General features: G+C 71.9%; 105 protein-coding genes and 4 pseudogenes (1 of these 109 cut by a window edge). 56 read left to right on the forward strand and 53 right to left on the reverse strand.

Features of this window, described 5'->3' with window-relative positions:
• Positions 1 to 191: 191 nt before the first annotated feature.
• The 5 genes from ACFWJB_RS14495 to ACFWJB_RS14515 all read right to left on the reverse strand — a co-directional run bounded on the left by ACFWJB_RS14495 (position 192) and on the right by ACFWJB_RS14515 (position 5,326).
• Positions 192 to 836 carry a dihydrofolate reductase family protein gene (locus ACFWJB_RS14495; protein WP_385465269.1) on the reverse strand — a complete coding sequence of 215 codons (645 nt, stop codon included), beginning with the start codon at positions 834 to 836 and terminating at the stop codon, positions 192 to 194.
• 142 nt (positions 837 to 978) lie between these two features.
• A complete protein-coding gene (locus ACFWJB_RS14500) occupies positions 979 to 1,680 on the reverse strand; it encodes a 2-phosphosulfolactate phosphatase (protein ID WP_386922452.1) in 702 nt (233 codons plus the stop codon).
• A gap of 77 nt (positions 1,681 to 1,757) precedes the next feature.
• Positions 1,758 to 2,984, reverse strand: a complete 1,227-nt coding sequence (gene thrS, locus ACFWJB_RS14505) for a threonine--tRNA ligase (protein ID WP_386922454.1) — start codon at positions 2,982 to 2,984, stop codon at positions 1,758 to 1,760.
• Between the two features lie 203 nt (positions 2,985 to 3,187).
• Positions 3,188 to 4,012, reverse strand: coding sequence for an aldo/keto reductase (locus ACFWJB_RS14510; RefSeq protein ID WP_386922456.1), 825 nt, complete (start codon positions 4,010 to 4,012; stop codon positions 3,188 to 3,190).
• An 87-nt stretch (positions 4,013 to 4,099) separates the two neighbouring features.
• A complete protein-coding gene (locus ACFWJB_RS14515) occupies positions 4,100 to 5,326 on the reverse strand; it encodes an MFS transporter (RefSeq protein ID WP_386922458.1) in 1,227 nt (408 codons plus the stop codon).
• A 121-nt stretch (positions 5,327 to 5,447) separates the two neighbouring features.
• On the opposite strand from ACFWJB_RS14515, the pseudogene ACFWJB_RS14520 reads away from it, so the two are divergent.
• Positions 5,448 to 5,692: pseudogene (locus ACFWJB_RS14520) on the forward strand (MarR family transcriptional regulator); the annotation flags it as partial.
• 85 nt (positions 5,693 to 5,777) lie between these two features.
• On the opposite strand, the gene ACFWJB_RS14525 reads toward ACFWJB_RS14520, so the two are convergent.
• Positions 5,778 to 6,176 (reverse strand): ATP-binding protein, encoded by a 399-nt coding sequence (locus ACFWJB_RS14525; protein WP_385465283.1) that lies wholly within the window; start codon positions 6,174 to 6,176, stop codon positions 5,778 to 5,780.
• Between the two features lie 224 nt (positions 6,177 to 6,400).
• Here ACFWJB_RS14525 and ACFWJB_RS14530 point away from each other — a divergent pair, with 224 nt between their 5' ends.
• On the forward strand, positions 6,401 to 7,015 hold the full coding sequence (locus tag ACFWJB_RS14530) for an SUKH-4 family immunity protein (protein WP_386922460.1): 615 nt from the start codon (positions 6,401 to 6,403) through the stop codon (positions 7,013 to 7,015).
• A gap of 59 nt (positions 7,016 to 7,074) precedes the next feature.
• Here the strand turns inward: ACFWJB_RS14530 and ACFWJB_RS14535 are convergent, their stop codons facing one another.
• Entirely contained in the window at positions 7,075 to 7,938 is an 864-nt protein-coding gene (locus tag ACFWJB_RS14535; protein WP_386922462.1) for an alpha/beta hydrolase, read from the reverse strand.
• Positions 7,939 to 8,109: 171 nt separating this feature from the next.
• Positions 8,110 to 9,003, reverse strand: coding sequence for an NADP-dependent oxidoreductase (locus ACFWJB_RS14540; RefSeq protein ID WP_386922464.1), 894 nt, complete (start codon positions 9,001 to 9,003; stop codon positions 8,110 to 8,112).
• Positions 9,004 to 9,073: 70 nt separating this feature from the next.
• Here ACFWJB_RS14540 and ACFWJB_RS14545 point away from each other — a divergent pair, with 70 nt between their 5' ends.
• A complete protein-coding gene (locus tag ACFWJB_RS14545) occupies positions 9,074 to 9,661 on the forward strand; it encodes a TetR/AcrR family transcriptional regulator (RefSeq protein WP_385465295.1) in 588 nt (195 codons plus the stop codon).
• Positions 9,662 to 9,789: 128 nt separating this feature from the next.
• On the opposite strand, the gene ACFWJB_RS14550 is transcribed toward ACFWJB_RS14545, so the two are convergent.
• Positions 9,790 to 10,461 (reverse strand): hypothetical protein, encoded by a 672-nt coding sequence (locus tag ACFWJB_RS14550; RefSeq protein ID WP_385465298.1) that lies wholly within the window; start codon positions 10,459 to 10,461, stop codon positions 9,790 to 9,792.
• Positions 10,462 to 10,553: 92 nt separating this feature from the next.
• On the reverse strand, positions 10,554 to 11,996 hold the full coding sequence (locus ACFWJB_RS14555) for a helix-turn-helix domain-containing protein (RefSeq protein WP_386922467.1): 1,443 nt from the start codon (positions 11,994 to 11,996) through the stop codon (positions 10,554 to 10,556).
• A gap of 183 nt (positions 11,997 to 12,179) precedes the next feature.
• Here ACFWJB_RS14555 and ACFWJB_RS14560 point away from each other — a divergent pair, with 183 nt between their 5' ends.
• A complete protein-coding gene (locus tag ACFWJB_RS14560; RefSeq protein WP_385465302.1) occupies positions 12,180 to 12,803 on the forward strand; it encodes a hypothetical protein in 624 nt (207 codons plus the stop codon).
• A 202-nt stretch (positions 12,804 to 13,005) separates the two neighbouring features.
• On the opposite strand, the gene ACFWJB_RS14565 is transcribed toward ACFWJB_RS14560, so the two are convergent.
• Entirely contained in the window at positions 13,006 to 14,535 is a 1,530-nt protein-coding gene (locus tag ACFWJB_RS14565; protein WP_386922469.1) for a hypothetical protein, read from the reverse strand.
• A 221-nt stretch (positions 14,536 to 14,756) separates the two neighbouring features.
• Here ACFWJB_RS14565 and ACFWJB_RS14570 point away from each other — a divergent pair, with 221 nt between their 5' ends.
• Both ACFWJB_RS14570 and ACFWJB_RS14575 read left to right on the forward strand, forming a co-directional pair.
• Complete coding sequence (locus ACFWJB_RS14570; RefSeq protein WP_385465308.1) at positions 14,757 to 15,404, forward strand: tetratricopeptide repeat protein; 648 nt, start codon at positions 14,757 to 14,759, stop codon at positions 15,402 to 15,404.
• A gap of 68 nt (positions 15,405 to 15,472) precedes the next feature.
• Entirely contained in the window at positions 15,473 to 15,880 is a 408-nt protein-coding gene (locus tag ACFWJB_RS14575; protein ID WP_385465311.1) for a hypothetical protein, read from the forward strand.
• Positions 15,881 to 16,214: 334 nt separating this feature from the next.
• Here the strand turns inward: ACFWJB_RS14575 and ACFWJB_RS14580 are convergent, their stop codons facing one another.
• Positions 16,215 to 16,970: a DeoR/GlpR family DNA-binding transcription regulator gene (locus tag ACFWJB_RS14580; RefSeq protein ID WP_386922472.1), complete on the reverse strand. Its 756-nt coding sequence runs from the start codon at positions 16,968 to 16,970 to the stop codon at positions 16,215 to 16,217.
• 48 nt (positions 16,971 to 17,018) lie between these two features.
• On the opposite strand from ACFWJB_RS14580, the gene ACFWJB_RS14585 reads away from it, so the two are divergent.
• A complete protein-coding gene (locus ACFWJB_RS14585) occupies positions 17,019 to 17,402 on the forward strand; it encodes a DUF4406 domain-containing protein (RefSeq protein WP_386922474.1) in 384 nt (127 codons plus the stop codon).
• Positions 17,399 to 18,073 carry an NUDIX domain-containing protein gene (locus ACFWJB_RS14590; RefSeq protein WP_386922476.1) on the forward strand — a complete coding sequence of 225 codons (675 nt, stop codon included), beginning with the start codon at positions 17,399 to 17,401 and terminating at the stop codon, positions 18,071 to 18,073. Before ACFWJB_RS14585 ends, ACFWJB_RS14590 begins: the two co-directional genes overlap by 4 nt.
• A 163-nt stretch (positions 18,074 to 18,236) precedes the next feature.
• Here ACFWJB_RS14590 and ACFWJB_RS14595 read toward each other — a convergent pair whose 3' ends face one another.
• From ACFWJB_RS14595 to ACFWJB_RS14610, 4 genes are all read right to left on the reverse strand, one after another.
• Positions 18,237 to 18,623, reverse strand: coding sequence for an SRPBCC family protein (locus ACFWJB_RS14595; protein ID WP_386922478.1), 387 nt, complete (start codon positions 18,621 to 18,623; stop codon positions 18,237 to 18,239).
• Between the two features lie 46 nt (positions 18,624 to 18,669).
• A complete protein-coding gene (locus tag ACFWJB_RS14600) occupies positions 18,670 to 18,933 on the reverse strand; it encodes a hypothetical protein (protein ID WP_385465324.1) in 264 nt (87 codons plus the stop codon).
• A 204-nt stretch (positions 18,934 to 19,137) separates the two neighbouring features.
• Positions 19,138 to 20,334, reverse strand: coding sequence for an RICIN domain-containing protein (locus ACFWJB_RS14605; protein ID WP_386922480.1), 1,197 nt, complete (start codon positions 20,332 to 20,334; stop codon positions 19,138 to 19,140).
• Between the two features lie 91 nt (positions 20,335 to 20,425).
• Entirely contained in the window at positions 20,426 to 21,484 is a 1,059-nt protein-coding gene (locus tag ACFWJB_RS14610; protein WP_386922482.1) for an NlpC/P60 family protein, read from the reverse strand.
• 424 nt (positions 21,485 to 21,908) lie between these two features.
• Here ACFWJB_RS14610 and ACFWJB_RS14615 point away from each other — a divergent pair, with 424 nt between their 5' ends.
• The 3 genes and pseudogenes from ACFWJB_RS14615 to ACFWJB_RS14625 all read left to right on the forward strand — a co-directional run.
• A complete protein-coding gene (locus tag ACFWJB_RS14615; protein ID WP_386922484.1) occupies positions 21,909 to 22,430 on the forward strand; it encodes a hypothetical protein in 522 nt (173 codons plus the stop codon).
• Between the two features lie 222 nt (positions 22,431 to 22,652).
• The gene (locus ACFWJB_RS14620) at positions 22,653 to 23,099 is read left to right on the forward strand and encodes a hypothetical protein (protein ID WP_386922486.1); all 447 of its coding nucleotides are present in this window, start codon (positions 22,653 to 22,655) and stop codon (positions 23,097 to 23,099) included.
• A pseudogene (locus ACFWJB_RS14625) lies at positions 23,051 to 23,260 on the forward strand (hypothetical protein); the annotation flags it as partial. The gene ACFWJB_RS14620 and the pseudogene ACFWJB_RS14625, both read left to right, overlap by 49 nt.
• A gap of 13 nt (positions 23,261 to 23,273) precedes the next feature.
• On the opposite strand, the gene ACFWJB_RS14630 reads toward ACFWJB_RS14625, so the two are convergent.
• A complete protein-coding gene (locus ACFWJB_RS14630) occupies positions 23,274 to 23,705 on the reverse strand; it encodes a MerR family transcriptional regulator (protein ID WP_386922488.1) in 432 nt (143 codons plus the stop codon).
• A gap of 55 nt (positions 23,706 to 23,760) precedes the next feature.
• Here ACFWJB_RS14630 and ACFWJB_RS14635 point away from each other — a divergent pair, with 55 nt between their 5' ends.
• From ACFWJB_RS14635 to ACFWJB_RS14645, 3 genes are all read left to right on the forward strand, one after another.
• Entirely contained in the window at positions 23,761 to 24,744 is a 984-nt protein-coding gene (locus ACFWJB_RS14635; RefSeq protein ID WP_386922490.1) for an oxidoreductase, read from the forward strand.
• A gap of 186 nt (positions 24,745 to 24,930) precedes the next feature.
• Positions 24,931 to 25,845 (forward strand): NADP-dependent oxidoreductase, encoded by a 915-nt coding sequence (locus ACFWJB_RS14640; RefSeq protein WP_386922492.1) that lies wholly within the window; start codon positions 24,931 to 24,933, stop codon positions 25,843 to 25,845.
• A 35-nt stretch (positions 25,846 to 25,880) separates the two neighbouring features.
• Positions 25,881 to 26,360 (forward strand): MarR family winged helix-turn-helix transcriptional regulator, encoded by a 480-nt coding sequence (locus tag ACFWJB_RS14645; protein ID WP_386922494.1) that lies wholly within the window; start codon positions 25,881 to 25,883, stop codon positions 26,358 to 26,360.
• A gap of 75 nt (positions 26,361 to 26,435) precedes the next feature.
• On the opposite strand, the gene ACFWJB_RS14650 is transcribed toward ACFWJB_RS14645, so the two are convergent.
• Positions 26,436 to 27,167 (reverse strand): maleylpyruvate isomerase family mycothiol-dependent enzyme, encoded by a 732-nt coding sequence (locus tag ACFWJB_RS14650; RefSeq protein WP_386922496.1) that lies wholly within the window; start codon positions 27,165 to 27,167, stop codon positions 26,436 to 26,438.
• A gap of 202 nt (positions 27,168 to 27,369) precedes the next feature.
• On the opposite strand from ACFWJB_RS14650, the gene ACFWJB_RS14655 reads away from it, so the two are divergent.
• Together ACFWJB_RS14655 and ACFWJB_RS14660 are read left to right on the forward strand one after the other, a co-directional pair.
• Positions 27,370 to 27,786, forward strand: coding sequence for a dihydrofolate reductase family protein (locus tag ACFWJB_RS14655; RefSeq protein ID WP_386922498.1), 417 nt, complete (start codon positions 27,370 to 27,372; stop codon positions 27,784 to 27,786).
• A complete protein-coding gene (locus ACFWJB_RS14660) occupies positions 27,783 to 28,625 on the forward strand; it encodes an alpha/beta fold hydrolase (RefSeq protein ID WP_386922500.1) in 843 nt (280 codons plus the stop codon). Before ACFWJB_RS14655 ends, ACFWJB_RS14660 begins: the two co-directional genes overlap by 4 nt.
• A gap of 92 nt (positions 28,626 to 28,717) precedes the next feature.
• Here ACFWJB_RS14660 and ACFWJB_RS14665 read toward each other — a convergent pair whose 3' ends face one another.
• Positions 28,718 to 29,251: a GNAT family N-acetyltransferase gene (locus tag ACFWJB_RS14665; protein WP_385464356.1), complete on the reverse strand. Its 534-nt coding sequence runs from the start codon at positions 29,249 to 29,251 to the stop codon at positions 28,718 to 28,720.
• A gap of 394 nt (positions 29,252 to 29,645) precedes the next feature.
• Here ACFWJB_RS14665 and ACFWJB_RS14670 point away from each other — a divergent pair, with 394 nt between their 5' ends.
• From ACFWJB_RS14670 to ACFWJB_RS14680, 3 genes and pseudogenes are all read left to right on the forward strand, one after another.
• Entirely contained in the window at positions 29,646 to 30,338 is a 693-nt protein-coding gene (locus tag ACFWJB_RS14670) for a transglycosylase SLT domain-containing protein (protein WP_386922503.1), read from the forward strand.
• A gap of 23 nt (positions 30,339 to 30,361) precedes the next feature.
• Positions 30,362 to 30,595: pseudogene (locus ACFWJB_RS14675) on the forward strand (peptidoglycan-binding protein); the annotation flags it as partial.
• Between the two features lie 120 nt (positions 30,596 to 30,715).
• Positions 30,716 to 31,000, forward strand: a pseudogene (locus ACFWJB_RS14680) (M23 family metallopeptidase); the annotation flags it as partial.
• 16 nt (positions 31,001 to 31,016) lie between these two features.
• Here the strand turns inward: ACFWJB_RS14680 and arr are convergent.
• Both arr and ACFWJB_RS14690 read right to left on the reverse strand, forming a co-directional pair.
• Entirely contained in the window at positions 31,017 to 31,427 is a 411-nt protein-coding gene (gene arr, locus ACFWJB_RS14685; RefSeq protein WP_385464350.1) for an NAD(+)--rifampin ADP-ribosyltransferase, read from the reverse strand.
• 115 nt (positions 31,428 to 31,542) lie between these two features.
• The gene (locus ACFWJB_RS14690) at positions 31,543 to 32,046 is read right to left on the reverse strand and encodes a hypothetical protein (protein ID WP_386922505.1); all 504 of its coding nucleotides are present in this window, start codon (positions 32,044 to 32,046) and stop codon (positions 31,543 to 31,545) included.
• Between the two features lie 235 nt (positions 32,047 to 32,281).
• Here ACFWJB_RS14690 and ACFWJB_RS14695 point away from each other — a divergent pair, with 235 nt between their 5' ends.
• Positions 32,282 to 33,487: an NAD(P)/FAD-dependent oxidoreductase gene (locus ACFWJB_RS14695; RefSeq protein WP_386922507.1), complete on the forward strand. Its 1,206-nt coding sequence runs from the start codon at positions 32,282 to 32,284 to the stop codon at positions 33,485 to 33,487.
• Positions 33,488 to 33,519: 32 nt separating this feature from the next.
• Positions 33,520 to 34,419, forward strand: a complete 900-nt coding sequence (locus ACFWJB_RS14700) for an RNA polymerase sigma-70 factor (RefSeq protein ID WP_385464341.1) — start codon at positions 33,520 to 33,522, stop codon at positions 34,417 to 34,419.
• Positions 34,420 to 34,625: 206 nt separating this feature from the next.
• Here the strand turns inward: ACFWJB_RS14700 and ACFWJB_RS14705 are convergent, their stop codons facing one another.
• The gene (locus ACFWJB_RS14705; protein WP_385464338.1) at positions 34,626 to 35,756 is read right to left on the reverse strand and encodes a serine hydrolase domain-containing protein; all 1,131 of its coding nucleotides are present in this window, start codon (positions 35,754 to 35,756) and stop codon (positions 34,626 to 34,628) included.
• A 68-nt stretch (positions 35,757 to 35,824) separates the two neighbouring features.
• Positions 35,825 to 36,496, reverse strand: a complete 672-nt coding sequence (locus ACFWJB_RS14710; RefSeq protein WP_385464335.1) for a DUF4097 family beta strand repeat-containing protein — start codon at positions 36,494 to 36,496, stop codon at positions 35,825 to 35,827.
• 222 nt (positions 36,497 to 36,718) lie between these two features.
• On the opposite strand from ACFWJB_RS14710, the gene ACFWJB_RS14715 reads away from it, so the two are divergent.
• The gene (locus tag ACFWJB_RS14715) at positions 36,719 to 37,444 is read left to right on the forward strand and encodes a MarR family transcriptional regulator (protein WP_386922510.1); all 726 of its coding nucleotides are present in this window, start codon (positions 36,719 to 36,721) and stop codon (positions 37,442 to 37,444) included.
• 37 nt (positions 37,445 to 37,481) lie between these two features.
• Here ACFWJB_RS14715 and ACFWJB_RS14720 read toward each other — a convergent pair whose 3' ends face one another.
• Complete coding sequence (locus tag ACFWJB_RS14720; protein WP_385464329.1) at positions 37,482 to 38,747, reverse strand: sulfite oxidase; 1,266 nt, start codon at positions 38,745 to 38,747, stop codon at positions 37,482 to 37,484.
• Between the two features lie 383 nt (positions 38,748 to 39,130).
• A complete protein-coding gene (locus ACFWJB_RS14725) occupies positions 39,131 to 42,502 on the reverse strand; it encodes a CHAT domain-containing protein (protein WP_386922512.1) in 3,372 nt (1,123 codons plus the stop codon).
• A 905-nt stretch (positions 42,503 to 43,407) separates the two neighbouring features.
• Between ACFWJB_RS14725 and ACFWJB_RS14730 the strand changes: the two genes are divergently transcribed.
• Complete coding sequence (locus tag ACFWJB_RS14730) at positions 43,408 to 44,418, forward strand: aldo/keto reductase (RefSeq protein ID WP_385464323.1); 1,011 nt, start codon at positions 43,408 to 43,410, stop codon at positions 44,416 to 44,418.
• A 271-nt stretch (positions 44,419 to 44,689) separates the two neighbouring features.
• Entirely contained in the window at positions 44,690 to 45,865 is a 1,176-nt protein-coding gene (locus tag ACFWJB_RS14735) for a M91 family zinc metallopeptidase (RefSeq protein ID WP_385464320.1), read from the forward strand.
• On the opposite strand, the gene ACFWJB_RS14740 is transcribed toward ACFWJB_RS14735, so the two are convergent.
• Entirely contained in the window at positions 45,856 to 46,200 is a 345-nt protein-coding gene (locus ACFWJB_RS14740; RefSeq protein WP_386922515.1) for a hypothetical protein, read from the reverse strand. The genes ACFWJB_RS14735 and ACFWJB_RS14740 overlap by 10 nt on opposite strands.
• A gap of 116 nt (positions 46,201 to 46,316) precedes the next feature.
• Between ACFWJB_RS14740 and ACFWJB_RS14745 the strand changes: the two genes are divergently transcribed.
• Positions 46,317 to 47,306, forward strand: coding sequence for an aldo/keto reductase (locus ACFWJB_RS14745; protein WP_386922517.1), 990 nt, complete (start codon positions 46,317 to 46,319; stop codon positions 47,304 to 47,306).
• Positions 47,307 to 47,547: 241 nt separating this feature from the next.
• On the opposite strand, the gene ACFWJB_RS14750 is transcribed toward ACFWJB_RS14745, so the two are convergent.
• The gene (locus ACFWJB_RS14750) at positions 47,548 to 47,958 is read right to left on the reverse strand and encodes a RidA family protein (RefSeq protein WP_386922519.1); all 411 of its coding nucleotides are present in this window, start codon (positions 47,956 to 47,958) and stop codon (positions 47,548 to 47,550) included.
• A gap of 76 nt (positions 47,959 to 48,034) precedes the next feature.
• On the opposite strand from ACFWJB_RS14750, the gene ACFWJB_RS14755 reads away from it, so the two are divergent.
• Positions 48,035 to 48,409, forward strand: a complete 375-nt coding sequence (locus ACFWJB_RS14755; protein ID WP_385464308.1) for a winged helix-turn-helix transcriptional regulator — start codon at positions 48,035 to 48,037, stop codon at positions 48,407 to 48,409.
• Positions 48,410 to 48,749: 340 nt separating this feature from the next.
• A complete protein-coding gene (locus ACFWJB_RS14760) occupies positions 48,750 to 49,892 on the forward strand; it encodes a serine hydrolase domain-containing protein (RefSeq protein WP_386922521.1) in 1,143 nt (380 codons plus the stop codon).
• Between the two features lie 845 nt (positions 49,893 to 50,737).
• Here the strand turns inward: ACFWJB_RS14760 and ACFWJB_RS14765 are convergent.
• The 3 genes from ACFWJB_RS14765 to ACFWJB_RS14775 all read right to left on the reverse strand — a co-directional run bounded on the left by ACFWJB_RS14765 (position 50,738) and on the right by ACFWJB_RS14775 (position 54,091).
• A protein-coding gene (locus ACFWJB_RS14765) for an IS5 family transposase (protein ID WP_386922630.1) occupies positions 50,738 to 51,588 on the reverse strand; the annotation gives its coding sequence in 2 pieces (ribosomal slippage) (positions 50,738 to 51,243 and positions 51,243 to 51,588; 852 coding nt in all).
• Positions 51,589 to 51,619: 31 nt separating this feature from the next.
• Positions 51,620 to 53,101 carry a serine/threonine-protein kinase gene (locus tag ACFWJB_RS14770; RefSeq protein ID WP_386922523.1) on the reverse strand — a complete coding sequence of 494 codons (1,482 nt, stop codon included), beginning with the start codon at positions 53,099 to 53,101 and terminating at the stop codon, positions 51,620 to 51,622.
• Between the two features lie 159 nt (positions 53,102 to 53,260).
• Positions 53,261 to 54,091 carry an SDR family NAD(P)-dependent oxidoreductase gene (locus tag ACFWJB_RS14775; RefSeq protein ID WP_386922525.1) on the reverse strand — a complete coding sequence of 277 codons (831 nt, stop codon included), beginning with the start codon at positions 54,089 to 54,091 and terminating at the stop codon, positions 53,261 to 53,263.
• 492 nt (positions 54,092 to 54,583) lie between these two features.
• Here ACFWJB_RS14775 and ACFWJB_RS14780 point away from each other — a divergent pair, with 492 nt between their 5' ends.
• The 6 genes from ACFWJB_RS14780 to ACFWJB_RS14805 all read left to right on the forward strand — a co-directional run bounded on the left by ACFWJB_RS14780 (position 54,584) and on the right by ACFWJB_RS14805 (position 59,684).
• Entirely contained in the window at positions 54,584 to 55,150 is a 567-nt protein-coding gene (locus ACFWJB_RS14780; protein ID WP_385464298.1) for a dihydrofolate reductase family protein, read from the forward strand.
• Between the two features lie 108 nt (positions 55,151 to 55,258).
• Positions 55,259 to 55,960, forward strand: a complete 702-nt coding sequence (locus ACFWJB_RS14785; protein ID WP_386922527.1) for a class I SAM-dependent methyltransferase — start codon at positions 55,259 to 55,261, stop codon at positions 55,958 to 55,960.
• Positions 55,961 to 56,010: 50 nt separating this feature from the next.
• On the forward strand, positions 56,011 to 56,418 hold the full coding sequence (locus tag ACFWJB_RS14790; protein WP_386922529.1) for a hypothetical protein: 408 nt from the start codon (positions 56,011 to 56,013) through the stop codon (positions 56,416 to 56,418).
• Positions 56,419 to 56,677: 259 nt separating this feature from the next.
• Positions 56,678 to 57,181, forward strand: coding sequence for an NUDIX hydrolase (locus ACFWJB_RS14795; protein ID WP_385464289.1), 504 nt, complete (start codon positions 56,678 to 56,680; stop codon positions 57,179 to 57,181).
• A gap of 371 nt (positions 57,182 to 57,552) precedes the next feature.
• A complete protein-coding gene (locus ACFWJB_RS14800) occupies positions 57,553 to 58,422 on the forward strand; it encodes an alpha/beta hydrolase (protein ID WP_385464286.1) in 870 nt (289 codons plus the stop codon).
• Complete coding sequence (locus ACFWJB_RS14805) at positions 58,419 to 59,684, forward strand: MFS transporter (protein ID WP_385464283.1); 1,266 nt, start codon at positions 58,419 to 58,421, stop codon at positions 59,682 to 59,684. The genes ACFWJB_RS14800 and ACFWJB_RS14805 overlap by 4 nt, the downstream gene beginning before the upstream one ends.
• 112 nt (positions 59,685 to 59,796) lie before the next feature.
• Here ACFWJB_RS14805 and ACFWJB_RS14810 read toward each other — a convergent pair whose 3' ends face one another.
• Positions 59,797 to 60,993 carry a glycoside hydrolase family 64 protein gene (locus tag ACFWJB_RS14810; RefSeq protein ID WP_385464280.1) on the reverse strand — a complete coding sequence of 399 codons (1,197 nt, stop codon included), beginning with the start codon at positions 60,991 to 60,993 and terminating at the stop codon, positions 59,797 to 59,799.
• Between the two features lie 207 nt (positions 60,994 to 61,200).
• The gene (locus ACFWJB_RS14815) at positions 61,201 to 63,318 is read right to left on the reverse strand and encodes an FUSC family protein (protein ID WP_386922533.1); all 2,118 of its coding nucleotides are present in this window, start codon (positions 63,316 to 63,318) and stop codon (positions 61,201 to 61,203) included.
• Between the two features lie 247 nt (positions 63,319 to 63,565).
• On the opposite strand from ACFWJB_RS14815, the gene ACFWJB_RS14820 reads away from it, so the two are divergent.
• On the forward strand, positions 63,566 to 64,348 hold the full coding sequence (locus tag ACFWJB_RS14820; protein WP_386922535.1) for an SOS response-associated peptidase: 783 nt from the start codon (positions 63,566 to 63,568) through the stop codon (positions 64,346 to 64,348).
• Here the strand turns inward: ACFWJB_RS14820 and ACFWJB_RS14825 are convergent.
• Positions 64,296 to 64,793, reverse strand: a complete 498-nt coding sequence (locus tag ACFWJB_RS14825) for an N-acetyltransferase (protein ID WP_385473505.1) — start codon at positions 64,791 to 64,793, stop codon at positions 64,296 to 64,298. The two genes, ACFWJB_RS14820 and ACFWJB_RS14825, sit on opposite strands and share 53 nt — an antisense overlap.
• Before the next feature lie 266 nt (positions 64,794 to 65,059).
• Between ACFWJB_RS14825 and ACFWJB_RS14830 the strand changes: the two genes are divergently transcribed.
• Positions 65,060 to 66,268, forward strand: coding sequence for a S8 family peptidase (locus ACFWJB_RS14830; protein WP_386922537.1), 1,209 nt, complete (start codon positions 65,060 to 65,062; stop codon positions 66,266 to 66,268).
• A 171-nt stretch (positions 66,269 to 66,439) separates the two neighbouring features.
• The gene (locus ACFWJB_RS14835; RefSeq protein WP_386922539.1) at positions 66,440 to 67,345 is read left to right on the forward strand and encodes an arginase family protein; all 906 of its coding nucleotides are present in this window, start codon (positions 66,440 to 66,442) and stop codon (positions 67,343 to 67,345) included.
• 47 nt (positions 67,346 to 67,392) lie between these two features.
• On the opposite strand, the gene ACFWJB_RS14840 is transcribed toward ACFWJB_RS14835, so the two are convergent.
• Complete coding sequence (locus ACFWJB_RS14840) at positions 67,393 to 68,415, reverse strand: LLM class flavin-dependent oxidoreductase (RefSeq protein ID WP_386922541.1); 1,023 nt, start codon at positions 68,413 to 68,415, stop codon at positions 67,393 to 67,395.
• 284 nt (positions 68,416 to 68,699) lie between these two features.
• Between ACFWJB_RS14840 and ACFWJB_RS14845 the strand changes: the two genes are divergently transcribed.
• Entirely contained in the window at positions 68,700 to 70,049 is a 1,350-nt protein-coding gene (locus tag ACFWJB_RS14845) for a hypothetical protein (RefSeq protein WP_386922543.1), read from the forward strand.
• Between the two features lie 68 nt (positions 70,050 to 70,117).
• Here the strand turns inward: ACFWJB_RS14845 and ACFWJB_RS14850 are convergent, their stop codons facing one another.
• Positions 70,118 to 70,858, reverse strand: a complete 741-nt coding sequence (locus ACFWJB_RS14850) for an alpha/beta fold hydrolase (protein WP_386922545.1) — start codon at positions 70,856 to 70,858, stop codon at positions 70,118 to 70,120.
• A gap of 294 nt (positions 70,859 to 71,152) precedes the next feature.
• Here ACFWJB_RS14850 and ACFWJB_RS14855 point away from each other — a divergent pair, with 294 nt between their 5' ends.
• Both ACFWJB_RS14855 and ACFWJB_RS14860 read left to right on the forward strand, forming a co-directional pair.
• Positions 71,153 to 72,283, forward strand: a complete 1,131-nt coding sequence (locus tag ACFWJB_RS14855) for an alpha/beta hydrolase (protein WP_386922547.1) — start codon at positions 71,153 to 71,155, stop codon at positions 72,281 to 72,283.
• A gap of 120 nt (positions 72,284 to 72,403) precedes the next feature.
• On the forward strand, positions 72,404 to 72,928 hold the full coding sequence (locus ACFWJB_RS14860; RefSeq protein ID WP_386922549.1) for a hypothetical protein: 525 nt from the start codon (positions 72,404 to 72,406) through the stop codon (positions 72,926 to 72,928).
• Between the two features lie 55 nt (positions 72,929 to 72,983).
• Here the strand turns inward: ACFWJB_RS14860 and ACFWJB_RS14865 are convergent, their stop codons facing one another.
• Together ACFWJB_RS14865 and ACFWJB_RS14870 are read right to left on the reverse strand one after the other, a co-directional pair.
• The gene (locus tag ACFWJB_RS14865) at positions 72,984 to 73,892 is read right to left on the reverse strand and encodes a serine hydrolase (protein ID WP_386922551.1); all 909 of its coding nucleotides are present in this window, start codon (positions 73,890 to 73,892) and stop codon (positions 72,984 to 72,986) included.
• Positions 73,889 to 74,869, reverse strand: coding sequence for a LysR family transcriptional regulator (locus tag ACFWJB_RS14870; protein ID WP_386922553.1), 981 nt, complete (start codon positions 74,867 to 74,869; stop codon positions 73,889 to 73,891). The genes ACFWJB_RS14865 and ACFWJB_RS14870 overlap by 4 nt, the downstream gene beginning before the upstream one ends.
• A gap of 152 nt (positions 74,870 to 75,021) precedes the next feature.
• On the opposite strand from ACFWJB_RS14870, the gene ACFWJB_RS14875 reads away from it, so the two are divergent.
• Positions 75,022 to 76,083, forward strand: coding sequence for an MBL fold metallo-hydrolase (locus ACFWJB_RS14875; RefSeq protein ID WP_386922555.1), 1,062 nt, complete (start codon positions 75,022 to 75,024; stop codon positions 76,081 to 76,083).
• Between the two features lie 337 nt (positions 76,084 to 76,420).
• Complete coding sequence (locus ACFWJB_RS14880; protein ID WP_385469063.1) at positions 76,421 to 77,299, forward strand: LysR family transcriptional regulator; 879 nt, start codon at positions 76,421 to 76,423, stop codon at positions 77,297 to 77,299.
• A 45-nt stretch (positions 77,300 to 77,344) separates the two neighbouring features.
• On the opposite strand, the gene ACFWJB_RS14885 is transcribed toward ACFWJB_RS14880, so the two are convergent.
• From ACFWJB_RS14885 to ACFWJB_RS14935, 11 genes are read right to left on the reverse strand one after another with little or no spacing between them, the layout of a single operon-like run.
• Positions 77,345 to 78,925 carry an AMP-binding protein gene (locus ACFWJB_RS14885; protein WP_386922557.1) on the reverse strand — a complete coding sequence of 527 codons (1,581 nt, stop codon included), beginning with the start codon at positions 78,923 to 78,925 and terminating at the stop codon, positions 77,345 to 77,347.
• Positions 78,926 to 78,937: 12 nt separating this feature from the next.
• A complete protein-coding gene (locus ACFWJB_RS14890) occupies positions 78,938 to 79,489 on the reverse strand; it encodes a flavin reductase family protein (protein ID WP_385469057.1) in 552 nt (183 codons plus the stop codon).
• Positions 79,476 to 80,354 carry a hypothetical protein gene (locus ACFWJB_RS14895; RefSeq protein WP_386922560.1) on the reverse strand — a complete coding sequence of 293 codons (879 nt, stop codon included), beginning with the start codon at positions 80,352 to 80,354 and terminating at the stop codon, positions 79,476 to 79,478. The genes ACFWJB_RS14890 and ACFWJB_RS14895 overlap by 14 nt, the downstream gene beginning before the upstream one ends.
• On the reverse strand, positions 80,351 to 80,953 hold the full coding sequence (locus tag ACFWJB_RS14900; RefSeq protein WP_385469051.1) for a 4'-phosphopantetheinyl transferase family protein: 603 nt from the start codon (positions 80,951 to 80,953) through the stop codon (positions 80,351 to 80,353). The genes ACFWJB_RS14895 and ACFWJB_RS14900 overlap by 4 nt, the downstream gene beginning before the upstream one ends.
• Complete coding sequence (locus ACFWJB_RS14905) at positions 80,950 to 82,062, reverse strand: acyl-CoA dehydrogenase family protein (RefSeq protein ID WP_385469048.1); 1,113 nt, start codon at positions 82,060 to 82,062, stop codon at positions 80,950 to 80,952. Before ACFWJB_RS14905 ends, ACFWJB_RS14900 begins: the two co-directional genes overlap by 4 nt.
• A complete protein-coding gene (locus ACFWJB_RS14910) occupies positions 82,059 to 82,319 on the reverse strand; it encodes an acyl carrier protein (protein WP_385469045.1) in 261 nt (86 codons plus the stop codon). The genes ACFWJB_RS14905 and ACFWJB_RS14910 overlap by 4 nt, the downstream gene beginning before the upstream one ends.
• Positions 82,320 to 82,359: 40 nt before the next feature.
• The gene (locus ACFWJB_RS14915; RefSeq protein ID WP_386922563.1) at positions 82,360 to 83,211 is read right to left on the reverse strand and encodes a hypothetical protein; all 852 of its coding nucleotides are present in this window, start codon (positions 83,209 to 83,211) and stop codon (positions 82,360 to 82,362) included.
• Entirely contained in the window at positions 83,208 to 84,533 is a 1,326-nt protein-coding gene (locus tag ACFWJB_RS14920) for a TrpB-like pyridoxal phosphate-dependent enzyme (RefSeq protein ID WP_386922565.1), read from the reverse strand. Before ACFWJB_RS14920 ends, ACFWJB_RS14915 begins: the two co-directional genes overlap by 4 nt.
• Complete coding sequence (locus ACFWJB_RS14925; RefSeq protein ID WP_385469036.1) at positions 84,530 to 84,811, reverse strand: acyl carrier protein; 282 nt, start codon at positions 84,809 to 84,811, stop codon at positions 84,530 to 84,532. The genes ACFWJB_RS14920 and ACFWJB_RS14925 overlap by 4 nt, the downstream gene beginning before the upstream one ends.
• A 33-nt stretch (positions 84,812 to 84,844) precedes the next feature.
• On the reverse strand, positions 84,845 to 86,095 hold the full coding sequence (locus ACFWJB_RS14930; RefSeq protein WP_386922567.1) for a glutamate-5-semialdehyde dehydrogenase: 1,251 nt from the start codon (positions 86,093 to 86,095) through the stop codon (positions 84,845 to 84,847).
• On the reverse strand, positions 86,088 to 86,807 hold the full coding sequence (locus ACFWJB_RS14935; protein ID WP_386922569.1) for an alpha/beta fold hydrolase: 720 nt from the start codon (positions 86,805 to 86,807) through the stop codon (positions 86,088 to 86,090). The genes ACFWJB_RS14930 and ACFWJB_RS14935 overlap by 8 nt, the downstream gene beginning before the upstream one ends.
• A gap of 336 nt (positions 86,808 to 87,143) precedes the next feature.
• Here ACFWJB_RS14935 and ACFWJB_RS14940 point away from each other — a divergent pair, with 336 nt between their 5' ends.
• The 9 genes from ACFWJB_RS14940 to ACFWJB_RS14980 all read left to right on the forward strand — a co-directional run bounded on the left by ACFWJB_RS14940 (position 87,144) and on the right by ACFWJB_RS14980 (position 97,858).
• A complete protein-coding gene (locus ACFWJB_RS14940; protein ID WP_386922571.1) occupies positions 87,144 to 88,460 on the forward strand; it encodes a KamA family radical SAM protein in 1,317 nt (438 codons plus the stop codon).
• Positions 88,461 to 88,468: 8 nt separating this feature from the next.
• Positions 88,469 to 89,710: a pyridoxal phosphate-dependent aminotransferase gene (locus tag ACFWJB_RS14945; protein ID WP_385469092.1), complete on the forward strand. Its 1,242-nt coding sequence runs from the start codon at positions 88,469 to 88,471 to the stop codon at positions 89,708 to 89,710.
• 17 nt (positions 89,711 to 89,727) lie between these two features.
• The gene (locus ACFWJB_RS14950) at positions 89,728 to 89,994 is read left to right on the forward strand and encodes a hypothetical protein (RefSeq protein ID WP_385469024.1); all 267 of its coding nucleotides are present in this window, start codon (positions 89,728 to 89,730) and stop codon (positions 89,992 to 89,994) included.
• Entirely contained in the window at positions 89,991 to 91,169 is a 1,179-nt protein-coding gene (locus ACFWJB_RS14955) for an acyl-CoA dehydrogenase family protein (protein WP_386922573.1), read from the forward strand. Before ACFWJB_RS14950 ends, ACFWJB_RS14955 begins: the two co-directional genes overlap by 4 nt.
• Positions 91,162 to 92,712: an amino acid adenylation domain-containing protein gene (locus tag ACFWJB_RS14960; RefSeq protein ID WP_386922575.1), complete on the forward strand. Its 1,551-nt coding sequence runs from the start codon at positions 91,162 to 91,164 to the stop codon at positions 92,710 to 92,712. Before ACFWJB_RS14955 ends, ACFWJB_RS14960 begins: the two co-directional genes overlap by 8 nt.
• Positions 92,706 to 93,986 (forward strand): aspartate aminotransferase family protein, encoded by a 1,281-nt coding sequence (locus tag ACFWJB_RS14965; protein WP_386922577.1) that lies wholly within the window; start codon positions 92,706 to 92,708, stop codon positions 93,984 to 93,986. Before ACFWJB_RS14960 ends, ACFWJB_RS14965 begins: the two co-directional genes overlap by 7 nt.
• Positions 93,983 to 95,245, forward strand: a complete 1,263-nt coding sequence (locus tag ACFWJB_RS14970) for an ATP-grasp domain-containing protein (RefSeq protein WP_386922579.1) — start codon at positions 93,983 to 93,985, stop codon at positions 95,243 to 95,245. The genes ACFWJB_RS14965 and ACFWJB_RS14970 overlap by 4 nt, the downstream gene beginning before the upstream one ends.
• Positions 95,238 to 96,491, forward strand: coding sequence for an ATP-grasp domain-containing protein (locus ACFWJB_RS14975; RefSeq protein ID WP_386922581.1), 1,254 nt, complete (start codon positions 95,238 to 95,240; stop codon positions 96,489 to 96,491). Before ACFWJB_RS14970 ends, ACFWJB_RS14975 begins: the two co-directional genes overlap by 8 nt.
• A 95-nt stretch (positions 96,492 to 96,586) precedes the next feature.
• The gene (locus tag ACFWJB_RS14980; protein ID WP_386922583.1) at positions 96,587 to 97,858 is read left to right on the forward strand and encodes an MFS transporter; all 1,272 of its coding nucleotides are present in this window, start codon (positions 96,587 to 96,589) and stop codon (positions 97,856 to 97,858) included.
• Between the two features lie 40 nt (positions 97,859 to 97,898).
• Here ACFWJB_RS14980 and ACFWJB_RS14985 read toward each other — a convergent pair whose 3' ends face one another.
• The 4 genes from ACFWJB_RS14985 to ACFWJB_RS15000 all read right to left on the reverse strand — a co-directional run bounded on the left by ACFWJB_RS14985 (position 97,899) and on the right by ACFWJB_RS15000 (position 104,219).
• Positions 97,899 to 99,137: an acetyl-CoA carboxylase biotin carboxylase subunit family protein gene (locus tag ACFWJB_RS14985; protein ID WP_386922585.1), complete on the reverse strand. Its 1,239-nt coding sequence runs from the start codon at positions 99,135 to 99,137 to the stop codon at positions 97,899 to 97,901.
• 66 nt (positions 99,138 to 99,203) lie between these two features.
• Entirely contained in the window at positions 99,204 to 99,653 is a 450-nt protein-coding gene (locus ACFWJB_RS14990) for a VOC family protein (RefSeq protein WP_386922587.1), read from the reverse strand.
• 112 nt (positions 99,654 to 99,765) lie between these two features.
• Positions 99,766 to 100,062 carry an STAS domain-containing protein gene (locus ACFWJB_RS14995; protein WP_385469746.1) on the reverse strand — a complete coding sequence of 99 codons (297 nt, stop codon included), beginning with the start codon at positions 100,060 to 100,062 and terminating at the stop codon, positions 99,766 to 99,768.
• The gene (locus ACFWJB_RS15000) at positions 100,062 to 104,219 is read right to left on the reverse strand and encodes a SpoIIE family protein phosphatase (protein WP_386922589.1); all 4,158 of its coding nucleotides are present in this window, start codon (positions 104,217 to 104,219) and stop codon (positions 100,062 to 100,064) included. The genes ACFWJB_RS14995 and ACFWJB_RS15000 overlap by 1 nt, the downstream gene beginning before the upstream one ends.
• A gap of 269 nt (positions 104,220 to 104,488) precedes the next feature.
• Here ACFWJB_RS15000 and ACFWJB_RS15005 point away from each other — a divergent pair, with 269 nt between their 5' ends.
• From ACFWJB_RS15005 to ACFWJB_RS15025, 5 genes are all read left to right on the forward strand, one after another.
• Positions 104,489 to 105,805, forward strand: a complete 1,317-nt coding sequence (locus ACFWJB_RS15005) for a PP2C family protein-serine/threonine phosphatase (RefSeq protein ID WP_385469750.1) — start codon at positions 104,489 to 104,491, stop codon at positions 105,803 to 105,805.
• A complete protein-coding gene (locus ACFWJB_RS15010; RefSeq protein WP_385469752.1) occupies positions 105,802 to 106,161 on the forward strand; it encodes an STAS domain-containing protein in 360 nt (119 codons plus the stop codon). The genes ACFWJB_RS15005 and ACFWJB_RS15010 overlap by 4 nt, the downstream gene beginning before the upstream one ends.
• 142 nt (positions 106,162 to 106,303) lie before the next feature.
• A complete protein-coding gene (locus tag ACFWJB_RS15015) occupies positions 106,304 to 107,197 on the forward strand; it encodes an MEDS domain-containing protein (protein WP_385469754.1) in 894 nt (297 codons plus the stop codon).
• Positions 107,194 to 107,346 (forward strand): hypothetical protein, encoded by a 153-nt coding sequence (locus tag ACFWJB_RS15020; protein WP_386922592.1) that lies wholly within the window; start codon positions 107,194 to 107,196, stop codon positions 107,344 to 107,346. Before ACFWJB_RS15015 ends, ACFWJB_RS15020 begins: the two co-directional genes overlap by 4 nt.
• Positions 107,334 to 108,164, forward strand: a complete 831-nt coding sequence (locus ACFWJB_RS15025; protein WP_386922594.1) for an anti-sigma factor RsbA family regulatory protein — start codon at positions 107,334 to 107,336, stop codon at positions 108,162 to 108,164. Before ACFWJB_RS15020 ends, ACFWJB_RS15025 begins: the two co-directional genes overlap by 13 nt.
• A 22-nt stretch (positions 108,165 to 108,186) precedes the next feature.
• Here ACFWJB_RS15025 and ACFWJB_RS15030 read toward each other — a convergent pair whose 3' ends face one another.
• Positions 108,187 to 109,491: a GDSL-type esterase/lipase family protein gene (locus tag ACFWJB_RS15030; protein WP_386922596.1), complete on the reverse strand. Its 1,305-nt coding sequence runs from the start codon at positions 109,489 to 109,491 to the stop codon at positions 108,187 to 108,189.
• Between the two features lie 711 nt (positions 109,492 to 110,202).
• Between ACFWJB_RS15030 and ACFWJB_RS15035 the strand changes: the two genes are divergently transcribed.
• Positions 110,203 to 110,691, forward strand: partial view of an ankyrin repeat domain-containing protein gene (locus ACFWJB_RS15035; protein WP_386922598.1) — the 5' portion only. Its footprint extends 468 nt past the window's final position; 489 of the gene's 957 nt are visible here — the first part of the coding sequence; its start codon is at positions 110,203 to 110,205; its stop codon lies beyond the right edge, outside the window.

Genomic DNA, 110,691 nt, shown 5'->3' on the forward strand with positions numbered 1-110,691 from the left:
GTGGCCCACACCCCGGGTGCGGCCGGGTTCGTCGCCGTCAACCCCGCCCGGCCGCTCCCGCCGCTGGTGTACACGCGGCCGGCCGGCTCGTGCGGGGGGGGGCGGGCCGGGCCCCGGAGGCCGGGCCCGCCACCCCGGCGTACTCGCCGCCCGGCACGGTGACACGGGGCCCGCATCCGCCGGGCCCCGTGTCACCTCCGCCAGAACAGGTGGTGCGTCACGCCGCTCGGACTGGGCACGACCTCCAGATGGAACCGGTCGAGCAGCTCGTCGGGAGACTCCCAGAGCCGGAGGCCGGGCCCGAGCTCCACCGGCGAGACCGCCACGTGCAGGGTGTCGACGAGGTCCGCGTCGAGGAACTGCCGGACGGTGGTGACCCCGCCGCCGAGTCGGACGTCCTTGCCCCGCGCCGCCTCCCGGGCCTGTGCGAGGACGGTGGCCGGGTCGCCGTCGACGAAGTGGAAGGTGGTGTCGGAGAGCGTGAACGAGGGACGCCCGTGATGGGTCATGACGAACACCGGAGTACGGAAGGGCGGCTCCTCTCCCCACCAGCCGCGCCACTCGTGGTCCGGCCACGGCCCGCGCTGGGGACCGAACTTGTTGCGGCCCATGATCTCGGCGCCGATGTTGCGCGCGAAGTCCCGCGTGAAGTAGTCGTCGAGGCCCCGGCTGCCCCCGGGATCCGTGCGCATGGGCCAGGACGCGGTGGCTCCGGCCCAGGCGAACAGCCGCTCGGCATGGTCGAGACCGAACGGCCGCTCGAGGCTCTGGTGCTCACCGGCCCCGACTCCGTCGCTCGAGACGTTGAAGTTCATGACTCTCAGCAGTTGATCCATGTGTTCCCTCGTCGAGTGGTCGCGTCGTCGTGCGGCGAGGCGCCGCACACCATGACGTCGAACGGGACGAGGCCCGATCGACAGCGGCCCGCGACGTCTTCCGAGGCGCGTCGCATTCCGCTCGGCCGAACGTCGTCGGTGATCAGATTGTCGCTTCGCCAGCCGGCGACGGCACGGCGTGCGGACGCAGGACCATGAGCGAGCCCTCCAGGGCGGCCACCATGGCGAAGGGGAAGCGGTCGAGCTCGAGACAGAGCGCGACGTCGTCCGGGTGGGCTCCCTGGCGCACGCCCTGGGCCAGCTCGGCGGCGGCCCGTGACCGGCCGGCACGGCGGAGGAACTCCGCCGCGTCCGTCCCGGCCCCGGTGGTCCGCCGGGCTATGTACTGGGCGCAGGCCAGGTCCTCCTCGGCCCGCCCGTCCTCGCCGGTGACCACGAAGGTGACACGGTCGCTCCCGCGTGTGCGCAGGAGCCGGGCCGTCGCCTCCGCCACCACGAAGCCGGCGCACAGCACCAGCGACGCCTCCTTGACCGCGAGGGCGCCGACCGTACCCGCCGTGGTCTTCTGCACGACGGTCCGCCCACCGAGGTCGGCGGAACGCAGCAGTCCCGGCGAATTGACCGCGTCGAACCCGGGAGCGGACGGACCGTCCTTGAGCGCCACCCAATCCGGGTGACGGGCCTTGAGCGCCAGGGCCTCGTCGAGCGACTCGGCGAGAACGATCTTCTCCGCCCCTCGGGCGAAGGCCCAGGCCGCCACCGTGTAAGCGCGCATGACGTCGACCACGACCGCCACCGACGGAACTTCGACCAGCTCGGCGATGCCGAGGAAACGAGGGTCCATCCGGTCATGATCGCGCATGCCCGCCCCGGAGCGCCCCTGATAATGCGCGTCGACATCGAGTCGGCGACAGGCGCCCGTCAGGAGAGGGCGTCGCCCCACAGGACGCCGCTGTGGGCCTCGACCAGGGCGCCGATGCGGGTGAGCACCTCACCGACCGGCCGGGAGTCGAGCCGGCGCCCGTCGCGCAGGCGCAGAGCGACGCGACCGTCCGCGGCCTCCGCGGCGCCGATGACGGCCTGGTAGGGCACCAGACGGGCCTGTCGGATCCGAGCACCCAGGCTGCCGCGCTCCGGTGCCGAGATCTCGGCACGCAGGCCGAGACGGGTGCAGCGCCGGACCAGGGCCGCGGCATCCGGCAGTTCGGTGTCGGAGACGGGCAGAACGACCAGTTGAGTGGGGGCCAGCCAGGCGGGGAAGGCGCCGCCGTGCTGTTCGACCAGGTGCGCGACGGCACGTTCGACACTGCCGATGACGCTCCGGTGGACCATGACCGGGCGGTGCCTGGCGCCGTCCGCGCCGGTGTAGTGCAGGCCGAACCGCTCGGGCTGGTGGAAGTCGACCTGGACGGTGGACAGGGTGGACTCCCGGCCGGCGCCGTCGGCGACCTGGACGTCGATCTTGGGGCCGTAGAACGCCGCCTCTCCCTCGGCTGCTTCGTAGGGCAGACCGGAGCGGTCGAGGACGTCGGTCAGCAGCGCGGTGGACCGCTGCCACTTCTCCGGCGCGGCGACGTACTTGCCGCCGGGACCCGGCAGCGAGAGGCGGTAACGGGCCGGGGTGATGCCGAGCGTCTCGTACGCCCGGCGGATCATCTCCAGCGCCGCCCGCGCCTCCTCGGCGACCTGGTCCAGGGTGCAGAAGATGTGGGCGTCGTTGAGCTGGATGGCCCGCACCCGGGTCAGCCCGCCGAGCACGCCCGACGGCTCCGAGCGGTACATGCCTCCCAGCTCGGCCATGCGCAGCGGCAGCTCCCGGTAACTGCGCGAGCGGGAGCGGTAGATCACCGCGTGGTGCGGGCACAGGCTCGGCCGCAGGAGGACCTGCTCACCGCCGAGTTCCATCGGCGGGAACATGTCGTCGCTGTAGTGCGCCCAGTGTCCCGAGATCTCGTACAGCTCACGCTTGCCGATGACCGGTGAGTACACGTGGCGGTATCCCGCCTGCCGCTCGGCGGAGCGGATGTACTCCTCCAGGGTGTGCCGTACGGTCGCTCCGTCGGGCAGCCAGTACGGCAGGCCGGCGCCGATCAGCGGGTCGGTGTCGAACAGGCCCAGTTCACGGCCGAGCTTGCGGTGGTCGTGCATGGCGGTCTCCTCGCGGATGTCGGGCGAGTGACCGCAGGACGAAGCCCCGGGGCACTCGCCCCGGGGCTTCGGACCAGACATCTGTCAGCGCGCCGGGACACTCTCCGGCGTCGTCGTCACAGCAGCGCGCTTCATGCCGGAGACCGTAACAGGGCGCGGCGACGTCCACACGCTCATTTCCGCGACGCGGTCGGCTCCGGTCGTCAGTCGAGGGTGTCGGGGTCCGGGCCCGTGCGCATCCCGCGGTCCAGCGAAGCGAGTGCCTCGATGTCCTGCGGGCCGAGCTCGAAGTCGAAGACGTCGAGGTTCTCCCGGATGCGGGCCTCGGTGACCGACTTGGGGATCACGACGTTGCCGGTCTGCAGATGCCAGCGCAGGACCACCTGAGCCGGGCTCTTGCCGTGCTCGGCGGCGATCCTGGTGATCGCGTCGTCCTTGAGGACCGCGCCCTGGGCGAGCGGGCTCCACGCCTCGGTGACGATGCCGTGGCGGGCGTGGAAGTCGCGCAGCTCGCGCTGCTGGAGACCCGGGTGCAGCTCGATCTGGTTCACGGCCGGGACGATCGACGAGGCGCCGAGCAGGCGCTCCAGGTGCGCGGGCTGGAAGTTGGAGACGCCGATGGCACGGGTGCGCCCGTCGGCGTACAGCTTTTCGAGCGCACGCCACGTGTCGAGGTAGAGGTCCCGGCCCGGAGCCGGCCAGTGGACGAGGTACAGGTCGACGTGGTCGAGGCCGAGCTTGTCCAGGGACGCGTCGAACGCGGCGAGTGTCGCGTCGTAGCCCTGGTCCGCGTTCCACAGCTTGGTGGTGACGAACAGTTCGTCGCGGGCGACGCCGGAGTTGGCGAGAGCCCGTCCCACACCGCGTTCGTTGCCGTAGATCGCGGCGGTGTCGATGCTGCGGTAGCCGGCCTCGAGGGCGGTGGAGACGGCGGTGGTGGTCTCCTCGTCGGGGACCTGGAAGACGCCGAAGCCGAGCCGCGGCATGGAGACGCCGTTGTTGAGGGTGACGGTGGGGACGGAACGCACGATGTTCTTCCTTGCCTTTGTCTGTCTTGCCGGTCTTGCTGGTTGCCGGCGGGGAGGATCGATCTGTGGGGGTGCAGCGGTGCCTGGTCAGTGGTGTGCCGGCACGGGCCGCTCGTCCGGGGCCTGGGGTCCGGCTGCCGGTGCGGTGGCGGCGGGGGAGTGGCGCTCGGGGGCACGACGCTCCAGGAAGGCCGACACCAGGGCGAGGAGCAGGGCGGAGGCGGCGAGGACCGCGCCCACCCAGTTGGGCGACGTGTAGCCGAGGCCGGCGGCGATGACGAGGCCGCCGAGCCAGGCCGAGAGCGCGTTGCCCAGATTGAAGGCGCCGATGTTGACGGCGGACGCGAGGGTCGGTGCTCCGTGGGCGTGATCCAGTACGCGCTTCTGGAGCGGCGGGACCGTGGCGAAGCCCAGGGCTCCGATGAGGAACACGGCCACGGCCGCGGTGATCTTGTTGTGCGCGCCCAGGGTGAACAGGGCCAGGACCACGGCCAGGCCGCCCAGCGCAGTGAAGAGCATCGGCATGAGGCTGCGGTCGGCGAACTTTCCGCCGATGAGGTTGCCCGTGACCATACCGAGGCCGAACAGCACCAGGAGCCACGTCACGGACGACTCCGCGTAGCCGGTGACGTCGGTCATCATCGGTGCGATGTAGGTGATGGCCGCGAAGACGCCGCCGAAGCCGAGCACCGTCATCGCCATGGCGAGCAGCACCTGCACGTTCTTGAAGGCCGCCACCTCGTGCCGCAGCCGCACGCCCTCGGGCTTCGGCATGTCGGGCACGAGGCGGGCTATGCCGGCCAGGCCGACGACCCCGAGCGCGGCGACCGCGAAGAAGGTGACGCGCCAGCCGGCGCTCTGCCCGAGGAACGTGCCGAGCGGCACACCGACGACATTGGCGACGGTCAGGCCGGTGAACATCATGGAGATGGCGCCGGCCTTCCTGTCCGGGGCGACCAGCTCGGCCGCGACGACGGAGCCGATGCCGAAGAACGCGCCGTGCGCCAGCGAGGCGACCACGCGGCCGATCAGCATGACGGCGAAGACCGGGGCGACGGCCGAGACGATGTTGCCCACGACGAACAGGCCCATGAGCAGCATGAGCATGTTCTTGCGGGAGATCCTCGTGCCGAGCACGGTCATCAGCGGCGCGCCGAACATGACGCCCAGGGCGTAACCGGTGACGAGGAACCCGGCGGTCGGCACCGAGACGCCGTAGGTGGCGGCGACGTCGGGCAGCAGGCCCATGATGACGAATTCGGTGGTGCCGATGCCGAAGGCCCCGATGGCTAGGGCCAGGAGCGCAAGAGGCATGGTGAAGCCTTCCCGGAGGGGTGTTGCGATAGCGCCTTACGAGCAAGCACAATAATTGCATGCGCTGGATAATTGCAAGCGCGGTATAGTGGCGTCCACCTCACCATGACCGGCGCCGCGTCAGAGCGCCACCACTCGCCTGGTCACGCGCCTGGAGCACCGCGGTCTCTCTCGCGGTACCTGTGTCCGAGCGACCGGCGCGGCATCGACACGAACGTCTCCGAAGCGGGACTCGTCCTGCTGGAACAGGCCCGCCCGACCAGCGACGAGGCGCTGCGGGAAGCGCTCACCCGCGCCGCGATCGAACCCGGCCTGGCCCCGCTCGTACGGGCCATCAGCCGGATGTCACTCCTGGTCGAGGTCTGAGCCCCGGCCCTTCACGCCCCGTCGGCAGTCGACCGTCGCGGGGCACCAGGCCGCGCGCCGCCCCGGCGGCAGGCGCGCGGCAGGGTCAGCGGGCTTCCTCGGCCTCGGTGGGCGGGCGGAAGCAGGCGATGACCGTCTTGCCGTCCTGGCACGGGCGGGCTTCCCACTCGTCGGCCAGCGCCTCGACGAGGAGCATGCCCCGTCCGCCGAGGCGCTGGCTGCTCGGCGGACGCGTCCTCGGCAGCTCGCTGGAGCCGTCCCGCACCGCGACGTGCAGACAGCGACCGTCCCAGGTCATCACCAACTGCGCATGGGAGTGCGCGTGGACGTGGGCGTTCGTGACCAGTTCGGACACGGTGATCAGGACGGCGTCCACGGTCTGCGGAGCGCTGTCGGTCCAGTCGAGCGTCTTCAGGTGTCCGAGGGCCCAGTCACGGGCTGCCTTCGGAGTGCTCTGCAGGGGCAGCGAACGCGCCCAGCCCACTGCCCGTAGTGACGATTGGTCCACTGCACTTCCCCCAAGCTGGATGACTCTTCTTCGCGGATACCCCTGGAATGCCGGGTGAAGCAGCCGCTCTCCGGGGAACCGAGGGGTGGTGGACCGCACTCCGGGCGGACGGAACGAACTCCGGGACGAGCGAGCCGGGCCGTCGCTGTTACCGTGTGCCCGATCGCAGTCGTGTCGCAGCGGAGTTCGGAGTTTCGGCAGTGCTTTTCGACGTCACCCGCGGCGGACTCGCCCAGATCTTCGGCGAGGACCGGATCGCGACCCTGCCCGCCACCGCCTTCTCGCCCTCCGCCGGGGCCACCGAGGGCGCCCGCCTTCTGCAGAGCGTCGGCGTCCCCACCGGGACGTTCTGGCTGCGGGAGCCCGACGAGGACACCGGCCGGCTGCACCTCGTCCAGGACGTCGTCGACACCGAGTACTTCGAGGACGCGGCGGAAGGCGCGGGGGAATGGCCGGTCATCGGCTGGCTGCTCAACGCACACCTCGCCCTCGACCCCGGTTCGGGCACGGTGCACGCCTTCGACCCGGACGAGGACACCGTGCGGGTGCTCCACACGGACGTCTCCTCCCTGGTCCAGGTCGCCCTCAGGTTCCAGCGCCTGCTCGAGGAGTTCACCTTCGAGCACGACGGCGACGAGGAGGCCGGCTTCGAGCGCCTGGACCGTGAGGTCGAACGCATCCGTCAGGAGACGAGCGGCGTAGACCCGCTCCCCTTCCAGGACGAGGAGACCGTCTGGTCGGTGGTCGGCGACGAGATCGCGGCGGGTCAGCGGTTCCGGGGCGACAGCCCGGGAGCCCGCTCGCTCAGCGGGTGACCGCCGGTCCTCGTCGCCCCGGAAACGCCCCCGGCGCCGCCCGGTTCAGCGGGCTCCGGTCATGATCCGACGGGCGGGAGCGCGGCGAGTTCGCTCAGGACTCGGGCCGCCGGCGCCGGGTCGACCAGCCAGTGCAGATGGCTGCTGGTGAGTGTGCGGACGTCGTAGGGGTTCTCCGGCGTCAGCGCGTCGCCCTCGCGGATCATCCGGTCCTGCATGGCGAGCGGCACGCTGGTGTCCTCGGTCAGCCGGATGTACGTCCTGGGGATGCGTCCCCAGGTCTCGGCCCGTGCCCGGTCGTCGGGTGTGCCGACGTCGAGGTTCTCGTCGGGCTGGAAGGTGTTGAGGAAGACCATGAACTCGTCCTCCGTCCCGTCGGCGAGGAAGGCCGCCTTGAAGGCCGCGAGGACACCGGGGTCGGCGGTGCGGAAGTTGGAGCGCAGCAGCCCGAGTTCGGCAGGGTTCCCGACCATCGCCGAGGCCACCCCCGCGACGTCGACGGTGGCCATCTCGGGCTCGGCGTAGTAGGCGCTGATGTCGAGGTCGACGGGGCACCAGGCGGAGACGTAGACGATGCGGTCGATCAGGTCGGGGCGCTGGTTGGCCGCGACGGTGGCCGTCATGCCGCCGCGGCTGTGGGAGACGAGAACGACGGGGCCGTTCCGCTTGGCCCGCTCCAATACGGCGATCAGGTGCGCGGCGTTGTCGGCGAGCGTGACGCCCTTGATGGCCCCCGGCGCGGTGGCGAGCCCTTCGAGGTCCTGCGGTGCCTGGTAGGCGCGCGGGTACGTCGCCGCGAATCCGTGCCCCGGAAGGTCGACGGCGACGGAGCGGTGCCCGAGGAGGCCGAGTTCGGCCTGGAGCGGTGCGAAGGAGAAGGAGTTCGCGAAGGCCCCGTGCACCAGGACGAACGTCGGTTGCATCTGTGTGCTCACTTTCCGGCGACGACAAGAGAGTGGGGTGAAGTGCCCGGTGAGGAGGGCGGCTTGTGACGGCTCCCCCTCGACCGGGGCTTCACCGTACTCAGTCGGAGATCATCCGCACTACCCCGGACGAGTGCACCGTGAGGTGCTGTGCACCGCGCGGGAAGCGGCTCAGACGACCACGACCCGACGCCCGCGCGTGTGACCGGCCTGGCTGTCGATGTGCGCCGCCGCGGCCGCGGCGAGCGGGTACGACTTCTCGACCGGGATGTGGAGCCTCCCTCGCGAGATGAGGTCGACGGCCTCGGCGAGCGCATCCGGCACGCTGCCGGCCACGCCGGAGAACCGGACTCCGAGTTCCGGCGCACCGAGATCGGCGATCGAGACCACCTTCCGCGGATCCCCCGTCAACTCGACGAGATCGCGGATCACCCCCGAGCCGGCCAGATCGAGGGCCGCGTCGACATGGCCGAGCCGCCGCACCCGCTCGACCCAGCCTTCACCGTACGTCGTGGCGAGGGCGCCCAGGTCGGTCAGATAGTCCTGGTTGTGGGCCCCGGCCGTGCCGATCACCTTGATGCCGCGGTCGCGAGCGATCTGCAGCACCGCCGACCCGACTCCGCCGGACGCGCCGCTGACCAGCAGCGTCTGGCCGGGCTGGACGTCCACCTCGCGGATGACGCGCAGCGCCGTCTCCACCACGGAGGGATACCCGGCGGCCTCCTCGAACGTCAGCCCCTCGGGCATACGGGCCCAGGCCGACAGTACGGCGAACTCGGCGTAGGTGCTGGAGCCTTCGCCGAACACGCGGGCGCCGATCTCGACACCTTCCACGCCTTCGCCGATCTCGTCCACCACGCCGGCGGCGTCCAGCCCGACTCCGGCAGGCAGCTCGATCGGATGGGCTTTCAGGACCTGGCCTTCACGGACTCTCCAGTCGACGGGGTTCACGCCCGCCGCCCGGACGGCGACGCGTATCTGGCCGGGGCCTGCGTGGGGCTCCTCGGCATCAATGAGTTGCAGAACGTCCGGACCGCCGAACTCGGCGAAGCTCACTTTCTTCATGCGGCGGACAGTAACACTAACAGTTAGCTTTTTGCAGCGGTTGCGGCTTCGTACCTGGTAGGGTCAGCGCATGACCGAGCCGTCCGGACGCCGTGAACGCAAGAAGGCCGCGACCCGCCAGAAGATCGCGGACACGGCCCTGCGGCTCTTTCTGGAACGCGGGTACGACGCGGTGGGTATCCGCGACGTGGCCGCGGAGGCCGACGTGGCCGTCACCACGCTCTTCTCCCACTTCGCCTCGAAGGAGGCGCTGGTGTTCGAGCAGGACGAGGACTTCGAGCAACGCCTCATGCGGGCGGTCACCGACCGGGCACCGCACGAGCCCCTCGTCCCGGCGCTGCGCCACGAGGTACAGGCCCTGGTGCGGCACTGCACGGCGGACAGCGCGGCCCCGATCTGGCGCATGATCGACGGCTCACCCGCCCTGCGGAAGTACGAGGACTCGATGAGGCTGCGCCACGCGGAGAAGCTGGCCACGGCCATCGCCGCCGACCCCGAACTGTCCCCGACCGAAACGGCGAGCCGGGCGATGGCGAGGTTCGTGATCGACGCCTACTCGCTGGCCCGCGAGGCCGCCGATCCGCAGGCCGCGGTGGACGAGATCTTCCGCATGATCGAGGCGGCCTGGGAGGTCGCCTGCCCCTCTCGAGGTACGTGACGGACCGCGTCTTCGAACACGACGTTCACGCGCCCCGCGTGCCGGCGAGAGCTACGCCACCAGCGCGTCCCGCAGCGTCGACTGCTGCCCGAGTTGGGCCGCGCGGATACTGATCATCCGACGGCACATCACCAGTCGACGTGCGTCCTGATCCAGCGGTCCAGTTCTGCCGTGTCGTCCGCGGGCGGCAACTCGGGGGCCAGGGCGAGGGGAGAGGCAGCGAGTTGCAGATGGGTGAGGTAGCCGTACGGGCCGTTGTCCGCGTGTGGGCCCACGATCACGGCCTGCGTGGCGGTGCGCCAGATCCGGTTGGGCATCGGCGGGCCCGTCACCACGGCCGCGTCGCTGGTGATCGTCAGCTCCGGGGCGGCCCCGAGATGGGCGGCGACGACCTCCGCGGCCCGGTCGAGCACTTCGACGCACGCCTCCACCGTGGACGGGCGCTGTACGGTCCAGCCCGGGGCTTGGCCCCAGTCGTCCACGACTTTGCCCAGCCAGGGCATGTTGACGAGGTCCTCGTCGTCCGGGTCGACGGGATAGAGCTCCCCGAACGCCAGGAAGCTTCGCGCTGTCGGATCCCCGAACGGGGTGTCGCCCTCGGTGCACAATGGATGCCCGAAGCCCGTGCGGTAGGAGTCGGTGAGGCATTCGTGTTCCCAACTCCAGCCCCGAGCACGCAGAACGGCGTCGAGAGCGTCGAAGTCGTCCTCAACCGCCGGTTGTTGCGGCAGGGCGAGGAACTCCGCCACCGCGGCCGGGGTCAGGGAGCAGTGGGCCAGTGCGTGCACGGGGGAGGGCATGGGATCAGGTTAAGACGTACCCTCGGGGCCTTGTCGACGATCACGGGCCGGGACGGCGACCGCGCCCGGGCGGACCGCATCGTGCCCCGCCCCTAGCTGTAGGGCCCCCACCGGCGTCCCAGGGTGTCGTACACGTACCGGGGCAGGCCCTCGATGGCGCTGGTGCGGAACGGGCGGCCGTCGTCGTCGATGCGCACGGTGCCCTTGCGTCCCCGGGAGGACCAGTCCAGCTCCAGGTACCAGCGGCAGTCGCACGAGCTGGTCCCGGCCGTGACCAGCAGCACCTCGGGGTCCTTCGCCGAGACGCGATAGGGCATGCGCACGGCCGGGATCGGCGTGCCGGAGTCGTTCCCGGCGACCGCGCGGGCAATGGGGCGGTCCTTGTCCAGGTCCACGGCGAAGTACCGGGGAGTGATCGATCCGCCGCAACCCTGGTCCATGGCGTAGGCGTTGCCCTCGGCAGGCGCCGTACGGCCGACCACGCGCACGCGCAGCGCCTCCAGCACGACGGCCGTGTCACTGCGCCCCTGCACCGAGAGCTGCACGAGCGTCTCGCCGCCGTGCACCGCGCTCTGCGTCGCCGCCCAGGGCGCCGCGTCCTGCGGGGCAGGGGGAGGGGGGACCTGGTTCGGCGGTTTGGCGATGACGTAGTCGTGACCGCAACCCAGCTTCCATGCCTGTGAGTTGACGGACCAGGTGAGCGGCAGCCCGGCGGGCTGTTCCCCGCGGGGCGGGGCGGATGCCGCGCCGGGCGGGCGAGAGGTGCCCGGCTTCTCCTTCGGGGTGGCGGAGCCCGAAGGCCGCTCGGGGGCGGGGGTGCCGCTCGGGCCGGGTGAGGCAGCGCCTCGTTGCTCAGGCGCCCTGGCCTCCGCCGTACCGGACGCCGTCGGGCCGGCGACCCGTTCAGGACCGTCGGCGGACGCCCGCCGCCCGTCCGGCAGCGCGGACAGGGCCCCGAGCGTCGCGAGCACGGCACAGACGGAGGCCAGCCCGACCACGAGACGTCCACGGCGGTACCAGGGGCGGCGCGGGCGCGGGGGCACGCCGGGGGGTCCGGGTACAGGGCCCGTTTCGACGACCGGGCCGCCGTCGGCCTTCGGCTCCGTGTTCGGTTCGGTGACGCCCTCCACCGCCGGGTCCGGTCCGTCCGCCGCGTCGTTGAGGGCCTCCGCCGCCGTGGCATCGGGCGATTGCTCCGCCGCACCCGCCGTACGGGGCCGGTGGCGGACTGCCACTGCCAGGAGCCAACGGCGGTGGAGCTCCAGGCGTTGCTCCGAGGTCGCCCCGCACAGGGCCGCGAAGCGTTCCACGGGGGCGAAGTCGAGCGGCACCGCGTCGCCCGCGCAGTAGCGGTGCAGCGTCGAGGTGTTCATGTCCAGACGGCGGGCCAGCGAGCCATAGCTCCGGTCCGTGCGCTCCTTCAACGTCCGCAGCAGTGCCGCGAACTCGGCCACCTCGTCGATGCCGTCGCCGTCGCCCTGTGCCGTCACAGGCCCCCCTCCTCGTTCGACCTCCACCCGGGCCCGGGACGGCATCCCAGGCACCCCATGTACCTGCACGTCAGGCGGGCTGGGACGGTTCCACCGTGTCCGATCGGCCGTCGGCCGTTGCGCCCGGCCGCCGCGGCCGCCGATGCTTTTGGTGCCGCACCGACCAGGCCCGGGCCGGCCGCCTCGCAGCGGCATCCACGTCCACGCACTCTCCACGGGGGGACACCCATGTCCATGCGCATCCGAACGAGCGCTCTCACCGCACTCACCGTCGCCGCCCTCGCGGCGGGCACGGTCCTCACGGCACCGGCCGCCGGCGCCGCGCCGAAGGCCGCCGCACCCACGTTCCTCTCGGCGTCCCAGCTGCCGCCGCACCCGACGTCGTCCTGGACGGCCGGACCGGTCACCGACGGGTTCCCGGAGGCACTCGGCCTCTGCGTGAGCACGGAGGGCGTGCCCGCCTACGACTACCGGTACCGGGACTTCTGGACCGACCTGGACACCAGCGCCGTGCAGCTGACCGTCGTGACGGGCACGGCCGCCCAGGCCACAGCCCTGGCGAAGCACTACGACGACCTGATCCGCACCTGCGCCGACCGCATCGAGGAGTCCTCGCCCGACGTCGAGGCCGAGGGCCGGGACTACGGCAAGCTGCCGGTCGAGGAGGGTGCCCGCGTCCGCGGCCTGCACACCGAGACGACCTGGGGCGCCACCGACGTCGCCCTGCTGTCGGTCGGACGGGACGGCAGGACCGTCACCGTCGTGAAGTGGGGACAGATGGGCGACTTCGGGAACGCGCCCGTGGCCGCCTTCAAGAAGACCACGAGCACGGCCGTCGACAAGCTCTACTGACCGGGCGGCCAACAGAAAAGAGCCGGGGCCGTCCTCCCGCCACGGGGGTCGGAAGGACGGCCCCTACCGGTCATGCCCCGGGACGGGGGACGGCCTGGACGAAAAGATCACGGCCGTCGACCAGCACCGACCACTGCCTGGACAACAGCGAGCCGAGGACAATGCGCGCCCCGGAGTCCGGCCACCGACCGCCCCGCTCCGACTACCGGCCGCCGCGGGGTACCGTGCTCGACGCCTCGACCGTGTCCACCACCAGCCAGTACTCCGAGAGGTGGTGGACCTCGTCACCCGCGTAGCCGAGCACGTAGTGGACGTCCCCCACCCGGTCCGGCAGGACGTCCTCCACGACGAACGTCCCGTCCTCGGTGACCGGCACCGGCGGCAGTTCGGTGAACTCCGGGCCGTTCAGCCGCTGCACCGTGATCCGCGGCGCCTCGGTGGGTGCCGGACCGTCCAGGTCCAGTCGCCCGGTCACCCTGAACGGCTCCCCGGCGACGGCCGGACCGTGTGTCACGTCCACGATGCGCGAGGGGGCCAGGGCCTCCCGGGTCTGGATCGTGTGCAGCCAGAACCTGCTGCCCTCCTGGTCGGAGGTCACGACGAAGAGCTGTTGTCCGTCCCCGGAGAACTCCATGCCCCGCGGGACGACACGCTGGCCCGCGGCCTCGTCCTCGAAGCTGATGCGCAGCGGCTGCCGCTCGACCGAGGGGTCGGCGAACGCCAGGGTCAGGTCGGCGGCATCGCCCGACGCCGCGCCGCCCTGGGCGAACCACTTGCCGTCAGGACTGAAGGCGACGGCCGTGGGCGCCACACCCTCCGGCAGCGGCGCGTAGTGGTTCTCGAGGAAACGGGCGTCCTTGCCGCTGAGCAGCACGGTCCCCCGTTCCCCGTCGGCCACCGCGAGGACGGAGCCGTCCGCGGAGAAGTCGGCGTCCCGGAAGTCCATGCCCTGACCCGTGCCGTCGTCGCCGAACCGGCGCTCGCCCAGGAACTCCAGCAGGTTCCCGTCCGCCCCGTCCGTCACCCGGTAGATCCCCAGGTCGGGGTCGTCGGTCGGGGACCAGCGCTCCGGAGCGGTCACGAGCAGACCTCCGGGCCCTCCCTCGAGGTGGAGCCGGGTGCCCGAGTACATGACCACCCCGGCCGTGCCGCCCTCGGCCGACGCGGCGACATCGACGCTGCCCAGCCCGTCGGCGCAGCCGTCGGGCGACGCGGCCGGCCGGCTGGTGAAGAACAGCCGCCCGCCGGTGTGCACCAGCTCCCGCCCGCAGTCGTCGGCCGGTGCCGGAATCGGATCGAGCGGGTTCAGGTACCCGCTGGAGTGGGAGTAGCTCGCGATGTGGTCCGACTGCCCGACATAGACCTTCGAGCCGTCCGGCTCCACCGCGACGCCGGACAGGGGAGCGGCCATGTGGGCGCTCGCGACAGCGGGCCCGGCACCCCCGTAGAGCAGGCCGACCAGCTCACCGTCCCGCGACCCGTCCGGATAGACCCGGTCTCCCGCGATCCACACGCGCCGGCCGACGTCGTCCACCGTCATCTGGGTGAACGACGCGGCCGACAGCTCCACGCCCGGACCCGACGGCACCACGGCCGCCGCGGCGGTGTCCGGAGCGGCGGCCCCTGAGGCCGCGGACGCCGTACCGGTGACCGTCGCCAGCGCCGATCCGGCCAGCGCGCCGGCCAGCAGCACCGTCGTCAGCCTGCTGCCTCTTCCTAACGTGTTTCTCAACGCTGATCCCACCCCTGATGTCGAGGCACCACCCCGGTCGGGCGGCACTCGTCGCAGACACACAAACGCCCTCGACGAGCCAAGGCAAGCCTTTGCTGGCGCTGCCGTGTCACAACGACCCGGCTCGCGATGGGGAGGGCGTCCCCTCGGAAATCTCCGTCGTGCACCGGGACGCGGAGATAGCCTCGGCGCTGTCATCGTCCAACGGGAGGGGCACAGGCATGCAAGCACAGGGCTGGGTCGAACAAGCGGGAGAGCTGTTCGAGGCGGCGATGTTCGGCGGGGACACCTCCGCGCTGGACCGGTCCGACGACGTGCTGGACGCGGTCGAGGCGCCGCTTTCCATGGCGCGGGGCAAGGTACTGCACGTCCGCTTCCTGAACGACCGCGAGGAGAACAGCGAGGAACTGGTGCTGTTCGAGCGCGCGGCCGAGTTGTACGAGCGCCTGGGGGATGCGTCGGGTGAGGCGGACGCGTTGTTCTGGGTCGGCTGCTGGCACCAGGTGGTCAAGGGCGACGGCGTCACCGGCAGGCCGTACTTCGAGCGGTCGTACGCGCTGGCGAGATCCGTCGACGACCGGATGACGATGTCGTACGCGATTCGTCACCTGGGCTTCGCGGACAGGGACGCGGGCGACTTCGATCAGGCCCGCGAGCGGCTGACCGAATCGGTGACGCTGCGCCGGGAAATCGGTTTCAGGCCGGGGGAAGCGGCCGGTCTGGTGGCGCTGGCCTACCTCGCGGCCGAAACCGGCGACCCGTCGGCGGCGTTCCACCACCTCGACGAGGCCCGGTCGGTCGCCGAAAGCTGTGACGCCAAGGCCGTGTTGGGGTGGATCGACCAAGCCCGCACCTTCATCCGTTCCTAGCACCCGCGTGTCCGCCTGGGGGCCGCCCGGCGCGACACGTTCCGTGGCGGCTGCTAGGTTCAGCCGTCATGCATCCACAGGTGTTCGACATGCGGTTCCGCGAACGAGGCCGACGCGCCCGGACCCTGGGCCTCGGTCTGCTGGCCGTCGCGACCGTGCTGTGGGTGTGGTGCGGCGTGCTGCTCGCCACCTCCTACGAGGTGGAACCCGAGTACGCGCGCCGTCCCGTCGAGTGCGAGTCCCGACTCTTCACCGACGAGGGGACCGCCAACGACGGACGGGCGAAGGATCCCTGCGGCGACGAACGGGACTGGCCCGAGGTGCTGGCCGTGCTCGGTCTTTCGGTCCCCCTGTCCGTCGCGGGCGCGGTGCTTCTCACCTACGGTCTCCTGGGGGTGCGGGTGAGCGAGCACGCGGCCGAACTGGCCCGTCTGCAGGAACTCGCCGCACGCGAGAAGGGGGAAGCGGGCGTGTAGTCCGTCCCCGGCGTGACTGCGACGGCCCCCGTATCCACTCCCGTCGGCTGCCGCCCGGGGACGGGGCAGCGGCCGGCCGCCACTTGCCCTCGCCCTACCGCATGTCAGGCGTGGCTGACGATGACCAGCAGCGCGGTGCACTCGGCGAGGAGCGGTGCCACCGGGACCGGGGGAGTGGATGCGGTTGCGTTCATGCCCCCGGCCAACCCGGACAGCCGGGCCTTCGGCAGCGTGCATTTACTCGGATCGCACCGCCCGCGCCGCCTGGCATCCCTATTGGCCGCAACGCCACGGGGCGCCTCGTCGGCGGACTCGACTCCAGGTTCGCCGAAATTCAGGCCACGAGGACTTCCACGCCGAGTGTCTTGAGTTGCTCCATGACCGTGTCGTGGGGATCGGCGTCGGTGATCAGCCCGGTGATCTTCTCCCACGGCAGCACGCGATACGGAGAGGCCGTGCCGATCTTCTCGCGGGAGGCGAGGATGTAGGTGTCCGCGGCCCGCGCGGACAGGGCACGCTTCATGGCTGCCTCCTCGGCGTCCCCCGTGGTCAGTCCGGCCGTGGGGTGGACGCCGGTGACGCCGAGCAGGCACAGGTCGGCGGAGACGTTCTGCGCGGCCTCGACCGCGGCGGCGCCGCAGGTGACCGCAGAGTGCTTGAAGACGCGCCCCCCGAGGAGGAAGAGCTCCGCCCGCGGGTGGTCGATCAGGGCCGACGCGATCGTCGGGCTGTGGGTGATCACCGTGCAGGCGAGGTCCCTCGGGAGCGCCCGGGCCACGGCAAGGGCGGTGGTGCCGCCGTCGAGGATCACCGAACCGCCCGGCCGCACCAGCGGGGCGGCCACTGAGGCGACTTTCCGCTTGCCGTCGGGGGCCACCGCCTGCCGGGCGTCGTAGTCCACCACCGCGGGAGACGCGGGCAGCGCGCCGCCGTACACCCGTTGGCACAACCCTTCGGCGGCGAGGTCGCGAAGATCGCGCCGCACGCTGTCCTCGGAGATGCCCAGGTCGGCGGCGACGTCCTTGGCCACGATCTTTCCCGTGCGCGCGAGCAGACCGAGCAGGTGCTCGCGCCGTTCAGCAGCCAGCATTCACGTTCCTTCCTGTTCTTGCACGATTCTGCATGTATCTTAGCCGTCATGACCGACAAGCCACTGCTCATCCTCATCGCAGGCCCCTACCGCTCCGGCACCGACGGCGATCCGCAGGCCATGGCCGCCAATCTCGCCCGTCTGGAAGCAGCGGCCTGGCCCGTCTTCGCGGCCGGCCACCTCCCCGTGATCGGCGAGTGGATCGCCCTGCCCGTCCTCCGCTCCGCCGGCGCGGGCCCCACCGACCCCCTCGCCGACCGGGTGCTCTACCCGACCGCCGACCGGCTGCTCGCCCATTGCGACGCCGTGCTGCGCCTGCCGGGCGACTCCGCCGGTGCCGACCAGGACGTAGCCACCGCCCGCCGCCGAGGCCTGCCCGTCTACCACGACGCCGCCAAGATTCCGCACCGCACCCCTCAGGAGACCAGGTGACGAGCCGCCCGGGTGTCGACGCCCCCGATCACCGCGGACGCACCGGTCTCCACCTCGCCGGACGAGACCTCGACCGCAACCCCGACGTCCGGATACGCGACGTCGAACTCACCTCCCAGGGCTGGCACGTCCTGCGTCGCACCACCTTCGACTACCGGCGCCGCGACGGACGGTGGCAGACCCAGCAGCGCGAGACCTACGACCGCGGCAACGGCGCCGTCGTCCTGCCCTACGACACCGAACGCAGCCGCGTCCTGCTCACCCGCCAGTTCCGCTATCCGGCCTACGTGAACGGCCACCCGGACGGCATGCTCATCGAGGCGGCGGCCGGACTGCTCGACGAGGACGACGCGCACGCCGCGATCCGGCGCGAGAGCGCCGAGGAACTCGGCGTCGGACTCGGTCCGCTCACCCACGTGCTCGATGCCTACATGAGCCCGGGCTCCGTCACCGAGCGCCTCCACTTCTTCGCCGCCCCCTACACCCCGGCCGACCGGACCGGCACGGGCGGAGGACTCGCGGAGGAGGGCGAGGACATCGAAGTCCTCGAACTCCCCTTCGCCGAGGCCCTCACCATGGTCCGCGACGGGCGCATCACCGACGGCAAGACCATCCTGCTCCTGCAATGGGCAGCCCTGTGCGGGCCCTTCGCCCGACAGCGGCACGTCTGAAGATCCGCCTCCGCCAGACGCCCGGGAAGGCGAGGCGTTCCATTTCCGGGACGGCTCGGATGCCTCCCGAAGCGGTGAACGTCCGCTGTCCGTCCTCGTCGACGAAGCCACGCGGGGCCGACGTACAAGTCCTGCCCGGGGCACTGTGTCGCCGTGGGCAGGTTCACGGCCGGACCAGACGTCTGAGAGCGAGTCGTGCCAGCGGGGCGTAGCCGGCCAGGACGGGCATCGGGCCGCACAAGGTGAGGCCGGCGGAGCTGCCCTGCGGGTCGGGCCGTACGGCGTGGTGGAGGCGCAGCCGGACCGGCCCCAGGCGGACTCTCCACGACCACGTCCGATGGTGGTGGTCGACGCTCTCGATGACGAAGGGAATCCGCAGACCCGCGAACGATTCGACCGTCCCTCGGAGTGCTGGGGTTATGTACGGGCCGTCGGTATGGACGGCCCTGATCTGCGGTGACCAGGACGCCCACCGGTCCACGCGCACGTAGCGCTCCCAGACGGTGCCGGGCGCTGCCGGACCGGTGGCGTTGAGCGTCAGTTGCGCCATGAGCCGCTCAGGAGGAGCCCGCACCGAAGGGTGATGTGCAGGGTGCTCATTCGACCTCGCCACGCAGATACTCGGTCAGCGCCTTGCCCGGCCGGAAGGAAGCCGTGCCCTCCTCCTGCGCCATGCTGCCGAAGCTGCCCAGGCCGACCCTCCCCTTCGACCTCAGCGCTTCGGCGATCGTTCCAGGATGCTCGACGGTGCCGAAAAGGGCGTCGAAGACGCGTGTGACGTCCTCACTGCCCGGTTGACCCCCACCCGAGGCCTTTGCCACACGGCGTGCCGTCAAATCGAGGAGCTCCGTTTTGTCCATCGGCGCATCCGCCCATCGTGTCGGTGTAGTCCTGCCGCAGTCTCTCCACCATCACCGCGTTCCGGCTCAGCCGCATCCGTAGGGCCCCACGTCCATGCCCGGCGGCCCGCAACTGAAGCCCGGTGCGCACGGTCACGCCGGGCGCGGCCGCGCCCGCCGCCCTGGTCCGTCGCTCGGCCACCCGAACGGATGGAGAACAGTCGGTCAGGCTGATGTGAAGGTGAATACCTGGTCGGAGGCGCCGGTGCAGGCGGTCTGCACTGCCTCGGCACCGTCGGTGACCGGGGGGAGGAACCCGATGCACAGGCCGCTGTGGAGCGGCCGGAGCCGGAAGCCGTCGCCGGACGCCTCCAGGCGGAACTTCTGGTTGTCGCCGTCCGCGCAGTCCCACGGGGCGAGCAGGGCGCCGGAGGAAGTCAGGGAGTCGTCCACGGCGAGACATCCCAGGCCCTTGCCGGGGCCGGGGTGGTACCACCGGATGCGGTAGATCGCGTCTTCCAGCTTCTCGAGCTCGACGCGGGGCAGGGGGGAGTCGGCGCAGGGGTGCTGGACGGCGATCTCGCGGTCGGTGCGCCCGTTGCGTTCGCGGCCTTCGGTGAGACACCGGGAGGACGCGGAGGCGGGATGGATGCGCGCCGCTCCGGAGGCCGGCATCCGGGCAGCTGCCGTGCGCGCGTGAGTGGGGCGCGTACTCGGCGTCGCTTCCTCCCGCTCGGCCGGCGGGTCGACAGGCGGGGGGACCAGCTCGGTGGTGGGCGAGGGACCGGCATCCTTCGTCTCCCCTCCCGCGCCGGGCGCGGTACCCGAGGGCTGGACGCCGGCTGGCGCACTGGGCGTGGTGCCCGAGGAGGGAACGCCGGTGGGCGCACGGTCCGCGCGGTTGCCGTCGGAACGGTTGTCGTGCGGCCAGAACGTCAGCGCCAGTACCCCGGCGACGACACAGGCGGCGATCGCGGCCTGAGGGCTGTGCCGTCGCCAGGCCGACCGACGGTCCGGGGCGGCGTCACCGTCACCGTCACCGGCCCGGAGCGGTGCAGCGGCTGGGCCGGTGTCCGAGTCGTGCTGGTCCTCGTGGGCATGGGCCGCGAGGTCCCGCGGTGTCTCCTGGGGGGTGTCCTCGTCGTCCTGGGCAGCGGCGGTCGCGGGCGCGCCCTCGGGAACGGGCGGTGGTGCCGTGGGGTCGGTCATCGACAGGCGCCGGCGGGCCTCGAGCCAGGCGGCCACCGTTTCGTCGTCGCCGCCGCAGGCTCGCACGTAGGCGGCCAGGAGTTCTTCACGGGGCAGGTCGTCACGGCCGAGGGCGGCCGAGATCGTCGCGCGGGGCAGGACGTCGCCGGCATCGGTGGCGTTGCGTTCCAGCTGCCGGTAGCTCACGTCCGCCCAGCGGCGTAACTGCCGCATCACTGCCACGAATTCAGCCGGGCTGCTTGCCGCAGCCGGATCCGGCCCCCGCTCCATCAGCTCTCCCCTGTCTCTCGGATACCAGGGGAGCCTAAAGCCCGTTGATCTGTTCATGAGTACCGTTTCCCAGCTTCGTTCGGATGTGTTCGACTGCTCGGTGGCGAAACCCGTCCACGACCAGGTCGGCTGCGCTGCACGCGGCTCGGTCAGGCCCGGATGTGTCGGTAGGCGACGACGTCGCCGGGGGCGGGCAGCGGCGCGACGGTGACCGTGGTGCCGGGCCGGGGGCGTGGATGACCCTGCCCTTGCCGATGTACAGACCCACGTGGCCGCCGCCGTAGGACAGGACCAGGTCACCGGGCACCAGGCGGCCGCGGGTGGTGGCGCTGCCGGCGCGTATCTGGTCCCAGGTGGTGCGCGGGAGCTTCACCCCGGCTGTGGCCCAGGCCCGCATCACCAGCCCGGAGCAGTCGAAGCCGCGAGGACCGGCGCCGCCCCAGACATAGGGCTTGCCCAACTGCTTCCTGGCGAACGCGATGACGGTGCTCGGCGCCGACTTCGCCCGGGCGGCGGGCTCATGCGTGGACTTCGGGCCGGCCTGCGCGTCCGGTACGGACGTGGTCCGCGGGTGCTGTGCGGCCTTCGGCCGGCGCACCGAGTCGGCGGTGTCCGGGCCGGCGGGAACCTTCAGCGTCTTCCCGGCGTAGATCAGCGTCGAGGAACCCAGGTGGTTGAGGCGCTGAAGCACCTTCACGCTGGTGCCGTGCGTCTGGGCCAGTCCCCACAGTGTGGCACCAGGCCGCAGGGTGACCTTCTGGAACTTCATCGGCTCTGGGGCAGGACCCGGCTCGGCCGGTGCAACCGTCACGGGCTCGGCATCGGCCGGCGGCTTCGGCTGGAGCGTGACCGACGGCCCGTCAGCCGACGGCGACGACGGGCCGTGCACGGCCAGCAGCGCGCCCGCGAGCAGGGACAGCACGAGCGCCACGACCAGTCCTGCCGCGCCCCACACGAAGGTACGGATCCTGCTGGTGCTCGCGTTCCGAACGCGCGGCCTGCGGGGCAGCCGCGGCACCGGCCGGGCGCTCCGTTGCGGGGTGGGCTCTCTGCGGGTCCGCACCGGGGGCGGGAGCTGGGTCTGCCGTGTCATCACAACCTCCTTCGACGAGGCCGCGATCACGCGGCCTGGAAGGAGGCTGTTGTGTCGTGTCGGTGTCTCGCCAGATCTTCTGGCGTCCGGGACAGTCCCGGCCTCCCAGCGCCCTGCGGCACCTCGGTGAAGAGACGGCGTCCTACCCGTGGACACCGCCGGTGACCTGCATGGACGACTCGGGACTGTCCAGGCCGCCGCTGCCCGTTGCCCCGCCCTGGACCACGGGGCAATGCTTCTTCCACCGCCCCGCACAACCCGGGACTGCGCCTCGTTCAGACGCCGTTCGGCGACGGGCGTCGAACCCTCCCCGGCCGACCGGATCGCTCTGACACGGACCGGGCGGAGCGCCTTCTCCCTCGTTCCGTCGCCCGTCCTGAGGCGCGGGGCCGAACCATCCATCACTGCCACAAGGAGCATCAGCATGCGCAGCACTCGAGCCAGGGCGCCCCGTCGTCGCCCGCTGGTGATCGCCGCACTTCTCACGGGCGCACTCGCCGCAGCCACCGGAGCGACCGCCGTCAACGGCGGCTTCCCTCTGGGCAGCGACGCCCCGTCCAACTCCGACACCATCGAGGCGGCCGCCGCCAAGCGGGTCCCGACGGACTGCAACACCCGCTGGGAGCAGTACAAGCCCCGCAAGACCTTCCTGTGGGACAGGACGACCGGCCTGTTCCGGGTCAACGACAACGTCAGCGTGCAGTTCCGATCCCTCGGCGGGGAGTACTACTGGCGCCTCGACGCCCACTGCAAGCGCCTGAAGGCGTGGAAGGCCAACGGCACCATGTACCGGACCTGGGCCAAGGCGCCCGAGGCGAAGGTGCCGCGCGTCAGCTCCTGGTACACGTCGAAGGAGTACTGCGGTAAGCCGCCCAGCAACAAGGTCAACGTCATCATCGGCTGCTACCGCGGCGAGTTCCGCTACTCGACCGGACAGAACCACTAGGCCGCCCGTGTCCTGAGGCCGGCCCCGATCTCGTCCCGCACCGTACGGCTTCGGTGCGGGACGAGAAGGATCCCTGCCGCGCGGCCACCGCTCATCCTTCCGCGGTACCCCACAGGTTTACCCCGGCTCAACCACCGGTGTGACGACCGGGAGGTCACGCAGCCGCCAGCATGGGGGCTCACGACGGAGCCTCCATGCGGGGCGGGAAGAACGGGGAACCGAATGCGCGTCGGACGCATGTCCATGATCTGCGGTGTCTTCGCGGCGACGGCGGCCATGACCGTGGGGCTCGCCCCTCAGGCCTCGGCCGCGGGCCACTGGGAGAGCCCGTGGAAGAGTTACGCCGGCTACCGGTACACCTCCTCGGACTGGAGGGGTGCGCGGAGTTACGTGGAGATCTCCTGGAACTCCAGCGGCAACGCGTCGGTCTACGGCTACGCGCGTGACACCGCCGGCGACGGCTACGGCGCGCTGGCGCAGGTGATGTACGAGTACTGGAACGGGTCGCAGTGGGTGCCCACCCAGAGGACCCTGGCGAAGACGAGCGGCGGCAAGGGCAGCGAATCGTGGAACTACGGCAAGCACGCAACGGTCAAGGTCCGCAACGTCTGGTTGCGCTCATGCCTGTGGAACTCCACGGGCACGATCTGCGAGGGCGGCGCCCACTGACGCGGCCGCCCGCCCAGGATCTGCCAGCGTGCACCTGGCCGGGCTCGACCAGCCATCTGCGCCACGTGGAGCGAGAGCTGACGCGCGCTGCGGCAGGCGAGGTGGACTACCTGGCTGTATGCACACCTGTGGACCTGTCGGTGGCGATCGGCGGCATAGAGAGTCGGCAACGGCTCAGTCCGCGGCAGTCGTCGGGTCCCACAGCCCGGCGGCAGCACCGCGTGCGACGTGGTCGGCGTAGACGCCGACCTTCCGGGCGATGACGGAGCGGCACTCCTCCAGGGCGCGGATCTGCTCCTCGACCCGGCGTTGGTGGGCGTCGAGGAGCCTCAGTCGCTCCGGCTCGTTGCCCGGGCCCTGCCGAACCAGTCCGGCGAAGCGCTTCAGTTCGGCGAGGGGCATCCCGGACTCCCTCAGCCGGACGCAGATTCCCAACCAGTCGACGTCGGTGGGGCTGTAGCGCCGGCGGCCGCCCGCGGTGCGGTGGACCGGGCCGACCAGCAGGCCCTCGCGCTCGTAGAAGCGCAGGGCGTGGACGCTCAGGCCGGTGCGCTCGGCGACCTCGCCGATGCCGAGCGATTCAGTGAGCTTTTCGATGGTCGCCATGCGGGTCACTCTAGGGCTTGATCTAGACCTTCCTCTAGCTCGTAGCGTCCCTGGCATGAGCATTCGAACCGCTGTCGCGCAGCACCCGATCAACTCCCCGTTCTCCGCCGCCTCCACCGCCGAGGAGGTCATGGCCGGGGTCGACCTCCTCGGCAGGACCGTCGTCGTCACCGGCGGCTACTCCGGCCTCGGCCTGGAGACCACGCTGGCCCTGGCGGCCGCCGGAGCCCGGGTCATCGTTCCCGCGCGCCGCCCCGAAGCAGCCCGGGAGGCGCTCGCAGGGCTCCGCGGCGCCGCCTGCGAGATAGTCCCCATGGACCTGACCGACCTCGGCAGCGTCCGTGCCGCCGCCGCACGCATCCGGGAGTCGGTGGACCGGCTCGACTTCTTCATGGCTGTCGCCGGGGTGATGGCCACCCCCGAGCGGCGCGTCGGGCCCGGTTGGGAGTACCAGCTGGCCGCCAATCACTTCGGGCACTTCGCCTTGGTGAGCGAGTTGTACCCGCTCCTACGCGATGCGCAGGGTGCCCGTGTCGTCGTCTACAGTTCCAGTGGCCACGGCATCACCGACTTCCGCTGGCGCGACCCGCACTTCCGTGGCGGTTACGACCGCTGGCAGGCGTACGGGCAGGCCAAGACCGCCAACGTCCTGTTCGCCGTCCACCTGGACGCCCTCGGCCGTGGCGACGGCATCCGGGCGTTCGCCCTCCACCCGGGAAGCATCATCACCGGCCTTCAACGGGATCTGACGCGCGGCGAGCAGGTAGCGCTGGGCTGGGTGGACCCGCAGGGCACCGTGATCGGCGAGGGCTTCAAGAGCCCGTCGCAGGGCGCCGCCACCGGCCTGTGGGCGGCGACATCCCCACTTCTGGCCGGACGCGGCGGGCTCTACCTGGAGGACTGCGAGGTGGCGCGGGTCACCGGCGGGGACGGGCCGATGGACGACGGCTGGGTCCGCAGTTACGCCGTCGACCGGGCCTCCGCCGCACGCCTGTGGGAGCTGTCCGTCGCCGCGACCGGGGCCGGGCCGATCGGCTGAGACGTCATTCCGTCGACGGTGAGCCGTGCGCCGGCACCCGACCGGCTCACCGGGAACGACGTCCATCCGGAGGCGACGGCCGTCGGCCGGTCACCGATTACTTGGCTAGCCACATAAACGGTGCTACTTTTATGTGGCTGGCCACGGAAGTTGGTCGGCGCGGCATCCCACTCGAGGAGACCAGTCATGAAGGCCATCGTTTTCGACACGTTCGGCGGCACCGAGGTCCTGCACGAGGCGGAGCTCGACATCCCTCAGCCCGGGCCCGGCCAGGTCCGGGTCCGCGTCCGGGCGGTCGGAGTGAACCCGGTGGACGGCAAGATCCGCTCCGGTGTCATGGAGGCCATCTTCCCCACCACGCTGCCCGCCGTGCCCGGCGGGGAGATCGCCGGTGTGGTCGACGCCGTCGGCGAGGACGTCGACCACCTGAAGGTGGGGGACGAGGTCCTGGGCTGGTCCGACACCGGCTCCTACGCCCAGTACGCCCTGGCACCCGCGAACGTCCTCGCGCCCAAGCCGGCCGGCCTGGACTGGACACACGCCGCCGCGCTGCCGGTGGCGAGCGACGGCGCCGAGCGGGTCCTGGACCTGCTCGACGTCAAGCGCGGCGAGACCCTGCTGATCCACGGCGCGTCGGGCGCGCTCGGCACCATCGCCGTCCAGCTCGCCGTCGCCCGCGGCGCCCGCGTCATCGGTACCGCCGGACCGGCCAACCAGGAGTACGTCACCTCACTTGGCGCGACCGCGCTGGTCTACGGGGACAACCTGGTCGAGCGGGTCCGCGAGCTCGCCCCCGGAGGGGTGGACGCCGTCTTCGACGCCGCGGGCAAGGGCGCACTGGAGGACTCCATCACCCTGCGCGGCGGCACCGACCGGATCGTCACCACCGCCGACTTCCGCGCCCGTGAACTCGGTATCGTCTTCGCCGAGGGCCCCCAGCGCCGCTCCGCCGCCCGGCTGGCCGAACTGGCCCAGCAGGCCGCCGACGGCACGCTGACGACCACGATCAGCGCCACCTACCCCCTCGCCGAAGCGGCCAACGCGCAGCAGGCCAGCGACGCCGGCCACAACCGCGGCAAGATCGTCCTGACTGTCGACTGACCCATCACCCCCACTCCTGAGATCAGGGAGCAGCAATGCCCGACACCACCTCATCGGAGCCGCCGAACACGGCGCTCGACGGGCGGTTGAGCTACGCCATCTTCCAGCTCGCCCGCGCCCACCGCGGCCACGCCGCCGCCATGCTGCGCGCCCTGAACCTGCATCCGGGACAGGAGCTGCTGTTGATGCAGCTCTTCGACCGCGACGGCCAGACACAGGCGGAGCTGCTGGAGCGTGTGGGCCTCGACCACTCCACCGTCTCCAAGTCGCTTCGCCGCATGCAGGAGGCCGGCCTGCTCACCCGGGAGCCCGCTGCCCACGACCGGCGGGTCATGGTGGTCAGCCTCACCGACACGGGGCGCGCCCTGCAGGAGCCCATCGCCGACATGTGGCGCACCCTGGAGCGGATTTCCGTCCGTGATCTGACCCCCGACCAGATCGAGACGTTCACCGAGTGTGCGCGCATCATCGAGAAGTCGGTCAGGGACCACAGTCGGCAGGCGCCTGACGCTTGATCAGGCACGGGCAGGCGGCCACGCGCCAGACGAACCGCCTGCCTGCCCCGCGCCCTTGCACTTGCCCACCGCAGGTCAGCTTCGCCAGGCGGGCACGGTCGGCAGGGGGCCGGGCGGATCGACCGTCAGTACGGTTCCGTCCGTGCGGCCGGTCAGCCAGCCCAGCAGTTCTGCCGCAGGTCCCGAAACTCGTGGCCCCCCGCCGTCACCGACCTGGCGCAGAACCTGGTCGTCGTCGGCGAGCAAGGCCATGGCAGGGGCGTCGGGTCGGTCGTTGAGCGTCTCCGCCGTACCGGCCAGTTCCCGCTCCACGAGGCAGGGCGGCCAGTCCGTCGGCCTGTGGCCCGTCGCCAGATCGGTGTGGTGCACCTCCACCTCGCGCAGCATGCTGCGGATGGTGCCGCGCACCGGGCGCAGACCTCCGCCGAGCCAGCGCACCGGTACGTCCCACGTGTGCTCCGGCTGGCTGTCGGCGGCCCTCAGGAATCGGTGGAGCGCGGCCTCCAGATCACCGGCCAGCTCGGCGGCCGGGCGCCCGGCTCCCTCCTCGATCTCCCGTTCCCGCTGGGCCTCGTCCCTGTACTGCGGCAGATCCGCGCCCGTGCGGGCCGCAGTGAGCAGCCGGGTGCGGGAATCGGCGCTGCGCGCGATGTGGGTGAGTACGTGCGCACGGCTCCAGCCAGGTAGCCGTGAAGGGGCTTGCACGTCGGCATCGTCCAGGGCGGCCGCGGAAGCGAGCAACCGCTCCATGGACGTACGCAGCAAGGGCAGTAATACGGTCGGCGACCGAGTCTCGTCGTAGGTCATCGGTCTCTCCTACCCCGTGACCGCGGCACCTGACGTCAAGCCGTAGCTGCGCAGGTGGTCGTCACGTACGCGACGACATCAGTCTTGGGCAGCTGCAGCTCGCCGTGGCTTGGTGGGCCGGCCCGACATGGGGCGAAGCCCGGCCGCACCCCTTCACCAGCGTGAGCGATGAGTTCGGGCGACGGATCGGGTCTGTCCTGGCATGACCCGCATCATCGCCGACATCTCGGTCTCGCTCGACGGCTTCGTCACCGGCCCCGGCCTCGGCTCGGACAACGGTCTGGGCACCGGTGGCGAGGCCCTGCACACCTGGACGTTCGTCACCACCGGTCTGGCCGACGCCGTCACCGTCGCCCGTGAGCGAGCCGAGGCGGCGTCGTCGGGCAGCGGCAGGGACCTCGACGTCGTCCTCATGGGCGGCGGCGCCACGGTCGGCTCGGCACTCGACGCCGGGCTGATCGACACGCTGAGCCTGCACCTCGCGCCCGTCGTGCTGGGTGCCGGGACACCACTGTTCACCGGCAAAGCACCGCACACGCTGGTGCAGCGGAGCGTGATCACGACGACGACCGCGACGCACCTGACCTACGACGTCCTTCCGGGTGGTGTGATCCGATGACCACTGTCGACGTCAACGGCATCGCTCTGGGCGTCGAGTCGTTCGGTGACGACGACGCGCCACTCGTCCTGCTCGCGGGCGGCCCGACGATGCTGTCCTCGCCCGACGCACTGTGCGAGCGCCTCGCCGCCGGCGGGCGCCGTGTGGTGCGCTACGACCTGCGCGACAGCGGGGAGTCGACGACTACGGATCCGGAGGCGCCCGCCTACACCCTGCGCGACCTCGCCGCCGACGCGGCGGCCCTTGCGTACGCGCTCGGAGGGCGGCCCGCGCACCTCGCGGGGGTCGGCGTCGGCGGGATGGTCGCCCAGGTGGCCGTGCTCGACCATCCGGGCGCGTTCTCGGCGCTCACCCTGGTCGGCACCCGCGCGGTTGCCCCTGGACCGCCCGACGACGACCTCCCCGACCATGACCAGGCGACGATGAGCCGGCTGTTCACGCGTCCGATGCCCGATTGGACCGACCGCGAGGCTGTCTCGGAGTTCGCCGCCGCCGGCGCGGAGATCCTCGGCGACGACCCCGTCGCCGCGCGCGCGATCGCCGCGCGCATCTGGGACCGCACGCCCGGCACCGCATCCCCCGTCCAGATGGCCAACCAGTTGGGCATGGTGTTCTCCAGGCTCGACTGCGGACCCCGCTGGCGCGAGCGCCTGCCCGGGATCGAGGCCCCCACGCTCGTCGTCCACGGCCGCCGCGACCGGTTCTTCCCCGTCGGCAACGGCGAGGCGCTCGCACGCGAGATCCCCGGGGCACGACTGCTCGTCCTCGAGGAGGCCGCCACCGCGATCCCGGATGCGGCGGTCGACGAGGTCGCCGAGGCGATGCTCACGCTCGGGTAGGGGAGGGGACGTCGAGTCATCACGGGCGGGCTCGAGAAGTCCGCCCGCCGGTCGCTACCCGACCGCCACTTGTGATCGACGGCTCGGCCGGTTCACGCCTGGAACTCGGTGAGATCGATGGCGTGGACGCGCAGTGGGTAGCCGTACACCGGGTGTGCCGTCTCCCGCTCGGGCACCATGCCGAGCTTGCGGATGACGTTCTCGGAGGCGTCGTCCCCTACCCGGTTGATGCTGATGACGCGGTCCAGTCCGCGGTCCTGCAGTGCGAACTCCAGCGTGGCGTGCGCGGCTTCCGACGCGTACCCCTGGCCCCAGAACTGTGAGCCGAGTCGCCAGCTGATGGCCACTGCGGGCATCACCTCAGGCAGGAACTCGGGCACGGACAGTCCCGTGAAGCCGATTAGTTCGCCCGAGGCCAGCAGCTCGACGGCGAAGAGTCCGAAGCCCTCCTCGTCCCACTCCTCCTCCCATCGCTCGATGTCCTCGGCCGTGAGGTCCAGGTCGCGCACCGTGCCGTCGTCGATCCAGCGCATGACCCGTGGGTCCGCGTTGATGTCCGCCATCGGCGCGAGGTCGTCGTCGTGCCAGCTACGGAGGAGGAGACGGGGTGTGCGGATCTCGGTCATGTGCCCATCCTGCCGAAGGCACGCGTCTCATCGGAAATCCGACGCTCGCCCGCGCCGCCATATCGGAAGCCACGCCCTGCGGGAGCCGCGCGCCGGCGTGGCGAGACGATGCCCGCCGCCCTGACGCTCATCGCGCGGGTTGCCGGCCCTCCGGCGCGGGCAGCGGGCAGGACTGCAATCCGCGCATCCTGCGGACCTCTTCACGCGGGGCATTCGCCGGTTTCCCTCGTCGCCTACCGCGGTTTGCGACCGGTTTCCGTGAGGCGCAAGGTGGAATAAGGGGCAAGCGTGACGGTAGGTGGCTCATCGCCATGGAAACGTCCACGGCATTCAGGCGAGCGCCCTGCCGTACCAACCAGTACGCCCTGACCTCCAGCGTTCGAGGGGAGGCATCATGGTTGCTCTCTCCAACGTACGGTTCGGCAAGCGCAACGATGACGTCAAGGCCACTCAAGTGGCGTTGATCGCAGCCGGGGTGGATATCCCCGCGGGTGCCACCGGGTTCTTCGGCGAGGAGACGAGATCGGCCTACGCGGCGTGGCAGCGCACGCTGGGATTCACCGGCTCGGCTGCCGATGGATTCCCCGGCTGTTCCTCACTGGCCAAGCTCGGCGCCAGATCCGGGTTCACTGTGGACTGCCGGCATCCCGGGGCCATCGCCAGGAGTTCTGTGGGCTTCGCGAAGAACTCGGGAGTGGCCGTCGACGAAGACACGGCTCGCGCGTTCGCCGAGCAGGCATGCGACAGGACCGGTGCGCCGAGGGGCTGGGTCACGGGAGTCGGCAACGGAGCGAACCTGCTCACTCTCATGTTTCGCGAGTCGTCCTTCCGGCCGAACGCCGTGAACGAGCACGACACGAACGCGACAGGCCCGGTGCAGTCGGACGGCGCCAAGCTCAACTGCTCACGCGGTTACGCCCAGGTGATTCCCGATACGTTCGCTGAGAACCACCAGGCGGGCACGTCCGACCGAATCTACGATCCGGTGGCCAACGTCGCGGCATCCATCAACTACATCTGGCGCCGGTACGGCGACATCGCGCGTGTACAACAGGCGAATCCGCACCTTGATCCGGCCCCTTACTGAGAGGAGACAGGATTATGGCGACGCAAGCGTTCCCCGGAACGGCATTCTTTCACAAGGGTCAGAAGAGTCCCGTGATCACCGCCATGGGCAGGCGCCTGGTGGCGGAAGGATGCGGGAAGTACCGGGCAGGCCCTGGTCCCGAGTGGACCGATGTCGATCAGCAGTCGTTCGCCGCATGGCAGCGCAAGCTCAAGTTCGAAGGCGCCGACGCCGACGGCATTCCCGGCAAGACCTCTTGGGACGAGCTGCACGTTCCCGCCACCACGACCGTGCCCTCCGGCAGAGGCGTCGCGTCTCCCGTCCCCGGACACGGGGTCACCACGCCCTATCGCATGAAGGGACCTCGTTCGCGTTGGAGCCTGGGGTACCACACCGGCGCGGACTACGCCGCTCCGCAGGGCGAGCCGTGCCTCGCCGTACTCAGCGGCACCGTCCGCATCGGACACGACAAGAGTTTCGGCGACTTCCTCGTGCTGCGTGCCGGCGGATTCGACTTCTACTACTGCCACCTCTCGGACCGGACCGTGACCAGGGGTTCGGTCAAGGCCGGCCAGAAGGTCGGAGAAGTCGGCTCCACCGGGAACGCCAACGGCCCTCACCTCCACCTGGAGAAGCGCCCGGCCGGTGGTGGCTTCGGATCCGACGTGCCCCCCAACTGGTAGCCGGGCCGTACCGGTGTCAGTTGATGATCTCGGCGCGGTCACTCAGAAGAATCGCGGCCAGCCGATCTCGCCATAGGCGAAGGGCTTCGGGTGTCTGTCGCGTCCAGTCGGTGACCTCGCCGACGATCCGGAGCGGTTCCCTGCTGCGATAGGAGCGGGTGGGATTGCCGGGGAACTTCTTGTCGGTGACGTTCGGATCGTTCTCGAACTCCCCGGTCGGTTCGACGACATACACCCGTGGGGCCCCGTCGCCGGCGGCGAGTTCGGCGGCGAGTCCCGCGCCGTCGCGCAACGCGGTGAAGTAGATGTGGTTCATCACGATCTCGGGCCGGTAGTTGGAACGGAAACCGGCGGTGAGGTGATCTCCGACCCGCAGCTCAGCCTTTGTGCCGTGAAAGAAAGGACCCTCGTCCAACGCCTCGTCCATCGCCTCAGGTTAACGCGCCAAGCGTGAGCCCTCCAGGACGGCTCGGACAGTATCGCTGCGGTCCGGTGCCCGCGCGGCAGGTCGGGCCGCAGCCGCGTGAGGATCTCAGGCGCGGTCATGTGCGGGGGCGGGTCAGTACGTATCTGTTTCCGGTGTCCGGGTCGCCGTAGAAGAAGAACAGCCGTAGTCCCTTGTCCGTTCCGCGGTCCACGTAGAGGTCCCAGCTGTAGTGCGTGGGGGAGGCCGGCGAGCTGTCGTCGTTGCCGCTCAGGGCATCCGCGCGGTAGTCCAGACCGGTCCGCCGGGTCAGGTCGAGGTCGATCTCCTGGCCGTCGCCGGTGTCGGTGAGGTGCCAGGTTCCGGTGCCCGACAGTCGCCAGCCCTCGTCGAAGTCGAAGTCGGCGCCGTCCAGCCGCCGGAAGACGGCCGTGCCGTCGCGGCGCAGGGTCACCTGCGTGCCCGCGACGCACGTCCAAGTACCCGCGATCTCCCTGGCCGTCGCGTCGTGCACGCCGGTGCCCGCGTAGGACCCGTACGGGTTGCACCCGCTCGTCACGGTCAGCGCGAGCGCGACGCCCCCCAGACCGACACTCCATCTGCCCGGTCCTGCCTTCCCCATTTTCCGTCCCTCCCCAGACACACGGCCTTATTTGAACACGTTCATTTTTGGGTTGTCGAGCTGCGGTACATGGACAGGCTGAGCAGCGCCGTCGGGGCCTCGCTCCAGCGTCCCGGCGGTCGGGTCGGAGCCCGTCCAGACGGCTGCTCCTGTGAAGTGATCTGACTCACACGCTGTCACAGGGATCGATCAGGCGGTGTCTTGAGGCCGAACCGCTCGAAACGAGGGAGGCATCATGGCTGAGAACATCGACGTGGTTGTGATCGGCGGCGGATACGCCGGCGTCATGGCGGCCAATCGCCTGACGCAGCGCGGCGACCTGAGCGTGACGCTGATCAATCCGCGCCCCACCTTCGTCCACCGGGTCCGCCTGCACCAACTCGTGGGCGGGACCGGCTCCGCCGTCGTCGACTACCGGGAGGTCCTGGCGGAGCGCGTCCGGCTCGTGGTCGACAGCGTGACGCGGATCGACGCGGCCGGGCGCGATGTGGAGCTGGCGAACGGTGGGGTGATCGGCTACGACTACCTGGTCTACGCGGTGGGCAGTGGCAGCGCCGACCCGCGCGTGCCCGGGGCGGCCGAGTTCGCCTACCCGATCGCCGGCCTGGAGGAGGCGCAGCGCCTGCTGCCGGTCCTCGACGCCGAGCCCGCATCGGCCGCTGTGACGGTGGTCGGAGCCGGTCCGACGGGCATCGAGACCGCTGCCGAGCTGGCGGATCAGGGCCGCAGCGTGACCCTGGTCTGCGGTGGCGTGCTCGGACCGTACTTGCACCGGCGGGGACGGCGTTCGGTGGCCGGGCGGCTGGCGGCTCTCGGAGTCACGGTCGTAGAGGGCCCCGACGCGAAGGTGACGGCGGTGACGAGTGATGCGGTGCGGCTCGCCGACGGCCGGGAGCTGCCGAGCACGGTGACCATCTGGACCGCCGGCTTCGGCGTACCCGACCTGGCTGCGCGCAGTGGGCTGAGCGTCGACGCCCTGGGCCGGCTGCTCACGGACGAGACGCTGACGAGCGTGGACGACGAGCGCATCGTCGCGGCCGGGGACTCGGCGGCGCCGTCGGGCCTGCCGCTGCGGATGAGCTGCCAGGCGGCGATGCCGCTGGGTGCGCGGGCCGCCGACACGGTCCTCAGCCGGCTGGCGGGGGAGCAGCCCGCGCCCCTCAACCAGTCGTTCGGAGCGCAGTGCATCAGCCTGGGCCGGAACACCGGCATCTTCCAGTTCGGCAACAGGTCCGACGTCGCGGTGTGGCTCCACATCGACGGTCGCCTCGGCGCGAAGATGAAGGAGGCCGTGTGCAAGGGCATCGTGAAGCACCTGGCCGACGAGGCGCACAAGCCCGGTGGGTACGGATTGCACCGCATGAAGGGAGGGGCCGGGCGCCAACAGGCGCTGGAGGCCTTGAACGCCGAGGCGCCGGCCGTCGCCGAACGGAATTCCTAGGTCCGCGCCGGCCGGGGGGAGATGCTCAGGACATGAGTAATGATCACGCCGTTGACCGGGCGACCGAGACATTCGTCGCCCACCGCAATCTGCTCTTCACCGTCGCGTACGAGATGCTCGGCTCGGCGGCCGACGCCGAGGACGTCCTGCAGGAAACCTGGCTGCGGTGGGTCGAGGTTGACCTGGAGCAGGTGCGCGACCAGCGCGCGTACCTGGTCCGGATCACGACCCGGCAGGCGCTCAACCGGCTGCGCACGATGTCGCGGCGCAGGGAGTCGTACGTGGGCCCGTGGCTGCCGGAGCCGCTGCTGACCGCGCCGGACGTGGCCCAGGACGTCGAGCTCGCCGAGAGCGTGTCGATGGCGGTGATGCTCGTCCTGGAGACGTTGTCACCGACCGAACGGGCCGTTTTCGTGCTGCGCGAGGTCTTCGATGTCGGCTACGACGAGATCGCGGCGGCGGTCGACAAGACCCCGGCGGCCGTCCGCCAGATCGCGCACCGGGCCCGCCGGCACGTGGACGCCCGGCGTCCTCGCCAGGTGATTTCCCAGAACGAGACGCGGGCGGCCCTGGAGTCGTTCCTGCGGGCGCTGGAGGGCGGGGACCTGCAGGGCCTGCTCGACGTGCTCGCACCTGAGGTCGTCTACATGGGCGACGGAGGCGGCGTGAAGCACGCTGCGCTGCGGCCGATCGTCGGCGCCGACAAGGTGGCCAGGATCCTGGTCGGCGGCCTCGGCAAGACTCCGATCCCGCTCGTTTTCGGCCCCGCCGTGGTCAACGGCAGCCCGGCGCTGGTCGTCCACCTGGACGGTGAGCTGGACGGCATCGTGGCGGTCCGCGTGGAGGCCGGCCGCATCACCGGCCTCTACTTCGTCCGCAACCCCGCGAAACTGTCCCACATCGCATCCGGGACCCCGCTCACCCTGCGATGAAGAATACGGAAGGGAACGTTCGAGCGTTTCGAACAATGCGGGGTGTGAACCACCACGTGCCCGGAGGCCGGTCATGACATGACTGGGGCGGAGCGCATCGCCCGAGAGCGCTGCGCCCCGCTTTGTCATGCGCTGACCGGCTCATCCGGATCCCTGGTGATCACTGAGCCGACCTGGCCCGTGCGGATCCGCGCCGCTCGGCCCGTCTACCGAGCCGGCTCGGCCGCGTCGGCCGCCCCGGCCTGCCCGCCGCCGAACACCTCCTTGACGAGCCTTTGCGTCGCCTCCTGGAACGCCGCTGCCATGGACATTGCCGTGTCGTCGACGTAGTTCAGCCCGGCGGTCAGGGTCCTGCTGCCGTCGGGCGTGCTGTACATCAGCGCCGCGTGGCCCGCCATGCCGCCGTTGTGGGTGATGACGGTGCCGCCGTCCTCGCCCGTGTCCTGCACGAACACCCCCAGGCCGTAGCCGGCCTTGGGATGCGGCTTGCACATCTCGGCCAGCAGCGGGGCCGGCAGGAGCTTGCCGCCCATCAGCGCGGAGATGAACGTGTGCAGGTCCTGGGGCGTGGAGATCATGTCTCCGCCGGTGGAGATCCACGAGGGGTTCTGGCGGGTGACGTCGACCGTCTCCTGCCGGCCGGCGTCCTCGTAGCGGTAGTAGGCGTGGGCGTGCGGTTCGGGGATCTCCGGGCTGGTGTCCGGCACCACGGTGTCCGACAGTCCGAGCGGTCCCAGGATCAGCCGTTGCATCTCCTCGGCGAGCGAGCGGCCGGTGACCTTCTCGACCAGCAGTCTGGCCAGTACGTAGTTGGTGTTGGAATAGCTCCAGTCCGTCCCCGGCTCGAAGCGCGCCGGCTTGGACAACGCCAGCCGTACCAGCTCTTCCGGCCGGTAGGTCCTGAACCGGTTGTCCACCCACTCCCGGCCCGCGGTCGTGGCGGAGATCCCCGGCGCGAACGTCCCGTCGTCGTAGTACTCGCCGGTGAAGTTGAACACGCCGCTGGTGTGCTGCAGCAGCATCCGCACGGTGATCCTCGGGTCCAGCCCGAACCCGGGCAGGTGGTCGGCCACCGGGGTGTCCAGCCCGACCGTGCCCTCGGCCACCAGTTGCAGCACCACGGTCGCGGTGAAGGTCTTGGTGTTGCTGCCTATCCGGACGTGCCCGTTCACCGGTGGCTTCGCGGTCTCGCCCAGTTCGCGCACCCCGGCGCTGCCGCTCCACTCGCCCTGCTCGTCGTGCACGTGCATCGTCACTCCGGTGAAGCCGGACTGGACCATCTCCTCGATGGCCTTCCGCAGCTCAGGGCGGTCCCGGTCGGCAAGAGTGCTGGACATGGTGGTGTGCTCCTTCGGAAGTGTTATGGGATTCGGTCGAGCGGGCGGGATCGCCGCAGGGTGCCCTCTTACAGGCTGCGGGCGCTGATGTCGCCGTAGGCGGTGGTCGCGTGGATGGTCAGGGCGGCGTCGGCGCCGTCGGTGTTCCGGAGCGCGTTGTGGATCCGGCCGTAGGAGGTGCCGGCGTCCAGGGAGGCGGAGACTCCGCGCGCGGCGCCGACCGAGATCTCGCCGGACTCGGTGCGCAGGGTGACCGTGCCGCCCACGGCCTCATTGACGCGGAGGTCGCCCTTCTGGGTGCTGATCTGCGCGGAGCCGCCGAGGCGGCCGACCGAGACGTCGCCGGACTGGAGGGTGAGGCGGGCGCTCGCGGTCTCGTCGAGCTTGACCGAGCCCTGGGCGCCCTCGAAGGAGACGTCACCGAGCCGTCCGACACCCCGGAACTCACCGAGGGCCGTCTTCGCCTCGATGTGGGAGCCGGCGGGCAGTTGGACGGTCACCTCGATGGATCCGGAAGGGCCGAGGATCTCGTTCTTCGCCTCCGGGCCCTTGATCCGCAGGACGTCGTCGCCGTAGGTGACCTGGGTCTGCTCCGCCGCCTTCACGTCACGGCTCTTGGAGGCGTTCGCGGGGAGGACCTCGACCACGGTGTCGGTCCGGTCGGCGGCGATGAACCGGACGCGGCCGGCGGGGACGTCGAGGACGGTGGTCACCGGGGCGGGGGTGTCGAACTTCTGCATCGTTCTCTCCTTCGACTCGTTGTTTCCGATGGAGGAAAAGCTACGTTGCCTTTCTTGAAGTGGCAATCAGCTCGTTGTTCAAGTCTGCTGTACTCGCAGGTAGATGAGGCAATTTCGTTGCAACGACTTTGAGATCTAACGCAACAACCCTCACTCGTCCGTTGCAATGAATGGAGAGTGAACGCTATCTTGGAGACACCACGGACCACGGAGGAGACCGCGATGCCGGGAGGCAGACTCACCCAGCAGGAACGCCAGCAGATCGCGCTGGGGCTGGCCGACGGGCTCGCCTACGCGGAGATCGCCAGGCGCCTCGAGCGCCCGACCTCGACGGTCACGCGCGAGGTGATGCGCAACGGCGGTCCCACCGCCTACCGCGCCGACCTCGCCCACCGCGCCACCGAACACCGAACCCACCGCCGCAGAAAGGCCGCACCCCGGAACCCCAGCACACCCCCGCAGACCCACGGACGCGACGCCGAAGCCGTACGTGAGTACGCGGAGATGTTCACCACCGTCTTCATGCAGTCGGGCCTGCCCAGGATGACGGCCCGGGTGCTGGCCGGCCTCTACACCACCGACGCCGGCAGCCTCACCGCGTCCGAACTCGCCGACGGTCTCCAGATCAGTCCGGCATCCGTCTCCAAGGCGGTCACGTTCCTCGAGAGCCAGGGCCTCATCCGCCGGGAACGCGACGAACGCCGCCGCGAGCGCTACGTCGTCGACGACGACGTCATGTATCAGTCCATGATGGCCAGCGCCCGCGCCACCGCCCACCTCGGCGAGGTCGCCCGGCAGGGCGTCGGCGTCCTCGGCCCCGACACCCCGGCCGCCGCCCGCCTGGAGAACATCGCCCGCTTCGTCGACTTCGTCTCCGAAAGCATCGCCCGCGCCGCGGACCAGGCCCGCGAGATCCTCCACACGAAACCTGGAACGACCTCCCAGTAACTGGCTCCCAAAGAGCGGGAATCACGTGGCTGTCGGCTCAGACGACGTGCACCGGGTGGCGGACCACTGCGTCGAAGAGGTAGCCCTGCGTGTTGGCGGCGGTGGCGTCCGGCTGGGTCCGTCCGGTGCTGTCGGTGGCCCGGGCCAGCAGGGTGTAGGGGCCGGGGGCCGACGGCCGCCACCGGGTGGACCAGCGGACCCAGCCGTCCCGGCGCGGCCTGTCGTGCAGCCGCGCCTCGCCCCAGGTGGTACCGCCGTCGGTACTGACCTCGACCCGGACGACGCCCCCGGCCCCGGACCAGGAACGCCCGGTGAGCCGGTGCGTGGTGCCCGCGGGCAGGTGCGCCTCCCGGTCCAGCTCGAAGGCGCTCTTGACGGTCTGCCGGGTCAGCGGGGCGCTGCCGCCGGCCGGGTGGGCGTCCCCGAAGAGCCGGTAGAAGTCGGTGTTCCAGGGCGAGTAGAGGGGCTGCGCCGCCACCTCGATGTCGCCGATCCACTTGATGGAGGCGATGCCGATCCAGGACGGCACCAGGAGCCGCACGGGGTGCCCGTGGTCGGGCGGCAGCGGCTCGCCGTTCATCTCGTGGACCAGCAGGACGTCGTCGAGGGCCTTGGACAGCGGCAGCGGACGGCGGACCCGGCCGAGGTCGGTGCCGTCGGCGGTGGCGTAGGGGGCGTCGAGACCGCGCGGCATGACGTCCACGGCGCGCCGGTCCAGGCCGGCCCGCCTGAGGACGTCGGCGAGGCGGACACCGCGCCAGCGGGCGGCGCCGATCGCGCCGAGCGTCCAGGCGGTGCCGCTGACGGACTGGCCCTGCTGGGTGGTGAACAGACTGCGTCCGTTGCCCGCGCACTCCACGAACGCGCTGTGCGAGACGGCCGGGAACGTCTTCAGGTCGTCGAGGGAGAACTCGACGGGGCGGCCGTGGCGGAGGCCGTCGCCCCAGACGGTGAGCGACCAGTCGGCGGCATCGAGGACGGGCGTCGTGGTGTGGTTCCGGACGAAGAACCGCTCGTTGGGGGTGTGGTAGCCGGTCCCGGCGAGGGCGGTGAACCGGGTCTCGGCGTTGGTACCGCGGACGGTGAACCACGCCTCGGGCAGAGGCTTGACGATCCCGGCCGCGGTGACGGCTCGGTCGGCGGCCCGCGCGAGGGGGCCCGGCGCCGCGGTGGCGGCACCGGCCAGTCCGGCGGCCGCGAGGAGCCGGAGCATGTCGCGGCGGGCGACGCCGTCGGCACGGGCCTCGCCGGCCAGCCACTGGCGGAGTCTGCGGCGGTCGTGAGCGGTTTCGGAGATACGCATGGCGGCCTGCCTTTCGCCCGGAGCACGGCCCTCACCGAGGATGGACGGTGCGTCGGGGACGCGGAGATCGAGGTGGACGGCCCCGGGCGGGAAAGGTGCCCGGGAGCGGCGCTCGGCACCGGCGCGGTGCGCCCTCCCGGCGGGTGGACGGAAACCGCGCGGCGCGGATCACTCGGTGGGGATCAACAACAGCCGTGGAGGACGAGCACACGGGACCGCGGGGCGGTGGTGCGGCGTCGGCTGAGGACCATGGCGCCATGCTACGGAAGCTGCCGCGCGCGCGGGCCGGAACCGGCGTACTCGCCGGGCGGAGCGCCGGTTCCGGTGATCCCGCGCGGTTCCGTTGATGCTCACCCTGTGCCCGTCTCCGTCGGGTGCCGCCGTCAGGCCGGTCCGGGATGTCCCTGGTGGATGAACGCCGCCCACAGGGCGGGCCGGTCCAGCTCCGGGTTCTCCATCTCCCGGATCAGATCGGGGCTGAGCCGGGGCGGTGCCTTGCGGTTCGGGTCGAGCATCCACCGCTGGGTCATGTGCAGCGCGTCGGCCGGGGAGAGTCCGTCGACCGCGAGCAGGTGGTGGAACACGCCCATCATCAGTGCCGAGGCCCCGTCCCGGGTGGTCCAGCGCGAGCCGACGACATCGCGTGCGCCACTCGCCACGAACGCCGTGGTGAGCGTGAGCGCCTCGTCGTGGTCGTGCTTGGTCAGGTCCGTCTCACAGGCGCTGAGCACCACCAACGGCCCCTCCTCGGACGGCCTTTCGTCCGGCGCGGCGTCAAGGAGCCGGGTCACGGTCAGCATGCCGGGGTCGGGCAGCGTCCGCGCTCCATGGTCGGGCGGGAGGCGCTCGGTGCCCTCCGGGAACGCCAGGTGCAGGGCAGACTGGGTGGGGTCGACACCCGCGGAACCGTGCGAGGCGATGTGCAGCAGGGACAGCGGTTGCTCGAGCAGTCCGAGGAGGTCCTCGGGGGTGCCGGCCGCCACCGGCTCGGCGGGCGGCTCGTAGAACTCGCCCATCAGCCGGGCGCCGGGGTAGTACGCGGTGTGCAGCGCGGTCGCCTCCCGCTCGGCGTGAGTCAGATCGAAGCGCGGGTCGGCCACGAGGACGGGGTCGGCATCGGGGGCCCGACGGCCGCGGCGGATCGTGCGCAGGAACTGGCCGCCGGAGGCCGCGTAGGTGATCACCATGATCTGGCAGGCGTGCTCCGCCCGCGCGGTCTGCGGCATCCGGGCGGCGTGCCAGGGCACGACACCGAGGCGGCCACAGGGCACCAGCACGATGCGGGGCGGTCCCGGACGGCCACGGCGCCGCTCTTCATTGGTCGCAAGCCGCTGCGCCATGGCGCTGATCAGTTGGCCGACTGCGGCGTCATACGCCCAGTCGAGCAGGTCCGACAGGGCCTGCTCCCAGGCCGCCACGGTGTCCGGGTCGTCCTCGGAGCGCGTGTTCGCGGCTTGGAGGTAGGCGTCCAGCGGCGCGGACGCGGTGTCGGAGAGCAGGGGAAGCTGGAGGACGCCGGTCCCGGTGTCGGGGCCGACGACGACCGCCATGCCGGGCTTCCCTCCGTGGCCGGGCAGCAGATAGAAGAGCGCGTCGGCTTCCGCGTCGGCGAGTCCGGCCCGGAGCTCCGCCACGGTCGGAGTGCTGAACAGGGCACCCTGCTGCCGGTAACCGAGGGCTTCGAGGGCCTGGCGGCGCAGCGTGCTGGGCAGTTCTCGGGGCAGCTCGTCGGCGGGCCCGCGACCTTGGGCCGCACCCCAGCGCCGCCAGGCCTGGGCGATGTCATGATGGCCTCGGGCTTCCAGCAGCTCGGGTACGGCGGCGGAGACCGAGGCGGCGTGCAGCACCAGAGCCCGGCCCAACTCCAGGGCCGCGACGGTCTCCTCCACCAGGCCGTTCTGCGCCGACCACAGTGCGGCCCGCACGCCCCGGTCCGCGCCGGAACGGGCCTTGGCGAGGCCGTGCTCGGCACCACGTTGCAGCACCACGTCCGCGGCGAGTGAGTTGAGCCCCTCCATCGCCGCACCGGTGGCCGCGGCCTGGTCCTCCAGGTTCCGCCGCGCCCAGCGGGTCTGGTACACCTCCGCGAGCCGCCACAGGGCGTCGGCCGCGAAGTAGTGCCGCTCGCCCCGGGTGAGCGCGTCGCGGACCTGTTCCAGCTCGGCGATGGCGGCATCCAGGTCGGCGGGGTCGCCGTGCAGCTCGTAGCGGGTGACAAGGGACTGGGAGGCGAACCAGCGCTCCGAGGTGGTGGCCTCGGACGGCGTGGACAAGTCTCCCCGCAGGAGCGCGGGGTCACGGGTGAGACGCGCCCGCAGTGCCCGGTTGCGCGACATGGCCGTGTTCAGCTGGGTGCGCAGCACCGGAGGCGCGTCGGCGGCGGCCTCCTCGAGCCGATCCATGTAGGCGAAGGAGCGGCGCAGGGAGGCGGTGTCCCCGATGAGCGCGGCCCGCCCCAGATGGGCCTGGGCCAGGGCGGCCATCAGCAGGGCGTGGAACAGGTCATCGGGGCGGGTGGTGCCCTCCAACCGCGTCAGTTCGGCGACGACTGCGTCCAGTTCGGCCGCGTCCCGGGCCTCCTTGGCCTTAACCAGACGCAGCAGCAGGGCGGGTATCCGGGCAAGGACGGTCCCCTCGCCACCGAACGTCCCAAGGACGGTCGCGGCCATGGACTCCAACTCCGGAGCCACCCGCTCGAGCGCTTCCCTCCCCGCCTCACCATCGGCCAGGTTTCCGCCCAGCCCGGCGCCGACGTTGAGCAGGCCCGCGGCCGCGATCCGGAAGGATGCGGCCACGGAGTCGTCCAGGGACGTGTTGCCACTGGAGTCGAGCAGGCCGCCGAGTGTCCGGTTCAGCAGATCGGGATCCCCGGATCCGGCGACGCCCAGCCCGGACAGGAGCGCCGACACAGTCTCCTCGGCGTCCGCTGCGGCTGCCACGGCGTCCATCGCGGAGTCGGAAAGGCCGTCGTACTGCGACTGCTCCGCCCCAGCCGGTGGCGTCGGCGTGGGTGGCCGAGGGGTGCCGGTGTCAGCGAGACGGTCATGCGGCGCCCTCCCCGGCCGCGCCCCCTTCTCGGCGGCCGGGGGCCCGCTGCCGTCGTTGAACAGCCGGCGCACCTCCGCCGCGTGCGGGAAGCCGTCGGGCAACGCGTCGAACAGCCGGGCAATGCCGCCCGGCTGATCCACACCGTTGAGTATGTCCAGCATCTTCGCCAACTGGTCCATGGCGCTCGCCGCCTCCGGCGGCAGGTCCAGAGCCCGGATGTCGGGCAGCAGCTCGCTCAACTCGGCGAACAGCGCGTCCTTCTCCTCGCTGCTCAGCCTGTTGTACCAGGCAAGGGCGTCCGCGGGAGCCGGGGCCCTGCCGATCCCGCCTCCCAGCCGCAGCAGGGGAAAGCCCAGCATCGCCAGCCAGTACGCGGCGTACCTCCGGCTCTCCGTGTCCGTGGGCGCGCCGGGCTGTCGCGCCAGACGCAGCAGCCGCTGGGCCTCGCGGCGGTCCTCCGCGTCCCCGTCGGCCGAGAGATGACGCAGAGCGAGCATCACGCCCCGCTGCACGACGATCTGGCTCCGCAGACGTTCGTCGTGGGCCAACGCGCCTTCCAGTTGGGCGAGTTCCGTCACGACACTGTCCAACTCGGCCCGGTCCGGGGCCGGGCGCTCTTCCGAGGGGAGCAGCCGCACGGCACGCCCCATCGCCTCGATCACCCACATGTGCAGAGCCCGCAGGCCGCCGTTCTCCGTTCCGTCCATCGTCCCCCTCCATGTCCTGGCCCGCTCCCACGTCGTCCGACAGTCGGGACGGGCGCGCCGGCTCCCGGTCGTCCGGGGAATTGGGACAATGCCCGGAATCCGCCACGGACACCCCCGGAGTCCGTCTCATCTCACGCCGCGGAGAGCGAAGTCGGACCCGTAGTGCAGCGATCGCGCGCCTCGATGAGCCGACCGCCCGCGCGCTCCGTCACTGAGCGGGGGGAGACAGTGCCGCGCGGACATGTTCAGCGCCAGGTGCGTGCCACGCCGTACGGCCTCCTCCTCGTCAACCGTGCACCGCCGTTCGGCGCGGTGCAGCTCGCGCAGCCGGCTGCGATCGGCGGCCCGCCGGGTCGGCAGGGCGGAGAGCGGGGTGCCCACCACACGGGTCACCGCGACCGCCCACGCGGTCGCACCACCAGCGTCCACGGCATCCCCTTCCCCGCCCCTGCCGACAGGCCCCCCTGCCGTCCAGCAGAGCACACCGCGCCCTCGCACTCGGCCCGGAGCCCGGGGAACGACCGGGAGCCGCCCGGGTAACAACCGGTCTCCCGCAGGCCGTGTCGTTGGTCGGCCGGCCCATTCCAGGAGCTTCGGGCCGACCGAGGACGACCGCGTCGGCGACGTGCTCTTCCATCCGGCCACGGGCCGGGCGCTCGGCGCCGATGGCGGCCCCCGACGACCGCCCCCTGACGGTCGTCCGGCAGCCCCTCTTGCTTTAGCAAGCGTCTGCAATTATTGTCCTCACCTGTAAGGCGCAACTGCAACTACATGGGTTCTGTGCCGCCCCGGCGGGCGTCCTCTCCCCGTGCCCCGGCCCCGTTCAGGGGATCGCCGCACCGGAAGGCAGCTGCACCCCCAGCCTCGTCTCACCCCGAGGCATTCGATCGAAAAGGCAATCACGCATGTCCCTGAAGGAAATCCTTCCCGGCCGTCTCGGCTTCGGCACCGCCCCGCTGGGCAACATGTTCCGCGCGATCCCCGACGAGGACGCCCGCGCAACCGTCGAGGCCGCCTGGGACCAGGGCATCCGCTACTACGACACCGCCCCCTTCTACGGCGCCGGCCTCGCCGAGGAGCGTCTCGGCCAGGTCCTCTCGGCCAAACCCCGTGACTCCTACGTCCTGTCGACCAAGGTCGGCCGGGTCATCCTCGACGAGCACGAGACGGACGTCCCCGACTTCGGCGAGAAGGGTGGCCTGTTCGAACACGGCAACCCCAACAAGGTCCTCCACGAATGGACCGCCGACGCCACCGAGCGTTCCATCGAGGGCAGCCTCAAGCGCCTCGGTGTGGACCGCCTCGACGTCGTCTGGGTCCACGACATCGCCCAGGACTTCCACGGCGACGCCTGGGTCCAGAAGTTCGAGGAGGCCCGCACCGGTGCCTTCCGCGTACTGACCCGCCTGCGCGACGAGGGCGTCATCAAGGCCTGGGGTCTGGGCGTGAACAAGACCGAACCCATCGAGATGACCCTCGCCCTCGACGAGCCCAGGCCCGACGGCTTCCTCCTCGCCGGCCGCTACACCCTCCTCGACCACGCCCACGCCCTCCAGCGGCTGCTGCCCCTGGCCCTGGAGCAGAACGTCGACATGATCGTCGGCGGCCCCTACAGCTCCGGCATCCTCGCCGGCGGCACCAACTTCGAGTACCAGCAGGCCCCGCCGGAGATCATCGAGAAGGTCAAGCGCCTCACGGCCCTCACCGACCAGCACGGCATCAGCATCAAGGCCGCCGCACTCCAGTTCTCCCTGGCCCACCCGGCAGCCGCCGCCGTCATCCCCGGCGCCTCACGCCCCAGCCGCATCGCCGAGGACAGCGCCGCACTGAACGAGAACATCCCGGCCGCCTTCTGGACCGACCTGCGCACCGCAGGTCTGGTCAGCCCGGCCGCCCCCCTGCCCCACGGCGCCTGACCGGCACCGTCCGTCACCGTCTGACACCGCCACCGGCCCGCTCCAGGGGACCGGTCCCCGCACGGCCCGGGCACGCAACCCCGCGTACCCGGGCCGCGGTGTGCCCGGGGCGCAAAGCCGCTCATGAGCCGGGGGCGCCCTCGTCCCGGACACGCGCCCCGCGTACCTCCACTGTCTGCCCCCGGGCATGCCCCCCCGGACCCTTCCCCACGGGCCGACAGGAGTGGACGATTCTCCGTCTCTGCCCTGGCGGACATGAAGGAGAAGTGGCGTGCGCGCGCAGACACGGCCCGGCGCGGTCGAGGAGACCGGGGCCGGGCGGCAGCGGTCCGCGGCGGCGACCGTCCGGCCGCCCCTGCGGGACCTGAGCCCCGCGGGCGTCCAGGACCTCCAGCGGACCGTCGGCAACGAAGCGGTGGCCCGGACGGTCCAGCGGCACAGGGACCCCGTGGCGACGGTGCAGCGGACCACGACGGCCGACCCGGAGATCCAGCACATCGTCGACGCGGTGGAGGAGATGCTGGGGACCGCCCGGTCCTTGATCGCCGCGGCCCAGGGGTTCGGGTTCCGGCTGCGGGGCAGGGCGAGCCAGCAGAAGCACTGCGACGACCTCGGCATGTCTCTGGACACCGCCGAGCACATGGTCTACGGCCAGTTCCGCGCCGACGGCCCGGCCGGCCGGACGACCAACCCGCGTACCACCGCGCTGAAGGCCCTGCTCGACGAGATCCAGCAGCGGCACATCGAGTACGTGGGCATCCTGCGCCGGTTCAACCTGCGTCCCGTCGGCGCCGACATCGGTCCTCAGGACGCCGAGGGCCTGGCGCAACTGTCGCACATCTGGTCGCGGGTGGTCGGCGGACAGGGCATCCGGTCCTCGTCGACCCCACGGCCGTTCGGCGAGGACCGTACGCCCGCGCCGCTGCCGGGCTTCGAGGACCAGATGCTGTCCCACCACGCCCGGCTGCTCTCCCGGCAGCACGGCCGGGACCTGGTCGACGGTCTCACCACCGGGCGCGCGGGCGCCGGCGCGGCCATGGTGGGCGTGGTGCCCTTCCACCCCGAGCAGATCGAGTTCATGGGCGGCAACAGCGTGGTCGGCGCCGAGGCAGCCGTCGACACGCCCGAAGGGCTCGCCTCCGGCCCCAACGCCCCCGGCAGGGGCAGCACCAGCGTCGTCGCCGTGCCGCACGGCCTGCGGGACAGCGAGGGCGCGCACGAGGGTGAGGCCGTCTCGCCCGCCTTCCTGGTCTACGGGCACGAACTGATCCACGCGCAGCACAACATGCACGGCATCAACATCCGCAACATCGGCGACGAGGAGGCTGCGACCGTCACCGGCAACGAAACCTCCACCGCCCTGCACGAACAGCGGCAGGTGCCGGTCACCACGGAGGAGATGCTGCGCGACGAACACGGGCTGCCACGCCGCGGCGGCTACACGTAACCCGGTGTGGGATCGTCGCGGCCGGTGTCGTTCGGGCACAGCCGTACGCAGCACTCGCCGGGCTGGGGAGCCAGGACGGCCTGGACTCCGCTGACCTCGACGCCGGTGAGACAGCCGCTGAGGAAGGCCTGGTTCATGCCGCACACCAGGTCGGGGGCCTTCGCGGCCAGAGGGTGGAACGGGCAGTTGCGCAGCCGCAGCCGGGAGGGGGCTTCCCTGACGGGTTCGTAGCCGCATTTCTCCAGCAGCCCCTCGCACGTGGTCGGTCCGCCCGCCGAGCGCTTGCGCTGGAGCGCACTCCAGGCCGTAGCGTCGTGGCGACGGAGACGGCGCACCGGCCACGCGGCACCGGCTCGGGATGCCGGTCGGCGCCATCTGTCGCTAGATGGACGAGCGGCGATCACGCCGCTGGGACGACGAACGAACATGCAGGGAAGGACTGGGACACGTCATGCAGAAGCGCAGTCTGAGGGACCTCGAGGTGTCGGCCATCGGCCTGGGATGCATGGGCATGTCCGCGTTCTACGGCTCCGCCGACGAGGACGAGGGCATCGCCACCATCCGGCGCGCTCTCGACCTCGGCATCACCTTCCTCGACACGGCCCAGATGTACGGCCCCCTCACCAACGAGTCACTGGTCGGCGAGGCGATCCGGGGCCACCGCGACGAGTACGTGATCGCGACCAAGTTCAACTACCGGATGGACAACGCCGTACCCGGCGACATCAGCACCGTCGGCCCGCAGGACGGCTCGGCCGAGCATGTGCGCAGCTCGGTCCACGGTTCCCTGCAGCGCCTGGGCACCGACCACATCGACCTGTACTACCAGCACCGGGTCGACCCGAAGGTGCCCATCGAGGAGACCGTCGGCGCGCTGGGCGAGCTGGTTGCCGAGGGCAAGGTGCGGTACGTCGGGCTGAGCGAGGCGAGCGCGGAGACCATCCGGCGGGCTCATGCCGTGCACCCGGTCACGGCCGTGCAGAGCGAGTACTCGCTGTGGTCGCGGGACGTGGAGGCCGAGGTGCTGCCCGCCTGCCGGGAGCTGGGGATCGGCTTCGTGCCGTACTCGCCGCTCGGGCGGGGCTTCCTCGCCGGGCGGTTCACCACGCCGGACGAACTGGACGCGAACGACTGGCGCCGTGAGAACCCGCGCTTTCAGGACGCCAACCTGGAGGCGAACCTGCGCCTGGCGGCCAAGGTCAAGGAGATCGCCGCCGAGAAGGAGGTGACCCCCGCCCAGCTGGCCATCGCCTGGGTACTGGCCCAGGGCGAGCACCTGGTCCCGATCCCGGGCACCAAGCGCCGCACCTACCTGGAGCAGAACGCCGGAGCGGTCGACGTCCAGCTGACCGAGGACGACCTGGCACGCATCGCCGCGGAACTGCCGGAGGCGGCGGGGGAGCGGTACGACGAGGCGGGGATGCGGTCGGTCAACCAGTAGCCGCGCGTCGGCGGCGTCGACGGTTCCGTTGGGACGGCTCGGGCCGGAGGGGCACCGGGCCAACCGCTGCCGCGCCCCAGCAGGAACTGCGCACCATGCGTGCCGACGGTAAAGGAGCCGCGGGCCGGACCGATCCTCCGCAACGGCTGATCCGTCCGGCCGGCCCGATCTCCATGGCCCGTGCACGGACACCGCCTTCACCCGGCTGTGCCGAGGCTGCCGGAAAGGCCCGACCCGAGGGTCAGTCCAGGATCGCGGTCGCCTCGACCTCGACGAGCACGTCCGGCTCGAAGAGATACTCGACGCCGATGAGGGATGCCGGAGGCATGGGAGTCGGCAGGCCGATTTCCGCGGCAACGGCCTCCACGCCGGCCATGAAGTCGCCGATCTTCTCCGGCGCCCACTGGGTCACGTAGAACGTCAGGCGCAGCACGTCTGCGAACGTCGCACCAGCGCCCGCCAGTCCGACGGCCGTGTTGCGCAGGGCATGGGCGACCTGCCCGGCCAGATCACCCGGCGCGACAGGAGTCCCGTTGCCCTGACGTGCGACCTGTCCGCTGACGTGGACGTGCTTCGCCCCGGTGCCCACGGCGACGTGGTGGTACGGGACCGGCTGCAGCATGCCTTCCGGTGTGAAGTGCTGAACTGTCATGGGTTCTCTCCTCCGAACTAGGTATCTTGAAGCTACCTAGTAGAGGAAAGACACTTCAACGAGACCAGGTTTCGCCATGGATACCGCCGACGAACTCCGCATCGACGCCCCGCATCGTGAACTGCTCGACCAGATCCTCGACAAGTGGTCGCTCAGCGTTCTCAACGAACTCTGCGAGCGCCCGTGCCGCTTCAACGAACTGCGCCGGGCCATCCCCCAGGTCACACAGAAGTCGCTGACCGCGACGCTCCGGCGCCTCGAACGCAACGGCGTCGTCGAGCGCGAGGTCGTCTCCACCCGCCCCGTGGCGGTCAGATACCGGATCACACCGCTCGGCAAGACTCTTCGGCATCCCATCGACGTGCTGCTGGCCTGGGCCTCGCAGAACATGCCCCACATCGAACGCGCTCGCGACAATTTCGACGAGCGCGAGGAAGGAGCCGGCCTCTGACACGGTGCTGATCCGGCCGTCCGGGCCGGGGCAGGAAAAGAACACGGCGAGGCACCTTCGGGCCGTGCAGCACTTGCCCACGGGCGCGGGGAGGATGCCTGACAGGCGCTCCGCAGAAGCGAACCGGCGTGGCGGCAATCGCGCCTGCTGCGGGGGGTAGCCCCCGGCGCCGCCCTGAGGACAGCGCATCGGTACGTCAGGGGGAAAGCCGGATGGGGCGGTCTCCCCTCTGCTGGTGGGATGGTTGCCGACCGTCGGCGTTTTGGGGGAGCGAGACAGTCGCGGGCCCCAGTCTGAGCGGTCCCTGAAGGCGTGCTACCAGAACAGAGAAGGGTTCGTCATGCATGGGTTGAGAAGGCGTCGGCGAGGCATGCTCGTCCTGACCGGCCTGGCTACTGCCGTCCTCGCCGCGTCGACCGCACCCAATGCGGCGGCGAAGCCGGGGCCGGCCGATCCGCTCCGACGGCAGGTGGAGGCGATCCACGACACCGGGGCGGTCGGCGTGCATGCCGAGGTGACGTCACCGGACGCACGCGACAGCGCGTACGCCGGGACGGCCGCGATGAACACCCTGAGACCAATGCCGCGGGACGGCAGGTTCCGGATCGGCAGTGCCACCAAGACCTTCACCGCCACGGTTGTGCTGCAACTCGTCGGAGAGGGGCGAATGTCCCTGGAGGACACCGTCGAGCAGTGGCTGCCGGGAGTGGTCCGGGGCAACGGCAACGACGGCGGCCGGATCACCGTGCGGCAGCTGCTGCAGCACACCAGCGGCATCCCTGATGTCAAGCCGGAGATACCCGCGTTGAACAGCGCGGACGGCTATCGGGCCGAGCGGTTCCGCACGTACACCCCCGAGGAGCTGGTGGGTCTGGCGATGCGGCAGCCACACCCGGGTACTGGCTGGTCCTACTCCAACACCAATTACATTCTCGCCGCGATGATCATCCACAAGGTCACCGGCCGGAGTTGGGCACGGGAGGTGAAGGACCGGATCATCCGCCCCCTGGACCTGAGGGACACCAGTACGCCCGGCGTCTTCCCGTCCATCCCGGGTCCGCACGCCCAGGGCTACGCCGCGTTCGGGACCGACGCCGGCATCGACGTCACGGAGCTCGATTCGAGTATGGCCATCGGTTCCGGCTCGATCATCAGCACCGCGCACGACCTGAACCGGTTCTACGCCGCGCTGCTCGGCGGCCGTCTGCTGGCTCCGGCGCAGCTCGACGAGATGACGAGCACCATGCCCGCGCCCGAGCTGGGCGACGTGAGGTACGGGCTCGGGCTGGCCGAGATCCCGTTGCCCTGCGGGGGCAGCTACTACGGCCACCGGGGCGAGCTCCTCGGCTACGTCACCTGGGGCGGCGCCACCCGAGACGGGACCCGGACCGCCGTGGTGTACGTCAACAGTGACGGCGGCCACGACACCGAGGACGCCATGACCACACTGGTAGGCCAGGAACTGTGCCAGACGCGTTCTTAGCACTCGCTGCGGACGTGTGACCCGGACCGCAGTCGGTGCACAACACCTCACCGGCGGCGGCGCGTGCGCCCGCATTCGGCACAGGTCTTCCGTGGTCGACGATGTCGTTCTGCGCACTCAAATTACGGTTGCCGCGTCTGCTCCAACTGCCCCTCGCCGATGTGGCCGTTCAGGGCATCCGGTGGCGGGCGCACTCCTCGGACAAGCGATGGACGGGCAAGGTCGCCTAGGGAACTCGACGGGTGGCTCGGTAACACGGCGCTGACGACCTCGCCACGTTGTCTTGTCGTGCCCTCGACTCCAGTTCCGAGACAGCGCACGATGAACAGCACCTACGCCTGCGCCAGCGAAGGAGAAGACCGACGCGATGAAACTGAACAACGCGGGGGAGCCCGAGGACAGACGCCCTTGGGAGCGTTCGAAGGCTCAAAGTCAACCACCGGCAGGCGGCCCCGGTGGCCCGGACCGCCCAGGAGGATTCGACCACCGTCCCGCAGACGACGGCAGATGGCAGCACCCGACTCGGAGCCTGCGGTCCATCGCCGTAGTGATCGTGCTCGCCATCTGGAGCCTCTTCGCCGTCCAGTGGAAAGAACAAGACTGCGCTCTCGTCCCGACTTCCTACGTTCTCGTGATCACTCACGGAACTCCTAGCGACTTCGAGGGATGCGGCGACGATCACCCCATTGATGTCACCGACGACTGAACGGCCCGAGCCACAGTGCGGGGGCAGGGCGGGTCGGTCTACCGCCTGCCCGCCGTTCGAACCGGACTTCGAGGACTTCCGGGCGCTCGCAGCCCACAGCGGCAGCAGCCCGCGCCGCGACTAGGCCATTTCGTTTGGATCAGCGGGTGGACCAGAGGAAGATGCCCGCGACGTGAAGTCCGGCGAGGTAGATGGTCGCGGTCTTCTCGTAGCGGGTGGCGATGCCGCGCCACTGCTTCAGGCGGTTGATGCACCGCTCGACAGTGTTGTGCTGCTTGTATGCCTCGCGGTCGAAGGCTGGCGGTCTGCCGCCCGCCTGTCCGCGCTGCCGCCGGTTGGCCTGCTGGTCGGCCCGTTCCGCAATCACCGCGCGGATGCCGCGTCTGCGCACGTGGTCGCGGATCGCGCGGGAAAAGTACGCCTTGTCAGCCAGGACCAGGTCCGGCCTGGTGCGGGGCCGTCCCGAAGGGCGGGGAACGCGCAGACGGGCCATGACATCCGTGAAGGCGGGTGCGTCACCGGCCTGACCGGCGGTGAGGACGAACACCAGCGGCCGGCACCGGCCGTCGGCCGCGAGGTGAATCTTCGTGGTCAGTCCGCCGCGGGACCGGCCGATGGCGTGATCGTCCGGCTCTCCGGCCGGGGCCCCTTTTTGCGGGCCCCGGCAGCGTGCTGGTGCGCCCGCACGATGGTGGAGCACACGGACACGTCCCAGCTGACGTCTTCGTCCGCGTCGGCCTGGGCCACCAGGGCGGTGAACACCCGCTCCCACGTGCCGTCGACGGCCCACATCCGCAGCCGGTTGTAGATGCCCCGCCAGTTGCCGTACTTCTCCGGGAGGTGCACCCACTGGGTACCGGTCTGGAACTTGAAGGCGATCGCGTCGATCACCTCACGATGGTCCCGCCGGCGGCCACCCCGCTTCGGCGTCCGGTCCGGGAGCAACGGCTCGATCCGCGCCCACTGCGCATCAGTCAACGGCACACCCAGACCAACGACCGGCTGATATAAACGAAATGGCCTAGTCGCCGTGGTGGTTCTGCGGCCCGGCGGAGACCGCGGCTTTGCGGGCGGCTGCGGCGAGCCAGGGCCGGATGGAGCCGTCGTTAGTGAGGTCAGCGCGGTAGGCCAAGGCCACGGTCAGGTAGCGGTGGACTCTCTGGCTGTACCGCCATCGGAGGCTGCGGCGGATCCTGTCGGGACAGGGGGCGAGGCCGCCCCCGTCGTGGGCGCTCCAAATGGTGAGGCGCCAGGCTCCGCCTCCGTCGCCCAGGTTCTTGTGCGCGTCCCGGGCCGTCGCCGCGTCGGGGAACGCGAAGACCTGGACGGAGACGTAGACGGGGTTCTCGGGTGTGGCATGGGGACCGGGCTGCTCCGCGTAGACGCCGACGACCACTTCGGTACAGTCACTGCGCGCGAGTTCCCCGGCCAGGTCGCTGGGTCCCGCTTCACTGGAGAGGCGAGTGCCCTCGGCGATCCGCGCGAACTCGATGTCCAAGTCGTTGGTGAACCGCCGCGGAAGGAGGGCGTCCGCGGTGAACGGCGTCTCGTCGGTGGAGGCGCGATTCCAGGAGTCGGGAGCGGGCGGCCGGGGCGCGCGCTGTTGCGTGTCGCCCATCAGGCGGGTGCGCGGGGGCGGGGGCATCGCCGCAGTGGGAGCTTCCGCTGCCGCGCACGACGCCAGGAGTGCCTGAAGTCGCTGCTGAACCTGCTGTGCCGACTGGGGGCGCCGGTCGGGGTCGCGCTCCAGTAGTTCGGCGACGAGCGCGGTCACCTCCGGCGGCAGGCCGGGGCGGAACGTGTCGAGGGGCGGGGCCTCCTCGTCGAGCTTGCGCCGCACGACCGCGAGACTGTTGTGCCCGGTGAAGGGCGGTCGGCCGGCGAGCATTCCGAAGAGCATCCCACCGAGTGCGTACAGGTCGGAGCGTTCGTCGCCGCGTTCCGTGAGGAACTGCTCCGGTGCGCCGAACTCCGGCGTCCCGGCCGGGGTTAGTTGTGAGGAGCGCGCCACGGTGAACGCGGCCTGGACGAACCCGGCGATCCCGAAGTCGATGACCTTCACCAGCCCGTCGCCGGTGACGATGACGTTGTCGGGCTTGATGTCGTAATGGATGACCTGAGCCTGGTGGGCGGCCTCCAGCGCGGCGCAGACGCTGCTGGCGATGGCCACGACACGGGTCAAGGGGAAAGGACTCTCAGCCCGGAGCCGCGCTGTGAGTGTCTGGCCGTCGACCTTCTCCATGACCAGGAACAACACGTCGTCGTGGATACCCCGGTCGTACAGGGCGGCGACGTTGGGGTGGACGATCTGGGCAGCAGCCACCGCCTCACGCTCGAACCGACGGGGCAGGTCAGCCTGGGCCATCCCGTCGAAATCCAGCAGCTTGAGCGCGACCTCACGGTGGAGCACGCGATCCCGCGCGGCCCACACCTCGCCCATGCCTCCCCGGCCCAGACGGCCGATCAGCTCATATCGGTCTGCGATCAGCTTTCCCCGCTCCACGGGGGCAGCATACGAGTCTGGCGCGGCCTCGCCACCCGATACGACAAGACCACAACCATCTACCTCGCCGGATTCCACATCGCAGGCATCTTCATCTGGTCCTCACGATGATCCAAACGACAGGCCCCTAGCCGGCTCCGCGCGGTAGGCCGGAGGGCGTCACGCGAGGGCCGGGCGCGGGCCCAGCAGACGGTGGGTGAGTTCCATCAGGCGCTTGCGGGCCCCGCGGTCGTAGGCCTGCTCGTGGGCGGGCGCGTCGGTGAACTGGTCGAAGTAGCGCCCGGTGGTGCCTTCCAGGTCCGGGTCGAGCACCAGCCGCACGGTGGGCCGCACGCCCTCCTCGATGCCGGTGACCGGGGTAAGGCCGTACGCGCGCACCCCCGCGGTGTCCATCAGATGCGCGGGGTGCAGGGCGTTGACCGTGACGGCGGTCCCTCGCAGTTCGGCGGCCAGCTCGAACGTCGCCATGATCATCGCGAGCTTGCTGCGGCAGTACGCGCGCAGACCTTCGTAGTCCCGCTCCAGCATCACGTCGTCGAAGTCGACGGCTTCCTGCCCCACGGAGGCGACGTTGACCACGCGGGCGGGCGCGGAGGCGGTGAGCAGGGGCAGCAGGTCGCGGGTGAGTGCGTACGGGGCGAGGTGGTTGACGGCGAACCGCAGCTCGTGTCCCTGCCGGCTCAACTCCCGGCGGAGCGGCTCCGCGCCGCCGCCGGCGACGGCGTTGTTGACCAGCGCGTCGAGGCGCGGTTCGGCGGCGCGGATGCGGGCGGCCATGCCGTGCACCTGGTCGAGGTCGGCCAGGTCCGCGAGGTAGGTGCGTACGGCGGCTCCGGCGACGGTGTCCCTCACCTCGCGGGCCGCCGCCTCGACGCGTGCGCGGTCGCGACCGTGCAGCAGGACGGTGTGGCCCTGCCGGGCGAGTTCGAGGGCGATGCCACGGCCCAGGCCCTGGCTCGCGCCGGTGATCAGAATGGTGCGTCGGCTCATGGCGCTCATCCTGGCCGCGGGTGCCGGTGCCACGGGGAGAGCCTGATGAGCCTGGTGTCAGCACCACCAGGCACCACGCACGGCGGATGTGGCCCACCGACGTCTTGCGTGCCGGGGTCAGGCTTCGGGGATGGCGCGGCCGTAGGCGGGCGGCCCGTACGGGCATGATCAGGGTGAGGACGGTCAGGCGCCGTGATCGGCGATCGGTGCCAGGTGTTCCGCGGATCGGAGATCACGGCTTCGTCGCAGGTCGATCTTGCGTGACCTGGGTGCCCTTGGCTGCCTCACGGCCTCGTCACCCGTGATCGGTCTCCGATCCGTGGTATTCCTCGCGAGGGCCAGGTCGAGATCAGGCGGCTTGCCCGTGTCGGCCGAGTGCACCACGCTGAGCCCCGAGCACGAAGACCACCGGCGAGCCCGGAGCGCGCACCGATGAGTTTTCCGCGCCGCGCCGGTCTGTACGCCGGACACCCACGGACGGAAGGCTGGGCCATGCGGAAATTGGTCTACGGCATGAACCTGACCCTGGACGGCTACATCGCCGCGGCCGGCGACGACATCGGCTGGAGCGGACCGCCGAGCCACGAGCTGTTCCAGTGGTGGCTCGGCCACGAGCAGGCGTGCGGCCTGTCGCTGTACGGGCGCAAGCTGTGGGAGGCGATGAGCTCCTACTGGCCGACCGGCGACCAGCAGCCCAGCGCCACCCCGGCGGAGATCGAGTTCGCGCGGAACTGGCGCGACACGCCAAAGGTGGTGTTCTCCTCGACGATCGACAAGGTCGACTGGAACGCCCGCCTGGTCACCGGCGACGCGATCGCCGAGATCAGGCGCCTCAAGGCCGAGGACGGCGGTCCCATGAACATCGGCGGCGCGACGCTGGCCGCTGCGGCCATGCGCGCCGGGCTGATCGACGAGTACGTGATCGCCACCCATCCGGTCCTGGTGGGCGGCGGCACGCCGTTCTTCACCGCGCTGGACAGCTGGGTGAACCTGAACCGGGTGGAGACGCGGACCTTCCCCGGCGGCGTGGTCCTGACCAGGTACGAGACGAGGCGCTGAGCCGCAGATGCCGTGATCTCACGGACCGTGGCGTACCGCCGTCGCCCTGACACAACCCGCCTTACGGTGAGAGCGAGGTGCTGCCCTGTGAAGGAGGAACCGTCAGGAATGGCCGACACGGATGAAGGCGTGACCCGGGTCCGTGAGGTGCGCCGCCGGCTGTCGCTGGAGGGGCCGCCGCGGACGCGGGACCGCGAGGGAGACTTCGAGACCGTCTCGGTGCCCGAGCAGCAGTGCGACCAACTGCGCGATCTGATGGTCTCCGAGGGAGTCGAGAAGGTGGTGGAGGTCGATCTCGCCTACGCCGGCTCGGCGCTCGCCATCGGAGAGGCGCTGACAACCGTCGCCCGTCCGCTTCCCCGACACGTCGTCATCGACCCGTTCCAGGCAAGCGAGTACTCCGACGCCGGCTGGGATCTGCTGTGCTCTGCGGGGCTGGACGCGATCGCCACGCTTGTGCCCGTTCCTTCCTCGATCGCGCTCCCGCAGCTGCTGGCCGAAGGGTTCGTCGCCGACGCGGCCTTCGTGGACGGCAGCCACCGGTTCCACGAAGTCTTCGTCGACCTGTACTTCTTGCGCAAGATCGTCCGTCCTGGTGGCCTGATCGTCGTCGACGACGACTGGTGGCCGTCCGTGCACACGGCCGTGCGGTACTACGAGCGGAATCTGGGATGGACGGTGATCTCGGATGCCTTCCCCGGCGAGGCGGTCGGCGTCGGGCCCCGGGGCGAACAAGAGGCCCGATGCAAGGCGTATCGCTTGCCTGCCCCCTCGTTCGAGCCCTCATTCGAAGACTTCCGGGCGTTCTGAAGTGCCGCTCGCCTCTGGTGCACCGCGTCCTGATCAGTGATCCTTCACCCATGATGCTTCCGCCCGTTCAAGAGACGATCGAGTTGGTCGAGGTCGTCCGCATCACCGACCCGATGAGACACATCAGCTCCGAGGACCTGGTCGGTGACGACGTGGCGATCTGGGAGGCGGCTCAGGCCGGTGACGCCCTCACGCTGATCGGCTCCGTGCCGGACAGTGAGCTGCGCCGCTGTTTCTTCCCGGGCTGGGGTGTCCGTGCCCACAGCGCCAACGAGCTGCTCTTCCAGGTCGCCTTCTGCTACGAGTGCCATGGCGCCCGGTTGTGGGGTCCTGGCGTGCCCGCCGAGTTGTCCCGGATCCAGGGGTTCGATCCGGACAGTCCTCCGGCCCTCGAGCTGCTTCAACGATTTCGCGGCTCCACACCCGGCCGGCTCGGAAGGCTCCTCCGACGCAGTTGAGACGCCGGCCGGCGCGGGCTATCACGAGCGCAGCCAGATGAGCAGCGCGGCGACGGCCGACCGCAGCCGGGGGCGCTCATGCACCCCCTTCCAGGGTCGAATCGGTCCGGCAGGTCCCGCCAGGCCGCCCGCACCGGCCGATGCTCACCGGCAGCGAAGGCTTCAGTTGCGCCCACCGCCCGTCCGAAACACCTGCCGCCCCGTCATGCCTCGGAGAACGCTCCAGGCCGGCGACCGGACACGGCCCTACAGTGAGAACGTGCCAGACGATCAGCACCACGTGGACGTGGACGACGACGTTGAGATCCCGGTCCCCACCGAAGGCGAGACCTGGACGGTCGGCGCGGTCATCCTCAACCGGGACGGCAGGGCGTTCGCCCAGAAGCGCAGCCCAGGCCGCAGGCTCTTCCCGGACTGCTGGGACATCGTCGGCGGCCACGTCGAGCCCGGCGAGACACTCCTGGACACGCTCGCCCGCGAGATCGAGGAGGAGACCGGCTGGCGCCTGCGCCGAGTACGACGCCTGCTCGGAATCACCACCTGGACCGGAGACGACGGGGACGGAATGCGGCACGAGGCCGACTACCTCGTCGAGGTCGACGGGGATCTGGACAGCCCCGTCCTGGAGTGGTGCAAGCACACCGCCTACGACTGGTTCGGCCCCGACGACACCCCCCGCCTCAAGGAGAACAGGGCCCCGGGCGAGTACCTCATACACGACCTCGTCGCCAGAGCCCTACAAGATCGCCCGAACAGCCTCTAGTGCAGCCAAACCAAGAGGCCGCGGCGCTCGTCGTACTCGGCCGGCGCGGCGAGTCCGAGGCGGCTGCGGGGTGGGCCGAACCGGGGACACCGGGCGTTCCCAGGAGCTGCTTGCCGGCGCTTCCCGCCCGGCCTGTTGCAGTCTTTGCACTGTTCTCGGAGCCGGCCCCGCGGACTCGACCAAGTCCCGCAACGGCCTGCCTTGCCGCGTCCAGCACGTCGAGCGGGCCGAGGGCGACCGAGGCTCGGCACGCCGCCGACACAGGGAGAACGGGGATCGTCGTGAGCAGGGTGCCCATCGTCGGCCGTGGCGACGTCGCCGTCCCCCCGGCCCCGGACGCTTCAGGTGACGCGGTCACCCCCTCAGCCGGCATGTCGCCAGGGGTCCGCCGCATCACGCTGACCGCGGAAACCGAACCCGTGACGGGACTGCTCGCCGAGCCGTCGGACGGCCCGTCGCGCGCCCTCGTCGTCGCGCTGCACGGCGGCGGCATGACCGCCGGCTACTTCGACGGGCAGGCCCACCCGGACGTGTCCCTGCTGACCCTGGGCTCCCGGCTCGGCTGCACCGTGCTCGCCCTGGACCGGCCGGGCTACGGACCGCACGCCCTCGGCCGGTGCGACGGCCTGACCGTGACCGAACAGGTCGGCCCCGTGGCCGCCGCCGTGGAGGAGTTCACCGAGCGGCACACCGGGCACGGCGGGACCCTGCTGCTGGGACACTCCTTCGGCGGGAAACTGGCGCTCGCCCTGGCCGCGTACCGGCCGCCCCGCGCCCTGCTCGGCGTGGAGGTCTCCGGCGCGGGGCTCCGTCTCGCCGTGCCGCCCGAACGGGCCGGGCAGCGCGACGGGATCGCGCTGCGGCGGCTCAACTGGGGCCCGCTGAACCTCTACCCGCCGGGCACGTTCCGCGCCGGCGAGTCCGTCGTCGCACGTATGCCCCGACGGGAGGCGGAGTCGGTGGGCGACTGGGCGACCGTGTCCGCGGACGTGCTGCCGCGCGTGCGCGTTCCCGTCCGCTTCACCTTCGCCGAGCACGAGGCATGGTGGCGGCACGGCCCGGACGACGTGACCGAGCTGACCGACTCGCTGACGGCAGCGCCTCGGGTCGTCGTCGACCGGCTGCAGCGCGCCGGGCACAACATCAGCCTCGGCCTCGCGGCACGCGCCTACCACCTGCGGGCCCTCGCCTTCCTGGAGGAGTGCCGGGAAGCCGCTGCCGTCGGAGATGGGCCCCCGTGAGCTCCGGCGCGAGCGGCCCGTTCCGCGCGCTGCGCGTGCGCAATTTCCGGCTCTTCGCCCTCGGCCAGGTCGTGTCGGTGGCCGGCACCTGGATGATGGTCGTCGCCCAGGACTGGCTCGTCCTCGACCTGACCGACGACTCCGCGAGCGCGCTCGCCACCGTGACCGCCCTCCAGTTCACGCCGCTGCTGCTGCTCACGCTGCACGGCGGACGGCTCGCGGACCGCCACGACAAGCGCACGCTGCTGACCCTCACCAACCTAGTCTCCGGGGCGCTCGCCCTGCCGCTGGGCCTGCTGGTGCTGTCGGGCGAGGCCCGGCTGTGGCACGTCCACGTCTTCGCGTGCGGGCTAGGAGTGGTCAACGCCCTCGAGGTGCCGACCCGTATGGCCTTCGTCGGCGAACTCGTCGGACCCGGACTGCTGCCCAACGCCTCGGCCCTGAGCGCCGCCTACTTCAACGTGGCCCGCGTCGCCGGACCCGCCCTGTCCGGACTGCTCATCACGGCCGTCGGCATCGGCTGGGTGATGCTCCTGAACGCCGCCAGCTACCTCACGACGATCGCCGCGCTGCGCCTGATACGGCCCGCGGAGCTTCGGCGGGAGGCACGCGGGGGCGACCCGGCCCGGATCGTGGACGGACTGCGGCACGTGCGCCGACGCCCCGACCTCCTGGTGCCGATGGCACTGCTCGCGGCCGTGGCACTGTTCGGCCTGAACTTCCCGCTGACGCTGCCCCTGCTGGCGAAGTCGGTGTATCACGCCGACGCCTCGTCCTTCGGGCTGCTGACCACCGTGTTCGCCGCGGGGTCGCTGACGGGGGCGATGGTGGCGACCGGACGCCGTGCACGCCCCTCGGCACGGCTCGTGGCCGGATCCGCCGTGGTCTTCGGTGTCCTGGAAACGGGCGTGGGCCGGGCCTCCTCGTACCCGGTCGCGGTCGTCGTCCTGTTCCTGACCGGTGGCGCGTCGCTCTACTTCGTCCAGGCCGCCAACCACCGCATCCAGCTGGGCAGCGCGCCCGAGTTCCGCGGCCGGGTCCTGGCCCTGTACACCCTCGTCCTGCAGGGGTCGACGCCGCTGGGTGCCCTGCTGCTCGGCCGGATCATGGAACACGGGGGAGCCCGGGCGGGGTTCCTGGCCGGCGGGCTCGTCACCCTCGCCGCGGGCGCCGTGGCCCTGGCCGTCGGTGGTCGTGGCGAGGCGAGGGAGGCCGATACGCGGCCGGCCGTCCCGGCCGGGGAACAACGGGCGGGACCGTGACCCACCCGGAGGAGGCGAGGAACGCGGACGCCCGCCGAGGGAGGGCCCGAGCCCGAACTGGGTCGAGCACGGGGCTTCCCGCCCCGGGCGGACGGCGGCGTTCAGAGCATCGTCAGTCGAACGGGGCGAGGGTCAGCCGCGCCTGCGCGGGACTGCCGTCGTGCACCAGCGACTCGTGGTTGCCCACGTCGTCGAAGGCGAAGGCGTACGCCTTCCCGTCGGTCGTCCGCTCGTGGATGACCCGCGCGTAGTGGTTGGTCACCGAGTCCTGGTAGAAGCCCGACGCGGAGGTGTCCGGCTGGTTCGGGTTGCTCAGCAGCGTCGAGCGGTTGAACCCGGCGCACAGCGTCCGCGAGATCGGGCCGCGCACCGCGTCATTGGGGGCGTCCAGAAGACGGTGGCAGCCGAAGACGCTGGACGCGTCGGGCTTCTGGAAGCTCGTCACGACCGCCCCGGCGCTGTTCGTGAAGTTCATGACGCCGCCGGAGACGCGCCCGAAGTACCTGGTGCCCGGCTGGTCGGCGAACGGGGTGACGGTCAGCGTGGCCGTCGCGTACTTCTGCCAGACACGGTCGATGTAGCCGTTCAGCACGGAGGCGGGGAGCGCCCCGGTCTCCACGCCGTACAGGGGCGACAGCGCCCGCAGGACGGTGCCGTCGGACCGGGTCTGGATCAGGCCCGACCAGCCGGGCTGTGCGCGCAGCGCGTCGAACACCCCGCGGTATCCGCCCGGTTTGAGCTTGCCGGTGGTGAGCACGGTGCCGTCGGACCGCTGCACTCCGACGGAGTACGGGGCCGAGAACATGTCGACCTGTGTGCTGTTGAGCCACAGGCCGGAGTCGTTGAGTGTGTACTCGGACCAGTTGAACAGAATGTCGCGGTTCGGGTCGCTCGGGTTCTGCACGGCCGGCTGCACCAGGCCGCCCGTGGTCAGCCGGAAGTCGAGCTTGCGGCCGTAGGAGAAGTAGATGCGTCCCGACAGCTTGGGGATGCGGATGGTCCTGGTCTGCCCGGCGGCCGGCCCGGGGATGGAGGCGTCCGGTGCGGGCGTCGGGGGATTGCCGCCGGCGGGCCAGGCGTGGAAGGCGCCGGCGGCGTCCGCCCAGCCCTGCCGCCCCGACGTCAGCGACGTGCCGAGGATGTAGACGTAGACGGCGTCACCGCGACCGGAGCCGTTGGTGATCGTCAGAGGGATGGTGTCGGGGACCGCGGCGCTCGCGGACGGTGCGGGGGCGGCCGTGAGCAGGGCGCCGGTCAGGCCGGCTACGCCGGCCACGGCGAGCAGTCCGCGCTTGAGGGATGACAGCACTCTCCACCTCCGTGCGGGTGTGGGGGGATGGTCCGTACCAGTGTGTGAGAGCGCTCTCAGCGTGCCGCTGCGCCGCGTTCATGTCAACGGCTGGGACCGTACGGGCCGCCGCCTCGGCGGCGATCGGGCGCCCTGGGTCCCGGCGGATGCGTCGCCCCGGGCGCCCGGGTCGACGCTCACCCGTCGGACGCCGCGAGAGACCCGCCGTCAGGTCCGCTCCGCCGACGCCGTCTCCCGTACGCCGGTGGCGGCGGCGAGGTCCGCGGCGAGAGCGTGCAGCCAGACCTCCACGTCGACCAGGACCGACAGGACGTCCGGCGCCGTCCCCGACACGGCACCGGCCGGCAGCGGTGCGACGTCGACGAGGACGCGGCCCTCCGGCGAACCCGCAGCCGTCAGACTCGCGGACGCCACGTCCTCCGTCGCCGCGTCGACCCAGCGCAGGAGGGCCGGCGGAAGGTCCGGGGCACCTCCTGACGGCGGCAGCCAGTAGGCACCGACCAGCACGCGGGAGCCGTAGTCGAGGGCGGCGAGCCAGTCGGGACCACCGTCGACGGCGTCGGGAGCGGACTCCGTGCGGTACTGCGCGTACGCGGCCTCGGCGATCCGCAGCCGGTGCAGCGCGGACCGGAAGGGCCCGGCGCTGCCCGCCGGACGGGACGCGGCGGTGCGGCCGGTCACGGCCCTCGCCGTGGCCCGCACCAGGGGCGCGGCGGCCCGGAACAGTTCGCCGGCGCTGCGCCGCATCTCCGACCGGGCACCTGTGGGCCAGGCGAGCAGGCCGCACAGGAGCCCGACCGCGCTGCCGGTCAGCACGTCGACGAGCCGAGCCTCCTCCAGCCGCCAGGTGACCGGCGCGATCTGGGCGAACGCCGTCGAGAGCATCAGCGTGAACAGGCCCTGCGCCCAGGCCGGCCCGCCGACCGGACCCACCGAGAAGGCCACCAGCATCGTCGGCACCAGCAGGCAGGCGTACACCACGGTGGCGTCACCCGCACCGATGAGGAGCGCTCCCGCGGCGACCGCGCCGGCCAGGGTCCCGACGGCGGCCGACCGCACGGCGGACCAGGTGGCACCCGCCGTGGTGCGGGCCAGGGTGAGCACGCTCAGCAGGACCCAGAAGCCGTGCGACAGGTCGAGCGTCCCCGCGACCAGGCGGGCGAGCGCGAGCCCCAGGGCCGTGCGGACGGCGTTCTGGAGGACGACGGAGCGCGGGGTGAGGTTGCCGCGGATCCGCATGAGCCACAGGCGGGGCGCCGGGAGCCCGGCGTACCAGGCCTGCTCGCGGACCGGTCCCGGCGCCGAGCGGCGGGTGCCGGCCGCCAGGGCGGCGGCGGTGCGCGCGGTCACGGCCGACACCGCCACGGTGAGGAGGATCGAGCGGCGGCGCAGCAGGGCGTGCACGGGACCGGCGTTCCTCTCCGGGGGCCGTGCGCGTTCGACCAGGAACTGGGCGGTCATCTCCTCGATCAGCTCGGGACCGGCGGCGGGGCGCTCCCCGCGCAGCTCGGCCGCCGTGGCGGCGCAGGCGGCCGCGATCCCGTGCAGCAGGGTCAGAGACGTCGTGTCGGCCGGGCACGAGGGAAGGCGGGCGAGTGCGGCGAGCTGCTCGAGCAGGCGGCGGGTCGCCGAAGCCGCCTGGGCCAGCGCCCGGTCCCGCGGACCCGCCCCGGTGGGCCGGGTTCCCGACGGCTGCCGGGAGAAGCGCAGGTCCTGGCCCACCGCCACCAGACGTCCCGCCGTGCCCGGGGACACGGCGTCCACCCGGGCCAGCAGGCCCGCCGCACGGGCCGCGACGTCGAGGGCGTCGGCGATCCGCCCGTGGTACGGCCGGTGCAGCGGCTGCGGGAAGAGCAGGAGTTCGCACAGCGCCAGCGAGGCCGTGCCGAGCGCCACCCCGGCCAGCCGGTCCGGGAGACTGCCGGGGGCGTAGGGCGGGAAGCAGGCCAGGATGTAGCAGAGCTGGAGCCCGGGCACGACGCCCGCGAGCCGGGGAGCGCAGGCCGCTGAGAGGAGCAGCGCGAACCCGACCAGGAACATGCCGGCGGCGGCCGACCAGGCCGCGCCCGCGAGGGCGGTACCGAGACAGACCAGGGCGGCGGCCGCCGGGGCCGCCCGCACCACGGTCCCGGCGCGATGGCGGCCCCCGCCCGGCAGGGGCGACAGGACGCCGAAGGCGATCGGCGTGAACAGGGCGTAGAGGGCGACGACGGGCTGGTCCAGCAGATGTGCCGCCGGGTAGAACGCGGCGGCCGCCGCGACGGTGACGCGCACCGCGCGCCGCCCCGCCCGGAACGACTCGGCCGGCGACGGCAGTTTCCCCATGGGCGTCCCTCCTCGGCGGCCGCTCCGGGCCCCGGCCCGCAGGTGCGCGGTTCCGCGCGGCGACACATCATGCCGAGGCGCGGCCGCCCGGGACGGCCGCCGCACCAGCGCACCGGCCGGCCTCGCCCGACCGGCTCAGCGGCGGCGCCCCCTCCGGAAGGGTGTGCCCGAGGGACGGAGCTCCTTCGGCATGCGACACGGCGGTCCGTGCGGTCGCGGGACGCACGGAGGGTGCGACAGTGGCTCCATGTGTGGCCGGTACGTATCCACCCGCGGTCCCGAGGACCTCGCCCGGCGGTTCCGGATCACCGACCCGGATGTCGGTGATCCCCTGGCGCCGAGCTGGAACGTCGCGCCGACCGACGAGGTGTGGGCCGTCCTCGAACGCACGGCGCGCGACGCGTCCGCCGGCGCTCCGGCAACACGTCACCTGCGGGCACTGCGCTGGGGCCTGGTGCCGTCCTGGGCCGGTGACACGAGGATCGGCGCCCGGTTGATCAACGCCCGGGTGGAGACCGTCCACGAGAAACCGGCCTTCCGCACCGCGTTCGCCCGGCGCCGCTGCCTCCTGCCGGCCGACGGCTTCTACGAGTGGCAGCGTATGGAGGACCCGGGGACGGGGAAGACCCGCAAGCAGCCCTACTTCGTCCACTCCGAGGACGACCGGGTGATGGCCCTCGCCGGGCTGTACGAGTACTGGCGCGACCCGGACGCCGGGCGCGACGATCCGTCGGCCTGGCTGACGACCTGCACCATCATCACCACCGAGGCCACCGACGCCGCCGGACGCGTTCACCCCCGCATGCCCCTGGCCGTGGCGGAGGAGCACTACGACGCCTGGCTCGACCCCTGCCGCCGGGACACCGGGGCGCTGCGCGACCTCCTAGAGCGGCCCGCGGACGGACGACTGGACGCGCGGCCCGTCTCCACGGCCGTCAACAACGTCCGCAACAACGGGCCGCAGCTCGTCGAGGCGGTCACCGTTCCGGCAGCCGGAGCCACTCCTCCCACGTCAGATCCCGCCCGATGAACCGCGGTCGCTCGAACGGCCACTCCTCGGTGATCCAGCGCGGCACGAAGGCGTCCAGCGCCCGCTCCAGCGGGCCGCCCGCCTCCTCGTCCACCACCCACCAGGAGACCTCCGCGTCGGCCCCCTGCTTCTCCGGCGGGTCGATGTAGACGCAGCCGCGCAGGGCGGTGCGGTCCGCGTTCTCCACGGTGTAGTTGAAGGACTCGTGGGCCTCGATCTCCGCGGCGTGCCGCTCCAGGTCCGCGCGGTTCGCCTCGTACGACATCGTGGCGGACGGCCAGCCCCAGGCGGGGCCGAAGAGCGACCACAGCCGCTCCCGTGAGCCCATCACCGCGGGATAGTCGAGCGGTGCGTCCGCGCCGCTGATGGGGCGCAGCCGATGGCCGCCGCCGCCCGGGACGTCGACGTGCAGGGGGTGGGCGAAGTCACGCGGGAGCCAGGTCATGGGCGCGAGCCAACCACGCCGGAATGCGTCGCGCAAAAGGATTATGTCCGCTTCCGCTCCGGCCGGTTCCAGGGGCTTGTGTCGTGCGCATGGCAAGGTTGTTGACGGTATGTCAACTCCGTTGTGGGCCAGTCGAGTCGTGGGCAACTCTTGGTCGCGGCCCGAGCGGAACGCGACGCACCGGGCCGGGGTGCGCGATCACGCACACCCGCCCCCACACGCGCGCCCCACCCACGGCGCGCCGCCAGGAGGAGGACTCCCCCGTCATGGCACGACTGCGCAGCAAGAGAATACGGTTCGCCGCGATCACCGGTGCCGCGGCGGCCGCCCTGGCCGGCGGCCTCGTCACGGTCCCGGCACAGGCCGCCCCCGCCGAGGGCCGGGTGCTCGCCGCCGGTTCTCCCACGGCCGTCCGCGACAGCTACATCGTCACGCTCCGGAAGGACGCCGGGTTCAAGGCGTCCTCGACGGCGGGCGAGAAGCTGGTCGAGGGCTACGGCGGCAAGGTCGGCAAGACGTTCGGCAGCGCGCTGAACGGCTACACCGCCACCCTCTCCGCCGGCGAGGCCAGGCGTCTGGCCGCCGATCCGGCGGTGGCCGCCGTCGAGCAGAACCAGCGCGTCTCCCTCGCCGACACGACGCAGTCCAACGCGCCCTGGGGCCTGGACCGCGTCGACCAGGCATCCCTGCCCCTGTCCGGCACCTACACCTACCCGGACATCGCGGGCGGCGGCGTGACGGCGTACGTCGTCGACACCGGGGTCCGCATCACCCACCAGCAGATCAGCGGCCGTGCCGCCTACGGCTACGACGCCGTCGACGGCGACACCACCGCCTCCGACGGCAACGGCCACGGAACCCACGTGGCCACCACCATCGCGGGTTCCACCTACGGGGTGGCCAAGAAGGCGAAGATCGTCGCCGTCCGCGTGCTCGACAACAACGGCTCCGGCACGACGGCCGGCGTCATCGCCGGCATCGACTGGGTGACCGCGCACCACTCCGGCCCGTCGGTCGCCAACCTGTCGCTCGGCGGCGGTGCCTCCGCGACGCTGGACACGGCGGTGCGCAACTCCGTCGCGAGCGGCGTGACCTACGCCGTCGCCGCGGGCAACAGCGGCGCCAACGCCTCCTCGTACTCCCCGGCGCGGGTGACCGAGGCCCTCACCGTGGGCGCCACGACCAGCACGGACGCGAGGGCGAGCTACTCCAACTACGGTTCGGTGCTGGACCTCTTCGCGCCCGGTTCCTCCATCACGGCCGGCTGGAACACGAGCGACACCGCGACCAGCACCATCTCCGGCACCTCGATGGCCACCCCGCACGTCGCCGGTGCGGCGGCGGTCTACCTGGCCAACCACACCTCCGCCACTCCGGCGCAGGTCGCCACCGCCCTGGTGAACGGCGCCACCACCGGCAAGGTCACCGGCCCGGGCACGGGCTCGCCCAACCGGCTGCTGAGGGTCGTGCCCTGACGGCCGCACCCCGGCTCCACAGGGCCGACGTCCGAGCGTAGAACCATGGATCCGGGTGCCGTGCGGCCGCGGCACCCGGATTCCACGGTGCGGTGGTGCGCACGCCACGGACCACCGACACCTCGCGGAAGACCTGTTGAAGACCACCCACCCGACAGTGAGGATGGCCCCATGCGGAACATCATGGTCATGGACGCCCCCTCCAACCTCGGCCTGCGGCCCCCGGCCCCCGGCACCGTTCCCGGCTGCTACAAGCTGGCCGGAGCACTGCGGGACAACGGACTCGTGGCCAGGCTCGGCGCCCTCGAAGGGGGTGTCGTCGTACCGCCCCGCTACGACCGGGGCGACTGGCAGGAGGGCGACGGCGTCTTCAACGCGCCCGCCCTCGCCGCCTACACGCGCACCCTCGCCGACCGCATCGAGAAGCAGGTGTCCGCCGGGCACTTCACCCTGGTCCTCGGCGGAGACTGCTCCATCCAGCTCGGCGCCGCGCTGGCCCTGCGCCGCCTCGGCCGGTACGGACTGGCCTCGATCGACGCCTCTCCCGACTTCCGCCACCCGGGCATCTCCGACCGGATCGGCGCGGCCGGCGGCGAGGAACTCGCCCTCGCGACCGGGCGCGGGCAGAAGGACCTGACCGACCTCGAAGGACTGGGCCCGTACCTGCGGGACGACGACGTCCGGCTCTTCGGTACCCGGGACGCCTTCGTGGACGACGAGGACGTCGCCGAACTCCGCCGCCTGGGAGTCCCCGTCACCACCGTCTCCGACCTGCGCCGCAACGACCCCGCCGACCTCGGCGCCGCGACGGCCGCCGACCTCGAGGCGGGCGCCCTCGACGGCTTCTGGGTCCACCTGGACGCCGATGTCCTCGACCCGTCGGTGATGCCCGCGGTCGACAGTCCGGACCCCGACGGTCTGCTGCCCGGCGAACTCACCGCCCTGCTGCGCCCGCTCGTCCGGTCCCCGCGTTGCGTGGGGCTCAACATCACCATCTACGACCCCGACCTCGACCCCGACGGGAGCGCCGGCACCCTCCTGACCGACCTGGTGGTGGCCGCCTTCACCACCGACTGAGACGCGCGGCCCGCACCGGCTGCGCCGCGCACCCGGCACGGTGGCCGTCAGGCCGCCGGCTTCCAGCCCAGCGCCGGACCGAGCCGGCCGGCGATGTCGGTCAGGATCTGCTCGTAGTCCTCCGGGCCGAAGGTGAACGGCAGCGCGAAGGCCACCTCGTCCACCTCCCGGAACGCCGCATGGGCCCGGAGGCGCTCGGCGATCCACTCGGACGGGCCCACGAGGTCCGGGGCGAAGAGCAGGCGGGCCGGACCCTGCGGGCGCCTGGTGCGGGGCAGCCGCCGCGCGGCGTACTCCTCGTACCTGGCGCGCTGCTCGGCGTCGGCGGAGTCGGTGGGGACCACCACCAGTCCCTGGGAGACCCGCGCGGTCTCCCCGTCGGGGTGCGCCGCGCGGAAGGCCCGGACGTGGGAGAGCTGGACCGCGGCGAAGTCCTCGGCCCCGGCGCCCCCCTCGGCCTTGACCACGCTGCTGGTGAGGAGGTTCATCGCGTTCTCCCCGGCCCAGCGCGCCGAGCGCAGGCTGCCGCCCCCGTACCACATCCGTCGCCGCAGGCCGGGGGAGTGGGGCTGCACGCGGTCGGAGTAGGTCTCGATGCCCTCCGTGCCGCGGAAGTCCGTGACCGGCACCCCCGCGACGTGGTCGAGCAGGCGCCGCACCCGTGCGTAGCCGAAATCCTCGGCGTCGGCGGTGTCCGGGTACAGCCCGCCCTTCACCCGCTCGAAGTGCATCGGCGGTCCGGTGCTCACTCCGGGGTTGAGGCGTCCGCCGGAGAGGATGTCCACGGTCGCCCAGTCCTCGGCGAGGCGCAGGGGGTTCTCCCACCCCAACGGTGTGACGGCGGTTCCCAGTTCGATGCGGCTGGTGCGCTGGGTGGCGGCCGCGAGTACCGCCACCGGCGAGGCGATGCCGTACTGGAGATGGCGGTGGCGCACCCAGGAGCTGTCGAAGCCGAGCCGTTCGCCCAGCTCCAGCACGCGCAGTGTGTCCTCGTGCCCGCGGCCCGGATCGTCCTCGTCGAACAGTCCGATCGTGAGGAACCCCAGCCTCTTCAGTGCCCTGCCGCTCATCTCCACCCGACTCCCACCGACCGGCGCCCGCACGGGCCCGCCACCTCGTAACAGACGGATCATGCCCCCTCGAACCCCCGGGGCAGGCATCACGGAGCGTCCTTCGCCCGGGAGTTCACGAGAACGACACACCCGCGGTGCGGACACCGACGAGCGCGCGCCGGCGGCGGTCCGTCCGGGCGCCGGCCCCGCGGATGGCCGGTTCCCGCGTTGCCCGGCGTGTCGCCGGTCCGGTTGGCTTGCCCCGGCTCCGCTCGGTGGCCGAGGGGTGAGGGGGACTGACCATGCGTCGTCGATGGACGGCAGTTGCGGCTGTGCTGGCGGGGGTCTGCGCCACAGCACTGCCCGCGGCCACGGCCCGGGGCGACGCGCACCCGGCGACCGCCGGGTCGCACGGGGACCTGCGACGCGTCAGCGTCGACGCCACCGGGCAGCAGGCGGACGGCGCCTCGTTCAGCCCGGTGCTCAGCGCGAACGCACGGGTCGTCGTCTTCTTCAGCGAGGCCCGCAACCTCGTGCCGGGGCTCCCCGAGGGCGCCGGCATCCAGGCGTACGCGAAGGATCTGCGCACCGGCCGGGTCGACCTCGTCAGCGCGAATCCCGACGGCTCACCGGGATACGAGGCCGGCTACGTGCAGTCCGTCAGTGCCGACGGGCGTTTCGTCGCCTTCGATTCGCCGTCCAGGACGCTGGATCCGCGCGACGCCGGCGACGGCATGGACGTCTTCGTCCGCGACCGCGTCAAGGGCACCACCGAGCTGATCACCCGCCATGACGGCGAACGGGACGCCGAGCGCAGCTTCCTGCCCTCGATCAGCGCCGACGGCCGCTACCTCGCCTTCGTGTCGCTGCGCGACGACCTGGTGGCGGGGGACACCAACGGGCTGGCCGACGTCTTCGTCCGGGACCGCGTCAAGGGCACGACCAGGCTCGTCAGTGTGGCCGGTGACGGCACGCAGGGCACCGGGAGTTCCTCCAATCCGGTCATCAGCGCCGACGGCCGGCAGGTCGCCTTCACCACCGAGGCGAGGAACCTCTTCCCCTGGCCGCAGAGCGTGACGGGCATCGCGAGGCCGCCCCAGCCCTACGTGTCGTTCGCCGTCCACGACCTGCGCACCGGTGGCACCAGGGCGGGCGCGTACAACGTGAACGGCATGCCGGTGCGGGTCCAGTACGGCCTGCTGTTCTCCCCGGACGGCCGCTACGTCCAGTTCGACACCAGCGACGGGGTGCTGCCGGGTGAGGAACCGGGCACCTGGGGCTCGTACTCCCGCGATCTGCGCACCGGCGCGTACGCGCGGCTGGCGGCAGGGCCGGACGGGGGCCGCCCGGCGGGCAGCGTGACCGGGGCCGGACTCAGCGCGGACAACCGCACCGCCTTCTTCACCACCAACGCCCCCGGCCTGGTCCCCGGCGACACCGACAACACCTGGGACGTCTTCGCCCGCGACCTGAAGTCCGGGCGGGTGACCCGGCTCAGCACCACTCCCGACGGCGGATCACCGCAGGGGTCCTCGTACGGCGCGTCCCCCGACCGCAGCGGCCGCACAGTCGCCTTCACCAGCGACGGTGCGGACCTGGTGCCCGGCGACACCAACGACGTGTCGGACATCTTCGTGCGCCACCTGCGCTGACGGGCGGGCCCGGCGGGCCGGTCACCGCCGCCGCTGCCGGCGGTCGCGGACGGCGGTGACGCGGACGGTCAGCCCTCGTACAGCCCCACGCCTTCGCCGGCCGCCGCGCGCACCAGGACGTCGGCCAGCTCCCCCGGGGTGGAGAGCATCGGGTAGTGACCGGTGGCCAGTTCGAAGAAGGTGACTCCGGGTTCGGCGAGCTTGGCGAACCGCGGCATGCCGGTGCCGTGCAGCGTGCGGGCGAACTCCAGGCTGAGTCCGTTCGCGAGGCAGAACACCCCGGTGGTCGGGAGCTTGAGCCAGGCGCCGGTCAGCTCGATCGGGTCGGTGACGGTGCGGACGGGCTGCGGGGTGGCCAGGCGCATGTACCGCTTCAGCTCCGCCGGCGGGACGGCCTGCACCGCCGGGATCTCCGCGGGTACCGGGATGACGTCGCCGACGGCCTGTTCCAGCAGGCCGAGCTGCGGCATCTGGGCCACCAGCGACTCACCCGGCTCCGGGAACCCGGTGTCCACGAACACCACTCGGGCGACCTGTCCCGGGTGGCGGTCGGCCGCCGCGAGGGCGGGGAAGATGCCGTAGCTGTGTGCCACCAGCACGATGTCCGGGCCCTCCGCCTCGAGCAGCGCCGCCACGGCGTCGGTGTGCTCTCGCAACCCGATGCCGGCGGGGTCCTCCTCGGCCCGCTCGGCCATGCCGGGCAGGGTGACCGGGAGCGCCCGGTGTCCTTGACCGGTCAGCTCGGCGGCCACCGCGTCCCAGGCCCAGCCACCCATGAAAAGTCCCGGTACCAGCAGAAACGTCGTCATGACTGACCTCTTTCGATGCATCGACTGTGCCGTCGGTCAGGACGGTAGGACCTCCCCCTGGGGGAGGTTCCAGCCCGGCTGGGACGGGGCTTCCGCGTCGTGCACGCGCTCGGGGGACGGGTGCTCTCACGCTGCCCCGTACACCGTGTCCAGGAGGCCGTCGACGAACCGGCCGAGGTCGTCGAGTCCGGCCGCCGCCTGCGTGCCGGGGCCATCGGCCACCAGATGGGGCAGTGCGGCGTGCAGTGCCGAATGGGATAGTTTTCTTCAGGGGTGGACGGGGGAGTGGTTCCGGTGGCTGTGGGATATCTGGTGACCGTGACGACGGCCGCGTTGATCGTGGTGTTCTGTCTGTATCCCGTCCGCGGGCCGAAGCCGCTCTTCTACGTCGGCTACCGGCTCGGTCTGGTCTTCAACGAGGTGCCGTTCCTCGCCCTCTACGCGCTGGTGGCGTCGACCGTACTGGCCTACGCGGAGGGTGACATCGCGACGGTCGCCGACCGGGTGGCCGTCGGCCTGGCCGTGGTCTCCGCCGCCGGGCTCGGGGTGGTCGCGCGGCGGGGGATGCGGACGGCGTCCGTGGTCGGCCCAGCCCTGGACGAGGCGCTCGGCGCCGGCACGAGTACGCGCCGCCCGCCGCCGCTCGGGCGCATACTGCTCAGGCCCGTCTTCCGTCGCCGCGCTGACGTCAGGAGGGTGGGCGACCTGAGCTACGGAGACGCGGGCCGCCGCAATCTCCTCGACGTTTACCACCACCGCTCGCGCCCCGAGGGCGGCTCCGTTCTGATCCACTTCCACGGCGGGCACTACGACCAGGGCCGCAAGAACACCCAGTCGCTCCCCCTGCTCTACCGTCTCGCGAGCCGGGGATGGGTCTGCATCAGCGCCAACTACCGTCTGCGCCCCGAGTTCTCGCACCCGGACCACCTGATCGACGCGAAGAAGGTCATCGCCTGGGCGCGCGAACACGCCGAGGAGTACGGTGCCGATCCCTCTGCGGCCGTGTTCGTGTCGGGGAGTTCCGCCGGCGGGCACATGGCGGCGCTCGCCGCTCTCACCCCCAACGACCCAGCGTATCAGCCGGGGTTCGAGGACGCGGACACCTCCGTCGCGGCCGCCGTCGTGCTGAACGGCTATCTCGGGGTGTACTTCGACGGGAACCCTGCGACCTCGCCGGTGAACCTCGTCCGGCCGGACGCGCCGCCGTTCCTGATCGCGCACGGCGACCTGGACGAGCTGGTGGAGACCGAGAATCCCAAGGCGCTCGTCACCGCCCTGCGCTCCGTCTCGACCTCGCCGGTCGTGTACGCCGAACTCCCGGGCGGGCACCACGCCTTCGACCTCTTCCACTCCTTCCGTTTCGAGGCGCTCATCGACGGCATCGAGGACTTCGCCGCGTGGGTGAAGACGAGGAGGGCGGTCTAGGCGAGCGTGTTGCCCGTCGGGGGACGTGCGCGGACTTCCCGTCGCCGCCGAGCCCGGCTTCCGCCCCATGCCGGGGGACCCGGTCGACGAGGGCTGTCGGTGAGGCGTCACCATTGGATCATGACGAACGGGGAAGTCCACGGCCCGGCGGTGTGTCCCGGGTGCCGGACACAGGACACCGCGCCGGTGGCCGAGGCGCGAACGGGCAAGCGGGGGCGGCGCGACGACCTGGCGAGCCGGCTCGCTCCGGCACCGGAGCACACGGGCAACGGCTGCATGCACTTCGCCGAGGGCCTTCTGATCGCCTTCCTGGCCGGGGCCGCGGGAGCGCACTTCGCCGGCAAGTGGGGCCTGCCCTGGCTCACCGTCGTCGGAGGCGTCGCCGCGGTGCTCATCTTCGTGGCGACGGTCGCCGTCGTGCGCACCGAACACGGTGACGCACAGCGGGTACGTGCGGGGGAGTCCCGGGCGGCCGCGCTCACCGCGGAGGCGCGCTACTGCTACACCTGCCAGGGCGTGTTCCAGCCCTCGGGCACACCATGGCAGGGGGTGCTGACGCCGGAGCGGTTCCGCCACCACGTCTGGACACAGGCCGGCTACGGCGACCAGCTCGACGGGAAGGCGAAGGCGGCCGAGCTGCCCTGAGCCGCTCGGCTCCGGCTCCGGCCCCGTCCGCGGACCGGCGGGCAAGGAGGCGGGGTCACTCCCTTCCCCTCAGGTACTCGACGGCCCTGCGTGCCGCTGCGCCGATCACCGCGTCGGCGCGGGGCAGCCGACGGTCGGCGCGGGCGGCCTGGGTGAAGACGACCGCCGTGTACACGCGGCCGTCGGCGAGTTCGACCACCCCGACCTCGTGCCGCATGACGCCGAACGTCCCGGTCTTCCCGTACACCGCCACGTCGTCGTACGGGAAACCCGCCGCGAGCCGGTGCTGCCACGGCTGGAGTCCCATGGTGCGACGGACGAACGCGCAGCCGTCGGGGGAGGCCGCCTCGTCCGTCCAGACGGCGCGCAGCAGACGCGCCATCTCTGCCGGGGTGGTCGAGGCCACCCACGCGGGGTCGTAGACGCCGGGCGGCACCGCCCGGTCGTTGTCCGCGATGCGCGCCATGGCCGCGTCCACGGACTCGGCCCCCGTCACCGTCAGCAGCCGGGCCAGGGTGCCCGCGGCACCGTCGTTGAGGCGGGTGCGGACCAGGCCGAGGGCGCGGCAGGCGTCGTCGAACGCCTCGGCCCCCACCTCGTGGAGCACCGCGTCAGCGGCCGCGTTGTCGGAGATGCTCATCATCATGACGACCAGGTCGCGCAACGACATGGACACCTCGTCACGCAGTTGTGAGATGCCGGTGGGCCCGGGCAGCCTGTCCCCGGGCGGCAGGATGACCGGCCGCCGTGGGTCGAGGGCACCGGCGTCCACCTGCCGGCAGTAGGCCACCGCCAGCGGCACCTTGTAGACGGAGCCCATCAGCACGGCCTCGTCCGCGTCGACCTCCACCGCCGCCGCGGGCCGGTGCAGTTCGGCCACATGGAGCAGGCCGCGGACACCGGCGTCGTCGAACATCGCGCGCAGGGTGCACCGGATGTCCCTGTCGGAGGCCGTCGCGCTCATCGGGTCGCCTCCGCACTCGGGCGGTGCGCAGAGGCCAGCGCGTCGACCAGGGCCTCGGCCGCTTCGGCCGCGCCCGCGGCGGCGAGCCGCCGGGCGTCCCACACCACCCGCAGTCGCAGCGGAAGCGCCGGGGCGGTGGCAGGCCGCCGGACGACACCGTCCGCCGTGAGCGATTCGTCCGCCGTGACGAGAACGGCCTGACCGGCGGCGACGAGCGCCAGCCCGGCGCGTTCGTCCGAGACCACCACCGTCTCGACCCGCCGTCCCCGCCCCGCGAGCGTGTCCAGGAAGAGATCGTGCGCCGCGGGCGCCTCGGCGCGCGGCCGGACCGCGTATGGCAACCGCCGCGCCGCCCCCGCACCACCCGCACACGGGCCCGGCGTGCTCGCCCTGTCCTGCGGACGGTGCGCAGCGGACCGACCGGCGTCCGCCTCGCCCCGCGAGTGCTGCCCCGCGCCGCCCGCGTCGTCCGGCACCAGCAGCCACGTCGGCAGCAGCGTCACGGGCCCCGCGGACAGGCCGTGCAGGACGGCGGGATGACGCACGACGGCCAGGTCGAGCCGTCCCGCGGACACATCCGTCAGCAGCGTCGCCGTCGGCGCCGTGACCACCGAGACCCTGGCCCGCACACCGGCCCGGACCGGTGAGGCGGCGACGGTCGCGCCGAGCCGGGGCGGGAGCTCGGGCGACAGGCCGAGCCGGAGGCGCTGCCCGTCCGCGCCCTCCCTGGTGCCGCTCTCCCGCAGTTCGACCAGTGCGGCAAGCGCCCGGCGGGCGTGCGGGAGCAGCGCCGCTCCCTCCTCGGTGAGGGAGACCCCGCGTTCCCGGTCGAACAGCCGCACCCCCAGCAGCGTCTCCAGCCGGCGCAGCGCCTGCGAGAGAGGCGGCTGAGTGATGCCGACGCGTTGTGCCGCGTCGCCGAAGTGCCCTTCCTCCGCGATGGCGACGAAGATCTCCAGATGCCGCTCGGTCAGCATGCGTCCCCCGTGGTCTGCGGCGATATGCCGAACGAATCGGCCCGCGGCCGAGAGTGTATTCGACACGGGACCGCGGCCGAGGCTTGACTCCAGGGCCAAGGGCCGGGGCAGGAAGCCTAGTTGAGGCCCGCTTCAGACAAAGGAGTCCACCCATGTTCTCAGAGCGGTCCTCAGCCACCCCGCGACGTGTCAGCCGGCGCGGTCTCCTGCGGACGAGTGTCGTCGCGGGCGCGGCCGGCGCCGTGGGGACGGCCGGAACGGCCTCGGCCGCAGCGCAGCGCGCCGACCGAGCCAAGAACGCTTTCCGTCCGGGGCACAGCGGGGTGCGGCTGCGCTGGCTCGGCGTCGCGGGCTGGGAGCTGAGCTTCGACGGTCACCGGGTCCTGATCGACCCGTACCTCACCCGGCAGCCCTACACGGACTCCGACGGCAAGGCCGACATGACGCGGAGGCTGCAGGTGAACCACCGTATCATCGACTGGGTCCTGCGTGAACACCTCACCGCGGCACCGGAGTTCATCCTGCTGACCCACGGACACTGGGACCACCTCGCCGACGTGCCGTACCTCCTGGACCACCCCGCCTGGCGGGACCGGGAGATCAACATCCTGGGCACCGAGACACACCTGCACCTGCTGGCCGCCATGGGCGTCCCCGGTGCCGGGCGCAAGCACCGTCCGGTGGTGGTCTCGGGCGACGAGGTGCTGCGCCATCCCCTCCAGTCGTCCGACAAGCCGTCCCGCCCCGACTACACCATCGAGGTGGTACGCAGTCTGCACAGCCAGCTCGGCGGCTACGGCTTCGACCCGTACGGCACCCTGACCGCGCCCCCGGCCCGGCCGCGGTCGCTGGGTGATCTGGTCGAGGGCGGCACCCTGGGCTACCAGATCACGGTGGGCGACCGGTTGAGCATCATGTTCCTCAGCGGCTCGGCCAACTTCGCGGCCCGCGCGGTCGCCGGAGCCACCCCCGACGTCCTGGTGCTGGGCGCCAGCGGACACGCGGCCGTGCACGACTACTTCGAGCGCGCCGTCGACACCCTGGGCCGGCCCCCGCTCATCGTCCCGAGCCACCACGACGACCTGGTCACGGCCCTGGACGACCCCAAGCTGCACGACACGGTGAACCGCGGCGTGGTCGACAGGCTCCAGCAGGCAATCGGGGCCGACGGCCGTGTCCTCGACCCCCGCCACCTCGAGTGGCTGGACCTCTGACCTCCGGCACCTCCGCCTGCCCGGGGTGACGACCCGCTCCCCGTCCGGCTGCGGACTCCGGGCCCCGGGCCGGCCGGCGAGGGACGTCGTGGCCCGGGGCCGGACGCCCGGCCGAGTTCACGAGAATGACGTGAAATCAACTGTCCGGGAAAAGGCACCTCCCCATATATGCACATGCCAAACGTGTTGATGAGGCGGAGGGGGGACGCTACGCTGCGAAAAAACCGTGACCGCTCGTATGCCGTCCGTGACCGGAATAGCTGGACGGCAGGGCGAAGGAAAGAGCCGGCGCAGAAGCGGGCTCGTATTCCACGGGCCGACTCACACGGGGGAAGAATTGGACACACGGCATCTCGAGGCATTCCTGGGCGCCGTGGACGCGGGGAGTGTGACCCGGGCGGCCAGTCTGCTCCAGGTGACACAGCCCACGGTGACCAACCGCATCAAGGCGCTCGAGCGGTCGCTCGGCCTGGTCCTGCTGGAACGCCTGCCCGGTGGCGTCAGGCCGACGAGAGCCGGTCACTCCATCCTCGAACAGGCCCGCGAGATCGTGCGGCTCAGCGGTCGCGTCCGGCGCATCGCGGACGCCTCACTCGCACCGCAGGGAAAAATCTGCGTCGGAGCGTCGGAAAGCCTCATAAATCATCGGCTGCTGCCGCTCATCGAATACCTGCTTCTGCGATATCCGGAAATGGATGTGTCACTCCGGCTGTCCACCCCCCAAGAGGCACTCGTCATGCTGCGCAACGGGCAGATGGACTGCGTGTTCATGATAAGCAGCGGAGCGTCGCAGGAGGATCTGGACCACTGCGATCTCTGCCCCGAGCCGTTCGCGCTGGTGGCCGGAGGCCGACGGGCCCCCGCCCGCCCGGGCCCCGCGGAAGCGGTCCCGTCGATCCTCGTCACCGCCGATCTGGACGTCCGTCACTGCGGCGGACTCCTGACCGAGGTCGAGTCGACCCTGCGGGCGGGGCGGACGCTGAAACTCGACTCCATCACCGCGGTGAAGCGCATGGCCGAGAGCGGCATCGGAGTCGGACTGCTGCCCGAGGTCACCGTGGCCGAGGACATCGCCGACGGCCGGCTCCACAGGGTCGTGGACTGGCGACCCGCCACCCCCACCTATACGCAGGCCCTGTGGCGGCGCGGCGACGACGGGCAACCGGTCCTCGGCGCCGTACTGAAGGCCGCCTCCGACGTGGTCAGCGCAGGCTGAGCGGGCTCCGCGGCCCCAGCGGGAGCCACGGAGCCCGTGGACGGATCAGGCGGCGTCAGTGACGAGCTGGGCGCGCAGCCGCCGGTGGTCGGTCTTCCCGTGATGGTTGACGGGGAGGCTCCCCACGATGCGCACCACGCTCGGCGCCATGTACGCGGGCATCGAACGCAGGCAGAACGCGCGCAGGTCGCTCTCCGCCGTACCGGCCGGGCCGTCGCCCAGAACGACGAACGCGCTCAACTCGGCGTCCCCGGCGGGTCCCTCGTACACCACCACGGCCGCCTCGCGGACATCGGGGTGGGCCAGCAGCCGCCGCTGCACCTCGGCCGGTTCCACGCGGTTGCCCCGAATCTGGACCTGGCTGTCCCGCCGCCCGCAGAAGCGCAGTGCGCCGTCGGCGCCCCGGAAGGCGAGGTCCCCGGTCCGCAGCAGGCGCTGTCCGGAGCGGGGCTCCAGCGGGTCGGCGACCAGGACGGCGTCCGTCGCCCCGGCGTCGCCCCAGTAACCGGTCATCAGGGCCGGGCTGCGCAGGTACATCTCGCCGACGACGCCCTCCTCGCGCACCGGCGCCCCCTCGGGGTCCAGCAGCAGGATGTCGGTGCCCCGGTGGCCGTTCCCGATCGACAGGTGCGTCACCTCGTCGGGCAGCGGATCGGGGACCTCGGCGAAACTGGCCGCCATGGACTCCGTCGCCCCGTAGCAGTTGATCAGACGGACACCGGGACGCAACCGCTGGAGGTGGCGCAGCTCGCCCAGGGGGAACTCCTCCCCGCAGAAGAGCACTCCGCGCAGCTCGGTCAGGGCGGCCAGCTGGTCGGGAATGTGACGCAGCGACTGACGCCAGATGGACGGCACACCGTTGACGTGGGTGGCCCGGGTCACGCGCAGCACCTTGAGGAATCTCGTCGGCCAGCGCAGCAGGGCCCGCGGCACGGGGGCCACCGCCGCTCCGCTGCCCAGGGCCATGCCGATGTCCAGCAGCGAGAAGTCGAACTGGAGCGGGGAGGTCGATCCCACCCGGTCGCCCACCGACACGAACCCCTCGGCGATCATGCCCCGGTAGAAGGCGACGACGGACCGGTGGCTCATCACCACGCCCTTGGGCCGGCCCGTGGTGCCGGACGTGAAGATGATGTAGGCGGTGTCGCCCGGCGTCACGGCGCGCCGCCGCCGCTCACGGCGCACCGGCGGGAGGGGCACCTCGATGCCGTCCGGGCCGAACCGGCCGTGCCCGACGGCCGTCCCCGGTTCCCCGTCGGCGAACAGGCACAGCGCCGGCTCGGCCGACCGCTCGATGGTCTCCCGGCGCTCGGCCGGTGTCTCGGGGCTTACCGGGACGAAGGGCAGCCCGCGCGACGAGCACGCCAGCACGAGGGCGACGGCCTCGGCGGACGTGTCGGACACGATCATGACGCGCTCACCGACGTCCAGGCCGTAGCGGTCGAGTTCGGCGGCGTACCGCTCGGCGGCCTCACGCAGGCCGCGGAACGTCGTCACCCGTTCCGCGCCGTCCGCGTACTCCACCACCGCGGGATGGTCGGGGTGCGTTTCGGCGGCGGCAAGGAGGAACTCGTCGAAGCGTTCGTCGGGCCGGTGGGTCACCGCGGGTGCGGGAGTCGCTGGCATGGTCTCTCCAGGTCAACGCAGGTCGTCGGCCGCGGCCGGGGCGGGCGGTACGGGGGTCGCGATGTGCGGTTCCCCGGTCACGAGCACCAGCGGGGAGCCGGGGGTCGCGGTCAGGTGGCGTACGGTGCCGACGACCAGGACGTGGTCGACGGCAGTGAGGGTCTCGGCGACGTCGCAGGTCATCACGACGGCCGCGTCGTGCAGGACCGGGACGCCCCGCAGCACCGCGTGCGGCGTGTCCCGGAAGCGCTCCGCGGGGGTGCCCGTGGCGAAGCGCCGCACCAGCGGACCCTGGGTGTGGGACAGCACGTTGACGGCGAACCGCCCGGCGGCGAGCAGGTCGTCCAGGGTGCGTCCGCCCGAGCCGAAGGCCACCAGCACGCTCGGCGGCGCCACCGAGAGCGACATGAGTGAGGTCGTCGTGCACCCCACCGGTCCCCGCGGCCCCAGCGCGGTGGTGACCGCGACGCACTTCGCCAGACCCGTCATCGTCGCGCGGAAGAGCCCTTCGTCCACTCCCGCGTCGACCGACGGGCCCGCCTGAGGAGTCTCAACTCCGAGCACGGCTCACCTCCGGGCCGGTCGTGAGCCGGGCGAGCGTGTCGAGCGCCCGCTCGACCACGCCGCTGCGGGGGCGTCCGCGCCGGGCGGAGTCGACGGCGAAGCGCAGGGCCTTGGGCAGTTGCGTCCAGGCGTCGGCCAGGTCCGGGTCGGGCCGGGTGCCCAGGCGGTGGAGCTGGTGCCGGGACGCCGCCCACAGGTCGTCCACGTGCCGCTCCAGCAGGTCGCCGTCGGCGGTGAGGCGCTCCCGCAGGTACCCGAAGACCTCCCGCGGGTCGCGCAGCCAGGTGCCCGGCCACTCCCTCGGGGGGCCGACGGGCGGAGCGGTGCTCCGGCGCAGCCACCGGTACGCGTCCGCCGGGCCGGTGTCCACCGGTTCCCCCAGGGCGTGCACGTCCCGGTTGCGTACGGCCGCCTCGAGATGCCCGACCGGTGTCAGCGCCCGGCGCAGCGAGTCGTCGTCGAGCACTCCCGCGTAGGGCAGTTGCTCACCGCCGGGCGTCAGGGCGTGGAAGGGGTCGGCCACCAGCCACCCCTCCGCGTCGTGGGCGCGCAGCAGGAACCAGTGGGGGACCACCCGCACCCCGTGGTGCGGCGACCAGGGAAGGTGGAAGGCGTTGCCCGACACGATCACCTGACCCTCCCCGGCCAGCACGCCGGCGAGCGCCTCCCGGGCCGACGGCCAGTCCGGACGGTGGTCGTGGACCAGGGCCCCGCCGTCGATGCGGTCGTGATGGGAGAAGGCGAGCGCGCCGTCCGGGTCGTCGGTGCGCACCCACAGGTGCACCGCCGATGCCATACGGCCGGCCGCGGCGCCTCCCAGATACTCCACCAGCGCGGTGGAGTAGCAGGACAGGGCAGGTGTCATGGTGTCGCCTCCCAGGCGCAGGCCACGGGTACGTCGATGAGTTCTCGCACCTTGCGCCAGCGCAGACCGCGCCAGTCACCGTGGTCGAGATGCGGAGGCACGTCGATGCTCCAGGGGCGCCCTCCGATGCCGGTGCCGTCGGTCTTGACGCAGGCCTCCTGGACCGTCCAGATCTCCGTGAAGACGGTGTGCCGCAGGGGCGCCGGCATGCGGTCGAGACGGTCCGCGTACGGGGCGGCGCACCGTCGGACCATCGAGCGGCCGACGTGCCGCGGCGGCACCTGGACGTCCACGCCGACGAGACGGCCCGGCGCGACGGCCACGACGGTGTGCGCCCCGTCGTGGGAGATGCTGACACCGGGCCGGGACCGGCCCGCCAGGACCGGCTTGCCGTTGTGGCCGGCCACGACCGGCGCGCCGGCGCTGTCCGGGGCCACCTCCGCGAGCAGGCTCCGCAGGAGCGCCCGTCCGTCCAGCAGTTGCCGGGCACGCCAGTCCGGACGGTCGCGTGCCGCGTCCCGGTCGGCGGGGGAGAGGCGGCCGGCGGACGCCTCACCGGTGGCCACCCACACTCCGGGGCCGATCTCCAGGACTCTCACGACAGGTCCTCCGGCCCGTTCTCGGCGGCCGTCTCGGCCACGATGTCGAGGACGACCTCGGTCGTGCCGCCGCCGATGCCGAACAGGGCTCCCTGGGCCCGCAGTTGCTGCGGTCCTCCGGTGCGGAAGCCGTGCGCGCCCTGGAGGTGGGCGCACACGTCGAGGACGTGCTCGACCGTCTCGGCGGCACTGGCCTTGAGCAGCGCGGCGGCCGAGGTGTCGCGCCGGACGGCGACCGCCTCGGTGAGGCCGTCGGTCAGGGCACGGTGCTGACGGGACCGCAGGAGGGCCTCCGCCCAGCGCCGCCGGATGTCCTCGCGCTGCCACAGGACGCCGTTGCCGCGGCGCCGCTGCCTCAGGTGGCGGGCGGTGTCGCGCAGCACCCGTTCGCACAGCGCGACGGCCCACAGGGCTCCGGCCAGGCGCTCGGTGGCGATGTGCGCCGCGAAGCCGCTCATCCCCCGGCCGGTGCCGCCCACGACGTGGTCGCGGGACAGCCGGACGCCGTCGAACGTGAGGTGCCCGGTCCCGGAGCCGTCGAAGAGCCGCGTCCCGGCCGGTTCGGCGCGCACGCCGGGGGCGTCGGCCGGTACGAGCACCCAGGTGAAGTTGGTGAAGTGGGGGCCCGGCCGGTGGCGGGCGAGGACGAGGGCGGCCCCGCAGGTCGTCGCGTTGGTGATCCAGCGCTTGGTGCCGTCTAGCCGGACCAGGTCCCCCTCGAAGGTGACGCGCGTGTCCAGTGCCGCCAGGTCGCAGCCGGAGGTCTCGTCGGTGGCGGCGAGGGCCACGACGGTCCGGCCGCCGAGACTGTCCGCCAGGGTGCGGGCGGCCGGGCCGGTCCCTCCGGCGAGCAGGGGCAGGCAGGTGGCCACGGGGACGGTCACGGCCAGCGTCGTCCCGACGCCGAAGCGCCGGTCGACGTCGGTCAGCAGGGTGCTCAGGGCGGCCGCGTCGACGCCCCGGCGTGGGTCGTTGCCGCGGTAGACCCGGGCCAGCCGGTTCTCCGCGCCGAGGACGCGCCACACGTCGGCGCCGCTCGCCTCGGCGGGCAGGGTGCCGAGCCGGGAGCCGGCCGCGGTGGCGGGCTCCCGCAGTGCGGAGACGTTCATGCCGCCGCCCTGTCCTCTCCCTCGGCGGCGCCCGCCCGCCGCACCGCTGCCCACAGGCTGCCGGCGGTGGCGAAGGTGGTGTCGTTGAGGTCCTCGTCCGGGAGGGAGACACCGAGTCCGTCCTCGATGGCGAAGAGCAGGTCGATGGCCTTCATGGAATTCATCCCGAGGTCGTGCAGGCGGCTGTCCTCGGTGAGGGGCCGGTCCCCGAGGTTGGGCAGGAAGGGCGTCAGCAGGTCGATGAAGGGCTGGTTCACGGCTTCTCCGTCGCTTGGATGGGGGAGTGGATCGGCGGGGTCAGTTCCGGTGGGGCCGCGGGGCGAAGACCTCGCGGTCGGCGGCCAGGAGGGACGCCAGTTCGGGCAGCAGGGCGCCGGGGACGGGCCTGCCCCGTTCGGCGCGCCGCTGGGCGATGAAGGCGGTCGAGGTGAGCCGGTCCCAGCGGCGCAGGTGGTCCTCCGTGTCCCCGCGCTCGCCGAGGTGCTCCCGGTAGGCGGCGTGCAGGTGCCGGGCACGCGTCATCAGCCAGGTCTCCGCGGTCAGCCGGCGCAGGGCGGCGAGCCGGTCGGGGTGCGCGGCATAGGCCTCGACGTACGCCGCCGGATCGTCCATGTCCAGCTCCGGCCGGGGCGCGCGGTGATCGGGCACGGGCGCCAGGACGCAGGCGAAGGAGGCGGTGGGCAGGCGCTGCCAGGGATACGTCCACCGCCCGGGGCGGGCCGGGCCCCACGCCGTCTCGTTGTCGTAGAAGTCCTCGACGACGGCACCCTCCCGGTGCGCGCCGACCAGGAAGCCGTGCTCCATGCGGGCCCGGCCCGCGTAGGGCAGCCAGGGCATGTCGTAGGAGTCGGCGACGGCGTAGACGACGGACGCCCGGTCGGTCATGGCGCGCAGCCCGTCGGCGGGGACACAGCGGCCGAAGGCCCGCGGACGCAGACCGACGAGCGCTGCTCCGTCGCGCAGGTGGGCCTCCGGCGGCGGATCCACCGTGGGCAGGCCGTCGGGACCGGGCCGCGGCCGGAAGCGCAGGCGCGCCCCCAGCGCGAGGTGACGTCCGGGCCCGTACCGGCGGTCCGCGATGACCGCCAGGTTGACCTGCACGCAGTCGAGGATCCCGGTCCGCACGGACGGGGTCGCGGTGGCCGTCACGGGTGCGTCCCCACCCGGGGCAGTCCGGCCACCGCCCGGGCGAGCGCCTCGTCGGGCGGGGACTGGTCCTCGAGCCCGCCGGCGAGGAAGTGCTCGTAGGCTCCGAGGTCCAGGTAACCGTGGCCGCTGACGCACACCAGCACTCCGCCGGAGGCGTCGGGGGAGGCGGCGACGCGCGCGGCGGCCGCCAGGGCATGGCCGGACTCGGGCGCCGGCAGGACGTTCTCGTGGCGGGCGAGCAGCCGGCCCGCGTCCAGGGCGTCCGCCTGGCTGACCGCCATCGCGTCGATGTCCCCGCTGTGCCGCATCGCGGAGATGAGCTTCGCCGCGCCGTGGAAGCGCAGCCCCGCCGTGTGCGCGTCCGGGATCCGGTAGTCGCTGCCGATGGTGTACATCGCCTCCATCGGGCCGCTGCCGGTGGCGTCGGTCTTGTCGTAGGCGTAGACGCCGCGCGTCAGCTTCGGCGTGCTGCTGGACTCGGCGGCGACCAGGCGGGGCCCGTCCGTGCCGGCCGCGCGGGCGGTGGCGTGGAACGGCAGCGCGATGCCGCCGAAGTTGGAACCGGCGCCCACACAGCCGACGACGGCGCCGATCTCCGCGTCCAGCTCGGCGAGCTGCTCCTCCGCCTCCAGGCCGATCACGGACTGGTGCAGGATGCTGTACGTCTCTCCGCTGCCGATGCAGAAGGCCACCTGGTCGTGGTCGGCGGCGTACTCGACGGCCTCCCCGATGGCGAGCGAGAGGCTGTTGCCGGCGGCCGGGTCCTCCTTGGCGGAGACCTTGGTCAGGCCGCTGGGGCTGGCGTGCACCTCGGCGCCCAGCATGCGCATCAGCACACCGCGGTACGGCTTGCGCCGGAGACTGGACTCGACCATGAAGACCCGGCAGCGCAGCCCGAACAGGGCGCACGCCGCCGCCATGGCCGTGCCCCACTGGCCCGCGCCCGTCCCCGTGACCAGCTCCTTCACGCCGGCCTTCCGGTAGTAGTAGGCCTGCGCGAGCGCCGTGTTGAGCTTGTGGCTGCCCGAGATGTTGACGCCCTCGTTCTTGACGTAGACCGGGACGCGGGCGCCGACTGCCTCCTCGAACCCGCGGGCACGCCACAGCGGGGTCGGGCGGTACTGCCGGTAGCGTTCGGCGACCGGGCCGGGGATGTCCCAGTACTCGCGTTCGGAGACGCTGTGCCGGATCAGCTCGGTCGGGATGTTGATCTTTATCTCGCCGGACCCGTCACCGGAGCGGGGCGGGGTGCGGTCCGGCGGCAGCGGCTCGGACAGGTGGGGCAGGACACTGCGCCAGCGGGTCGGGATCCGGTTCGTCACCGCCGTACCTCCGCCGCCGTCACGACGTCGATCAGGTCCCGGACGGTGCGGAAGCTGCGCCCCACGAAGAGGTCGTCGGGGAGGGTGACGTCGAGTTCGTCCTCGATCCGCACGAGCATGCCGACGAAGCCGAGCGAGTTCACGTTGAGCAGGTCACCGACGAGCGGTTCGTCGTCGGTGACGCGGTCGGGCGGCAGGGACAGGCGTGACTCGGCGACGACCACCTTCTTGACGACGGCGGCGACGGCGTCCCGGTCGAGGGACAGTTCCTGGGGCATGGCGTGCCTTTCGGGGGAGGGGGAGGCCGGGCGTCAGCCGCGCAGTGCGCCGGCGCCGTCGGTGACGTAGCTGTGGGTGACGAGCGCGCCGAGCGTCACGGGACCGCGCACGTGCAGCCGGCCGGTGGCGATGGCGATCTCGGTGCCCAGGCCGAGGGTGGGCCCGTCGTGCAGCCGCAGCGAGCCGTTGACCACGACCATCGCGGCGTCGGCACGGCGGCGGTAGGCGTCGACGACGTGCTGGTCCCGGGCGATGACGCCCTCGGTGTGCCCGGAGCCGTGACGGCGGACGTGGTCCAGTGCGGCGCCGACGTCGTCGACCGGCACGACGGCGACGACCGGGTCGAGGAACTCCCGGCCCAGGTCGTGCGCGGCGAGGGGCTCGGTCTTCAGTGCGGAGGGGACGAGGGCGTCCAGTTCGGGGGCCGTGTGGAGGGTCAGTGCCGTCTCACGGCCCGCCAGTCCGCGCGCCAGGGCCTCGAGGTAGTCCCGGGCGACGGCACGGTCGACCAGCAGGGTCTCCACGGAGGTGCAGCCGGCCGGCTCGGGCAGCTTGCTGTCCAGCGTGACCCGTACGGCGAGGTCGAGGTCGGCGCTGCGGTGGACATAGAGGTGGTTGACGCCGCCGCCGCTCGCGATCAGCGGGATGGCACTGGTGCGGCAGTGGTCCACGAGCGCGGGACTGCCGCGGGGGATCAGCACGTCCACCTGGTCGGGCCGCTTCAGCAGGGCCCGCAGCAGCCGGCGCTGCGGGTCGTCCAGCACGCTGACGAGGCCGGTGGGCAGTCCCGCTCGGCGCAGCGCGGCGTGCACGGCGCGCTCCAGGGCGGCGTTGGTGGCCGCCGTCTCCTTGCCGCCGCGCAGCAGCACGGCGTTCCCGACGGCGACCGGGAGCAGGGCGCCGTCCACGGTGACGGTGGGCCGCGCCTCGTAGACCATCAGGACGACACCGAGGGGCCTGGGCACGCGGTGGACGCGCCGTGCCGCGCCGGAGACGGGCACCTCGGTCTCGCGCACCTCCCGCAGTTCACGCCGGGTCATCCCGGTGAGCGCGACCATCCGCTCCCGGTGGGCGTCGGTCAGGCGCAGCCGCTCCACCAGCGTGGGCGGCATGCCCAGCCGCTGGGCCGCGGCGACGTCCGCCGCGTTGGCACGGGCGATCTCCGGCCAGTGGGAGGTGAGTTCCTCGCCGAGGGCACGGCAGTAGTGGTCGTAGGCGGAGTCGCCCACGGGCGGGGCCGCGTCGAACGCGGTGCGGGCCCGGGCCAGCAGACCGTCAGGCATGCCGCTCCTCCGTGCTCGCGAGGAAGGCCCCGAGGTGGTCCAGGAGGAGGGGCAGCCGCTCGCCGTCGAAGGCGGTGAAGTGGTCGCCGGGCAGCGGCCGTACGGTCAGATTCGCGGCCACCTGACGCCAGACCGCCAGGTGCTCGTCGTTGTCCTCGTCGGCGCACGGCATCAGCAGCGTGGGGCAGTCGTGGCGCTGCTCGGCCCGGTAGGAGACGACGGCGTCGAGGTGCGCGTCGGCGGTCAGGGCGACCCGGTCGGCCGGGACGCCGCTGTCGTCGGCGGCGAGGGAGGAACGGACCCGCTCGCGCCAGCGCCCGGCCGCCGCCGGGTCCCGGTCGATGCGGGCGGCGGGGCTGTCGACCATCACGACCCGCGGTCGCCGGCCCTCCTCGGCCAGCCGGGCCGCCAGCTCCCAGGCGACGACGCCCCCGAGCGACCAGCCGAACAACAGCCGGGGCGGCTCCGGGAGTTCCGCGAGCAGCGACCAGTAGCGGTCCGTCATGGCGCCGACGCTGCGGTCCGGCTCTTCCCCCGGCGCCAGCCCGTAGCCGCGCAGGGCGAACACCGGGCCGGAGCGGCGCAGGGCGAACCCCACGCCCGTGTAGGCCCCGACACCACCGCCGGCGGCGTGGACGAGGACGCTGCACCCCCCGGGCCGGGGCCGGCCCATCGGCACGAGCACCGGCTGGGCGACGTCCGCGCGGCTCATGGTGTGCGTCCGCGACGCGGGCAACCGATCATCAATGATCTTTCCTTCCGGAATCAATGGCGTTGACGACAAGCGACTTCCGCGCCACCCGCCTTTCAAACGAATTCGGTTCGCACCCCATAAAGGTCTCTTATCGTCCTCGCGTGCGGACTTTATGAACGCAGGTCGGCGGCTGAATTCGGAATCCTTATCGGTGTCATGCGAGGTATTTATGGCTTCGGGAAGAATCTCGAATCAACGAATCCCAGCCGGGTAATCGGCGCTGGACGCCACGACCGCCGACAAGGGCCGGCCTGCCGTCGTCCAGCTATTCCGCCGAATCCAGAGGGACCCCGCATGACACTGATGCTCGACCAACCGGTCGGTGCTACCCGCTTCCGGGCCTTCGGTCCGCGGCAGATCGACGACATCGTCCGGCGCTACGGCCTTTCCCAGGAACTCCGGGACGGCATCGAGCTGCTGGCACACGTCCTGCCGTTCCGCGTCAACGAGTACGTGCTCGACGAGCTGATCGACTGGAAGGACCCGGCGCGGGACCCGATCTTCCGCCTCGTCTTCCCCCAGCGCGGCATGCTCCCCGAACACGACGAGCGCGCCCTGGAGACGCTCCTGCGCTCCGGGGCGACGAAGCGGGAGACGGCCGCCGAGGTCGGACGGATACGCGCCGGCCTCAACCCCCACCCCTCCGGGCAGCGCGAGTACAACGTGCCGGTGCACGAGGGCGAACGGCTGGCCGGACTCCAGCACAAGTACCGCGAGACGGTGCTGTACTTCCCCACGCAGGGGCAGTCCTGCCACTCCTTCTGCACCTACTGCTTCCGGTGGGCGCAGTTCGTGGGCGACCCCTCCCTGCGCTTCGCCGCCCCCGGCCCGGACCGGCTCGTCCGCTACCTGCACGACCACCCCGAGGTCAGCGACGTCCTGGTGACCGGGGGCGACCCGATGGTGATGAGCACCGACCGCCTCACCGGGCACCTGGAACCGCTGCTCGGCGTGGAGAGCGTGAACACCGTCCGCATCGGCACCAAGTCCCTGGCCTACTGGCCGCAGCGCTTCGTGAGCGACACGGACGCCGACCCGTTGCTGCGGCTCTTCGAACGGATCGCGGCAGCGGGCAAGCAGGTCGCCGTCATGGCCCACTTCACCCACCCCCGCGAGCTGCGCACCGCCCGCGTGACCGAGGCCGTCCGGCGCATCCGGGCCACGGGAGCCGTGGTCTACTGCCAGGCCCCGATGGTCGCGCACATCAACGACGACGCCGAGACCTGGGCCTCCATGTGGAGGTCCGAACTGGCACTCGGCGCGGTCCCGTACTACATGTTCGTCGAACGCGACACCGGCCCCTACGACTACTTCAAGGTGCCGCTGGCCCGCGCGATGGAGATCTTCCACACCGCCTACCGCACCCTGCCGGGACTCGCGCGCACCGTGCGCGGGCCGGTGATGTCCACCACGCCCGGCAAGGTCGTGGTGGACGGCGTCGAGACCCTCGGCGGCGACCGGTACTTCCAGCTGCGGCTGGCCCAGGCCCGCAACCCCGCTCTGGTCGGACGCCCGTTCCGGGCCCACTACGACCCCAGCGCCACCTGGCTCGACGACCTGGAGATCGCCGCGGACACACCGCGGGACATCCGGGAGGCGCTGCGGCCGTGAACACCACCATGTCTCCCAACCTCGCCCTCAACGAAGAGGTCGCCCGGCTCCGGGCCCAGGGCCGCTCCGTCGTCCACCTCGGCTTCGGCGAATCCCGGCTGCCCGCCTTCGGCCCCCTCGTCGAGCAGTTGTGCGCCGGCGCCCACCGCAACGCCTACGGACCCGTGGCCGGAGCACCCGACGCCCTCGCCTCGCTCGCCGGCTACTTCGAGCGTCGCGGCCTGCCCACCGGCCCGCAGGACGTCCTGCTCGGCCCCGGAAGCAAGCCCCTGCTCATGGCACTGGACCTGGTCCTGCCCGGGGACGTGCTCCTGCCGCGCCCCAGCTGGAACTCCTACGAGCCGCAGGCCCGCATGGCGGGCAAGCGGGTGTACGGCGTCCCCATCCCCGCCGAGTGCGGCGGCATCCCCGACCCGGACGCCCTGCCGGAGACCATCGAACGCGCCCGCCGGACGGGCGGCGACCCGCGCATCGTCGTGCTCACCCTCCCCGACAACCCGACCGGCACGCTCGCCACCGCCGGACTGATCGAGCGGGTGTGCCGGATCGCCGAGGCGGAGGACCTGTTCGTCGTGTCGGACGAGATCTACCGCGACGTCATGCACCGGCCCGACGCCCCCTTCCTCAGCCCCGCCGAAGTGGTCCCCGACCGCACGGTGGTGACCACCGGGCTGTCCAAGTCCCTGGCCCTGGGCGGCTGGCGGGTCGGCGGACTGCGGGTGCCCCCCGGCAGGCGGGGGCGGGAACTGCGCGACCGGCTCGTCGCCGTGGCCAGCGACATGTGGTCCACGCTGTCGGGCCCCATGCAGCAGGTCGCCGCCTACGCCTTCGGCGACCCGCCCGAGATCCGGCAGCGGCTGGCGGCGAGCGCACGCCTGCACGGCTCCGTGGCCCGCGCCGTGCACGCCGCGGCGGTCGCCGCAGGTGCGACCTGCCGGCCGCCCACCGGGGCGTTCTACGTCTATCCCGACTTCGAACCGCGGCGCGAGGCGCTGGCGGAGCGGGGCGTCGACGGATCCGCGGCCCTGGCCCGCCACCTGCTGGACGAGCACGGCCTGGCCGTCCTGGCGGGACACCACCTCGGCGACGACCCCGGCGCACTGCGCTTCAAGGCCGCCACCAGCATGCTCTACGGCGACACCGACGAGGAGCAGGAAGCCGCCCTCGCGGCGCCCGACCCGCTCGCCCTGCCGCACGTCGCCGACGCCCTGATCCGCGTCTCAGAAGGCCTCGCCAAACTCGGCGCCTGACCACACCGGGAGACATCATGGAGACACCCGACGTCCGCGCGGTCGTCACCGGCATCACCGCCGAGGTCCTCGGCGTCGGCCAGGCCGACCTGCACACCACCGGCGCGCTGACCGACCTGCCCACCTTCAGCTCCTTCCGCATCGTGGAGATCGTCGAGCGGGTCGAGGAGGAACTCGACACCGAGGTCGAGGCGAGCGAACTCACCCCGGACAACCTGAGCCGCCTGGACACGCTCATCGCCCTCTTCGAGCGGACACTGCGCGCGAGCGGGGTGCCCGGATGACCGTCACCGACCTGCCCCGCACGGCGTGGCGGCCCGCCGATCTCGAACGAGCGGTGTCCGAGGTCGAGGCGGAAGCCGCCCGGCACGCCGAGGCCTGCGACCGCGAGGCGCGCTTCCCCGTCGAGGCGCTGGAGGCCATGCGCCGCACCGGTCTTCTCGGGCTCCTGGTGCCCGCGGAGGACGGCGGGCCCGGTGGCGGCATGGACGAGCTGCTGGCCGTCAGCAGCCGGCTGTCCCGTACCTGCATGTCGGTCGGCATGATCTTCACGATGCACTGCCAGCAGGTCGCCGCCGTCGTCCGGGACGGCGGCAGCCTGCGGGAGCGGCTGCTGCCCCGCATCGTCCGCGGCGAGCTCTACCTGGCGTCGGTGACCACCGAGGCCGGCACCGGCGGGCATCTGCTGTCCTCCGGGTCGACGCTGACGGCCGACGGCGACTCCGTCCACGTCGACCGCTTCGCCCCCGTGGTCACCGGAGGCAGCCACGCCGACGGGTTCCTCATCACCGCCCTGGCCCCCGACGCGACGTCCCCGTCCCAGCTGTCGCTGGTCTACGCCGAGCGCGACCAGCTCACCGTCACCGTACGGGGCGACTGGAACCCGATGGGCATGCGCGCGACCCACAGCGCGCCCCTGCATCTGGCCGGCGAGATCCCCCGGGACCAGGTCGTCGGTGCGCACGGGGCGTTCCGGGACATCGCGGTGCGCACCTTCGCGCCACTGGCCCACCTGGGCTGGGCGGCGTGCTGGCAGGGCGCCGCCGACGGCGCGCTCCAACGCGTCGTGACCCTGCTGCGCGCCGAGCGCCACCGCCGCGACCTGGACTCGCCCCTGCTGCTCGCCCGCCTCTCGCGGGTCCGTCAGCGGCTGGACACCGTCCACGCGCTGACCACGCACGCCGCCTCGGTCCTCGCCTCCGCGGAGGACACCACCGGCACACCGGTGCAACTCCTCGTCAACGCGGTGAAACTGACCGCGTCCGAGCTGTGCCCGGCGGCGGCCGACGAGCTGACGGACCTGATGGGCATGCGCCACGGCTACCTGCGCGACTCGCCGACCGGCCTCGAGCGGACACTGCGCGACCTTCGGTCCGCCCCGCTGAACTACAGCAACGACCGCCTGCACGCGGCGGACGGAGTGCTGACCCTCATGGACCGGGAGGTCCGCCATGTCTGACTCGCTGTTCGACCTGTTCTCCGGAAGCGCACGCCGGCACCCGGACCGGCCCGCCCTGTGCGTGGCCGGCGTTACCCTCACCTACCGGCAGCTGTCCCGGACCGCCGAGCGCCTCGCGGCCCACCTCGGCCCCGTCCCGCCGGGAGCGAGGATCGGACTGCTGGCCTCCCGCTCGCCCCTGGCGTACGCCGGATACCTGGCCGTCCTGCGCGCCGGGGCGACGGTCGTCCCGCTCAACCCGGTCTTCCCCGCCCAGCGCAACGCGGCGATCGCCGCCCGGGCCGGCCTGTGGAGCACGCTCACCGACACCGCGCTCCAGGACCTGATGCGCGAGAGCGGAGTGGCGCTCGACCTGGCGACGGCGGACGGTACGCCGTCGGGGCACCTCGCACCGACGCCGACGACCGGTGGGAACACCGCCGGCACGGGCGGCCCGGCGGCGTCGCCGCCCGCCGGCGAGGAGGCCCCCGCCTACATCCTCTTCACGTCCGGCTCGACCGGTGTCCCCAAGGGCCTGCCCATCGCGCACAGCAACGTCCTGCCGTACGTCGCCCACCAGGTGGAGCGCTACGAGGTCGGGCCGGGCGACCGGCTGAGCCAGACCTTCGACCTCACCTTCGACCCGTCCGTGTTCGACATGTTCGTCACCTGGGCCGGTGGCGCCACCCTGGTCGTGCCCCAGCGGGAGGACCTCGCCGACCCCGCCGGCTTCGCCCTGGCCCACCGGCTCACGCACTGGTTCTCCGTTCCGTCGGTGGTCTCCCTGGCCGCACGCATGCGCAGGCTGCCCGCCGGTTGCCTTCCCGACCTGCGGTGGGGTCTGTTCGCCGGGGAGCAGCTGACGCTCAAGCAGGCGGCCGCCTGGCACCGGGCCGCGCCGCACGCCGTCATCGAGAACCTGTACGGCCCCACCGAACTGACCGTCACCTGCACCGCCCACCGGCTGCCGGCCGACCCCGCCGACTGGCCGACCACCCGCAACGCCTCCGTCCCCATCGGCCACTGCCTGCCGCACCTGGAGCACGTCGTGCTGGACGGGGCGGGCAACCCGGCGGCCGAGGGCGAGCTGTGCGTACGCGGCGTCCAGCGCTTCGCGGGCTACCTGGACCCCGGGAACAACGCCGGCCGCTTCCTCGACTGGGAGCCCGGTGGCGGCGCCCGCGTCCACGACACGCACGACGCCCCGGCGCGGCGGCTCTGGTACCGCACCGGCGACCGGGTCGTGGAGGAGGACGGGGTGCTGACCCACCTCGGCCGTCTGGACGCCCAGGTCCAGGTCCACGGCTACCGCGTGGAGCTGGGAGAGGTCGAGGCGGCCCTCGGCAGTCATCCCGGGGTGGAGGACGCCGCCGTCCTCTTCGACGGCACCGACCTCAGGGCCCTGTACACGGGGGCCCCGGTGCCGGTGCCCGAACTGGCCGGATGGGTGGCGGGCCGGCTGCCGGCCTACATGGTCCCCGGCCGGTTCCAGCGGGTGGAGCGCTTCCCGCTCAACGACAACGGCAAGCTCGACCGCAAGAAGCTGGAGACGCTGGCATGCTGAGGAACGACCACGACGCACTCTGGCACAACTCCCTCACCCCGCGGACCGTGCACGACGGCGGCTTCGACGCCACCGCCGTCGTGCACGGCAAGGGCTGCCGCCTCCAGGACGCCACCGGCACCTGGTACCTCGACGCCCGGGCGGCGATGTGGAACACGACCCTCGGCTACAGCTGCGAACGGATCGTGGACGCCGTCACCGAGCAGCTCCGCCGGCTGCCGGTGGCCCAGATCATCCGCTACGAGGAGCCCGCCGACATCTCCCTGCGCTACGCCCGCCGGCTGGTCGCCACCCTGCCCGACCCCCTCAACCACGTCCGCTTCGGCAGCACCGGTTCCCAGATGACCAGCGCCGCGGTGCTGCTGTCCCGCTTCGTGCGCAAGGTCCGCGGCGAGACGCAGCGCGTCAAGGTCCTCGCCTTCACCAACGGCTACCACGGCACCGGGGGCCTGGCCGGGGCGCTGACCGGCGAGCGGCAGATGCACGCGCTGCAGGCTCCGCTCGCCCCCGAGGTGCACCACGTCAGGCCCTGGGACCTCCAGGCCCTCGAACGGGCCGTGGAGCGGCGCGGACCGGAGAACATCACCGCCGTGATCCTGGAGCCGATCATGGGAACCGACGTCCTGCCCGCCCCCGAGGGCGCCCTCGCCCGGGTCCGTGAACTGTGCGACCGGCACGGCATCCATCTCATCGCCGACGAGGTCACCACGGGATTCGGCCGCACGGGCGCGATGTCGGTCATGGCCTCCCAGGGGGTCCTGCCCGACATGCTGGTGCTGGGCAAGGGCATCACCTCCGGCTACTTCCCGCTGGCCGCGCTCGTCTGCTCGGACGCCCTCCTCGACGAGGCACTCTCCCGCCCCGAGTACGTCTTCCCGCACGGCTGCACCGCCGACGGCCACCCCGCCGCCATGGCCGCGGGACTGGCCGTACTCGAGGAACTGGCCGACGGCACGCTGCTGGAGCGGGTGCGGACGACCGGGGCCGCGATCCGCCGGCGACTGCGCGCCGCGGCCGAGGACATCCCGCTGATCCACGACGTGCGCGGGGAAGGCCTGATGATCGGCGTCGAACTGCGCCGCGCCGAGAACCGGCTCGGCGCGAGCGAGATGACGGAGGTACGGAACGCCTGCAAGGCCGCCGGCCTGCTGCTGACCAGCACCAACAACACCCTGGTCCTGATGCCCCCGCTCGTGCTGGCCGAGGAGGAGGCCGGTGAACTGGTGGAGCGGCTGACGACCGCCCTGCGCACGGTCTCCGGGCACGGCTCGTGACCGGGCGCCCCGCCGTCGCGGTCGTCGACGGCTTCGGCTCGGCGGCCCGGCTGGCCAAGGCCTTCGACGCGGCCGGGCACGACTGCGTGCGGGTGCAGAGCACCGTCGACATACCCGGCCACTACCGCAGCGAACTGGACCTCGGTCTGTACGTCGACAACCTCGTCCACACCGGCGACGTCGAGGCCACCGCCGCGCTGCTGGCCGCCTACCGGCCGGTCGCGGTGATCGCCGGAGCCGAACAGGGCGTCGAACTCGCCGACGCCCTGTGCGAGTCGGCCGGACTGCCGGGCAACGGCACCGCGCTCAGCCACGCCCGGCGCGCCAAGGACGTCCAGACCCGGACCGTCGCGGCGGCCGGCCTGCCCACGGCACGGCAGCTGACCGTCACCGACGCGGGCCGGCTCGCGGAGTGGCACGCCCGGCTCGGAGGGCGGGTCGTGGTCAAACCGACCCGCAGCGCCCGCAACGACGGGGTGAGCGTCTGCGACAGCCCGGGCGAGTCCGTCGCCGCCTACGAACGGGTGCGCCGCGCCGTCAACGACTTCGGCCTCCGCAACGAAGCGGTGGTGGCGCAGGAGTACCTGACCGGCACGGAGTTCGTGGTCAACACCGTCAGCCGCGACGGGCGCCACCGCGTCACCGACACATGGCGCTACCACAAGATCGACGTCAACGGGGTCCGGGACCGCATCAACGGCATCGTCTCGCTGCCGCCGCCGGACCCGCGCTGGAGCCGGCTGCGGGACTACGCCTTCGCGGTGCTCGACGCCCTCGGCATCGCCCACGGACCCGCCCACCTCGAGATCATCCTGACCTCCGACGGCCCCGGCCTGGTGGAGGTCGGGGCCCGGCTCTGCGGCTCGGACGTGGCCCGCTACGCCGTCCTCGTCACCGGTGAGTCGCAGATCGACCGCACGGTACAGGCGTACACGGACCCGGCGGCCTTCCTCGCCGACGTCGACGCCCCGTACCGCAGGGACGCGCACGCCGCGATGGCGTTCCTCGCCTCACCGGTGGAGGGCCGCCTGACCTCGTACCCGCTGCTCGGCCAGGTGGAACGCCTCGACAGCTACCAGGGCATGACGCCGCGGGTCACGCCGGGGCAGTGGCTGCGCCGCACGGTCGACGACAGCACCGAGCCACTCACCGTCGGCCTGGCGCACGCCGAGGCCGCGACGGTCGAGAAGGACTTCCAGACCGTCTGCTACCTCGACGGGTACGGCTTCTACGAAGTGGAGACACCCGAGCATGGGTAACCGACGCACCATCGCCCTCGTCGATCCGTACGGCGCCGTCAACAAGGTGGGCCAGGCGTTCCGCGAGGCCGGACTCGACTGCGTCCGGGTCCAGTCCACACCGCGGGTCCCGCCCTCCTACGGACCGGCGGACCTCACCGGCTACCGGGAGAACCTCGTCCACGACGGGACCTTCGAGCACATGGTCAAGCGACTGGCGGAGTTCGGTCCGGAGGCCGTCGTCGTGGGCAGCGAGCTGGGCGTGGAGTTCACCGACCGGCTCAACGAGGCCCTCGGCCTGCCCGGCAACGGCACCGCACTGAGCGAGGCGCGCCGCGACAAGTACGTCCAGATCGAGGCGCTCCGGTCGGCCGGAGTACCGGCCACCCGGCAGGAGCGCATCGACTCGCCCGGCCGGCTGGAGGAGTGGCACCGCTCCCTGGGCGGCCGCATCGTCGTGAAGCCGGTCCGCAGCGCCCGCAACGACGGGGTGTCGTTCTGCGACACCCCCGAGGAGTCGGTCGCCGCCTACCACCGGATCATGTCCCGGGACAGCGTCTTCGACGTCCCCAACGAGGGCGTGGTCGCCCAGGAGTACCTGCGGGGCGTGGAGTTCGTGGTGAACACCGTGAGCTGCCGGGGCCGGCACCGCGTCACGGACGTCTGGCGCTACCAGAAGATCACGGTCAACGGGATGCGCGACCGGATCAACGGCATGACCTCGGTGCCGCGCGACGACGCGGACTGGCACGCCGTCACCGAGTACTCCTACCGGGTCCTCGACGCCCTCGGCATCCTCTGGGGGCCGGTGCACCTGGAGGTCATGCTCACCGGTGCGGGACCGCGCCTGGTCGAGGCGGGCGCCCGGCTGTGCGGGGCGGACGTCGCCCGGTACGCCGTCCTGCTGACCGGTGAGTCCCAGATCGACCGGACCGTGCAGGCGTACGCCGCCCCGGACCGGTTCCTCGACGAGGCCGAGGCCCCGTACGCCCAGGACAACCACGGCGCGATGGCCTTCTTCGCCTCGCCGTACGAGGGCGTCCTGCGCGGGTATCCGCACATCGGCCTGATCGAGGAACTGGAGAGCTGCCGGGGCGTCACCCAGCGTTTCAGGCCCGGCGAGCGCCTGGTGCGCACGATCGACGACGAGAGCGAACCGGTCACGGTGGGCCTGATCCACCCGGACCGCTCCGTCCTGCTCCAGGACTTCGCCACCGTGTGCTATTTGGACGGCTTCGGCTTCTACGACATGGAACCGGGGCACTGAGACAGTCCCGCCGCCGTCCCCGGACCGTCCGCCCGGGGACGGCGGCAGCCGGCACCGACCGGTACCGGCGGCAAGACCGACACCTAGGGAGCATCGTGGCCGAAGGCTGGCGCAGGGACTTCAACTTCGTCTGGGCCGGCGAGACCGCCTCGCTGGTCGGAACCCAGGTGTACCAGCTGGCCATGCCGCTGACCGCGGTTCTCACCCTCGACGCCAGCCCCGCACAGCTGGGGCTGCTGGGCGCGCTGACGTTCGCCCCGTACGTCATTCTCGGCCTGCCCGCGGGCCTCCTGGTCGACCGGTGGCAGCGGCGGGGCGTGCTGATCCTCTCCAGCCTGGGGCAGGCGCTGTCGATCGGCGCCATCCCGCTGCTGGCGGCCCTGGACCTGCTGACCTTCGGCCGGCTGCTGGCGCTGGCCTGCGCGGCCGGAACGGCGCGGGTGTTCTTCACCATCGCCTACCGCTCCTACCTGCCGGCCATCGTGCCGCCGGAACATCTGACCGGCGCCAACTCCCGCCTCACGGCGAGCGAGTCGGTGGCGGAGATCGGCGGCCCGGGGCTGGGCGGGGCACTGGTGCAGCTCGTGGGGGCGCCGTTCGCACTGCTCGTCGACGCCGTCTCCTACCTCGCCTCCGCGCTGGGCGTCTCCGCGGTGCGCAAGCGCGAGAAGCCCGTCCGGGTCGATCCCGCGCCGTTGCGGTCCCAGGTGTCCGAGGGCTTCCGCTTCACCTTCTCCAGCTCGTACCTGCGGGCCACCCTCGGCGAGGCCGCCAGCTACAACCTGTGCTGGCAGATCGTCCTCACGATCCTCACCCTGTTCGCCGTGAAGGAACTGGACATGAGCCCGGGGACGCTGGGCCTCATGCTGTCCGTCGGTGCCGTGGGCGCACTGCTCGGCGCGGCGTTCACCGACCGTCTCGCCCACCGGGTCGGCCTGGGCCGCACCCTGGTGATCGCCGCGGTGATCGGCGACCTCGCACCGCTGCTGCTGCCGGTCGCGCACCGCGGCACGTGGGCGGCCCCCCTGTTCGCCGCCGCGTTCTTCGTGCAGGGCTTCGGCATCACCGCCTGCAACGTGCACACCATGACGATCCGGCAGACCGTCACCCCGGAGCGGCTGCTGGGACGCACCAACGCCGCCTACCTCTTCGTCGCCCTGGGCATGAAGCCGGTCGGCTCGCTCCTCGGCGGCTGGCTGGGCACCCGACTGGGGCTGCGCGGTGCGCTGGTGGTGGGGGCGGTGGGCCTGCTGAGCACCAGTCTCTTCCTGGTCCTGTCCCCGCTGCGCAAGGTCCGCACCCTGGACAGCCTCCGGCCCGAGCCTCCCGAGGAGGCCCGGGCCGCCACGCCGGCCGGCACGCCCTGAGCGGGCGCCGTCCGGCGGCGGGCAAAGGGCCGCGTCCCGCTCAGGCCACGTCCACGCGCAGGGCCCGGCCCGCCCCGTCCAGGGCGGCACGGCACGAGTCCGCGTCGGCCGCCAGGGCGATCGCGTAGGCGACCCGGCCGTCCATCAGCCCGCGGGGCGGGGGCGACTTGACCTCTCCCCGCGCCGCCAGCGGGCCGCAGCGCACCACCTGCTCCGGCAGTTCCCGCTGCTCGAAGCGGACGTCCGCGATCACGGTGTCGTCCTCGGGCGGGTAGTAGAAGCGGATGGCGGCGACCTGGCGGTGTCCGGCGGTCGCCTGCAGCCTGGGCGGTCTGCCGCACGCGACGTCGGCGGCCGCGAGCGCGAGGTCGGGGCCGCCGCCCATCAGGTTCAGCAGCGGGATCATGCCCCCGCCGATCCGGGCGTTGACCTCGATGACCTTCGGCCCGTCCGGCGTCAGCCTGATCTCCGTGTGGGTCACACCGTCGGTGAAGTCCAGCGCGGCGTGGGTGCGCACGACCACGTCCGCCAGTGTCCTGTCGGACCACAGCGGGTCGTCCGGGTCGACGACGTGGCCGGTCTCCTCGAAGTAGGGCTCGAAGCCGACCTCCTTGCGGGCGAGGCAGACAGGGGTCACCGTGCCGCGATGGACGACGCTGTCGACGCTGATCTCCGGCCCACGGGCGAACTCCTCGACCAGGATGTTGCGCTCGTGCGTCGGAAGGTCGGGCGCCGACGCACCGCTCGCGCCCGTGAACTCGACGGCGTCCGCGAGGCCGGCCGGGGAGTCGGCCCGCACCACGCCGAAACTCCCGGCCAGGGCCCGTGGCTTGAGGACGACCGGATAACCGATGTCACCTGCCACCGTGAGGGCCTCCTCGCGGCCGGAGACGAGGACCGAGCGCGGCTGGGGGACCCGGCCGGCGTCGAGGGCCGCGCGGGTACGGTGCTTGTCCCGGCAGCGCTCGACGCACCGCCGGTCCCCTCCGGGCAGTCCGAGGGCGGCGGCCACCTGCGCGGTCTGCTCGATCCAGGTCTCGTCCCAGCAGATGACGCCGTCCAGACGCCGTTCGGCGGCCACGGTCCGCGCGACCTTCACCAGACCGTCGGCATCGGCGAGGTCGGCCACCAGGGTGTGGCCGGCCGTGTACGCGAGTTCCCAGGTCGGGGGCTCGGTCAGCACCAGGTGGACGCGGAAGTCGCGGCTGATCGACTGCAGTAGGTACTCGCGGTACGCGCGGATGCCAGGTGTGATCACCAGCAGGTGTCCCATCTCCATGGGCACCGACTACCCTTGCGCCGCCGGGGGAGTCCCCGGCGGCGCCCCTGCCGACCGGGTCCCGGCCTACTCGTCGCGTTCCGCGACGAAGATGCAGAACGGGTGGCCCTCGGGGTCCCGGTAGACACGGAAGCGCTCGTCGTCGTCCGGATCCGGCCGGTCCCGGTTGCTGAGCAGACTGCCGCCGAGGGTGAGCACGCGCTCGTGCTGGTTCCGCAGCTCCTCCAGTGAGCCGACGCTCAGGTCGAGATGCATCTGCTGGGGCACCGGGCCGTCCGGCCAGTCCGGTTCGCGCAGGCGCGACACCTGCTGGAAGGCGAGCTGCGGTCCGCCGGCGGCGTTGCGCAGCACGAGCCAGTCCCTGCCGTGCTCGTCCGGCTGCCCGGCCGGCGGCGGCTCGTCCCCCTCGGCGTAGTCGAGTCCCAGCAGGGACCGGTAGAACTCGGCGAGCTTGCGGGCATCGGTGCTGTCGAGCACGGTCTGCACCAGCCGGATGCGGCTTGCGTCATCGGTCATGCAGACCAGGTGCCCGACCCGGCTCAGCTCGAACGGTCCACTGGCCCACTCGGGTGAGCCAATGCCCCTAGCAGTCCCCGGAGGGCGACCCGGGCCGGGCCCTACGGGGCCGTCAGGCGCTGCCCAGACCGTGGACGGTGGTCAGGTCGGCGAGCCCCGACACCTCCAGGACCGGTGCCAGGAGCGGGGTGGCGATGAGCTCGATGCGGTCGACGTGCCGGAAGAGCACGCTGAGACCAGCGCTGTCGAGGTACTCCACCTCGGTCAGATCGATGACCAGAGGTCCCTCGGTCGTCTCGATCGCCGCGGCGAGCGTGTCGGTGTTGCTCATGTCGATCTCGCCGACGGCTGTCAACTGGTTGACACCATCGGGCCGTCGACTGGGAGTCAGGGTCAGGAGCGTGCTCATCAGGCGATCCTCGTGTGCATGTCGACGATGGTGCCGGCGGTGCCGGAGGTGATGGTGACCTGGTGCATCAGCGCCCGCATCAGCGCCACGCCACGACCACGGTGGGTGTTCGCCTCTGGCTGGGGCGTCTTCCAGCGGCCGGTGTCGGCGACGGTGAGACGCAGGTCGTCGACCAGTGCCTCGGCGCGCAGCCGGACCGTGTCACCGGGAGCGTCCCGGTGGCCGTGTTCGATGGCGTTGGCACAGGCTTCCCCCGCCGCCACCAGTACGTTCTGGACGGTGTGCGGGGGGAGTTCGCACTGGTCGAGCCAGTTGCGCAGAGCCTTGCGGACGGGCGCCAGCTGCGAGGACTCCGCGGGGAAGGCCACGTCCAGCGGTGCCGGGTGCCGGTACAGCAGGAGGGCCACGTCGTCGTCGTAGCCGTCGGCAGGCGCCAGCCGGGTCATGACCTGGTTGGCGAGGTCGTCGACCGCGGCGTCGCGGCCGGCCTGGACCGCTTCGCCGGCCTCGTCTATCCCGACCGTCAGCGGGCGGCGCCGGCGTTCCACCAGGCCGTCGGTGTACAGCAGGAGCGTGGCGCGGGCCGGCACGGTACAGGTGCCCTCGGGCCGGTCCTTGCCGGGGCGCACCGCCAGCGGCACCGAACGTGCCTTGTTGAGGAGGACGGTGGTCCCGTCCGGGTGGGTGAGGATGCCCGGCGGGTGCCCGGCACTGGAATAGGTGAGCCTGCCGGTGTCCGGGTCGAGGACGCCGCAGAACACGGTCGTGCACATGGCGCCCGGGATGCCGGCGGCGAAGTGGTCCAGGGCCATCAGTGTCTGGGCGGGACTGGAGTCCTGGAGCAGCAGGGCGCGGCAGGCGCTGCGCAGCTGGCCCATGACGGTCGCGGCCTCGAGACCGCGTCCGACGCAGTCACCGACGACGATGCCGATGCGGCCGTCCTGGAGCCGGACGGTGTCGTACCAGTCGCCGCCGACCTCCAGGGGACGGGTGGCGGGTTCGTAGCGTACGGCGAAGCCGTCGGGGAGGTTGGCCGGACCGAGGATGGAACGCTGCAGGGCGAGGGCCGTCTCGCGCTGCTGGTCGATCTGGTGCGCGCGGGACAGCCCCTGGGCCAGCTGCCCGGCGAGGAGGGACAACAGCAACTGGTCCTCGCCGGTGAAGGGACGGTGGTCACCGAGGTCGATCCACACCACCATGGTCCCCTCGGGGTGGCTCACGGTGATGCCCGCCCCGGTGGAGTCGTCCACCGGTGTCAGCAGGGGCTGGTCCAGCCAGGCCGTGAGCTGTTCCCGGCGCTCGGCGGTCAGGTCCTGCCAGCGCAGATCCACGTCGGTCGCCGTCAGCGACATCTCCTGGCCGGTGCTCGCGACGGCGGCCAGCACGCACTCGGCACGCCACAGGTTCTTCAGCTCCGCCAGGGCGCCGGCGAGGGCCTCCGGCAGGCTGGTCGCCTGGGTCAGCCGCATGCTCAGGGCGGCCTGGGCGCTCTTGCGCTGGACCGCGTAGTGCTCGGCGGTGACGTCGCGGAAGGTCCCGACGGTCACCCGGTGTCCGGTGTCCGGGTCCTGGGCCTGGTTGAAGGTCGCCGTCACCCACAGCCGGTGTCCGTCCCGGTGCGTGACGGGAATCGTGTAGGAGCCCTTGGGATCGTTCAGCACCTGCGCGAAGGCGTCGCCGACCTCGCGGTACCCGTCGGGGTCGGTCTCGGCGTCCGGCCACCAGGGATGGACCGGCTGGTAGGGGAGACCGTCGGGGTCGTAGCCGAGGATGTCGGTGAAGGCCGTGTTGATCTCGACGACGGCGCCCTCCTCGTCACAGACGAAGAAGGCCTCCTGCAGGGAGTCCACCAGCGCCTTGCGCCAGCGCGCCTGGTGGTTGCGCAGCCGCGCCAGTTCCACGTTGGCCCGCACCCGGGCGAGGAGTTCGGCCGCGGCGAACGGCTTGACGAGATAGTCGTCGGCGCCGGCCTGGAGTCCCTCGATGGACGCCTCCTGCCCGGCCCGCGCGGACAGCAGCACGACCGGCACCGAGGCGGTGCGCGGATCGGTGCGCAGGGCCGCCACGAGACCGAGGCCGTCCAGGCCGGGCATCATGACGTCGCTGATCACCAGGTCGGGAGCGTCGGCGCGGACGGCCTGCAGCGCCGACATGCCGTCGTCGGCCGTGCGCACCTGGTACCCGGCGCTGTCGAGCAGCCGCGTGAGGTACTCGCGCATGTCGGCGTTGTCGTCGGCGACGAGGATGCGTGCCGTGACGGCCGGGGCCGTGGCGTAGCCGGCCGGGTCGGCCGCCGTCACCGCGGTGCGCGCCTTCGCCGTGACGTCGTCCGGCAGCCAGCGCAGCGCCTCCTGCACATAGGGGTCGGCGGACGCGACCGCGCGGCTGTCCTCGGCCGGCACCAGGGCGGTGGAGGGCAGGTGGGCCGAGCCGAACGGCAGGCGCACGGTGAAGCAGGTGCCCCTGCCCTCGGTGCTCTCCGCGGTGATGGTGCCGCCGTGCAGCCCCACCAGCTCCTTGACCAGGGCCAGCCCGATGCCGCTGCCCTCGTTGGAGCGGGAGCGGGCGTTCTCGATCCGGTGGAACCTCTCGAACAGCCGCGGCATCTCCTCGGCGGGTACGCCGATGCCGGTGTCGTCGACGGTCACCACGGCGTGTGTGTCCTCGGCGCTCACAGTGACGCGGATCGAGCCGTCGAAGGTGAACTTCAACGCGTTGCTCAGCAGGTTGAGGACCACCTTCTCCCACATGCCGCGGTCGATGTACACCGGCTCGGGGAGCCGGGCGCAGTCGATCCGGAAGTCCAGCCCGGCCTTGTCGATGGCGGAGCGGAACACGCTGGCCAGGTCGGCGGTGACCATGGCCAGGTCGGTCGGCTCGAAACGGGCCTGCATCCGGCCGGCCTCGATGCGGGAGAAGTCCAGCAGGGAGTTGACCAGCTTGCCCAGGCGCAGGCCGTTGCGGTGGACGACCTCCAGCTCCTCCCGCACATGGGCATCGGCGTCCGCCAGGCGGCCGCGCAGTTCCTCCACCGGCCCCATGATCAAGGTGAGGGGGGTGCGGAACTCGTGACTGATGTTGGAGAAGAAGGCGGTCTTGGCGCGGTCCAGCTCCGCGAGCTCCTCGGCCCGCCGCTGCTGGGCCTCGTAGCTGCGGGCGCTGGAGATCCCGGCCGCGAGGTGCCCCGCGACCAGCTCGGCGAACCCCCGGTAGGATTCGTCCAGGGCCCGGAAGCGGTTCAGGCCGGCCACCAGGAATCCGTAGGAGGAGCCGCCCTGCCGCAGCAGGGGCAGCACCAGCGCCTGCGCGGGCGGCAGCCGCCAGTCGCCGGCCGGGAGGCCGGCGAACGGGGCGCCGTCGAGCGGTACCAGCACGGACCCGCCGTGTGCCGGTGACGGGACGGGCCACACGCCGGAGCCGTCGGCCGGCAGGACCTCGGGTGCGGCGGGGTGGCCCCTGTCCAGGCCGGTGACGTCCGCCAGGCGGGCGGCGCCGTCGCCGTCCAGCAGGTACGTCAGGGTGAAGGGCAGGTCACGCCGGTTCCGGGACAGCTGCTGGTTGGCGAAGGCGAGCCACTCCTGCTCGGTGCGGACCACGCTGGGATCCGATCCGAGGTCCCGCAGGGTCCCCATCCTGCGCTCGCCGATGACACGGTCGGTGTCCTCGCTGACCACGCAGAGCATGCCCACCACGGTGCCGTCGTCGTCGCGCAGCGGGCTGTAGGAGAAGGTGTGGTAGCTCTCCTCCGTGTAACCGGACCGTTCCAGGAACAGCAGCAGACCCTCGTCCCAGGTCGCCTCGCCCGTGCGCATCACCGTGTCGATGCGCGGGCCGATGTCGCCCCAGATCTCCGCCCACACCTCCTGGGCCGGCCGGCCCAGGGCCCAGGGGTACTTGGCGCCCAGGGTGTCGCGCCGGTAGGCCGCGTTGCAGAAGAACGTCAGCTCCGGTCCCCACGCCATCCACATCGAGAACCGCGACGACAGCAGGATGCTCACCGCGGTCCGCAGACTCTGCGGCCACTGCTCCGGCGGGCCCAGGGGCGTCGCGGACCAGTCCACCCGGGCGAGGTCCGGGCCGACCTCCGGGTCGGCAGTGAACACGTCTGCGCGGGGCGCTGTCACGGACTCGTGCGCAGCGTCTTCCGAACGCCTCACTGGACACCCCTTCACTCAAGCCGTCCCGGAGGGCCGCGCAGGCCGGCCCGACCGTCTGGCGACTTCGCCGCACCCTCCGCATGCCCACCGCCGTCCGGGGACACCGCACTAGGGGGCTTCGAACACCACTGCCACTGTCACGTCGCGTGCGGGGGAGGCCGGGGGGACTGCCCGCCACTTGCAACGACTTCGTAGGATAAGCCAGTCACCCGGGTCCACAGCGCCCGGGATGCGACTACGAACGTGAGAACGACGAAGCAGGGGAGACGATGACGGCGAGCCCCGTGCAGGCTGCCTCGGCGGAACCGGTCGCCGAGGAGGCGCGGCTGGCCGCCGTACGCCGCTACCAGATCCTGGACACACCGCCCGACGGCGCCTTCGACCGGATCGCGTCCCTGGCCGCACGCCTTTTCGACGTGCCCATGGCCACGGTGGCGATCGTCGACACCGACCGGGTGTGGTTCAAAGCCGCCCACGGCCTCGACGGCGTCACCGAGATCCACCGCGAACCGGGCCTGTGCGCCTCCGCCATCCTCCACGGCGAGCCCTACGTGGTGACCGACGCCGTCACCGACGCCCGCGCCCTCGTCCACCCCCTCGTCCAGGGCGAGCCAGGCGTCCGCTTCTACGCCGCCGCACCGATCACCACGGCCGACGGCCAGCGCCTCGGCGCCGTCAACGTCCTGGACACCCGTCCGCGCGAACCCACCGACGACCAGCTCGAGGCCCTGCAGGATCTGGCTGCCCTGGTCATGGACGAGCTCGAGCTGCGGCTGTCGGCGATCCGGACCGTCGCGGCCGAACGGGAGCGGCGCGCCGAGGCGGAACGCCTCGCCCGGGCCCTGCAGCGCACCCTGCTCCCGCCCGCCCTGCCCGACGTACCCGGTCTGGAGACCGCGGCCGCCTACCACACGGCCTCCCCGGACGAGGTGGGCGGAGACTTCTACGACCTCTTCCCCCTGGACGACGGCCGGTGGGGCTTCTTCCTCGGCGACGTGTGCGGCAAGGGCGCGGACGCCGCGGCGCTGACCTCGCTGACCCGCTACACCCTGCGCGCCGCCGCCATCTACGACCCGGACCCGTGCGCCGCGCTGGCCAACCTGGACGCCGTCCTCAAGGGGGAGTACCAGGGCAGCGACCCCCGCTACTGCACGGCGGCCTTCGGCGTCCTGAAGCCCCTGCCGGACGGCTGCTACGCGGTTACCCTGGCCGGTGGCGGGCACCCTTCCGCCCTGGCCGTCCGCGCGAACGGCACGGTGGAACCGATCTCCACGATGGGCGGCCAGCTCGTGGGCATGCTGCCGAACCCCCAGTTCGTGCAGACCACCACACGGCTGGATCCGGGTGAGAGCCTTCTGCTGTACACCGACGGCCTCACCGAGGCGCGCACCGCCGACGGCACCATGCTCGACGAGGAGGGCCTGACCCGGCATCTGACCGCCACGGCCCCGCGCACGGCGGGCGAACTGCTGCAGTCCGTCGAAGCCCTTTTACAGCGACTCGGCGACGGCGTCAGCGACGACACCGCCGTGCTCGCCCTGTCCGTACCCGCACGTTCCATGTACAGCACTCAGGAGAATCGGTGATCGAGTCCGAACACCTGCTGACAGTCACCCCGCGCCGGACCTCCTCGGGCCCTTTCGTCCTGGAAGTCGCCGGTGAGCTGGATCACCACACCTCCCACCGTCTGTCCCAGGCGGTCGCCGAAGCCGAGTTCGACGACAACGGCGTGATCATCGACCTGTCCGGGCTGACCTACTGCGACTCCACGGGCATCACCGTGCTCATCGGCGCCTACCAGAGGTCGCAGACCACCGGATCCCCGCTGAGCCTGGCCGGCGTGAACCCCGACCAGATGCGCGTGTTCTCCGTCGTCGGACTCGACCAGGTCTTCACCTTCCACCCCAGTACGGAGGCGGCCGTCGCGGCCCTGCGCAAGTGACCGGACGGCCCCGCTTGTGCGGCCGGTAAGCGGCGTGTGGGAGCGGCTCGGACCGGACTAGACTGCGCGGTACAACAGTCCGGCTGCGAGGGTTCGGGGGAGCCCGGTCGGTCGGGGCGGCGGGGAGGGGCTGAAGACCGCAGTGCTCGCACACGAGCGTACGGAACGCCGGGTCCGGGACATCGACCACGGTGATCACCTGTGTCTGGCGTTCGCCGACGACGACCAACAGCGACGGGTCGTCACCGCCTATCTGGCCGACGGCCTGGAGCGCGGTGAGCGGGTCCTGTACTTCGCCGACCAGTGCGCTCCGGAGAGCGTCCTCGGCTGGCTGAGCGCGGCCGGAATCAGCACCGGGCCGGCGCTGAGGAAGGGCCGGCTCGTGGTGACGACGGCCGACGAGAGCTACCTGGCGAGCGGCACCTTCGACGCCGACGACATGGTCACCGCTCTGCGGCAGGAGGTCAGGGACTCGCTGGCGGCCGGCTACACCGGATTCCGGGTGAGCGGCGAGATGGGATGGGCACTGCGCGACGTCCCGGGCGCCGACCGGCTCTCCACCTACGAGACCGAGGTCAACGCCGTGTTCGCGGGGCAGAAGGCGTCCGCCGTCTGCCAGTACGACGCCCGCCGGTTCACTCCCGAGCAGCTCGACGCCTTCGACCGCTGCCACCCCGGAGCCGTCGAGGAACCGCCGCTCCACGAGGACGGCGCCCTCCGGCTGATCCCGTCCTTCCACGAAGGACACCGCACCCTCCGTGTCGTCGGCAGCGTCGACCACCGCACCACGCGGGTCCTCGCCGCCGCCCTGGAGACGGCGCTCGCCTGGCCGGGGGACGTCCGGGTGGACACGACGGACATGGAGTTCATCGACCTCGCCGGTGTCCGGGCCCTGGCCCGGTGCGCGGCGGGACTCGAGCCGGGCCGGCGGCTGCACGTGGTGGAGCTCGCACCCCTGCTCTGCCAGGTGATCGGCATGGTCGGCTTCGACGAGACCTCGGCCCTCGTCGTCAGCCCGCGGAAGGCCCACGCGTGACGGAGAAGCACCACATACCTCCACCGGCCCCGGGGAACGACCGCCTCACCCACCAGGCGCTGATCTACGGCGACGACGAAACGTTCCTCGCCACGACGGTGCCTTCTGCCTGGACGGCCTCGCGCAAGGTGACGCCGTGCTGGCCGTGACCACACCGGCCAACAGGGACCTGCTGCGCCGAGCCCTGGGCCCCGCCGCCGAGCAGGTCGACCTCGTCGACGCCGCCGAGTGGTACCGGACCCCCGGCCGCACGCTGGGCGCCTACCACCGCTACGTCGACCGGCGTACGGGACGCGGAGGACACCCACGGGTGCGCATCCTCGGCGAGCCGGTGTGGGCCGGCAGGGACGCGCTGGAAACGGCCGAATGGACCCGCTACGAGGCCGCGGTCAACATCGCCTTCGCCGGCTGTCCGGCCTGGGTCGTCTGCCCGTACGACACCCGGGTCCTGCCCGACGGCATCGTGGCCGACGCCCGCCGCACACACCCCGAGACAGCCGTGGCGGCGTCCGCCCGCCCCAGCGAACGGTACGCGGACCCGGCGACCGACGACGGCTGGCGCCGGCCGCTCGCGCCCGTGGCCGCAGAGGAAGAGGACGCCGTGATGCGCTTCGGAGCCGACCTGACGGCCGTACGTACCGAGGTCGCCGAGACCGCCGCCCGCATGGGGCTGTCCGCGGACGGCACCCAGCGCCTGGTGTTCGCCGTCAACGAGGTGGCCACCAATGCCGTCCAGCACGGCGGAGGCACCGGGCAGCTGCGGGTCCGCCGCGCGGGCCGGCGCGTGGTCTGCGACGTCACCAGCACGGGCGGCGAGGGCACCGACTGGTTCCTGGGCTACCTTCCCCCCGATCCGCGACAGCAGCGGGGGCACGGCATGTGGGTGGCACGCCAGCTGTGCGACCTGATCGAGGTGCACACCGACCAGGACAGCACGACCGTACGCCTCCACATCGGCCTCGCGTGACGAACGGGACCCCGCTGGAGTCCTAGGGAATGGTGAGGGAGCAGACGCGGCTGCCGGGATCGAAGATGCGCAGGTCTTCGATCATCTTGTGGCTCACGAACAGGTGCCCGCGCTGGTCGGGGTGCAGGCCGTCCCCCAGGAGGCCGGTGGGCACGCTGCCCCCGTTGGACGCCAGCCAGTGGGCGTGGTGGTCGATGAGAACGACCCCTTGTTCCTGAGCCACCCCCCGCATCGTGTCGGCGTAGTCGCCGAGGGCCGTACGGTTGGGCCACCGGGCCAGGTCGACGGGATTGGGCGTCTGGAGCATCGGTACGACCCCGCCGGGCAGGGCGCGGACGGCCGCGACCAGTCTGACGAGGTTCGCCCGATAGGCGGCCTGGCCGATGCCGGAGGTCGCGACGTCGTTGGTGCCCAGCATGACGGAGACGACGCGCGGCGAGAACGCCGTCACCCGCTGGGAGAACGCGGCCACCAGATCGTTGGTGGTGCTGCCGCTGACCCCGGTGTCGATCACGAAGTCGCTGTTCTTGGGCTTGCCCAGCTCCCAGCGGACGCGCTCCTGGAAGTGCTCGGCATAGCTGCGCCAGCCGTTCGTCCACAGCGCGCCGTGCGTGATGCTGTCACCGGTGATCACCCAGTTCGCGGGGGTGTCGGAGTTGAGGATCCCGGAGATCGTGCCGAAGTCCGCCAGATCCACGCGGACGCTCTCCGCCCGGAGTTCCGCCTCGGTCAGGACCCGGTCGTAGACGGCGACCCGGCGGATGCCGCCGGTGTAGAACCACTCCCCGCCGGGATGGGTGCTGTCGACGTTGCGCCCCACGTTGACCGAGGCCAGACCGGAGACCGCGGAGAAGAAGTGGGCGCTCGGCAGCGTCAGTACGGGGCGCCCGTCGGCGTGGAAGACGGTGCCGTCGCCGGAGACCGTCACGGCGAAGGTGTGCCAGGCACCGTCGTCGTACATCGTGCGGGTGAGGCGGTTCACCTTGACGACGCCCTTGTCCCGGACGACGAACTGCAGTGCACCGGCGGCCAGTCCGAGGACGATCTCGCTGGACGGCTCCGCCGGGTTCGACGCGGAGAACAGGGTCATCGCCAGATTTCGGCTGGTGGTCCTGCACGTGGCGAGGACGGTCCCCGTGCTCAGCCCTCTGACGGCGGCCACCCGCGAGGAGAGGTCGGTGCCCGACGTGCCGTCGTAGGTCCTCTCGACCCGGTGGTCCAGAACCGGTCCGACGGTCCGCGCGGCGGCGGACGCCCGCCCCTCGGGGACGGTTGCCGCGGCGGCCAGGGAACCCGCGGCGGCGGCCAGTACGGCTCGTCTTCGCATCACTCGCCCCTTGCGTAGGGAGGCGACCCGCATGGGGCGGGCCGCTTCGATGAGTCACAAGACGTCTGACGTCTTATGATGTGTGGGACTATAAAAACGCGCTGATGCCCCGTCAAGAGGCGTGTATCAAGGAAGCGTTGACCTCAGTCTTTGCTCGCAGGACGCAGGGGCACGAGGTCCGGCGGAGCCCCCGCTCCGGACCGAGACCGGCGATCGCACTCGGGCCCCGGCGGTCTCTCGAGCCACCGACCTGCACCACCCCGTACTCACGGACGAACGCGGAGTGCGCCGCACCGGGCTGTGGCGAGGTCAACGCGAACTCCCCCGGCAGGGTTAGCCGCCAGCCCTCGTCGTCCGTGCCGGCCCTGCGGACCAGCGTGCGGCCCTGGCCGAGCAGTTCCGCTGCGGGGGCGTTCAGCGCCCAGGTGCCGTCGGGGCCGGGCCGCACCGGCAGGGGAACACGCGTGACCTCCTCGGGCACCGCCTCCCCGTCGCCGAACATCGGAGGCTGCGGCGCGAGGCAGCCCGCCACCAACAGGCCCGCCGCCGGGGGCAGTAGACCCCGCCCCCACCGATGCCTCAGCACACGCCCCGGATCGCCCCTCACCCATCCCGTCGGCCGAGCTTTCTGAGCCATGGGTGGTGGTCCTGCTGTCAGACCCGTGTGCGAGCGTGGAGCGCGAAGGGCGGGCGACACGCTGGAGGGGTTCGATGGCGGCGGGAAATGACGGCTGGGCCGGCATGGGGTGGGACTGGACGGATGCGGCCGACGTTCGCCGCCGTCTCGACGAAGGCGCCGATCCGCATCGCTGGAGCGGGGGCCGGCCGCTGCACCGTGCAGCGGCGTTCGGGTCCCCGGAGGTCGTCGCGGAGCTGGCTGGCCGGGTCGCGGACGTGGACGCACTGGAGAACGGGGTGACGGCCCTGTGGGAGGCCGTCGTGTCCGGGAAGCCGGACAACGCGCGAGCCCTGGCCTCCGCCGGAGCCGATCCGTGGCGGCCGTCGATCGGCGGCTGGTCACCGGGACGGCTGAGCCTGGCCGGTCCGACACCGGACCTCTTCCCGGTACCGGAGGGGGTGCGCCTGACCGACACGGAGCGTGAGGCAGCGGAGGAGGCCCATCGGCTCACCACGGCGCTGGGCACGTTCCACTACGACGGCACCGGACTGGCCTGCGTGGCCGGGATCGACGCGGCCGAG

Origin of the sequence: Streptomyces sp. NPDC127100 (assembly GCF_042724095.1) — a bacterium.
Taxonomy (GTDB): Bacteria; Actinomycetota; Actinomycetes; order Streptomycetales; family Streptomycetaceae; genus Streptomyces.

Excerpts from the sequence above, each read along its gene's own strand:
- ACFWJB_RS14495 (WP_385465269.1), bottom strand. The coding sequence starts at position 836 with ATGGATCAACTGCTGAGAGTCATGAACTTCAACGTCTCGAGCGACGGA.
- ACFWJB_RS14500 (WP_386922452.1), bottom strand. The coding sequence starts at position 1,680 with ATGGACCCTCGTTTCCTCGGCATCGCCGAGCTGGTCGAAGTTCCGTCG.
- thrS (WP_386922454.1), bottom strand. The coding sequence starts at position 2,984 with ATGCACGACCACCGCAAGCTCGGCCGTGAACTGGGCCTGTTCGACACC.
- ACFWJB_RS14515 (WP_386922458.1), bottom strand. The coding sequence starts at position 5,326 with ATGCCTCTTGCGCTCCTGGCCCTAGCCATCGGGGCCTTCGGCATCGGC.
- ACFWJB_RS14535 (WP_386922462.1), bottom strand. The coding sequence starts at position 7,938 with ATGCAACCGACGTTCGTCCTGGTGCACGGGGCCTTCGCGAACTCCTTC.
- ACFWJB_RS14540 (WP_386922464.1), bottom strand. The coding sequence starts at position 9,003 with ATGAAGAAAGTGAGCTTCGCCGAGTTCGGCGGTCCGGACGTTCTGCAA.
- ACFWJB_RS14545 (WP_385465295.1), top strand. The coding sequence starts at position 9,074 with ATGACCGAGCCGTCCGGACGCCGTGAACGCAAGAAGGCCGCGACCCGC.
- ACFWJB_RS14550 (WP_385465298.1), bottom strand. The coding sequence starts at position 10,461 with ATGCCCTCCCCCGTGCACGCACTGGCCCACTGCTCCCTGACCCCGGCC.
- ACFWJB_RS14555 (WP_386922467.1), bottom strand. The coding sequence starts at position 11,996 with ATGCCGTCCCGGGCCCGGGTGGAGGTCGAACGAGGAGGGGGGCCTGTG.
- ACFWJB_RS14560 (WP_385465302.1), top strand. The coding sequence starts at position 12,180 with ATGTCCATGCGCATCCGAACGAGCGCTCTCACCGCACTCACCGTCGCC.
- ACFWJB_RS14570 (WP_385465308.1), top strand. The coding sequence starts at position 14,757 with ATGCAAGCACAGGGCTGGGTCGAACAAGCGGGAGAGCTGTTCGAGGCG.
- ACFWJB_RS14575 (WP_385465311.1), top strand. The coding sequence starts at position 15,473 with ATGCATCCACAGGTGTTCGACATGCGGTTCCGCGAACGAGGCCGACGC.
- ACFWJB_RS14580 (WP_386922472.1), bottom strand. The coding sequence starts at position 16,970 with ATGCTGGCTGCTGAACGGCGCGAGCACCTGCTCGGTCTGCTCGCGCGC.
- ACFWJB_RS14585 (WP_386922474.1), top strand. The coding sequence starts at position 17,019 with ATGACCGACAAGCCACTGCTCATCCTCATCGCAGGCCCCTACCGCTCC.
- ACFWJB_RS14595 (WP_386922478.1), bottom strand. The coding sequence starts at position 18,623 with ATGGCGCAACTGACGCTCAACGCCACCGGTCCGGCAGCGCCCGGCACC.
- ACFWJB_RS14600 (WP_385465324.1), bottom strand. The coding sequence starts at position 18,933 with ATGGACAAAACGGAGCTCCTCGATTTGACGGCACGCCGTGTGGCAAAG.
- ACFWJB_RS14605 (WP_386922480.1), bottom strand. The coding sequence starts at position 20,334 with ATGCGGCAGTTACGCCGCTGGGCGGACGTGAGCTACCGGCAGCTGGAA.
- ACFWJB_RS14610 (WP_386922482.1), bottom strand. The coding sequence starts at position 21,484 with ATGACACGGCAGACCCAGCTCCCGCCCCCGGTGCGGACCCGCAGAGAG.
- ACFWJB_RS14615 (WP_386922484.1), top strand. The coding sequence starts at position 21,909 with ATGCGCAGCACTCGAGCCAGGGCGCCCCGTCGTCGCCCGCTGGTGATC.
- ACFWJB_RS14620 (WP_386922486.1), top strand. The coding sequence starts at position 22,653 with ATGCGCGTCGGACGCATGTCCATGATCTGCGGTGTCTTCGCGGCGACG.
- ACFWJB_RS14630 (WP_386922488.1), bottom strand. The coding sequence starts at position 23,705 with ATGGCGACCATCGAAAAGCTCACTGAATCGCTCGGCATCGGCGAGGTC.
- ACFWJB_RS14635 (WP_386922490.1), top strand. The coding sequence starts at position 23,761 with ATGAGCATTCGAACCGCTGTCGCGCAGCACCCGATCAACTCCCCGTTC.
- ACFWJB_RS14640 (WP_386922492.1), top strand. The coding sequence starts at position 24,931 with ATGAAGGCCATCGTTTTCGACACGTTCGGCGGCACCGAGGTCCTGCAC.
- ACFWJB_RS14645 (WP_386922494.1), top strand. The coding sequence starts at position 25,881 with ATGCCCGACACCACCTCATCGGAGCCGCCGAACACGGCGCTCGACGGG.
- ACFWJB_RS14650 (WP_386922496.1), bottom strand. The coding sequence starts at position 27,167 with ATGACCTACGACGAGACTCGGTCGCCGACCGTATTACTGCCCTTGCTG.
- ACFWJB_RS14655 (WP_386922498.1), top strand. The coding sequence starts at position 27,370 with ATGACCCGCATCATCGCCGACATCTCGGTCTCGCTCGACGGCTTCGTC.
- ACFWJB_RS14660 (WP_386922500.1), top strand. The coding sequence starts at position 27,783 with ATGACCACTGTCGACGTCAACGGCATCGCTCTGGGCGTCGAGTCGTTC.
- ACFWJB_RS14665 (WP_385464356.1), bottom strand. The coding sequence starts at position 29,251 with ATGACCGAGATCCGCACACCCCGTCTCCTCCTCCGTAGCTGGCACGAC.
- ACFWJB_RS14670 (WP_386922503.1), top strand. The coding sequence starts at position 29,646 with ATGGTTGCTCTCTCCAACGTACGGTTCGGCAAGCGCAACGATGACGTC.
- arr (WP_385464350.1), bottom strand. The coding sequence starts at position 31,427 with ATGGACGAGGCGTTGGACGAGGGTCCTTTCTTTCACGGCACAAAGGCT.
- ACFWJB_RS14690 (WP_386922505.1), bottom strand. The coding sequence starts at position 32,046 with ATGGGGAAGGCAGGACCGGGCAGATGGAGTGTCGGTCTGGGGGGCGTC.
- ACFWJB_RS14695 (WP_386922507.1), top strand. The coding sequence starts at position 32,282 with ATGGCTGAGAACATCGACGTGGTTGTGATCGGCGGCGGATACGCCGGC.
- ACFWJB_RS14700 (WP_385464341.1), top strand. The coding sequence starts at position 33,520 with ATGAGTAATGATCACGCCGTTGACCGGGCGACCGAGACATTCGTCGCC.
- ACFWJB_RS14705 (WP_385464338.1), bottom strand. The coding sequence starts at position 35,756 with ATGTCCAGCACTCTTGCCGACCGGGACCGCCCTGAGCTGCGGAAGGCC.
- ACFWJB_RS14710 (WP_385464335.1), bottom strand. The coding sequence starts at position 36,496 with ATGCAGAAGTTCGACACCCCCGCCCCGGTGACCACCGTCCTCGACGTC.
- ACFWJB_RS14715 (WP_386922510.1), top strand. The coding sequence starts at position 36,719 with ATGCCGGGAGGCAGACTCACCCAGCAGGAACGCCAGCAGATCGCGCTG.
- ACFWJB_RS14720 (WP_385464329.1), bottom strand. The coding sequence starts at position 38,747 with ATGCGTATCTCCGAAACCGCTCACGACCGCCGCAGACTCCGCCAGTGG.
- ACFWJB_RS14725 (WP_386922512.1), bottom strand. The coding sequence starts at position 42,502 with ATGGACGGAACGGAGAACGGCGGCCTGCGGGCTCTGCACATGTGGGTG.
- ACFWJB_RS14730 (WP_385464323.1), top strand. The coding sequence starts at position 43,408 with ATGTCCCTGAAGGAAATCCTTCCCGGCCGTCTCGGCTTCGGCACCGCC.
- ACFWJB_RS14745 (WP_386922517.1), top strand. The coding sequence starts at position 46,317 with ATGCAGAAGCGCAGTCTGAGGGACCTCGAGGTGTCGGCCATCGGCCTG.
- ACFWJB_RS14750 (WP_386922519.1), bottom strand. The coding sequence starts at position 47,958 with ATGACAGTTCAGCACTTCACACCGGAAGGCATGCTGCAGCCGGTCCCG.
- ACFWJB_RS14755 (WP_385464308.1), top strand. The coding sequence starts at position 48,035 with ATGGATACCGCCGACGAACTCCGCATCGACGCCCCGCATCGTGAACTG.
- ACFWJB_RS14760 (WP_386922521.1), top strand. The coding sequence starts at position 48,750 with ATGCATGGGTTGAGAAGGCGTCGGCGAGGCATGCTCGTCCTGACCGGC.
- ACFWJB_RS14775 (WP_386922525.1), bottom strand. The coding sequence starts at position 54,091 with ATGAGCCGACGCACCATTCTGATCACCGGCGCGAGCCAGGGCCTGGGC.
- ACFWJB_RS14780 (WP_385464298.1), top strand. The coding sequence starts at position 54,584 with ATGCGGAAATTGGTCTACGGCATGAACCTGACCCTGGACGGCTACATC.
- ACFWJB_RS14785 (WP_386922527.1), top strand. The coding sequence starts at position 55,259 with ATGGCCGACACGGATGAAGGCGTGACCCGGGTCCGTGAGGTGCGCCGC.
- ACFWJB_RS14790 (WP_386922529.1), top strand. The coding sequence starts at position 56,011 with ATGATGCTTCCGCCCGTTCAAGAGACGATCGAGTTGGTCGAGGTCGTC.
- ACFWJB_RS14800 (WP_385464286.1), top strand. The coding sequence starts at position 57,553 with ATGTCGCCAGGGGTCCGCCGCATCACGCTGACCGCGGAAACCGAACCC.
- ACFWJB_RS14815 (WP_386922533.1), bottom strand. The coding sequence starts at position 63,318 with ATGGGGAAACTGCCGTCGCCGGCCGAGTCGTTCCGGGCGGGGCGGCGC.
- ACFWJB_RS14820 (WP_386922535.1), top strand. The coding sequence starts at position 63,566 with ATGTGTGGCCGGTACGTATCCACCCGCGGTCCCGAGGACCTCGCCCGG.
- ACFWJB_RS14825 (WP_385473505.1), bottom strand. The coding sequence starts at position 64,793 with ATGACCTGGCTCCCGCGTGACTTCGCCCACCCCCTGCACGTCGACGTC.
- ACFWJB_RS14830 (WP_386922537.1), top strand. The coding sequence starts at position 65,060 with ATGGCACGACTGCGCAGCAAGAGAATACGGTTCGCCGCGATCACCGGT.
- ACFWJB_RS14835 (WP_386922539.1), top strand. The coding sequence starts at position 66,440 with ATGCGGAACATCATGGTCATGGACGCCCCCTCCAACCTCGGCCTGCGG.
- ACFWJB_RS14840 (WP_386922541.1), bottom strand. The coding sequence starts at position 68,415 with ATGAGCGGCAGGGCACTGAAGAGGCTGGGGTTCCTCACGATCGGACTG.
- ACFWJB_RS14845 (WP_386922543.1), top strand. The coding sequence starts at position 68,700 with ATGCGTCGTCGATGGACGGCAGTTGCGGCTGTGCTGGCGGGGGTCTGC.
- ACFWJB_RS14850 (WP_386922545.1), bottom strand. The coding sequence starts at position 70,858 with ATGACGACGTTTCTGCTGGTACCGGGACTTTTCATGGGTGGCTGGGCC.
- ACFWJB_RS14860 (WP_386922549.1), top strand. The coding sequence starts at position 72,404 with ATGACGAACGGGGAAGTCCACGGCCCGGCGGTGTGTCCCGGGTGCCGG.
- ACFWJB_RS14865 (WP_386922551.1), bottom strand. The coding sequence starts at position 73,892 with ATGAGCGCGACGGCCTCCGACAGGGACATCCGGTGCACCCTGCGCGCG.
- ACFWJB_RS14870 (WP_386922553.1), bottom strand. The coding sequence starts at position 74,869 with ATGCTGACCGAGCGGCATCTGGAGATCTTCGTCGCCATCGCGGAGGAA.
- ACFWJB_RS14875 (WP_386922555.1), top strand. The coding sequence starts at position 75,022 with ATGTTCTCAGAGCGGTCCTCAGCCACCCCGCGACGTGTCAGCCGGCGC.
- ACFWJB_RS14885 (WP_386922557.1), bottom strand. The coding sequence starts at position 78,925 with ATGCCAGCGACTCCCGCACCCGCGGTGACCCACCGGCCCGACGAACGC.
- ACFWJB_RS14895 (WP_386922560.1), bottom strand. The coding sequence starts at position 80,354 with ATGACACCTGCCCTGTCCTGCTACTCCACCGCGCTGGTGGAGTATCTG.
- ACFWJB_RS14905 (WP_385469048.1), bottom strand. The coding sequence starts at position 82,062 with ATGAACGTCTCCGCACTGCGGGAGCCCGCCACCGCGGCCGGCTCCCGG.
- ACFWJB_RS14925 (WP_385469036.1), bottom strand. The coding sequence starts at position 84,811 with ATGCCCCAGGAACTGTCCCTCGACCGGGACGCCGTCGCCGCCGTCGTC.
- ACFWJB_RS14930 (WP_386922567.1), bottom strand. The coding sequence starts at position 86,095 with ATGCCTGACGGTCTGCTGGCCCGGGCCCGCACCGCGTTCGACGCGGCC.
- ACFWJB_RS14935 (WP_386922569.1), bottom strand. The coding sequence starts at position 86,807 with ATGAGCCGCGCGGACGTCGCCCAGCCGGTGCTCGTGCCGATGGGCCGG.
- ACFWJB_RS14940 (WP_386922571.1), top strand. The coding sequence starts at position 87,144 with ATGACACTGATGCTCGACCAACCGGTCGGTGCTACCCGCTTCCGGGCC.
- ACFWJB_RS14945 (WP_385469092.1), top strand. The coding sequence starts at position 88,469 with ATGTCTCCCAACCTCGCCCTCAACGAAGAGGTCGCCCGGCTCCGGGCC.
- ACFWJB_RS14950 (WP_385469024.1), top strand. The coding sequence starts at position 89,728 with ATGGAGACACCCGACGTCCGCGCGGTCGTCACCGGCATCACCGCCGAG.
- ACFWJB_RS14955 (WP_386922573.1), top strand. The coding sequence starts at position 89,991 with ATGACCGTCACCGACCTGCCCCGCACGGCGTGGCGGCCCGCCGATCTC.
- ACFWJB_RS14960 (WP_386922575.1), top strand. The coding sequence starts at position 91,162 with ATGTCTGACTCGCTGTTCGACCTGTTCTCCGGAAGCGCACGCCGGCAC.
- ACFWJB_RS14965 (WP_386922577.1), top strand. The coding sequence starts at position 92,706 with ATGCTGAGGAACGACCACGACGCACTCTGGCACAACTCCCTCACCCCG.
- ACFWJB_RS14975 (WP_386922581.1), top strand. The coding sequence starts at position 95,238 with ATGGGTAACCGACGCACCATCGCCCTCGTCGATCCGTACGGCGCCGTC.
- ACFWJB_RS14985 (WP_386922585.1), bottom strand. The coding sequence starts at position 99,137 with ATGGAGATGGGACACCTGCTGGTGATCACACCTGGCATCCGCGCGTAC.
- ACFWJB_RS14990 (WP_386922587.1), bottom strand. The coding sequence starts at position 99,653 with ATGACCGATGACGCAAGCCGCATCCGGCTGGTGCAGACCGTGCTCGAC.
- ACFWJB_RS14995 (WP_385469746.1), bottom strand. The coding sequence starts at position 100,062 with ATGAGCACGCTCCTGACCCTGACTCCCAGTCGACGGCCCGATGGTGTC.
- ACFWJB_RS15005 (WP_385469750.1), top strand. The coding sequence starts at position 104,489 with ATGACGGCGAGCCCCGTGCAGGCTGCCTCGGCGGAACCGGTCGCCGAG.
- ACFWJB_RS15030 (WP_386922596.1), bottom strand. The coding sequence starts at position 109,491 with ATGCGAAGACGAGCCGTACTGGCCGCCGCCGCGGGTTCCCTGGCCGCC.